Source organism: Rhodococcus tibetensis (assembly GCF_024438035.1).
Classification (GTDB): Bacteria; Actinomycetota; Actinomycetes; order Mycobacteriales; family Mycobacteriaceae; genus Rhodococcus_F; species Rhodococcus_F tibetensis.
In genome coordinates, this window is the sequence record NZ_JANFQF010000026.1 from 1 (window position 1) to 87,961 (window position 87,961).

Sequence of the window (87,961 nt, forward strand, 5' to 3'; positions counted from 1 at the left end):
CATCGAACGAGTTGTTCGCGTTCGCTATCGGTCAACATCAACTCAGCCTTCGGGCGTCCGGTTCGAGGCATGCCTCAGAATATCAAGCTAGAGCACGAATTTATGGCGTACGACACTAGTGCCGCGCTGGCCCAGTCAGTGCCCCGGTCATCGATCAACCCCCGCATGAGTGCGCGGTACTAGAATTAGACCAATTAAATAGCTGTGCCACAACGGCTCTGATGCCTGCGACGTCTAGTGGCTGCGTCGCACGTGCGGGCAACTACCGCGCCGAAGGAGCTGTCCTAGGTCTCGGTGGCACGTCCACCAGACGCACAAGGAGTTGCACCACAGCGACGACGAATGCGACAACGACCAGCCAGGAAACCCAACACCACATTGCGAGCGTAGCCACCGCAGATGGGGTAGCCAGCAGCAGACCGAGCCACACCAGCGGCCATACACCGAACACCTGGACCATCAAATCACCGGAATGCGAACACATCGGCAGTCTAAATGCGCCTCCCAGTTGGGGTCCGACAGTGTGAGCCGTCGCGGTATATCGGAAATGCCGTTTGCCGGTCACTGATCGGCACACCGCCGCCGTTGCAATCTGCCGGTTCTGCCGATGTCGCGGGTTACGGTCTGCCGATGAATCTCGTTGACCGGTGCAGCCCAACCGTTGCCGCCCTGATCGGTGGTGTGCTCGCTGCCTTCGCTCTCCGCGAATCGGAGGTACTCGACCACACCATCGCCGCGAAGGACGGCCTGAGCGGCGTGCTGCTGGTGGGGTTGGCCGCGGCCGCTGTAACAGTCGGGCACGTGCACTACGCCGCGGCCGCCTGGTGGTTGGTCCTGGGCGGTCTCATCGCATTGGTCGCCGGGGTGACGCTCGGGTGGCGGTATCCGATGCCGGGTGTAGGGATGGTTCTCCTCGTCCTGGTCACGGCCACCGGGCTGCTTCCGGACGGTGGCATCTTCGACGCCGTGACGATCGCGGCCTACACGCTGGTGTTGCCGGGTGCGCTGGGGTTGTCCGTCGTGTCCGTCCTGTCGACACCCACCGGGGATCCACCGGTGGTGGTCAGTGCCGCGATGTTGCCGTTGACCATGACGTTCTTCGCGGTCTCGGCGCCACTGGCCGTCGCCGACTACGGCTGGTCGAGCGGCTACCCGACTTCCGAGTCGGGACCGGTGGTCGCCGTCGACTCGCCACTGCCCCTCGGCATCGTCGTCGCTACCGTCACCGCCATCGTCGCCACACTCGCCCTTGCCTGGCGCTCGGACCCCGACCGCGTCCGCGTACTCGCCCGACGCGGTGGCCGATAGTTTGGGGGCAGGATTGGGGCTGTCCGGCCCCCGGGGCGCCTATCCGGGGCTGCCGTGCGAATGTGGGTCGTCGATCACGCGCACCGGTTCAACGAACACGCCGTCGCGGCCCTGGTACCTCCGGTCTTCGCCTCGTACGCCCGAATCTTCCACCCCGCAAAAGCTATGGACGGCGAGCCGGTCCGGTTATGGAATGAGGGGCCGGAGCGAGAATCAGGCATGGTGCGTAGCTACCGACATCGACGACCGGTGGCGGATCCCTTTTTCGGACGGGCGCCGCTGCTGCCCCCCACAAGATGGGGGCCGATCTCGCCCGGGTGAGGTTCGACTAACGGCTTGGTGGCTTTGGGGAACCCGGTTCGCGGGTCGTGGCTGTTTGGTCACTGCCCTCCGGTTGTCCCGCCGTAGGTGGCGATCTTGTATTCGGTGGCGGCGAGGGACAGTGTGAGCTCGCGGATCTGACGGCGGATGGTGTCGCGGTGCTCGACCAGCATGTCGAGACGTTCGGCGACGGTGGCGTCGCCGGCGTCTACGAGGGTTACGTAGTGCTGAAGATCGCGGATCGCCATGCCCGACAAGCGCATCCGAGTCAGGAACACCAGCCGACGCACCGAAGCCTGGCCGTAGCTGCGGCGGCCACTGCTGTCGCGATCGACCTCGACCAGGCCTGCTCGTTCGTAGTAACGCAGGGTGTGGGCGGAAATGTCGAGCAGGTCCGCCACCTCGGCGATCCTCATCGGGCCGCCGACGCCTGCGGTGTCGGCGAGGCGGTCGATGACCTCGACCGACATCGGCCCGTCGATCTCGTCGAGGCCCGCAAGTGCCTTGGTCATCAGGTCGTCGGTCGACATGCCTTCAGCCTAGATCGGACGGCTGGACGCGGCAGCATCTGCGAAGTCGGCACTGCGGGCCGTCTCGGCCCACCTGTTCAGCTCTTCCAAGCCTCGCCGGTAGACGCCGGCGATCCGGTCGACAGCCTCGCGCCCCAGGGGCAGGCGCAGCGGGAGCTCGTCGGAGTGGACGAGCGAGACGATGATCTGTGCGGCCCGGGCCGGATCACCCTCCTGGACCCCGTCGGCGCCGGCCATGTCGTTCCGGACGGCGGCCAATAGGTCACGGTAGGTGTCGGATGCCCGCGCGAACTCGAGCACGTCGTCGGCGTTGAACGAGGTACGGAATCGACTGGGTTCGACGAGCAGCACTCGAATCCCGAACGGCGCGACCTCGCCGGCAAGAGATTCCGACCAGCCTTCGAGCGCGAACTTGGACGCGGAGTAGGCGGAGACGCCGGGGAAGGACATCCGCCCGCCTTGGCTGCTCATCTGCACGATCGTTCCTGCACGCTGGGTCCGCATGAATGGCAGCGCCGCCCGCACCAGCGCGGCTGGGCCGAACAGATGCAGATCCATCAACTCCCGCAGTTCGGCGTCGCCCACCTCCTCGGCCGCCCCGACGATCGCGCGGCCCGCATTATTGACCAGGACGTCCAGGCGGCCGAACCGATCCACCGCGAGGCTGACGAGCCCCTCGGCCTGGGCGGTGTCGCGGACGTCGAAGCGCGCCACCGCGCAACGATCGGGGGCCGCGGACACCAGGTCAGCCACGCTGGCCGGCGTCCGGACCGCGGCCACGACGCGGTCACCAGCGGCGAGGGCAGCCTGGGCCAGCGCCCGCCCGAAGCCTTTCGACGCGCCGGTGATGATCCATGTCTGAGAGTTCGTCTGTGTCATGCCTGCGACGCTAGAAGTTCGAGCGCGCTCGAACGCAAGTCGAACACCACACTGCCACCGAACGATCAATCGTGTAGACCGCACGCGGATCCGCTGTCGGGCCGGCATGGACTTCGATAATCAGCAGGGCTCGGCGTTGGCTGTGGACCGGGCCGACCCAATGATCAACAGCCAGACGCTGCCGAAGGCACGGTGCCTTTCCAGGAGGCTTCGAAGATCAAACGTCGATGGGGAACCTTCGATGGCAAGGTCCGCGCCTGGGCCCGCGCCGAAGGCATCCCGTACCGGACCGCGGGCGCTTACGTCCCGAAGTTTGGGAAGCCTTCGCCGCCGCGCATCCCAGCTGCCAGGGGCATCAGGCAGCCCGCGCTATTGCAATTCGGAAACAGGAGTCGTGAGGTCGATGTCGGCGCCGATACCCAGCAGGTTTCCGTGTAGCACTTGCCAGATCGACACCTCGAGGAACTGCGCCACCTCGTCGCTGCCCAGTGTCGACTGGGGATTGCTCAGCCATCGGTTGACGCTCGCGTCCACCAGCCCTACCAACCCGAAGGCGAGCGGCTCCGCCAGATCTGCATTGTCCGCCATCTTCTCCAGCACGGCAGCCAGTAGGCCGGCGAGCTGGAGCGCGATTGCCGTCTTCGTCCCGGTCACCACACGGGAGCCCGTCGTTCGCCGGCTCGGCGACCCGGTGCCGAGGAACTGGTGCAGCCGGGGATATTCGACGATCCACGCGAGGTATGTCTCCACGGCCCGCGCGATTGCTTCGCCCACAGTCCCCTCCGGGGTCAGTGTCGGCGCGAGGTCGGCCATCAGGCGTTCGATGATGCGACCGCGGAGCTGCTCGTCGAGGTCGCCTCGGTCGGTGAAGATGCGGTAGACCACCGATCGCGGAACGTCGGCGCGCTGCGCGATCTGCTGAACCCCCACGTCGGGGCCGTCCTGGTTGATGGCCTCCATCGCGGCGTCGAGAATCCGGCTTCGCCGTTCCGCCTTGTGGTCCTCCCAGCGTGTGGCACGACCGTCCCCTGGGGGAGATGTGGCGGTTTCGACTTTGTCCGGCATCCGCCATACGTTACCCACCACGTAGTTGACTGGACATCACGTCTCACATACTTTGGGTGGACAGCGTGTCACACACAATTCCTCAGGGAGCCGTAATGGGTAACAGGGTGTTCGTGGTCGGAGTCGGGATGACCAAATTCGAGAAGCCGGGGGCACGCGAATGGGACTATCCGGACATGGCGCGAGAGGCCGGCGGTAACGCCCTGTCCGATGCCGGAATCGACTACGCGCTCGTCGAGCAGGCGTATGTGGGATACGTCTACGGCGAGTCGACGTCGGGGCAGCGGGCCGTCTACGAACTCGGCCTCACCGGCATCCCGATCGTCAACGTCAACAACAACTGCTCGACCGGATCGACGGCCCTGTTCCTTGCCACGCAGGCGGTTCGGAGCGGTCAGGTCGACTGTGCATTGGCACTCGGTTTCGAAAAGATGCAGGCCGGTTCGCTCGGCTCGACGTACGACGACCGGGAACAACCGATGATGCGTCATCTCCTCGCGCTCGCGGAACTGCAGGAGTTCGCTATGCCGCCCGCTCCGTACATGTTCGGTGCAGCCGGTAAGGAACACATGGAGCGCTACGGCACCACCGCGGAACAGTTCGCCAGAATCGGTGTCAAGAACCACCGCCACTCGCAGAACAACCCGTACGCCCAGTTCCAGGACGAGTACACGCTCGACCAGATCCTCGCGTCCAAGCATATCTACGGCCCCCTCACAAAACTGCAATGCTCCCCGACGTCAGACGGTTCCGGTGCGGTGATCGTGGCCGGCGAGGAATTCGTCGACAAGCACGACCTCGCCGGTCAGGCCGTCGAGATCGTCGGACAGTCGATGGTGACCGACCTGCCCAGCACCTTCGAGGACAAGAGCGCGCTCAGCCTGGTCGGTGCAGACATGACCCGCACCGCCGCCACCCGCGTCTACGAGCAGGCGGGCATCGGCCCCGAGGACATCGACGTCATCGAACTGCACGACTGCTTCTCCACCAACGAGTTGCTCACCTACGAGGCGCTCGGCCTCTGCGCCGAGGGTGAGGGCGGCAAACTCGTCGACAACGACGACACCACGTACGGCGGACGCTGGGTGGTCAACCCGTCCGGTGGCCTGATTTCCAAGGGCCATCCGCTCGGCGCCACCGGCCTCGCCCAGTGCAGCGAACTCACCTGGCAGCTCCGGGGCACCGCCGACGCACGCCAGGTCGACGGCGCGACCGTGGCACTTCAACACAACATCGGTCTCGGCGGCGCAGTGGTCGTCACCGCGTACCGCGCTCTCTGACCTCCATCTACCCCCACCCACCTCGAACATCAGGAGTAACTCATGGCTTCCGTATCCGTCTCCGCTGCGCTTCCCACCTCACCCGACAAGGCCTGGGACGCACTGTCCGACCTCTCCCGTTGGGAGGAGTGGCTTACCATCCACCAGTCCTGGAAGAGCGCGGTGCCGACGGAGGTCGCACTCGGGGCAAAGTTCACCGAGGTGGTCTCGGTGATGGGGATGGCCAACAAGATCGAGTGGACGGTCACCGAGGTCCAGGTCCCCGAGATGGTGAAGATCTCCGGCACCGGAATGGCCGGCGTCACAGTCGAATTCACACTGAGGGTCGAGGCCGCCGGCACCGGCTCCACGGCCGTCATCGACGCAAGCTTCACCGGGACGATGATCGTCGGCCCCATCGGTAAGGCCGTCGCCAAGAACGCGAAGGCAGACCTGGAGGCTTCTCTCGCCAAGTTCGCCGAGATTGTCGGCTGACCGCATGACCAGTCCCACAGTCGAGTTCGACACCAGCGGCCTAGGCGAATGGACTGAACCGCAGCCGTTCTCGGTGACCGCGGAGCGTCTCGCCGAATACGCGGCCGCCACCAACGACCCCATCGAGCGGCATCGCAACGGTGAAGTGGCACCTCCGGTGTTCGCCGTCGTTCCGGCCTTCACCTCCATGGCTCCGGCGGCACTGTCGGTTGCGCCGGTGGAACTGCTCATGAGACTGGTACACGGGGAACAAGACTTCCACTTCCACCGGCCCATTCGCCCAGGCGACGACCTGGTGGTGCGGGCAAAGCCGATCGGGTTCACCGGCAGGGAGAACGGGTCCACCGTCGTCGTGTACGTCGAAACACGCACCGAAGGAGGCGAACTCGTCAACGAGCAGTGGATGACCGCGTTCTTCCGGAAGGTCGACGCGGGAGCCGGTCTCGGCGAGCCGGCACCTGCCCACCGGTTCGACGAGTCGCTGCGGAAGCAACCCGCCGTCGCCGCCGTGACACAACACATCGACGACGACCAGACGTTCCGGTACTCGCCCGCCTCCGGTGATCCGATGCCGATCCACCTGGACGACGAGATCGCCCGGATGTCCGGACTTCCCGGAATCATCAACCACGGCCTGTGCACCATGGCGTTCACGTCGTGGGCGGCGCTCACCGAACTCGCCGACGGCAGGGTCGAACGCCTCCGGCGCCTCGCCGTGCGATTCGCGAAACCCGTCCTGCCGGGACAGGACATCACCACCGAGTTCCGGCGGGCCGGCGACCCGACGGGCGGGGCGACGTCGTATGTCTACGAGACCTCCGCCGGAGAAGAACTGGTTATCAAAGACGGCCTCGCCGTCATCGCCGACACCGAATCTTAGGAGTACACATGGGAACACTTGACGGACGCGTAGCCATCGTCACCGGCGCCGGGCGCGGAATCGGGCGGGAGCATGCCCTTCTCTTCGCCCGTGAGGGGGCCGCCGTGGTCGTCAACGACCTGGGCGGTGCGAACGATGGGACCGGCGCGGACGCGGGGCCGGCTCAGCAGGTCGTAGACGAGATCGTCGCCGCGGGCGGCAGGGCAGTCGCGAACACCGACAACGTCGCGTCCTGGGACGGCGCCGAAGGACTCGTCAACCAAGCGGTGAGCGAATTCGGCCGGCTCGACGTCCTGGTGAACAACGCCGGCATCCTGCGCGACGCTTTCATCGCGGGCATGACCGAAAGCCAGTGGGACGCTGTCATTGCTGTGCATCTCAAGGGACACGCCGCCACCCTGCACCACGCGGCGGCGTACTGGAAGGCCCAGACCAAGGCGGGCGAGACCGTGAACGCGTCCGTGATCAACACCGCCTCCGCGTCGGGCACGTTCATGCCCAACGCGGGCCAGGGCAACTACGGCGCCGCGAAGGCGGGCATCGCCGCACTCACCCTGGTCGCCGCGGACGAGCTCGAAAGATACGGCGTCCGGGTGAACGCCATCGCCCCGATTGCGCGCACCCGCCTGACTCTGGCCACACCCGGGATGGGCGCACTGTTCGCCGAAGAGGTGCCGGACGGTGAGTTCGACGCGTTCAGTCCGTCCAACATCTCCCCGCTGGTCGCCCGGCTCGCGGATGCGGACTGCAAGATCACCGGCAAGGTTTTCGCGGTGCAGGGCGGCGCCATCTCCGAACTGGCCGGGTGGCACGACGTGAAGACCATCGAGAGCGACGGTCCGTGGACCGTCGCCGATCTCGCCGACCGTCTCGGCTGAAAGGTTCCGGACATGGCAAAGAACACGTACGAACTGGGACTCGGGCTCACCGAGGAGCATCGCGCCCTCGCCGATTCCGTTCGAGCCTTCGCCGAGCGCGCCATCACATCTGAGCACGTGCGCTCCGCCGTCGAGTCCAAAGGCGAGGACAAGTTCCCGCCGTTCTGGGACGCACTCGTCGGTCAGGACCTGCTGGGACTGCACATCCCCGAGGACAAGGGCGGCCACGGCGCCGGACTGCTCACCCTGGCCGTCGCACTGGAGGCGCTCGGCCGCACGGTTGCCCCCGGCCCGTTCGTCCCGACCGCACTGTCCGCCGCCCTCGTCGCGGCCGCGGATTCCAAGGTCGGAATCGAACTGATTCCCGCCCTCCTCGACGGATCCCGCACCGCCGCAGTTGCGTTGGGGGGTTCACTCCACGCGCAGGCACACGACGGCGGATACCGAATCGAGGGAAGCGCGGACGCCGTTCTCGGCGGCGAGCACGCCGACATCGTGCTCCTCCCGATCACCATCGGCGGCGACGTTCGCTGGGCCGTCGTCGAGTTGGCAGACGTCACCGTCGTCGCGCAGGACAGCATCGACGTACTGCGGGGCTCGGCAAGAATCACGGCAGAGGCCGTTCACGTCGGCGCCGATCGGATCCTCGACGGACTGAGTGAACAGCGCGTGCGATCGATCGCCACCGTCGTCCTGGGCGCCGAAGCGATCGGCGTGATGTCGTGGTGCGTGTCCACGGCATCCGAGTACGCAAAGACCCGGGTGCAGTTCGGGCGTCCGATCGGCCAGTTTCAGGGTGTCAAGCACAAGTGCGCCCACATGGGCATCGCCCTGGAGAAGGCGCGCGCCGTGCTGTGGGATGCCGCCTCTGCCCTCGACAACGGCGACGACACCGCCGATTTCGCGGCAGATATTGCCGCCGTCATCGTTCCCGACGCGGCCGTGCAGTGCGCCCAGGACTGCATCCAGGTGCACGGCGGCATCGGATTCACCTGGGAGCACGACGCCCACCTGTACTACCGGCGGGCGTTGTCGATCCGCGCTCTCCTCGGAACCCGGGAAGCACGCGCCCACCGCGTCGCCGACCGATCCCTCGCCGGCACCGCCCGCCACTCCGAACTGAAACTACCGGAGGAAGCGGAGGCGATACGGGCGCAAGTACGCGCAGAACTCGCACCGCTGGCCGACCTCGGTGAGGACGACCAGCTGATCGCCCTCGGCGACGGCGGCTGGGTGCAACCTCATCTGCCGAAACCATACGGGCGCAGCGCGTCTCCGCTGGAGCAGATCGTCATCGCACAGGAAATCAAGGCGGCCGGCATCCCGATGCCGCAGCTGCTGATGGGCGGCTGGGCGGTCCAGGCCGTCGTCGCGCACGGCACCGAGGCACAGAAGCAGGAGCTCGCCGTCCCCACCCTGCGGGGAGATCTGGTGTGGTGCCAGCTGTTCAGCGAACCTGGCGCCGGTTCCGACCTCGCGTCGCTGACGACGAAAGCGGAAAAGGTCGACGGCGGCTGGAAGGTGACCGGCCAGAAGATCTGGACCACGGTGGCGCAGTTCTCCGACTGGGCCATGCTGATCGCTCGCACCGACTCGTCCAAGCCGAAACACGAGGGCATCACCTACTTCGTCCTGGACATGTCGACACCGGGAGTCACCGTCCGACCGTTGCGTGAGATGACCGGGTCGGCCCTGTTCAACGAGGTCTTCCTCGACGACGTGTTCATCCCCGACGAGAACGTGGTCGGAAAGGTGAACGACGGCTGGAACGTGGCCCGTACGACGCTGGCCGGTGAGCGTGTGGCCCTCAGCCAGAAGATGGAGGCCTATGCCACCGACAAGGATCTGCTGCAGTTCGCCAGAGGCCGGGACCTCGGCCCGTTGGCGCGGTACCGCGTCGGCGAACTGGTCGCCGAAACCCAGGCCATCGATCTGATCGGCTCCCGGATCGTGCTGAAGCAGTTGTCGGGAGTGGATGTGAGCACCACGTCGAGCGTCGGCAAGTTGCTCGGCATGGGCCTCGGGCAGGCGATCGCCGAGTTCGTCGTCGCCGAACTGGGACCGGCTGGTGCCGTGAGCATCCCGGGTCAGCCGAGCGACAAGGCGATGGAGCAGTTGATCGCCGGACGGGCCACCACGATCTACGGTGGCACCACCGAGGTGCAGCTCAATGTGATCGGTGAGCGCATGCTCGGACTCCCCCGCGACGCGCAGGGGGCGTCGTGACCGGCGGGCCGCTGAGCGGGCTGACCGTCGTCGAGATCGCGAGCCTCGCGCCCGCCCCATTCGGCTGCATGATCCTCGCCGACCTCGGCGCGGACGTGATCCGCGTCGAACGGGCCGGTGACGGCGGCAGCGGGCTGATGGCACCGTCGGGTGTGCTCGACCGCGGACGACGGTCGATCGCCGTGAACCTGCGTACTCCAGAGGGGCTGGGGGCAGTTCTGACACTCGTCGACGGCGCCGACATCCTCGTCGAGGGTTTCCGTCCCGGCGTCGCGGAACGCCTGGGCATCGGCCCCGACGACTGCCTGTCCCGCAACCCCGGCCTGATCTACGGGCGCATGACCGGCTGGGGCCAGGACGGACCCCTTGCACCGCGGGCCGGACACGACATCAACTACATCGCGCTCGCGGGCGCGCTCCAACCCATCGGGCGCGCCGGCGAGCGGCCGGTGCCGCCGCTGAACCTGTTGGGCGACTTCGGCGGTGGCGGCCTGATGTTGACGATGGGGATCCTGGCCGCGCTGCACGAGCGTTCCCGGTCGGGCCGCGGACAGGTAGTGGACGCGTCGATGGTCGACGGCGCGGCGCTGCTGACGGCGTTCGTCCACGGCATGAACGCCGCCGGTCTGTGGCAGGAGGGCCGCGGGCGGAACGTCCTCGACGGGGCCGCCGCGTTCTACGACACCTACGAGTGCGCCGACGGTCTGCACGTGGCGGTCGGGTGCGTCGAACCGCACTTCTACGGTGAACTCCTCGACGTGCTGGGGTTGAGCGGCGAGGATCTGCCGTTGCAGTACGACCTCGATGCGGCGCCGGAACTGAAGAAGCGCCTCGCCGAGGTGTTCGCGACCCGTCCGCGGGACGAATGGGCAGCACGGTTCGCCGATTCCGACGCGTGCGTGTCGCCCGTCCTCTCGCCGTGGGAAGCGCACGAGCACCCCCACAACAAGGAACGGGAGACGTTCGTCGAGGTGGGTGGCATACGCCAGCCCGCACCGGCACCGCGCTTCAGCCGCACCCCGGCGCCCGTTCCCCGGCCGGCGCCGCGGCCCGGGCAGGACACCGATGCGATCCTCGCGCAGGCCGGCTACGACGCGGCGGGCATCGAGCGCCTGCGCTCGGCGGGTGCCGTCGAGTAGGTGACGGGGACCTATCCGCGATCCGTGTCCGGCGGGAAGCCACCGGTCGCGATAGGTCCCCACTCCTCGATGGTGATCCGGATGAGGCTTTTGTTCTGCTTCCGCATGGCGTCCCGGTACTCGTCCCAGTCGGGATGCTCACCGGAGATTCCGCGGAAGTACTCGACCAGGGGCTCGAGCGCATCGGGCATGTCCAGTACCTCGGCCGTGCCGTCGATCTGCACGTAGGCACCGTTGAACTCGTCGGAGAGCACGCACACGTTGACGGCGGGGTCGTGCCGCACGTTCGCGGCCTTGGCGCGCTGCGGGTAGGTGGAGACGACGATCCGTCCCTCCGCGTCGAGTCCCGACGTGACCGGTGAGATTTGCAGACCCCCGGACCTCTTCCGGGTGATCAGCACGCTCCGGTGCCGGGGACGGACGAATTCGAGCAACTCCTCACGCGACACGTGCTGTGCGGTAGCGACGGCCATGGTGCACCTTCTCTTCTCGACGGGTCGTTGCCCTCACCCTAGGCGGACCCTGTGACGGGAACTGATCAGTCGACGCTCTTGATCGTCTTCATCGTGATCAGCGAGGTGACCCGCGACACCGCCGGGAGTCCCCCGAGTTTCGTCACCATGAACCGCTCGTAGGTGGCAAGGTCGCGTACGGCGACGCGGATGAAATAGTCGGGGATCCCGAACAGGCGCCGACATTCGATCACCTCGTCGAACGCAGCCACACGCGACTCGAACTGCTCGATGGTGGCCTGGTCGTTCACTCCGATCTCGGCCGTGACGATCACCTGGAAGCCGCGATCGAGCGCTTCCTGACTGACCACTGCGCGGTAGCCGGTGATGATCCCGTCTGCCTCGAGCTTCTTCACGCGCCGCAGGCACGGCGACGGAGTCAGGCCGACGAGGTCGGCAAGTTCGGTGTTGGTCAGGCTCGAGTCCCGGCGCAGATGCGACAAAATTGCGTGATCGACGGCGTCCATTGATCAATTATTGCGCACAGTCCCCTTTTCGTACATTTCTCCGCAATCGCCCACCTCGATGATCGCTATACCTTTGCGTAGTGACCGAATCAGCACCCCAGTCGACGGCCACCGTCGTCGGCGCCGAGGCTCCGCCTTCCTCGGAACTACGCCGCGCTCTCCGCGCCTCACTCCCCGTCGGGGTCGGACTGTTTCCCCTCGGTATCGCCCTCGGGGTCCTCGTTGTGCAACAGGGGCTGAGCCCATGGTGGGCACTGGTCTTCACGTCGCTGATCTATGCCGGTTCACTCGAATTCGTCGCAGTGGGACTGGTGACCGCGATGACGCCACTGCCCTACATCGCGCTGACCGCACTGCTCGTGAACTTTCGGCACGTCTTCTACGCGCTCAGCTTTCCGCTCGACACGATCAAGGGCCGGCCGGCGCGCCTCTACAGCATGTTCGCGCTCACCGACGAGGCCTACGCCATGGCGGTCACCAGCGACCGCAAGGCGGTGTCCGGGCGGATGATCGTGTACACCCAGCTGTACCTCCACGCCTACTGGATCGGCGGCGCCGCGCTCGGCGCCGTTGCTGCCCAATGGATCCCGGACAGCATCGTCGGCATGGACTTCGCGTTGACCGCGTTGTTCGTCGTACTGTCCATCGAGGCCGTCCGAGCGCAGCGTGGCCTCGCAGTTCCCCTGATGGGCGTCACCTGCGCTGTGGTCGCGCGCCTGGTCGACGTCGACCACATGCTGCCGCTGGCAATGGGGGCATTCGTGAGTCTGCTCATCCTTCGATACGTCATCACTCGGAAGAAAGTTGCCGGCGATGCCTGAGTCGGGTTACCTTCTCGCGGCCGTGGCCGTCATGGCGATTGTCACCTTCGCCCTCCGCGCCATCCCGTTCGCGGTTCTCCACCCGTTGCGATCCTCGGCGCTGGTCGGTTATCTCGGCGTGTTCATGCCGGCCGGAATCATGTCGATCCTGGTGGTCTACTCGCTGAAGAACGTGTCGATCACCGTCCCGGCGCACGGATTACCCGAACTGCTCGCCGTGGCAGCAACCGCCGCGGTGCACCTGTGGCGCAAGAATGCGGTGCTCTCGATCGTGGTCGGGACCGGGCTGTACGTGATCCTGATGAACTGGGTTTTCGGCTGAGTAGAGGGCATACCCGCCGGCACCTCCTGCCTTCGCCCGATACATCGCCGAGTCCGCGCGGCGAACCAACTCTTCGCGCATGCAGTCCGGATCCGAGAGGGCGATACCGACGCTGCCACTGATCGGCAACTGGAGGCGTGCCACCTGGTTCAGCACAGCCAAACTGTCGGTGATGCCCTTGGCGACGGCGATTGCCTCGTCGGCGTCCGCGATGTGCTCGCACACGACTAAAAATTCGTCGCCTCCGATCCGGGCGACGGTATCGTCCGGACGCACTGCCGAGCGCAGGTGGTCGGCGAGGACGACGAGCACGTCGTCGCCACCGGCATGGCCGAGGCTGTCGTTCTGGATTTTGAAGTCGTCGAGATCGATCAGCAACAGAGCCATGGTGGTGCTCTCGGCCCGCGCCGCATCGAGAGCCGAGTCGATTCGTCGGCGGGCCAGCGTCCGGTTCGGTAACCCCGTCAGGGGGTCGTGCAGACTTTGATGCAGCAGTTGCGCTTCCACCTCGATGCGGCGGATCGCCGCCGACAGCACTGCCGTCACCGATCGGAGAAAGGCCAGATCTCGGTCGGTGTAGTCGCGGGGGCGATGACTGTGCGCGGTGAGCACTCCCCACACCGGGTCGGCACCGATCGGCACACACACCCCGCTCTGCAGCGCACGTCTGGTCATCGCCGCCGTGGAGAAACGGGTCTCGTGGGTTCGGTCGGGGCACACCACCACTGACTCGGCCACGGCGGTATATCCAGGCTGTGAGCCCGTACCGGGCGCGAAGCTCACCGGTCCCGGCGCCGGACCCCGGTACGCAAGGACGGTCAGTTCCTCCCCTTCGCCGGGAACGCGGGCTATAGACGTACAGCGCACACCCATGAGCGCCGTCGCTGCCCGGGTCGCCGCGTCCAGAAGCTCGTCGAGGTCGCCGTCGACGGCGAGCTGACTCAACTCGGCGATCGCCTGCTGCTCGCGGGCCCGGTACGCGGCCGCCTCGAGAGCGCTGTGCAGTCGGCGTTCTTCTATCTGCGCGCCGCGGCGATCGTGTGCGATCGAGGCGATCACTGTCGGACCGGAGGTGTCGGATTGAACGACGAACGTCGAAATCAACATGGGGATCGGCTCCCCGGTCACGAAATGGCGGAGCTCCGTCAGCCCGGTCCACTCCCCCCGTTCCACGAGGGCCGACTCCACCTCGGGTGCCTGCACCAGACCGACATCGGTGAAGAACTCCGCCGTCGTCCTCGCATAGGCGTCGGCGGGGCTACTCAATCCCACGAGGCGGACGGCCGCCGGATTGAGAAATACGATCCGGCCCGACGCGAACTCCGACAGAAAGACCAGCGTCGGGGCTTGCTCGAGGACTGCGAGAAGCATCTGCGAGTCTTGCAGTCGCGATTCCATGCAGCCCCCCTAGCCAGTGGTGCCGTCCACGATATGTCCCACGTGCTGGCCGTGATGACCGAGCCCGCCCCGCATCGAACGGGACCACCCGATCAACGACCCCACCCGCCCCGACGGCGGTATGTTGCGACGGTGGCAGCCGAGTCCCCGCTCCTCCTGCGTCACCGGCTCCGGTGGATCGCGACAGCGCTTCTCCTCGCGCTCGTCTACGCCGCGTCCCTCACTGTCTACGGGTTGAGCAGCCGCGACATCGAGGAGGACGTGCCGGTCACTATCGACGACGACGTCGTCATGGTGCTCGTGACCGCAAAATCGCTGCAGCCGACGACCGACCGGATGCAGGCCGAGGTGACGATCGCTGCCGGTCAGGATTTCCTCCACGCCAATGGCGACACCCTGAACCGGGACATCACCCTCCTGCTCGTCCCTAGCACCAGCCACGAGCAGATCGTCTTCCGCGAAGGCACCGCGCCCACGACATTCGACACCGAGTTCATCGCGAACGGCAACGCAGCCACGTGGCCCTTCGACCGGTTCGACGTGAACCCGATGGTGGTCGAGGCGTACCAAGGCCGCGGCGCCGAACGCGAACTGGTACCCACGGGCGTTCTCCTGGACGGACGGGTCGACGGATGGAAGGCGAAGGCCGAAGCAGTGGCGGTCGACACCGACATCTCACGGAACGGCACCGGCGTCGACGTGAGGTTGGCACGCACGGGCGGAAACCTCATCTACGCCGGAATTCTTCTACTGATGATGACGACGTTGGCCGTCCTCGCTGCCTTCGTCGCGCTGCAGACGTTCCGGCGTAAACGGGCCGTCGATACGGACATGCTCGGATGGATGGCCGCAATGCTGTTCGCCGTCGTACCCCTGCGCGGAATCCTGCCGGGCAGCCCGCCCATCGGGTCGTGGGTCGACATCGGGCTCACGGTCTGGGTGGTGTCCACACTGGTCGCATCACTTGCCCTCTTCGTGTTCTGCTGGTGGCGCGACAGCGAGCCCGCCGAAAAAACGTGACCGCGCTACGAGCAGCAGTTCGGGTCCAGGACGAAGCGCAGCGCCTCGAGAGCGTCGCGCTGTGGGCGGTAGTACACATTCATTCCGCGCCGAGTGGGGACGACCATGCCTGCCTTCTTCAGTTGCCCCAGGTGATGACTGACGGTCGATTCGGACACGCCGACACCCGCGGCGAGATCACAGGTACAGACCTCACCCTCGCTAGCGGACAACAGGATCGACATCAGCTTGATGCGCACCGGATCGGCTAGGGCCTTGAGCCGAACGGCCACCTCGAGCGCCGCGTGGTCCGACGTAGGCCCCGACGCGACGGGGGCGCAGCAGATCGGTGACGTCGCATCGATCAGGGGCAAGGCTTTGGGCATGAACCCATTGTGCCCACCTTCTTGACATACGTCAAAAAGGTGGCGCATAGTGGATGAGGTAATTCGATATACATCGAAAAGGTGGAGGATCTCATGTCACGCGTACAGCTCGCCCTCAACGTCGACGACCTCGATCAGGCCGTCTCGTTCTACTCGAAGCTTTTCGGCACGGCGCCCGCGAAACTGAAAGAGGGATATGCCAATTTCGCGATCGCCGAGCCTCCGCTCAAGCTCGTGCTCTTCGAAAATCCCGGCGCCGGCGGCACCATCAACCACCTTGGCGTCGAAGTGGAATCCAGTGACACCGTGCACTCGGAAATCGCCCGACTGACCGAGGAAGGGTTGTTCACCGAGGAAGAACTCGGCACCACCTGTTGCTTCGCCAGCCAGGACAAAGTGTGGGTCACCGGTCCCGCCGGCGAGAAGTGGGAGGTGTACACGGTGCTCGCCGACAGCGACACGTTCCGCGGTGCTCCCCCCGAGCAGGACGCCCCAACCGTGTGCTGTGGGTCGTAAGACTTCCGAGCCGTGAGTGCAACCGGTCAGCCCCGGATCACTCCAGGGCGAACAGCGCCGCGGCGTTGTCGTGACAGACCGAGCGAAGCCAGGACTCACCGAGATCGAACCGGGTGAGACCCTCGAGTGCGTCCAGGTACGGGTACGGGATGTTGGGATAGTCGCTTCCGAACAGGATGCGTTCTTGCAGGTCGGACAACCGGTGTACTGCGTCGCGCGGAAACGGTGTGACCTCTTCGGTGTACTCGGTGAACGCCATCGTGGTGTCGAGGTACACGCCGGCATAGCGTCCCGCGAGGTCCAGGAACTCCCGATACTCGGGCAGGCCCATGTGGGCGATGATCAGGCGCAGTCGTGGATATCGCGCCAGCAAGTCGCCGATCGGCTCGGGGCCGGTGTACTTGCCCGGCGCGGGACCGGATCCGCAATGGATGACCACCGGCGCTCCCGCATCCTGCAATGCTCCCCATACCGGGTCGAGCAGCGGGTCGCCCGGCGAGTAGTCGCCGACCTGGATGTGGGATTTGAACACTCGGGTGCCCGATTCGATCGCCTCGGGAACGTAGGCGGCCGCGGATTCCTCCGGGTAGAACGTCGCCGTCCGGATGCAGTCGGGTGTGCGGTCGGCGAAGTCGGCCGCCCACTGATTCAGCCACGCAGCCATCTCCGGCTTGTGCGGATAGATCATGGACGTGAACCGCCGGACCCCGAACGCACGGAGTTGTTCGACGCGAACATCTTCCTCGTGCCGGTAGGTGATCGGCCACGCGCGTCCGGTGAGGGGACCCACCGCGTCGAAGTACCGCCAGACCTTCTCCATCACGTTGGCGGGCATGAAGTGGGTATGAACATCGACGATGCCGGGCAGCCCCAGCGCACGCCAGAACTCCTGCACCCGCAGATCCTCGGTCACGACTTCTCCTCGACAGCCGGCGTCCTCGACACCAGCAGCATCTTCGACAGCAGTATCTTCGAAAGCAGGAACCGAGAGGTTCAGAACAGGGTGAACGCGTCTTCGGCGTCCGCGGGGGACGCGACCACGGGCGTAGCGGGAACCGGAGTGGGTGCAGCCACCGGCTCACCGGACGCGACAGCCCGTGCCGCCTCACCGGCGAGCACGTCGGCCATCTCGTTGTAATGATTGCCGACGTGACCGCGTACCCAGCGGAAACGCACCGGTCCGGAACGTTCGTTGATGGCCTGGTCGATAGCCTGGACCAGGGCGAGATTTTTCACCGGAGCGCCGGCCGCCGTCTTCCAGCCCTTGCGCTTCCAACCGGGCAGCCATTCCGATGCACACTTGATGGCGTACTGGGAATCCGACTCGATCAGGAGCGGATCCGGTCCGGGATGCGCAGTGATGGCCTCGAGCAGCGCCCGCAGCTCGGCGATCTGGTTGGTTCCCGAGGATTCACCCCCGGATCGGCTGGGACCTTCGTGATTGACCCATGCCCAGCCGATCGCCCCACCGGGGTTACGCAGACAGGATCCGTCGGTACTCACGATGATCATGGCTGGGACTTTACGTGCGCTCCCCGACAACCGCGGGTAGCGGTGGCCGACATGTCGTGGGGAGACGGATACGCTGCACTCGATGACGGCTTCGCTGGAAGTGGTCGAGACCACCCTGACCGCGCGGCGTCCATTGGACGTCGCGATGACGTTGCATCCCCTGCAGCGCGGCAAGGGCGACCCCTGTCACCGGCGTGCGGTCGACGGATCGATCTGGCGGACGTCGGTGCAGGCGTCCGGTCCGGTCACCTATCGCCTCACGCAGACCGACCGCCACACCGTGCGCTGTCAGGCCTGGGGCGAGGGCGCCCACGAGTTGGCCGCCGGACTGCACCGCCTCGTCGGCGAGCACGACGAGTGTGAAGACTTCGCGCCGCAGCACCCGACTCTCGCCGAGGCCCACCGCCGCTTCCCCCACCTGTGTCTGGGGCGCACCGACCGGGTGCTCGAAGCCTTGGTCCCGGCGATCCTCGAGCAGCGGGTCCACGGCATCGCCGCGTTCGCGTCGTGGCGGCGTCTGGTGTGGAAGTTCGGTACGCCGGCTCCCGGCCCGGCCCCCGACGGCATGCTGGTGCCGCCCACGGCGCAGGTGTGGCGGCGAGTGCCATCGTGGGAGTTCCACCGCGCAAACGTGGACCCCAGCCGTGCTCGCACTATCGTGCGCTGTGCGCAGGTCGCGGACCGGCTGGAGAAGATCGTCGACCTGTCCCCGGAGGAAGCGACCCGCCGCCTGATGTCCATACCCGGTGTGGGCATCTGGACCGCGGCCGAAGTGTCGCAACGGGCACTCGGCGATTCGGACGCTTTATCCGTCGGCGACTACCACCTGGCATCGATGGTCGGGTGGTCGTTGCTCGGCAAGCCCCTCGACGACGCCGAGATGGTGGCGTACCTGGAACCGGTTCGCCCGCATCGCTACCGTGCCGTGCGGTTGCTGATGGTCAGCGGCAACGCGATCAAACCGAAGTTCGGACCGCGCACACCCGTCGTGGACCACAGCTGGCATTGAGAACTTATGAACAGCTGTTCAAGTGTTCACACGAGAAACTAGACTCCAAAGACGGGACAGCAACCGGCCGAGGAGAGTGACGTGGAGTCCGTAGCCATGCACATGAGTGACGGGCTGATCAACGCCCCCACGTCCGTTCTGTTCCTGGCTGTCGCGGTGGTGGGGCTGTCTGTCGCCACCTGGCGGGCCCGATCGGAACTCGACGATCGCACCGCCCCCATGGCCGGTCTCGTGGCCGCCTTCATCTTCGCGGTGCAGATGGTGAATTTTCCTGTTCTTCCCGGTGTCAGCGGTCATCTCCTCGGCGGCGCACTGGCGGCCATTCTGGTCGGGCCCTACACGGGGGCGTTGTGCATCTCGATCGTGCTGATCGTGCAGGCGTTGCTCTTCGCGGACGGCGGTCTGACCGCGCTGGGAGCGAACATCACCAACATGGCGATCATCGGGGTGACGGTCGGCTACGCCGTCGCGCTGGTTCTGCGCCGGCTCGCACGACCCGAGAATCTCCGTCTCCGCGTGCTCGGTGGGCTCGCGTTCATGGCCGCCGTCTGCGGGACCGTCGCGGCGTCCATGGGTTTCGTCCTCGAATTTGCGATCGGCGGTCAGCCCACGGCGGGCGACTCTACTTCGCTCGGCTCGGTGGCGGCCTTCGTTCTCGGTGCCCACACCCTGATCGGAATCGGTGAAGGCCTCATCACCGCCGTCACGGTCACGGCAGTGGCCCGGGCCCGGCCCGACCTCGTATACCTGCTCCGAACCGCGCCGCGCGCAGTGGCGGTGGGCGCATGAGTATGTCGTCGTGGTCGTCCCGCCGGTTCCTTCTCGGGTTCGCCCTCGCGGTACTGCTCATTGCCGGTGTGGTGTCTTCTCTTGCCAGCGCGAGTCCCGACGGCCTCGACGCCGCCACGCTGCGCGGATGCGACACCGTCGAGACGGAGACCGGAGAAGCGCTGGTGGGCGACTGCATAGCGAAGAACGCCGCGGACCATCAGTTGTCGGCCACCCCTCTCGCCGACTATGCGGTGGGTGGACGGTCCGGCCTCACCGGAGTCGCCGGGATCATCGGCGCGGTCGCGACCTTCGCTGTCGCGGCCGTAGTGTTCCGGCTCCTCGCCCGTGCGCGGCGTCACCGAGCCGGACCGTGATCATGGGTTCCGGTCACGCCCAGCCGCTCTATCGCCACGGCACGTCCGTGGTCCACCGACTTCCGGCCGAGGTGAAGATCGTGTGCGCGGTGGTGTCGGTCTTCGCAGTGGTGGCGACGCCCCGCGAGGCTTTCTGGGCCTTCGCCGTCTACCTCGCAGTCCTGGCGGCGGTATGGCGAATCGCCGGAATTCCTCTGGCCTGGCTTGCACCCCGAATGCTGATCGAACTGCCTTTCGTCACACTGGCTGTGCTGTTGCCGTTCGCCGAGGGCGGCGACCGGGTTCCGGTCCTCGGACTGTCGCTGTCGGTGGCCGGACTGCACGCCGCCTGGGGAATTCTGGTGAAAGGCACCCTCGGCGTGCTGGTGTCACTCACTCTTGCTGCCACCACACCGGCCCGTGATCTGCCGGTGGGACTTGCTCATCTGCACGTGCCCGCGCTGTTCACCACGATCGTGGTCCTCATGCTGCGGTATCTCGATCTACTCACCTCAGAGGTCGCACGGATGCGCACCGCACGCCTGTCCCGGGGTGACGATCCGCGGACACTGCGTCAGATCGGCGCCACCGCGCAGGGCGTAGGCGGGTTGTTCGTGCGTTCGTACGAACGTGGCGAACGAGTTCATCTGGCCATGCTGTCGCGCGGGTTCACGGGCGCGGTTCCCACAGTCGGTGCTCCTACGGCGTCCGCCGCGACGTGGTCGGCCGGTCTCGTCCCCGCCGTCTGCGCGGTGGGCATCGCTCTCGCGGCCTGGACCTTCCGATGACGGCCGCCGTGCATCTCGAGAGTGTGTCGTACTCCTACCCGGATGGCAGGAGGGCACTCGACCGGGTCGACCTCGCCGTGAGCCCCGGCGAGCGGGTAGCGGTGCTCGGCCCGAACGGTGCCGGCAAGACCACACTGATGCTGCACCTCAACGGGATTCTGACCGCCTCGGACGGCCGGATCACCATCGGCGGAGTGACATTGTCGCGCAACACCGACCGGAACACGTTGCGCGACGTGCGGCGCCGGGTCGGCATCGTCTTCCAGGATCCGGACGATCAGCTCTTCATGCCCACCGTCGCGCAAGACGTCGCCTTCGGCCCGGCGAATTTCGGTGTCACGGGCGTGGCGCTCGAAAACCGGGTGCGCACCGCATTGGCCGCCGTCGACATGATGTCGCATGCCGAGCGCAACCCCGTGCACCTTTCGGTGGGGCAACGGCGCCGGGTCGCTCTGGCCACCGTCCTCGCGTGCGCTCCGGACGTGCTCGTGCTGGACGAGCCGTCGAGCAACCTCGATCCGGTTGCCCGGCGTGAACTGGCCGAAGTCCTGCTCGGGGTGGGCACCACCCAACTGCTGGTGACCCATGATCTTCCCTACGCTGCGCAGCTGTGCACCCGTGCGGTGATCCTCGACGAAGGCCGGGTGGTGGCAGACGGCCCGATCCTCGCTCTGCTCGCCGACACGGACCTGCTCGCCCGCCACCGCCTCGAGCTGCCGTGGGGTTTCCAGCTTCCCGGACCTTCGACCGGCTCCGGCGCGAATGTGCACCGCGAGCAACCGAAACCGGGACATCACCTGCCGCTGTAGGTCACCATGAGGGGACCACCCACAACGGAGGTCAGCGATGTCCACACCTGCAGCCGACGCAGTGGCGCAACGCGTCTTCGACGCCTCCCTCGGCGCGATCGACCTCCTCTCCATCCATCTGGGCGACCGACTCGGCTGGTATCGCAGTCTCGCGGATCAAGGCGCGGCGACCGCGGACGAACTGGCCGAACGCACCTCGACCCATCCGCGTTACGCACGGGAGTGGCTCGAACAACAGTCGGTGACGGGGCTGCTCACGGCGGACGACGGCGAACCACGAAGATTCGCGTTGGTACCCGGCGCTGCCGAAGTGTTCACGGATGAGAAAAGTCTGGCCTACCTGGCGCCACTGGCGCGGATCTTTGTCGCTGCCACCACACAGATGCCCGCGCTGATCGACGCGTATCGCACGGGAGGCGGTGTGGGATGGGCACAGTACGGTGTCGATGCGAGGGAATCACAGGCAGACATGAATCGTCCGTGGTACGAGCAGGTTCTGCCCGGAGCGCTCGCGTCGGTACCCGAAGTCGACACGCTTCTACGCACTCCCGGCGCCGCCATCGCCGATGTCGGATGCGGTGGTGCATGGTCCACCATCGCCCTCGCCCGCGCATACCCCGAAGCCCGCCTCGACGGCTACGACATCGACAGTGCGACCGTCGAACTCGCGACCGACAACGTCCGCGCGCAGGGTGACCTTGCCGACCGGATCACGATCATCGAGTCCGACGCCGCGGGCATACCGGAGGGTGCCTACACCGCAGCATTCGCCTTCGAGTGCATCCACGACATGCCCGCGCCCGTCGACGTATTGACGGCGGTACGCAAAGCGCTGGCGCCCGGTGGCGTCATGATCGTCATGGACGAGGCGGTGGACGACGAGTTCTCGGCGCCGGGAAGCGACACCGAGCGGTTGATGTACGGGTTCAGCCTGACCGTGTGCCTGCCGGACGGAATGAGTCACAGTCCCAGCGCGGCCACCGGAACGGTCATGCGCCCGAGCACATTGCGGAATTACGCGGAGGCTGCTGGTTTCGGCTCGATGGACATCCTTCCCATCGAGGACTTCGGATTCTGGCGCTTCTACCGCCTGACGGTGTGATGCCTCCGCTGCATCGACGAAGCCGGACGGCAGGGTTGGCGAGCAGTCTGTAACGAATTTTGGATAAACGCCGAAAAGTGGGATACCCGAAGGGGAAGATGTTCAGCAGTAGGCAGGTTGAAGACGCTTTCGCCGATCGGGGCAACGAAGAGCGCCAGATCGAACCAGTTCGTCGTTTGTTATCCGGCTACTACGCATGGGAAACACCATGACACTGCAGGAAAGCACAGGGTCGCTGATCGCCCCTCTGCGCGTGTCCTGCCCCCTTCGCCTCTCCAGGCCGAGAGATGAATTCGGGAGGGCTATGGAGTAGGCGACTCACCGGGGAGCATCACCGCGCACCCACATATGCATGTAGCCGTTCGGCACTTCCAGCGAATATGGTCCACGCACAACAATGTTCGGTGCTCAGGTGGAGTCCGTGTTCGTCCTACGACATGGTGGGAGATCTCATGAAACTTCTCAGAACTCTGGCATTGTCCATTTTCGTCGTCGCTGCGATGGCCGTCGGCGCCGGCACCGCGTACGCCGATCCCGGCACGCAGGGAATCGACTGGAGCCAGCCCTTGTTGACCCCGACCGCCGAAGGCAGTAGCCAGGTGGCTGAGCAGTTCTTCCCGGAAAATGACGCCAAACAGTCAGCCTTCGACAACATGACCAGCGAGATCAACACCGGCTGGAACAATGCCGGCCTGCAGGGCATGGCCATCGGTTCCAACGTCGGTATGGCTATCGGGTGCGTCTCGATTTTCCCGAACTTCATCGCCGGATGCATCATCGGCGCCGTCGTCGGCACCATTGCAGGAGCCGTCATCGGTGTGGGTGTAGGAAATCCGAACGCGCAGCCTGCGGTGGAGCGTTTCTTCGCCACACCCTGAGCGAAGAGCGAACAGCAGCCCGGCCCTACTCGGGCCGGGCTGCGGTGCTTTACCTCACTTTATTTAGCACACGACTGGTTAGTGCACTAACTATTGGTAACCTGAGCTGGTGACCACGAACGTTGCCGACGACCCCCTCGCGCTCGACAGGCAGGTCTGCTTCGCGCTGGCGGTCGCCAATCGCGCTGTCCTGGGCGTCTACCGGTTCTCGAACCTCTGGGGCTCACACACCCGCAGTACCTGGTGATGCTTGCCCTGTGGGGTACCTCCCCCATGTCGGTCAAGGAGATCGGCACGGCGCTGCAGCTCGATTCGCCCACGTTGTCGCCGCTGCTCAAGCGGCTCGAATCATCGGGGCTTCTCACCCGCACCCGCAGCGCCAACGACGAACGACAGCTCGTCGTCGAACTGACCGAAGCGGGCAAGGCGCTACGCGCACAGGCCGAGAAGGTCCCGCCCGCCGTAGTCGAAGCGCTGGGTGTCGAACTGTCCGAACTGATGGAACTGCACAGCGTGCTGACGCGCATCAACGCTGCCGCCGTGAAGGCGGGCGCGCTCGGAGGAGTGGAGAAATGACCAACCGAAGACACGGCACCCGGACCCGGCCGACGCCCCTTCAGTGGCTCGGCTATTCGTTCGGGCGCAGGTTGCCCGACTCGATGCAGGACTGGGTTCGGGACGATCTGATCGGCGACTGGGCGGTGCCGCGACACCTCGTCCGCAGCATGGTGCCGTTCATTCCGGTGTTCGCGGCATTCTTCCTCTTCCCCGGCCCGGTGTGGTTGCGCGGTTCCATGGTGCTGCTCGGGGTGTTCCTCGCACTCTTCTACAGCGTCGCCTACATGGCGCAGAACCGATCACGCCGCCTCGAAAAGCACGGACTTCCGCCCGACTTGGAAAACCCGAAAGCCAGACGCCGGCACGACGCCGAACGCGCCGCGTACTACCGGGCGCATCCCCGTGCGTGAGAGCTGAGATCCTTCGGGGTGTCCCGATCGACGCCCGCTGCCGGAGACGTGCCGATCAGCTCGAGGCTGTCACATGGCGCGCCCTGATAGTGCCCGATCGACAACCGGCGAGGGATCGTCTACCGGCGACGGGCTCACTGCAGCGGTCGGTTTTGAGTCGAGACCGCCGCGCCGATACGGCCAGGTTCGGTGACAGGTATGCAAGGCATTGTGGCGATGCCGCCAGTCCGCGGCATCAACTTTTACGAGCCCGTCTGTACAAAATACGAATTCGCTTTGCCGGTCACAGGGTGTCGTCAGAGTGTGGCGAAATCCAGCAGGTGTTCGATGCCGCGAAGATCGTCCGCGTTGCGGGTGACGAGTCGGGCGTTGTTCGCGTGCGCGGTGGCGGCGATCATCAGATCGAGGGCTCGGGGCTGAGGTTTGCGGCCGTACGCTCGCACCGCTGCGGCAAGCTGCCCGTAGCTTCGAGCAACACCGGCGTCGACGGGTAGGGGTTCGAATTTGCGTTCCACGGCGATCAGTCGCTGCAACCTCTGAGCACGCTGCAGCGCGGTGGTCGCGACCAGGAGTCCGAAGTGCAATTCGGCCAGGCTCACGGCACTGATCGCGACCTCCCCGTCAATGGGCGGGACATCGTTCGCGATGAGGATGCTCGTATCGAGCACTGTCCTCACCGGGATGCCCAGGGGTCCGCAATCGGATCGTCGATCAGGTTGCGGTCGGCTTCCCACGTCGGATCGGTGTCCGTCTGGAAGATGTCGGCGACCTCGTCGAAGGCGCACCACGTCTTCCGCCCGGCAGGGCCGAGGATTGCGCTCGGCCGGCCGGCGACCGTGATCAGCATCGTCTCCCCGGCTTCGGCACGTTTGACGTAGTCACTGGCATGCTGGCGCAGTTCCTTCAACCCGAGACGCTCCATACTCTGATGGTAGCACTAATGCTACTTTGCTCGCCGGGATAATTAGCGGCGTCAGTCGAGAGCCAGGGACTCGGAGGCTCTACCACGTCAGCCGACGACGCCCGCTGCCCGCATCGCTGCTATGTCCGCAGCAGAACACCCCAGCTCGCCCAGAATGCGATCGGTGTGTTCGCCGAGAGCAGGAATGTCACCCATCCGCATCTCCACGTCGGCGAACGTCATCGGGGGCAGCACGGCGCTGATCTGGCCCACCTCGCTGCCGACCTGGCGCCAGCGGTCGCGTTCCTTCAACTGCGGATGATCGATCAATCCGCCCATATCGTTCATCTCTGCCGCCGGAATTCCCGCATCCGCAAGGGCCTGATCGAGGGCCGCGAGAGTGAATTTCTTCGTCTCCTCGGCGACGAGGGCATCCACCTCAGCGCGATGCTGGACGCGCAGCATATTGGTCGCATATCGGGGATGCTCGGCGAGTTCGGGTCGGCTGAAGACCTCGGTGACCAACTGCCGCCACCCCCGATCGTTCTGGACGCCGATCAGAATGTTGCCGTCGCGGGTGGGGTACGCGTCGTAGGGCACGATCGCGGCGTGTCCCAGGCCGGCACGAGGGATCTGCCGGTCGGCGTACATTTTCATGTACATCGGATGACCCAACCATTCCGTGGTCGCGTCGAACATCGACACGTCGATCTGTGCGCCCACTCCGGTTCGTTCGCGGCGGAACAACGCACTCAATATCGACGTCAGCGCGTACATTCCCGCCGCGATGTCGGACACTGGCACTCCGGTTTTGGTGGCCGTCTCGGGAGTCCCGGTCACGGAGATCATCCCGGTTTCGGCCTGCACCAGCATGTCGTACGCCTTGCGTTCACGCCTCGGCCCCGCCGTCCCGTAACCTGACATGTTCGCCACGATCAACTCGGCGTGCTCCGCGCGCAACGCCTCCGTCCCGAAACCCAGCCTGCTCGCTGCATCGGGCGCCAGATTCTGCACGAACACGTCGGCCCCCGCGATCAATCTCAGGACGGCGTCGCGCCCCTCCTCGGATTTGAGGTCGACGCAGAACGATTCCTTCCCTCGGTTCAACCAAACGAAGTGTGAGGCCTCGCCGAATACGGCGTCGTCGTAGTTACGAGCGAAGTCACCCTCGCCGACGCGCTCCACCTTGATCACGCGGGCGCCCATGTCCGCCAGATGCCGGGTGGCGATCGGGGCGGCCACAGCTTGCTCGAGTGCAACGACGGTGATCCCGTCGAGTGGCAGAGTTCCGGGGTCGTCTTCCATGCAGGACATCACCGTTCCGATTCCGATGCCGGGTGATCGTGATAGTGCGTGGCCCCGATGGCATGCAGCAACTGGTGCACGGTGTCATCGGAGAGCCGATAGCGCATCGAGCGGCCGTCGCGTCTGGCCGACACCCACCCCTGGTGGCGCAGCAGTCGTAATGCGTGTGAGACGGCGGTACCGCTCATCTCCAGCGCTGCCGCGAGGTCGCCGACACAGATGCCCGGCGCGTGGTGTAGGCACAGCAGCAACCGGAGGCGGTTGCCGTCCGACAAGAGTTCGAAGCGGTTGGCCCACCCCTCGATGTCCGGGCTGTGCAGCGCCGCCGCAGCACGCTGAACGTCCGCGGGGTTCAGCGCAGGAGTGGTAGCCACCCAGCCAGTCTACAAACGGCCTGACCACGCGGAGTTCCGCATACATAGGCGATCGCTAAGTGTCCGTACGGTTCTGTGTCTTTGTCTCCGGCGCGATGCGGTGGTCGACTGACGGGACACGGGCACCGGGCAGTCGGCGGTGTGGATCGATCTTCGAGGAGGGCATTTGTGAGCGGGCTGCATCTTCCCCAGCGCGTCCGGCACCATGCCGCCGAACGCCCCGACTCGCCCGCGGTGACGTGGGGGAACACGACCCTGACGAACGCGGAATTCGACCAGCGGACCACTCGCATCGCAACAGCGTTGTCGGCGTTGGCCTCCGGTCGCGGTGCGCGCGTCGGGGCGTTGCTGCGAATGCGTCTCGAGGGCGCCGAATGCTTCGTTGCCGCGGCCAAGGCCGAGCTCGTGTTCGTGCCGCTGAACTGGCGCCTCCCCGCCGCCGAGGCGGCAACGATCGCGGTCGACGCGGCCCTCGAGGTGCTGATCGTCGAGGCCGAGTTCGCCGAGACGGCCGAAGCGGTACGCGAAGCGCTTCCCGGTCTGGTCGTCGTGCTCGTCGACCGCGCGTCGGAGGAAATCCTGCCCGAGGCGTGGACGTGGGATCGGCTCGCCGCTTCGGGCAGCGACACCGATCCGAGGCTGGGCGATGATCCGGACGCGGAATTGCTGCAGTTGTATACGTCGGGCACCACCGGCGCACCCAAGGGTGTGGTCGCGACGCACCGCAATATCCACAACGAGCCCAAGGCCCTCGCAATCTACCGGTGGCGCGCCGACTCGGTGGCCCTCGACGCCCTGCCGTTGTTCCACATCGCCGGCGCCGGGTGGCTCAGTACCTGTCTGTCCGCGGGAGTGCACGTCGTTCTCCTCGGCGCGTTCGACGCTCGCCACGTGGCCGATCTCGTCGAACGACACCGCATCACGCATGCGTTCCTTGTTCCTTCGGCGATCCAGATGCTGCTGGACCTGCGCGGCCTCGGCGATCGCGACCTGTCCAGTCTTCAACTGATCGCGTACGGCTCCGCGCCGGTCACTCCCGCCCTGTTGCGCCGCGCCATCGACCGGCTCGGCTGCGCATTCGTGCAGCGGTACGGGATGACAGAGACGACGGGATCGGTCAGTGCGCTCACCGCCGAGGACCACGATCCGGCCGGTGACCGTACGTACCTGTTGCGATCCGCGGGCAAACCCATGCCCGGCGTCGAGGTGGCGATCCGCGACGTCGCGACCGGTGCGGACCTGCCGGCCGGGGTGTCCGGGGAGATTGTCTGCCGCTCCCGCAACAACGTCGCCGGCTATTGGCGGCGTCCCGACGAGACAGCGCAACTCTTCACTCCCGACGGCTTCTTGCGGACCGGCGACACCGGGCATCTCGATGACGACGGGTATCTGTATGTCACCGACCGGGTGAAGGACATGATCATCACCGGCGGTGAGAACGTCTATCCGATCGAGGTCGAATCGGTGCTGGCCGAACATCCCGCTGTGGCAGAGGTCGCCGTGATCGGTGTCCCGGACCGGACGTGGGGTGAGGCCGTCACCGCGGTGATCCGCGTGGCCGAGGGCGCCCTCCCGACCGCCGCCGAACTCGTCGCCTTCAGCGCGGGGCGGCTCGCGTCCTACAAGAAACCGAGACACATCCATTTCGTGACCGCGCTACCACGCAACGCCGGCGGCAAGGTTCTCAAACGGAGGCTGCGCGACGAACTGGGAGGGTCGGAGGTGGTGTCGTCGTGATCGTCACCGAAGACGTCGGAAACGTCCAGCGCGAGGCCTGGGCCCGCGGGGTGCTGCCACCGGTCGAGACCGTGCGTCCCGGACTCTGGTCGATCCCGGTGCCGATGCCCCGGAACCCGTTGCGCTACGTGCTGATCTACGCCCTTGCCCTGCCCGACGGTCTCGCGCTGATCGACGTCGGTTGGGACTCCGAGGAGTCGTGGCTGGCCCTTTGCCGCGGCATCGCGGAGACGGGGCACCGCGTCACCGATGTCCGGTACGCCGCCGTCACCCATTTGCATCCCGACCACTTCGGTCTCGCACCGCGGTTGCGGGACATCAGCGGCGCCACCCTCGCGATGCACGCTGCAGATGCCGCACTGCTCGGCCACCGCACCGCGGGCGACGACACCGCCGACGAACGGACGTGGGAAATCCAGCTCGATCGGCTCGGTGCCCCTGCCGGGGTTCGCGCCGCGGCCCGTGTCGATCTGGTTCGATTCGGGCCGGGCGAGACCGTCGACGTGGTGCTCGACGACGGCAGCCCGCTGAATCTGCCCGGCTGGGACCTGCGGGCGGTGTGGACGCCGGGGCACACCCCCGGCCATCTGACCTTCGTGGACGAAACCCACGGTGTGTTGTTCAGCGGCGACCACATGCTTCCCCGCATCAGCCCGAACATCTCCACTGTTCCCGGCGAGCTGGACAACCCGCTGCACCGCTACCTGCTCTCACTGCACGCCACCACGACCATGCCGGACGGCCTGGTGCTCCCGGCCCACGAGTACCGCTTCCGCGGCATCGCCGATCGGGCGCAGCAGCTGATGAGTCACCACGAGGAGCGGTTCGCTGAGATCGTGGCCGCCCTCCACGCCCGCCCGGAGTCGACTGCGTGGGAGATCTCGGCTCACATCGCGTGGTCGCGCCCGTTCGACTCCATGTCCGAACGTCTCTTGCGCCTCGCTGTCCGTGAGACGCATGCCCACCTGCTGGTACTCGCCGACCGCGGGCACATCCGCTCGCTCGGTGGCAACCCGGAACGCTGGACACTCCCGATCCCCACCGCCCCGAAACCAGAGAAGGACACCTCATGAGCGTGGTTCTCACCGATTTCGCCGACGGCGTCGCCGTCATCACCCTGAACCGGCCGGAGGCGAGGAACGCCGTCGACCTCGAGGTCGCAAAGGCCCTCGCCGCGGCCGTCGACGAGTTCGAAGCGCGGCCCGACCTCACCATCGCAATCCTCACCGGCGCGGGTGGAACGTTCTGCGCGGGTATGGATTTGAAGGCCTTCACCCGCGGGGAGCGCCCGTCACTGCCGGGGCGGGGTTTCGGTGGGCTCACCGAGGCGCCGCCGACGAAGCCACTCGTCGCCGCGGTGGAGGGATGGGCACTGGCCGGCGGATGTGAGCTGGCATTGTCGGCCGACCTCATCGTCGCGGCGCGGGACGCCAAGTTCGGGCTTCCCGAGGTGAAGCGCGGATTAGCCGCAGCCGCAGGCGGTTTGCTGCGGCTACCCAAGGTACTGCCCTACCCGATCGCCATGGAGATGGCGATCACCGGCGACCCGCTCACGGCAGAAGCGGCCCACGCGCACGGCCTCGTCAACCACCTCACCGAACCCGGCGACGCACTCGCCACCGCACGCGCGCTGGCCGCCCGCGTCGCCGCCAACGGTCCCCTCGCGGTCCGGGCCACCAAACAGGTAGTCGCGATGTCTGCCCGATACACCGACCCCGACGCGTTCGCCGCGCAGCGGCAGTACCTCGACTCGGTGTTCGCATCCGAGGACGCGCAGGAAGGTGCGCGCGCGTTCGCCGAGAAGCGCTCACCCGTGTGGTCCGGCCGATGAGCGAGGACGTGGTATCCGTGACCCGCGACGGCGCAGTGGCCACCGTGACACTCGATCGGCCCGACCGCATGAACGCGCTGACCCTGGACGCCTTCGCCGAGTTCGGGAACGCTCTGCGTGGGCTCGAAGCGGATCGCCACATACGGGCCGTAGTCGTCACCGGTGCCGGCGGCAACTTCTGCACAGGCGCCGACGTCGAACGACGGACTGCGCAACATCCTCTCGACCGGATGCGGACGATCAACTCCGTCGCCGCGACACTTGCCGAATTCCCGAAGCCGGTGATCGCCCAGGTGGAGGGGTACGCGGTGGGCGCCGGGTGGAACCTCGCCCTGCTGTGCGACCTCGTGGTGGCCTCCACCACCGCGAAATTCAGTCAGATCTTCGCCAAACGGGGACTGTCGGTCGACTTCGGCGGGTCGTGGGTGCTTCCCCGGCTCGTGGGACTACACCAGGCCAAACGCCTGGTGATGCTTGCCGAGATGGTCGACGCCGCCGAGGCCCACGCTCTCGGTCTCGTATCGGTGTTGGCGGAGCCGTCCGAACTGGAGACCGTCACGCAGGACCTCGCGCGCCGACTCGCCGCCGGACCCCCGGTCGCGGTGACGCAATCCGCCCGGCTCCTCGAACAGGGGTCGTCCTCGTCGCTGCGGGAGGCGCTGGAGAACGAGGCGCGAGCGCAAGCCGTCAACTTCGCGACCGATGCACCGGACGCCTTCCGGGCGTTCGCGCTGAAACGCCCTCCCGCGTTCACCGGCGACTGGGTGGTGCCGGGCGCGACCACGGCTTCCGTACGATGACCGGGTGGACCTGCATCTCGTCACCTATTTCGTCGCGGTAGTCGATCACGGCGGGATCACCAGGGCGGCGCAGTCTCTGTACATCTCTCAGCCGTCGCTGTCGCAGGCCATTCGCACTCTCGAACGTCGGCTCGGGGTGACCCTGTTCGATCGCACGGGGCGTCGGCTGGAGCTGACCGAGGCGGGCCGGACACTGGACGTGGCGGCGCGGCGAATCCTCACCGATGTCGAACGTGCCAAGGCCAAGGTGGCGGCGGTCCGTGAACTCGAATCCGGCCGGGTCGACGTGGTCACGTACTCGGCGTTCTCGATCGACCCGATCGTCGGACTGGTCCGCCGGTTCCGCCGGCAGTACCCCCGGATCACGGTCCGCATCATCGACAGCGACGGTCCCACCGGTGTCCTCGGGGCATTGCGGCGCGGTGAGGCGGAGCTCGGGGTGATCGACCTGTCCGTGGATCACAGTGCGCTGCTGTCGGTCCCGATCGGTGAGCAGGAGTTGGTGCTTGCCGTGCCGGACGAGCTCGCGGCCGCCCTTCCCGACCCGGTACCCCGGTCGGCCCTGCGCGACGTCCCGCTGATCCAGGATTTGGGTGACAAGAGTGATGCGGCGCTGATCTCCGAACTCCTCGGAGAAAACACGGACACCGTCGTCGTCGACTGCGCGCATCCGAGCGCCACCTGGAACCTGGTTCAGCGAGGGGCGGGTGCGACCGTCCTGCCCCGCGTGGTCGCCGAGCAAGAACTGCGCGGTGTGACGATCCGGTCGCTGTCACCCCGGTTGACCCGGCCCGTCGGCCTGGTGCAGCGCTCCGGACCGTGTTCGCCTGCGGCCGCAGCGTTCGTCTCCAGTGCACACGACACGTCGGCGAGAGGCTGAGCACATGGAGTTACGTCAGGTCGAGTATTTCCTCGCCGTGGTCGAGCACGAGGGCATAGGCGGTGCCGCCGCATCCCTGGGCGTCGCCCAGCCGACCATCTCCCAGGCGCTGCGGGGGCTCGAACGGGAACTGGGTGTGCAACTGTTTCATCGCATCGGCCGGGGCATGGTTCTCAGCGCGGCCGGACGAAGCATGGTGGGCCCGGGCCGCCAGATCCTGCGCGACGTTACCGCCGTCGAGGATTTGCTGGCCACCTCCGACGGCGAACTCGCAGGCCGGCTCGACGTGATGGCGTTTCCCGCCCTGGCGCTCGGCCCGCTCGTCGACCTGGTCACCGAATTCCGCCGGGCCTACCCGAAAGTGACGGTGCGCTTCGGTGAGCTGAAGGTCGAAGCACAGGCCGCCTCCCTGATCGAGGACGGGCACTGCGAATTCGTCGTCGCGCATCTACCCCTCGACGGGAACGGCCTCGACGTGGTGGAACTCGGCGAGCAGGAGTACTGGCTCGTCTATCCGGCAGGCACCGACGTACCGCACGGACCGGTGCCCCTGTCCGCGCTGCCCAAGGTGCCCATGGTGTTCGTGCCTCGGGGCCCCTCCCTCGCCGACGAGATCGAGGAAGCGATCCGCCACGCCGGGGCTCGGCCGCCCCTGGCGGTGTTGTCCGATCATCGCGAAGCGCGACTTCCGTTGGTACTGGCCGGTATCGGCGGCACCCTCGTGGAGAGGTCGATCGCGGAATCGGCCCGGGACCGCGCGATCGTCCGCGAGGTGGAGCCGAAGTTTGCCCGAAGATTCGGGATCGCTTTCGATCCGGACACGCTTTCCCCGGTAGGACACGCGTTCGTCGAACTGGTTCGCGCGCGTGCCGCCACCGCAGCGGGCGAGTAGCCCCCTACGCCACTCGTTCGAACACTGCCGCCAGGCCCTGCCCTCCACCGATGCACATCGTCTCGAGCCCGTACCGCGCTTCGCGGCGATCGAGTTCCCGTGCCAAGCTCGCGAGCATGCGCACACCCGTCGCACCGACAGGGTGACCGAGGGAGATCCCGGAACCGTGGACATTGGTGCGATCCAGATCTGCTGCGCCGAAACCCCATTCGCGCATCACGGCCAGCGCTTGCGCCGCGAATGCCTCGTTGAGTTCGATCAGGTCGATGTCCGAGAGGGCGAGCCCCGCCTTGCGCAGCGCGACCTCGGTGGCCGGCACCGGCCCGATGCCCATGATCTTCGGTGCGACACCTGCTGCGCCCCAAGACACCACCCGCACGAGCGGTCGCAGACCGAGACGTTCCGCGGTCGGAGCAGTGGTGACGAGGCACATTGCTGCAGCATCGTTCTGTCCGCTGGCGTTGCCCGCGGTGACGGTGGACTCCGGATCGGACTTCACCAGGATCGGCGTCAGGGCTGCCAGCGATTCCAGCGAGATGTCGGGACGAGGATGCTCATCGGTGTCGATCACCTGCTCACCGCCGCGGCTGCGGACGGTCACGGGGACGATCTCCTCGGCGAGGATGCCGTTCTTCTGCGCCGTGACGGCCCTGGTGTGTGACGACACCGCGAGCTCGTCCTGCTCGCTGCGTGAGATCCCGTATTCGCGACGGAGGTTTTCCGCCGTCTCGATCATTCCCCCGGGCACCGGGTAGAAACGGCCGCCCGCGGTGGACCGGGCACGCACGAGACTGTCGTGCATCTGCACACCCGATCGTGCTCCACCCCACCGCATGTCGGTGGAGTAGAAGGACGCGTTGCTCATCGATTCGGTGCCCCCGGCCACCACGAGGTCGTTGTCACCGGCCGCCACTTGCATAGCCGCCTGGATGACGGCCTGAAGACCGGATCCACACCGACGGTCGATGTGCATGCCGGGCACGGTGATCGGCAGACCCGCATCCAGGGCCACCACCCGGCCGATCGCGGGAGCCTCACTGTTGGCGTTGCAGTGGCCGAGGACGACGTCCTCGATGTCGGACGGATCGACGCCCGTGCGCTCGAGTAGCCCCTTCAGGGCAGCAACGCCCAGATCGACGGCGGTGAGGGATTGGAACATGCCGCCGTATCGTCCGATGGGAGTGCGGACGGGTTCGCAGATGACAACTTCGCGCATCATGGCCTTTCGGGGAAATGTCAGGAGGGGTCGGTGCGCGGTCACATGAAGCGTCCACCGGTGACTTCGAGGACCGTGCCGGTCATGTACGACGAGAGGTCGGAGGCGAGGAACAGTGCGACGTTCGCGACCTCGCCGGCCTCGCCAGCACGTCCCATCGGGATCTCGCTCATCTTCTGGTCCCACGCCTTCTGCGGCATGGCCTCGGTCATGGCCGACCGGATCAGTCCCGGCGCGATCGCATTGACACGGACACCGTGGTGGGCAAGTTCCTTGGCCGCAGCCTTGCTGAGACCGACGATGCCCGCCTTGGCCGCCGAGTAGTTCGTCTGCCCCACCATGCCGACCTTGCCGGACAGCGAGGAGATGTTGACGATGGCGCCGCGCTTGGCCTCCCGCATGATGGCGGCCGCCTTCCGCGTCCCGTTCCAGGTGCCCTTCAGATGCACGTCGATGACCAGGTCGAAGTCGTTCTCGGTCATGGTGCGCATGGTCGCGTCGCGGGTGATGCCGGCGTTGTTGACCATTACGTCGAGCGAGCCGAAGCGGTCGACCGCTGCGCCCAGCAGTTCGTCCACCTGCTCGGAGTGCACCACGTTGCACCGGACGGCGTGGGCAACGTCCGCGCCGCCGAGCTTGTCGGCCGCTGCCGTGGCGGCGTCGAGGTCGAGGTCACCGATCACCACCCGGGCGCCGGCCTCGACGAAGGTCCGGGCAATTTCGAAGCCGATACCCTGAGCGCCTCCGGTGACGACGGCGGTGCGGTTGGCGAGCAGTTCCATGGATGTCCTTTTCTGGTTGTTGGCGCGAGCCTCTATTTCGCTGCGGTGTCGAGGAATTCACGCAGGGTGGTCTTGAGAATCTTTCCCGCAGCCGACGTCGGCAACTGCTCGACGACCACCACGTCACGCACCTTCTTGTACGGCAGTACCCGCGCGGCCACGAACGCGGACACCGCATCCGGATCGACCGTCGCGCCCGGCATCGGCACGACGAACGCCACCGGCTCCTGACCGACGCTGCCGGCCTCTCTGCCGACGACGGCAGCCGAGGATATGTCCGGGTGCGAGACCAGGATTTCTTCGAGCTCGCGGGGATACACGTTGTAGCCCTTGTAGATCAGCATGTCCTTGGTGCGGTCGCAGATGAACAGGTATCCGTCCTCGTCGACGTAGGCGATGTCGCCGGTATCGAGCCAGCCGTCGACGTACTGCTGCGCGGTGATCTCGGGCTGATTCAAGTAACCGTCGGTGACCTGCGGCCCGCGGACCCACAGCTTTCCGCGCGCGTTGGCGTCGAGTACGTCTCCGGAATCGTCGGCGGCACGGATCTGCACTTCGGTGTCGAACACCGGCAGTCCCACGCTCCCGAGCTTGTATGCATCGGCACCGGTCAGCGGTGCGGATGCGACGAGACAGGTGCCCTCCGTCAACCCGTAACCCTCGACCACGCTCGCCGAGGGGAACGCGCGGCCGAGTGCCTCGAGCGTGACGTGGTCGATCGGCGCCGCACCGGAGGAGACGACCCGCACCGAATCGGTGTCCCGAATCGCGGCGTCGGGATGAGTGGCGACGGCATGCCACATTGCCGGGCTTCCCGTGATGTAGGTGGCCCTGTGCTTCTCGATCAGTTCGAGCATCCGTCCCGGTTCGAACCGTCCGGCGAACACCTGGGTCGCCCCGCACAACAGCAGGAACGACATGTTGATCAAGGCGTGGGCATGGAACAGCGGTGACACGACGACGGTCGCCCCGGCCCCGGGCACCACACCGCGCCCCTCCAGTCCCACGAGGGGCCGCAACTCGATCCCGCCGTCAGCAGTGGCGTGTACCTCGTGTCCCGCACGCCAGGCGATCATCTGGATCACGTTCGCGAGGACGTTGCGGTGCAGTACCCGAACACCTTTCGACAGCCCGGTGGTACCGCCCGTGTAGGCGAGGTGGGCCACGTCGTCGCCCGTGACCTTCGTCGTGAACGATGCGGTGGCGTACCCGCGGACGAACTCGTCGAACCCGAACTGACCGCGACCTCGCCCGGCGGGCAGTCCCGCCACCACGATCGTGCGGACGGTGGTGCCGTCCGAAGCCTCGGTGAGGGTGTCCAGTTGTCCGGGCTGGGTGACGGCCGCGACCGCACCCGTGTCCACGATCTGTGTGCGGAGTCCGGGCACGGGTTGCAACGGGTTGACCAGTGTGACGGTCGCGCCGGCCCGCAGCGCGCCGTAATACGCCACCACGAACTCGATGCAGTTGCCGAGGTGCAAGAGCACCACGTCACGCTCGGTCACGCCCGCGTCCCGCAGCGCGGACGAGAAAGCGCCCGACCTCTCGTCGAGTTCACGATAGGTGCACACCGTGTCGCCGTCGACCACGGCGGCCCGGTCTCCGTACAGGGCAGCCATGCTGGACGGGAACGCCGCCATCGTCAGTTCCGGATAGTGCAGTGTCGGCACGTTCACTTCGGTCCTCATTCGTCAGCGGGGTGCCATGCGGATGGCACCGTCCAGGCGGATGGTCTCGCCGTTGAGGTAGCCGTTCTCGAGGATGGAGCAGGCGAGTTGGCCGAACTCACTGGGCTTGCCCAGCCGCGAGGGATTGGGTACGGACTTCTCCAGTGACGCACGGACGTCGTCGCGCAGCCGTGCGAGGAGCGGGGTGTCCATGATTCCCGGGGCGATTGTGCATACCCGGATGTTTCTGCTGGCGAGATCCCGTGCGGCCGTGACGGTCATTCCCACGATTCCCGCCTTCGAGGCCGTGTAGTTGATCTGACCGATCTGGCCTTCGAACGCTGCCACGGACGCGGTCAGCACGATCGCACCGCGTTCGCCGTCGATCTCGTCGTGGCGGGCGATCCGTTCCGCTCCCAACCGCAGAGCATTGAAGGAGCCGACGAGGTTGAGCCGGATCACGAACTCGAAGTCCTCGAGCGAACCGGCCTTTCCGTCGTTGTCCAGAATGCGCATCCGGCGCCCGGCTCCGGCGCAGTGCACGATACCGCGCAGGCCACCGCGGTCGTCGGCGACGTCGAGGGCCGCCGAGAACTGTTCGGGGTCGGTGATGTCGGCGGCGGCGAATTGAGCTGCGCTGCCGAGCTCTTTCGCCGTCGCCTCACCATCGGAGTTCGGAAGGTCGATGAGCGTCACCTGCGCTCCGGCGTCCACCAGACGGCGTGCGGTGGCGAGGCCGAGTCCCGACGCGCCGCCGGTCACCGCGGTGGAGATGCCTTTGAGTTCCATTGCCTACGTGTTCCCTTCGGGAAATTGTTGTTCAGAGAAGTTCGAGAATGGTGGCATTGGCGAGTCCGCCTGCCTCACACATGGTCTGCAGTCCGTAGCGGATGCCGTTGTCGCGCATGTGATGGACGAGCCGGGTCATCAGAATCGCCCCCGATCCGCCGAGCGGGTGACCGACTGCGATGGCGCCGCCGAGCGGGTTCAACCGGTCCATCGCGGCACCGGTCTCCGCCTGCCAGGCCAGCGGAACCGGGGCGAACGCCTCGTTGACCTCGAAAGCGCCGATGTCGTCGATCGTCAGTCCCGCCCGCGAGAGGGCCTTCTCCGTCGCGGCGATGGGACCGGTGAGCATGATGACGGGGTCGTCACCGACCACGGCGCTGGTGTGGATGCGGGCCATCGGTCGCAGTCCCAGCTGCGCAGCCTTCTCGCTCGTCGTGATCAACAGTGCCCCGGCGCCGTCGGAGATCTGGGAGGAATTGCCCGCATGGATCACGCCGTCGTCCTGGAACACGGCCTTCAGCTTGGCGAGGGACTCGAGTGAACCATTCCGCCGGATCCCCTCGTCACCCTCGAGAACGCCCGGTATCGGTGCGAGTTGTCCGTCGAACGCGCCGCGGTCGACGGCACGCGCCGCGAGCTCGTGGGAGCGGAGGGCGTACTCGTCGAGCACCCGACGGGTCAGTCCCCATTTCGACGCCACCATTTCCGCGCCGGTGCCCTGGCTGAAACCGTCGACGCCGTACCGGTCGAGAACGGCGGCCGGAAAGTGCTCGCCGTTCTTGCTGGCGCTGCCCATCGGAACGCGGCTCATCGATTCGACACCGCCCGCGACGACGACGTCCTCGTGGCCGGCGATCACGGTCGCGGCGGCGAAACTCACCGCCTGCTGGCTCGATCCACACGCCCGGGTGAGCGTGGTGCCGGGGACCTTCTCGGGCCAGCCGGCGGCGAGAACCGCGGTGCGGGCGACATTGCCTGCCTGCTCCCCCGTCTGGCTGACGCAGCCCCAGACGACGTCACCGACGACGTCCGGGTCGAGGCCGGTGCGCGCAACGAGCGACTCGAGCACGTGTGCCGACAAGTTGGCCGGATGAACTCCGGAGAGGGCACCACCGCGCCTGCCGATGGGCGTGCGGACTGCGTCGACAATTACTGCGTCGTTCATCGTGTGCTCCTCACACTGTCGCCTCGAACCAACTTCTGGTCGCGTTCCGGGTTCGCCAGCACCAACGCGAGGACGGCACACACCGCGGCGACCAGACCGAGTGCTTGGAACGCGGTCGCATAGCCCGCGGCGGGTGTACTGGCGGCGTCGACGATCAGGCCGGTCGCATACGGGGCGACGAGGCCGCCGACCGCCATGATCGCGAGGAACACCCCGAGCGTGCCGGCCGTCTGACGCGGCGGGCAGATCTCCGAGATCGCGGAGTTGAGCAGCGGGAACACCGAGGCGGCGAAACCGTACCCGACCGACACCACGAGCACGGCCAGGGCGGGAGTATCGATGGACGGTAGGGCAAGAAGGATCGCGCCGCAGATGAGGACCCCGACAGCGGGAACGATGACCCGCACCATACGGGACGTCGAGCCGCGTACGAGGAGGCGGTCACCGATCACGGACGAAAGGAGCATCAAGATCAGTCCCGCGATACTCGGGAAGGCGAACATGGACCCGGCCTGCAAGCGGCTGTAGCCGAGACCTACCTCGAAGTACGAGGGCAACCACGTGAGAACCACCGCGACCAGCGCGTACACGCTCATGACGAGCAGGGCCCCGCTGATGAACGTGCGGGTCCGGAAGATACGACTCCACGGGACTGCAGGCTCACCCGCGTCAGTGTCAGTGTCAGTGGTGGTCGCAGCCTTGCCGCTGCGGATGTACGGGCCCTCGGACCACACGGTAAGCCAGATGACACACCACACGACTCCGATCACCGACAGCGCGATCAGGGCGAAGCGCCAGCCGAAGGTGACGGTGACGAAGGCGAGCGCCGGAGCCACTGCGATTTTCGCGATGGACGCGGCGCCGGCCAGCAGCGCGCTGGGCAGTCCGCGTTTGGCGGGCGCGTGCCACGAATAGGCCCCGGTATGCAGCAGCGCCGAGCTCGGTCCCTCGGCGAGCCCGAGAAGCAGGCGGCTGCCGAGTAGCACCACGAAGCTCGCGGCGACGACGAGCGGCAGCATGGCTACCGACCAGGCCAGCGCGAGCAGGACGAGGGCCCATCGCAACGACATCCAGCGGTTGAGGACCCCGGCAAAGAACCCGCCGATCGTGAACGTCAGGAAGAACAAGCTTCCGACCAGGCCGATCTGGGAGGAGCTCAGCCCGAGCTCCTGGGCGAGCGGTTGGGCGATGATGCCGAGTACGGCCTTGTCGGCATAGTTGACGACGTAGAGCAGCACGAGCAGCGCCGTCAAGCCCCACGCACGGTGGCGGGACTCGGCGCCGATCTCGACGGGTTCATCGAGGGAGGCGGTGGAGTGGGTCACGTGGTGATCCCTTCGGAGAATGGGTGGTGCAGGTCACAGCGTCAAGCCCATTCAACGGTTGCGGACCCACACGAGCAAGACGCACTCGGCGAACGCACCGGCTGCCACTACCTATGAGTCGGGGTCCCCGCAGGTCAACACACTTTTGTGAGATGTATTGGAGTGCGCTATCCATCCGATAGCCGAAGTCCTCTAGCCGGTTCTACGGAACGTCGGGCAAGCTGAAACCTGACCTCGCGGCTACCGAGGCGCTCTTCCGCGCCGCCGGTTCCGCACTCCGATACTTGGTACAACGGTTTCCGAAGGACCCCCATGAGCCGCCTCGCCCAGACTCTCGGCCTCACCGAGTTCCAGACCGAGATCATCGACACCGTGCGTACCTTCGTCGATCGCGACATCATCCCGGTCGCACAGGAACTCGAGCATTCCGACACCTACCCGCAGGCGATCGTCGACAAGATGCGCGACATGGGCCTGTTCGGGTTGATGATCCCGGAGGAGTACGGCGGTCTCGGCGAATCCCTGCTCACCTACGCGCTGTGCGTCGAGGAACTCGCGCGCGGATGGATGAGCGTCTCGGGTGTGATCAACACTCACTTCATCGTCGCCTACATGCTGCGTCAACACGGCACCGATGCCCAGAAGGAGTACTACCTGCCGCGGATGGCCACGGGTGAGGTTCGTGGGGCGTTCTCGATGTCCGAGCCGGAACTCGGCTCCGACGTCGCCGCCATCCGCACGAAGGCCAAGCTGAGCGCCGACGGGAACTACGTCATCAACGGTCAGAAGATGTGGCTGACCAACGGCGGCAGCTCCACCCTCGTCGCCGCGCTGGTACGCACCGAGGAAGGTGCCGCCAAGAAGCACGAGAATCTCACCGCCTTCCTGATCGAGAAGCCCGCCGGATTCGGCGAGGTCGTCCCCGGCATCACCATCCCCGGGAAGATCGACAAAATGGGGTACAAGGGCATAGACACCACCGAGCTCTTGTTCGACAATTATTCCGCCGCGGCCGGTGACATCCTCGGTGGCACACCGGGTCGAGGGTTCTTCCAGATGATGGACGGGATCGAGGTCGGGCGGGTCAACGTGTCCGCCCGCGCATGCGGTGTGGCGATCCGGGCCTTCGAGCTGGCTGCCCGGTATGCGCAGCAGCGCAGCACGTTCGGTAAGCCGATCGCCGAACACCAGGCGATCGCGTTCAGCCTCGCCGAGATGGCGACGAAAGTCGAAGCGGCGCATCTGATGATGGTCAACGCTGCACGGCTGAAGGATTCCGGCGAACGCAACGACGTGGCCGCCGGGATGGCCAAGTACCTCACCAGCGAGTACTGCTCGGAGGTCACCCAGGCCAGTTTCCGTATCCACGGCGGCTACGGCTACTCGAAGGAGTACGAGATCGAGCGGCTCATGCGTGAGGCACCGTTCCTCCTCATCGGCGAAGGCACCAGCGAGATTCAGAAGACAATCATCAGCAAGGGCGTACTGCGCAGTTACGCACTGTAAATCGAAGGAGATGCCCGTGCAGCGTACGGTGTTCAACGAAGATCACGAAGCGTTCCGGAAGACGATCCGCGACTTCATCGCCAAGGAAGTGGCACCGGTGCACCATGATTGGGAGGTGCAGGGACATCCGCCACGCGACTTCTACCGTCGGCTAGGTGAACTCGGTGTCCTGGGTATTCAGGTGCCGGAGGAGTTCGGCGGCGGCGGTGAGAAGAGTTTCAAGTTCTCCGCGGTGGTCGGCGAGGAGACCGCGGCCGCGGGGGTCACGTTCGGCAGTTTCTCCGTACACACCAACCTGATCCTGCCGTACCTGCTCGAGTACGCGAACGATGAGCAGAAGCAGCGCTGGCTCCCGGGATTCGCCTCCGGCGACATCATGTTCGCCATCGCCATGACCGAACCCGGTACCGGTTCCGACCTCGCGAACATCGCGACATCGGCCAAGCTGTCCGAGGACGGCGGCCACTACGTTCTGAACGGCGCCAAGACGTTCATCACGGGCGGCGCGCTCGCCGACCGCATCCTCGTGGTCTGCCGCACCGCTCCCAGCACGGAGGAGAACCGCCGGGCGGGACTGACGATTCTCGTCGTCGACACCACGGCCGAGGGTTTCTCGGTGGGCCGGAAGATCGAGAAGATCGGCCTCAAGGCGTCCGACACCGCCGAGTTGTCGTTCACTGACGTCAAGGTTCCGGTCGAGGATCGGCTCGGTGACGAGGGCGCCGGTTTCAGCTACCTCACCCACAATCTGGCACAAGAGCGGCTGACCATCGCACTCGGCGGATCGGCGACGGCCGCGGCGGCGCTGAAGCACGCCATCGCGTACGTCAAAGAACGCAACGTCTTCGGAAAACCGGTGGCGGCATTCCAGAACACGAAATTCGTACTCGCCGAGTGCGCCACCGAGGTCGAAGCGATCCAGCTGATGGCCGACCGCGCACTCGAACTCCACGACGCAGGCGAACTGTCGGTGCCCGACGCGGCGAAGGTCAAACTCTTCTGCACGGAGGCTGCGGGCCGAGTAATCGACAAATGCCTACAACTGCACGGTGGTTACGGATACGTCCTCGAGTACCCCATCGCGCGTCTCTACGCCGACACCCGGGTGTCCCGCATCTACGGCGGCACCAGCGAGGTCATGAAGACGATCATCGCGAAGGACCTCGGGCTGTAGTCGGGCGCCTTCGGTGCCGATCAACGACTGCCGATCGAGGAACTGGCTTCCCGTCGCCTGTTCGGGCACCAGTTCCGCGGCATGATCGATCAGTACTTCCACGAGTGCGCCCGCAGCACTGTCGGTCACCGCAGGGCCGGCGAGAAGGAGGTTGACCACACCGATCGTCGCGACCGGTGTCTGATGTCCGTACGTACCCGGTGGAATGAGTACGGATTCGTAGCGTGGGCCGAACCGCTGTCGCAGCTACGGCAGTTCTGCGGACAGATCGAGGAGTCGTAACGGGATACCCAGGTTCGCAAACGACGGTGTGGGCACTCCGCCCGCCCACAGGACGGCATCGACGCTGCCGTCGCGAAGAGCGTGGCCTGCGTTCGTCATCGACAGGTGCAGACGTGTGACGTCGCCGGGATCGCCCAGGCCCAGCACCTCGAGAATCCGCTCCGCGGTGAGTTCGGCGCCGGAGCCTCGTGCACCCAGACTTATTCGCGCTCCGGCAAGTTGGGAAGTGTCCCCGATCCCGGAATCGGCGCGCACCGCGAGTTGCATGTAGTTCTCGTACACCTTGCCGATGGCGGTGAAGTCGGCGGCGCCGCGAGGTTGTCGATCGCACCGCCGCGCAGTCCCCGAACCACCGAACGCTCGTCGTCGCGGGCGGTGAGGATGACGACCGGGACGTCGCTGACGGCCCGCAGTTGCCGGAGCACCTGCAGGCCGTCCGCGTCGGGGAGACCGAGGTCGAGGATCACCGCGTCCATACCCCGGTGGCCGAGAAGGAGATCGGAGCCGCGTCGCATGCGCACCGCCTCGTGGCCGTGGGTGGCCAGCGCCTCCACGAGTGCGTCGCCGACTCCGTCGTCGTCCTCGACCACCGCGATCTGCACTGTCCGTTCCCTTCGATCAGCTCCGCGAGTCGACCAGTTCGACGTCGTCGTCCGGGGTGCCGGCCCGGCCGGTCGTCCGGTCGAGCGGCGAGCCTTCCGACGTCTCCCGCATGAAGAAGTAGACGACGAGCGAGATCGCGATGCATCCGGTCACATAGTAGAAGAAGAGCGATTCGTGGCCGGCCTGTTTCAGGGCGAGGGCGACGGTCTCGACCGTGCCTCCGAAGATCGCCAGCGTGAGGGCGTACGGCAGTCCGACTCCGAGCGCGCGGACCTTCGTCGGGAACAACTCGGTCTTCACGATGGCGTTCACCGACGTGTACCCGGTAACCACGGTGAGGCCCAGCATCATCAGCCCGAATGCAACCAGCGGATTGGACGTGTTCCCCAGCACCGTCATGAGCGGGACCGTCAGCACCGTTCCACCGACCCCGAAGAAGATGAGCAGCTTGCGGCGGCCGATGCGGTCGGACAGGGCTCCACCGAGCGGCTGCAGCACGATGAAGACCAGCAGGGCAGCGAAGTTGATCCACGCCACCGTGTCCTTGGAGATGCCGGACGTGTTGATCATGAACTTCTGCATGTAGGTGGTGTACGTGTAGAACGCCACGCAGCCACCGAGCGTGAGGGCGCACACCAGCAGGCACTCCCGGGGGTACTGCAGCAGCATCCGCAGTGAACCCCTCCTTCGCCTGACCCTCCGGCGCATCTTCGTGACGTTTGGCCTCGACCTCCTCGGTGAACGCCTCCGACTCGTCCATCGTCCGCCGCAACCACATCACCGCGACGGCACCGGCCGCACCGATGACGAACGGGATCCGCCAGCCCCACGACTGCATGGCTTCCGCAGGCAACACCAGTTGCAGGACGATTTGCACCCCGAGCGCAATCAGCTGTCCGGCGACGAGCGTGACGTACTGGAAGCTCGAGTAGAACCCGCGCCGACCCGGTGAGGCGACCTCGGCGAGGTAAGTGGCGCTGGTGGCGTATTCGCCACCGACCGACAGTCCTGCAGCATGCGGGCGAGCACGAGGAGCACCGGAGCCACGAGTCCGACGCTCGCGTAGGACGGCGTGAGCGCGATGACGAGCGAGCCCGCCGCCATCACGGTCACCGACAAGGTGAGCGCCGATCGGCGTCCGTGCCGATCGGCGTACCGACCCATGATCCAGCCACCGATCGGCCGCATGAGGAACCCGACCGCGAAAACGGCTGCTGTGGAAAGCAACTGCGCGGTGGTATCGCCCTCGGGGAAAAACTCTTTCGCGAAGTACACACTGAACGCCGCGTAGGCGTACCAGTCGTACCACTCGATCAGATTGCCGACCGAACCTTTCAAGACGTTGCCGATGACTCGGCGCTCACCAGTATGCGTGGTGCTCACGTGGGACTCCTTCCGATGTCCTGAATCTCTCCGTTCCCACCACAGTGGGTCAGGTCACAGGCAATCGAAAGGGTGCACGGAGGTTCCTAACATTCCCTTAGGGAAGACCCCTGTGCTGGGGTGTCTTCACCGAGTAGCGGGGGCGCGCTGCGGTACCTCGCCGGGGTGACGCTGAGCCGGATCGGGTTCGCCACCTGCCGGACGGGTGCGTCCCGGCGCGGGTCGTCGATCTCGACCACCGGATTCAGACCGAGTCGCTCGGCCAGCGCGACGGCGTCGGCGATGTCGTTGAGCGGCCCGCACGGAACACCCTCCGCTGTCAGTTTCTCGAACCAGACGTCGGCGGAGTTCGATGACAATGCCGCCGTGAGGTCTTTTACGAGTTGCTCCCGGTGCGCCACGCGTTGCGTATTAGTCGCATACTGCTCGTCGTCGGCGAGTTCGGGCACACCGAGAACCGCGACGAGAGAAGCGAACTGACGGTTGTTGCCCACCGCCAACACCAGCGGGCGGTCGCCGGTCTCGAAGACCTCGTAGGGCGCGATGCTGGGATGCCGGTTGCCCATGGCCCGCGGAACGACACCGGCGCCCACATACCCCGACGTCTGGTTCGCGAGCGCGGACAGCAGTGAGGACAGCAGGTTCACCTCGACGCGCTGTCCCTCCCCGGTGCGATCGCGGTGGCGCAGCGCCGCCAGGATCCCGACCGCGGCGTGCAGTCCGGTGATGACGTCGACGACGGCCACCCCGACCTTGGTCGGGACGCCGGGTTCGGGACCGGTAATGCTCATCAACCCGCCGACGGCCTGGACGAGCAGGTCGTACCCGGGCAGGTTGTTGTGCCCACCGAATCCCGTCACCGAGCAGTAGACGACGTCGGGATTGATCTCCTGCACGGCGTCGTAGCCGAGCCCGAGCCGGTCCATGGTGCCGGGCAGGAAGTTCTCCACCACCACATCCGCCCGGGCCGCCAGCTTCCGCGCCTGTTGCAGGTCCGCGGGGTTTCGCAGGTCCCACGCGAAGGACCGCTTGTTGCGGTTCACCGATTGGAAGTAGGTCGACTCTTCGCCCACCCACGGCGGCCCCCACTGCCGGGTGTCGTCCCCGACCCCGGCGCGCTCGATCTTGACGACCTCGGCACCGAGATCGGCGAGCAGCATCGTGGCGTACGGCCCGGCGAGCACCCGGCCGAAATCGGCGATCAGCAGGCCGTCCAGCGATGCACTTCTCACCGGAACGCTGCCTCGCCCGTCAGAGCCTTGCCGATGGTGAGCTGGTGCACCTCGGAAGTGCCCTCGTAGGTGAGCACGGACTCGAGGTTGTTGGCGTGCCGGATGACGGGGTACTCCAACGTGATTCCGTTGGCGCCGAGGATGGTTCGGCACTCTCGGGCGATAGCGATGGCCTCGCGGACGTTGTTCAGCTTGCCGGTGCTCACCTGCTCCGGCCGGACCTCGCCGCGGTCCTTGAGGCGTCCGAGATGGTAGGCGAGCAGGTGGCCCTTGCCGACCTCGAGCGCCATGTCCGCGATCTTCACCTGCGTGATCTGATAGGCGGCGAGCGCCTTGTCGAAAACCTGGCGGTCCTGCGCGTAGGAGATGGCGGTCTCGAGGCAGTCGCGGGCGGCGCCCATCGCGCCGAAGACGATGCCGAACCGGGCCTCGTTGAGGCAGCCGAGCGGGCCCGACAGTCCCTTCGCCTCCGGCAGCATCGCGGATTCGGGCAGCCGGACGTCCTCGAGCACCAGCTCCGAGGTGACGGATGCCCGTAGCGACATCTTGTGCTTGATCTCCGGTGCCGAGAAGCCGGGGGTGTCGGTGGGCACCACGAATCCGCGGATGCCGTCCTCGGTGCGTGCCCACACCACCGCAACGTCCGCGACGGACCCGTTGGTGATCCACATCTTCGTACCGTTGAGGATCCAGTCGTCACCGTCCCGCTTGGCAGTGGTGCGCATACCGGCAGGGTTGGAACCGAAATCGGGCTCGGTCAGACCGAAACACCCGATCGCCTTCCCGGCGGCCATGCGGGGCAGCCATTCCTGCTTCTGGTCCTCGCTGCCGTAGTGGTGGATCGCGAACATGGCCAGCGAGCCCTGCACCGACACCAGGCTGCGGATTCCGGAGTCGACGGCCTCGAGTTCGAGGCAGGCGAGGCCGTAGGCGGTGGCGCTCATACCGGCGCAGCCGTACCCCTCGAGGTGCATACCCAGCACGCCGAGCTCACCGAGTCCTTCTGCCAGCTCACGCACCGGCAGTGCCGCCGCCTCGAACCACTCCCCGATGTGGGGACGGATGCGCTCGTCGGCGAAGCGGCGCACGGTGTCGCGGATCGCGATCTCCTCGGTGTCGAGCAGCGCGTCGAGGGCGAACAGCTGGGACAGGGACTGCGGGTCGGACATGGTTCCTCCACGGGGCCGGTGGGGCTGATGTGCAAACGTTCGCGAGAACGATTGCACGAACGATTTCGTCACGTAGACTAAGGCGCGTTCCGGCGGCCGTCAACCACGACACCACCGGCCCCCGTCCCCGAGCGCGAGGATTGCCCGTGAACCTGCCGGACCGCCCGACACGCACTTCCGGGCGTCCGCCTACCCTGCGCGAGATCGCAGAACGCGCCGGTGTCCATGTGTCGACGGCGTCCCGCGTGCTCCGGCAGCCCGAACCTGCGGACGGCTGGTCGGAGGCCGCACTGCGGGTGCGGGAGGTGGCCGTCGAACTCGGTTACCAGCCCAACTTGTGGGCCGCGAGCCTGCGGACCCGCAAGACCACCACCCTCGGTGTCGTCATGCCGCGACTCACCGACGGCGTGGTCGCGACCATGTTTCAGGGCATCGAGGAAACAGCCACGGCCGCGGGGTATTCGGTTCTGTTGTCGAGTCCTCCGGACGACCTCGATGCCCAGCGCAAAGCCATCGAATTCCTCGTCAGCAGGCAGGTGGACGGGCTTCTCCTCAGCAGCCTGCACAGCCCGGGGCGGGAGTTCGTCGAATCGCTGTCGGTGGGTTCGCTGCCGATGCTGCAGGTCAACCGGCACGCTGACGTCGGGTTGCCGTTCGTCTCCGGTGACGACCACCGGGGCGGATACCTCGCCGGCAGGCACCTCCTCGATCGCGGGTTCACCGAGATCGCCGTCATCGCCGGGCCGGAACACGCCAGCACTTCCCGAGGCCGGGTCGCCGGGTTCCGCGACGCGCTGGCCGAAGACGGCATCGAACTCGGCCCGGATCGCATCGTCCGCTCCGACTTCGACGTGTCGGGTGGTGTCGCGGCCGCCACCGTTCTCCTCGAGTCGGATTCGCGTCCCGACGCGATCTTCACCGTCAGCGACACCATCGCGATCGGCGTACTCGGCGTCGCCCGGGACCTCGGACTGCGGATCCCCGAAGACCTCGCGCTCGTCGGGTACAACGACATTCCGGTGGTCGCCCAGCTGCCGGTACCGCTGACGACCGTCCGGTCGCCGGCCCGTCTCATCGGCGCGACGGGCGTGCGCCACCTGCTGTCACTGATCGCCGGCCACCAGGTGGAGTCGGTGCAACTTCCGGTCGAGCTCATCGAACGGGCGTCGACCAGAAAATAGTCAGAGCGTTGCCCGCAGTTCGCGTTTGAGCAGCTTCCCGCTCTGGTTGCGGGGCAACTCTTCCACGAACACCACCTGCTTGGGCACCTTGAACGGCGCGATGCGCTCCTTGACGTGGGCGATCAACCCGTCCGGTGTCACTCCGGCTGCATCCTCCCGCAGCACCACCACCGCGGTGATCGCCTCGATCCACTTCTCGTCCGGAGTTCCGATCACCGCGACCTCCGCCACGTCCGGGTGGGTGTAGACGGCGTCTTCTACTTCCCGCGAGGCCACGAGAATGCCACCGGTATTGATGACGTCCTTGATGCGGTCGACCACGGTGATGAAACCGTCCGCGTCGCGCGTGACCAGGTCACCCGAGTGGAACCAGCCGTCACGGAATGCTTCTGCGGTGGCGTCGGGGTTGTCCCAGTACCCCAAGCACAGCTGGGGTGAACGGTAGAGCACCTCACCCGGCGTGCCGTCCGGAACGTCGTTGCCGTCCGGATCCACCACCCGAGTCTCGACGAAGAACACCGCCTTGCCGCACGACGACGGCCGATCCTCGTGCTCCTCCGGTTGCAGCACCGTGGCCAGCGGGCCGATCTCCGACTGCCCGAAACAGTTGTAGAAGCCGAGGTCGGGGTAGCGTTCGCGCAGCCGGTTCAGCACCGTCACCGGCATGATCGACGCGCCGTACTGCGCCTTCTTCAACGACGACAGATCGCGGGTCTCCAGATCCGGATGTCCGGCGAGCGGCACCCACACCGTCGGAGCCAGGAACAGCGAGCCGATGCGATCCGCCTCGATGCGCCTCAGGATCTCCGGTATGTCCGCGGTCTGCATTAGATTCACCGAGGCACCCACGGACAGGTACGGCATCATGAATACGTGCATGCCCGCCGAGTGGTACAGCGGCATGCAGATCAGCGGATTGTCGCGCGCGTTCAGCGCGAGGGCGATCACGGAAGACACGTACTCGTAGACGAGTCCGCCATGAGTCATCATGGCGCCCTTCGGCTTCGAAGTCGTACCCGACGTGTACAGCAACTGGGCCAGGTCAGTGGAAGCGACCGGCTCCGCGAGGACGGGCACGTCGCCGGAACGGCTGTGGGCGAGTAGGGAGCCCTCGGCGTCGCGCAGGGGTACGACGTGGCGCAGGTCGAGTGCGTCGCGGACGGAGTCGAGTGTGCCCGTCAGCGCCGGATCCACGAGTGCTGCACTGCTGCCGGACTGCGACACCAGGTAGGTGAGCTCATCACCCTTCAGGGCGTAGTTGACGGGGACGTGCACCAGACCTGCACGCGCGCAGGCGAGGAAGCCGATGACATATGCGTCCGAATTGGTGCCGTACGCGGCGACGCGTTCACCCGTCCGAAGCCCCAGGGACTGCAGGTAAGCGGCGGCCCGGCTCACCGCGTCGTCGAGGTCGCGGTACGTCCACGTGCGATCCTCGAAGAGGAGCGCCGTGCGGCCGGGAAAATTGGCAGCCGAGCGCCGCAGCACTCCGTCGACGGTATGGGTATGCGGATCCAGCTTCATGCCCGAAGGTTATAGGACGTCCAACTATGCCGCCAGAGGTTCGGCGCTCCCGGCGGATGCGGGTGGAGCGACACCGCGACACCACACATCCGTCGTCTCGGCGCTACCGCCCTGCAGACACCAGCATCGGTTCGTGCATGTCGTAGTACGACACGTCCCCCATCAACCGATTCTCTTCTTCGAACAACGACCGCAGGTCGTCGGGAATCTCCATCGTCTCGTGCGAACGGGCCTCGGACTCGGAGGAGAAGTACACGGCCTCGACGTAGCCGCCGTCGCCGTAGGTGCACAACATTCCACCGAGAATCTCCGGGCGCAGCTGATGAAGCTGGGGTTCGGTCTGCTCCAGGAGTTCCCGCATGCGAGCGACATCGGTGGTGTGCCCCTCCATGACCTGGACGAAGGTCGCGTCGTCCGAGCCACCACCCATCCATTCCATGACGTCCGGGCAGTCCATGAACGACACCTCACCCTCGAAGCACCGTTCGGTTTCTGCCCACCACGCGCCCTGTTCGGGGCGCTCACTGTTCCGCCGGGCGGCGTCGGCGGATTCGAATCGCGCGAGCGCGATGAACGTTCCGTCGTCGCACAGCCCCTGGGTGCATCCGAGGAAGCCCGTCGCCCCCGGTTGTACTTCCTCCGTCCAACGGTCCATGCACCGGCGCAGGCCGACCTCGTCCGACACCTTTCCCTGAATTACCTGAATGAACATCAATGTCTCCTCCCGCGGGACCTCCGTCCCGCAGTGAGAGCGATCTGTCGGTGACCGACCCGTCGCGGTCCACCGTCAGCGGGCACCGACGGCCCGCGGCCGCAGCCACTGCACCCTCAATCCTTCGCCCGTTCGCTGCGCAGCACAACATGCCCACGCAGACGCGCCGGGCCTACTTTCCCTGCCACTGCGGTTTCCGCTTCTCGACGAACGCCTGCATACCTTCCTGCGCATCGCACGTGACGGCGTTGGCCGCCATCGTCTCCGCCATCGCCGCGTAGGCCTCGCCCTGAGGAAGCTCGATCTGCCGGTAGAACGCCTGCTTGCCGATCTTCACGGTGAGCGGGCTGGCCTTCGCAATCTTGCGGGCGAGGGCATTGGTCTCGTCCGCGAGCTTCTCAGCCGCGACAACCACGTTGACCAGCCCCCAGTCCGCGGCGGTTTCCGCGTCGATCGTGTCGCCGGTGAGGAGCATCTGCAGTGCCCGCTTCCGCCCGATCGCGCGGCTCAGGGCCACCATCGGGGTGGAGCAGAACAGTCCGATCTTCACCCCCGGTGTCCCGAACACGGCGTTCGCCGACGCGACGACGAGGTCGCAGGACGCCGCGAGCTGACAGCCCGCCGCGACGGCCGCACCCTGGACGGACGCGATAACCGGCTGCGGAATGTCCTGAACGGCCTGCATCATCTCGACGCAGGTGTCGAAGATGGCCTGCTCGTCCTCGAGAGTGCGGCCGATCATCTCCTTCAGGTCGTGGCCCGCGGAGAAGACCGGTCCTGCAGCCCTGATGACGACGACGCGGGTGGTGTCTTCGTCGCCCAGCTTCCGGAGCGCTGCGGTGACATCCCGCATGGCTTCGGACGACAACGGGTTGCGCTGTTCGGGGCGGTTCAGGGTGAGGAACGCGACGCCGGTGTCCGGCAGGGCAGTGGTCTCCACGAAATTCTGGTCCATGACCTACTGCCTACCACCTGTGAGTACTGCCGGCAGAATGCGACCGCGGACGTCGCCGAAGCCGATGCGGCTGCCGTGGGGGCCGGGCGCGGTGGCGGAGATGACGATCTCGTCGCCGTCCTCGAGGAAGGTGCGCGTCTCGGCGCCGACCTCGACCGGTTCCTTGCCACCCCAGGTGAGTTCGATGAACGCACCGCGTTGATTCTTCTCGGGCCCCGAAATGGTGCCCGACGCGAACAGGTCACCGGTACTGGCGGCGGCGCCATTGATGGTGGTGTGCGCGAGCATCTGCGCCGGCGACCAGTACATCTGCGCGTAGGGCGGCCTCGACACGACGTGGCCGTTCCACTCGACGGACAGATCGATGTCGAGGCCCCACTTCTCCTCGCCGCGCAGGTACGGCAGCGGCTGAGGATCCTGGGTCGGTGTGTCGATACGAGCGGCCTCGAGCGCCGGCAGCGGCACTACCCACGGTGAGATGGACGTCGCGAAGCTCTTGCCGAGGAACGGGCCGAGCGGCACGTACTCCCACGCCTGGATGTCGCGGGCGGACCAGTCGTTCACGACGACCGCGCCGAACACATACTCCGCGAACTGATCCGGGGTGATGGTCTCCCCCAGCTTCGTCGGGACGCCGACGAGGAAACCCATCTCGGCCTCGATGTCGAGGCGGCGAGACGGCCCGAAGTCGGGGGCGTCCTGATCCGGGGTCTTGCGCTGTCCGCACGGCCGGATGACGTCCGTGCCCGACACGATGACGGTGCTCGACCGCCCGTGGTACCCGACGGGGAGATACTTCCAGTTGGGCATCAGCGGTTCGGAGTCCGGCCGGAACAGCCGTCCGAGGTTGGTGGCATGGTTCTCGGACGCGTAGAAGTCGACGTAGTCGGCCACGTCCACCGGCAGATGCAAGGTGACCTCGTCGACCGCGAACACGGCAGCCGCGTCGACGTCGCCCTGCACCAGTTCGGTGATCTGGCGTCGGACCTCGACCCACCGCTCCCTCCCCTGCGCCATGAAGGCGTTGAGGCTGGGGCGGGCGAACACGTCGTCGCCGAGCGTCGCGGCGAGGTCGACCACCGAATCGCCCACCCGGACACCGATTCGCGGGCCGGTGACGGCCGTGGAGAACACGCCGTAAGGCAGGTTGTCGATCCCGAACGACGAATCGACGGGAATGTCGAGGGTGGTCATGCGGAGGTTCCCTGTTCTGTGGAGAGGACGGATGACGGAACGAGCGCGAGCCCGACGAGGTCTTCGAGCGGCTCGAGGACGCTGCACGTTCCGAAGGAACGGAACGAGGAGCGCACGGCCTCGACCACGTCGTCGGAGAGATCACCGAGTTCCTGTGCGAGAAGTGCGCCGTCGCGTTCGGCGAGCGTGGCGGCGAGCTGGGTGACCGTGCCACCTCCGAGCGCACGCCGCGTGGCGAGCAGCAGGTTGAGGAAGCCGTGCTGTTCGAATCCGTTGTGAGAGTCGGTGTTGCGCACCGCATGGTGCAGCCCGGCCGTCGCCTTGAACCGGACCCCGGTCGCGACCACGGTGTGGATCGCGGCCGCGAGCTCACCTTCGTCCGGGTAGGCCTCGGCGACGACGCCTCCCGTGCGGAACTTGGCGGAGACGGACGTACCGGCGAGTGCGGCCAGAAAGTCGGAGCGCCGCTCGTCGCGCGGAATCTCGACGAACACGTCGAGTCCGGCCGTCAACGTCTCCAGGGCGTACAACACGGCCATGAAGTCGTCGGCGGACTGTTCCGCCGGAATCGCGATCTCGAGGGCCACCGGCGTGACGCCCTCCACCGCGGCAATGCGCGTGAGCGCGGGCTCGAGAGTGGCGAGGCCACCCGGCAGAGTAAGACTCACGTCGAGCTCGGTCGGTGTCAGCTCTTCCACCCGGGAAGCCGGAAAGACGAACGATCCGACCAGGTCTGCGTACGGCGACGACCGGTGCCGTGCGTGCGCGGGGACGGCGTCGGGCAAGGCCGCATTGCCCGGCGGGAACAGCGCGGCGTCGTCGCACAGACCGGTGAACAGTGCGGGAATGCCGGTCACTGCGCCGGCCCCCGGCCCGCCCAGGTCCAGGCGTAGTTGCGGTCCTCGCACGCCAGCGCGCCTTCGCCGAGTTCGAGGGGCCGGAAGGTGTCGACCATGACCGCCAGTTCGTCGAAGAACTCGGCCCCGATGCTGCGCTCGTAGGCCCCGGGCTGCGGCCCGTGCGCATGACCGCCGGGATGGACGGAGATGGAACCCTGCCCGATACCGGAACCCTTGCGGGCCTCGTAGTCGCCGCCGCAGTAGAACATGATTTCGTCGGAGTCCACATTGGAGTGGTAGTACGGCACCGGAATCGACAACGGGTGGTAGTCGACCTTACGGGGCACGAAGTTGCAGATGACGAAGTTGTTGCCCTCGAACGCCTGATGCGCCGGCGGAGGCTGGTGAACGCGCCCGGTGATGGGCTCGTAGTCGGAGATGTTGAACGTGTACGGGTAGAGGCAACCGTCCCACCCGATCACGTCGAAGGGATGGTTCGCGTACAGCATCCGGGTGCCGACGATGCCGTGCGAGGTGCGGTGCTTGACGAGCACCTCGACGTCCGTGCCCTCGGCCTGCAGCGTTTCCCCCGGACCGTGGAGGTCGCGTTCACAGTACGGTGCGTGCTCGAGCAGCTGCCCGAACCGGGACAGGTACCGCTTCGGCGGGACGAGGTGACTGTTGGCCTCGATAGCATAGGCACGCAACGGTTCCGGACCGGTCGGGATCCATCGATGGGTGGTCGACATGGGGATGAGGACGTAGTCGCCCTGCTTTGCCTCGAGCGCACCGAAGACGGTTTCGACGGTGGCCGAGCCGGATTCGACGTACACCATCTCGTCACCCAAGGCGTTGCGGTAGAGCGGCGATTCCTTGCCGGCCACTACGTAGGAGATGCGCACGTCACCGTTGCCGAGGATCAGGCGGCGCCCGGTCACCACATCGGTGTCGGCCCACACCGACTCCGGGAAGAGGTCGTGCAACTTCAGGTGTCTCGGCGAGAGCGGATGGTTGGGCGTGGTGGCCTGGTCCGGCAGTTCCCACACCGTCGCGTCGACGATCGCCGAGGGAATGTGCCGGTGATACAGCAGCGAGGAGTCGGAGGAGAATCCTTCTTCGCCCATCAACTCCTCGAAGTAGAGCTGACCGTTCTCGTCACGGTGTTGCGTGTGCCGCTTCGGCGGGATGTTGCCCGCCTGCCGATAGAACGCCATGACGGCCTCCTCGATGTGTCGCCGCTTTAGTAAACACATTAACTACTTCGAAGCCGTGCTGGCAAGCACGGACCGATAACGACGACAGGAGCGTCAGTTGCGTCCGCGAACGTCGAACTGACTGCGATTGGTGATCAACTTGTCGAGCAACATGACGAGGATTCGCTGTTCCGGCTCGGTGAGCACGCTCGCCCACGCGTGTTCGCGCTCGTTCTGCTCCCGATAGATCTCCCCGATCTCCCGGCGACCGCGCTCGGTGAGCGAAAGCTGCACCGATCGGCCGTCCCGCTCGTCGGGCGTGCGTTCCATCAGACCCGCGCCGACCAGGGATTTGGTGAGATTGGAGACCGCGGCCCGGCTCATACCGGTGAGCTCGGCAGCACTCTTCGCATCGATTGGACCGGCCAGCCAGGTGACGAACATCAGCCGGAAAGACGACCACGACAGTCCTCGCGGGCGATGGATTGACGACTCCAGATCGTAGGTGACCACATTCGACGCCCGGTTCAGCGTGAGCAGAACCTGCGTAGCCAGTTCGTGTGTCGATCCGTATTCGGTGCTCAGACGCCGATTGGCCAGTTCGATGAACGACCAGAAGTCGAGGCGCTCAGGTACCTCGACAGGCACCGGCGCATCGTCGTCGGTCATCGCGCAGCGTCATCGGTCATGAAGAGAACCCTATCGCGAGCGGGTGGCGGGCCCAGTGCCCGCCATGTCGTTTTAGTATATCTGTGAACTAGTTTTGTGCAGTGGCCTTGACACGGACCGGCGAAGCCGCACCTCAGCGCTCGTAGCCCTTACGCATGTCGTCGACGATCCGCGGCCGGTCCAGCGTCGAGGGCTCGAGCACGCGCGGGGGACGGTCGCGGGAAAAGACAGCGGACGCCGCGAGAGTGGGTTCGTCGAGGAACCGCAGGTCGGGCACGTCCGACGGGAGGTGCAGTGACGGGGCCTCGGGGTCCGGCGAGGCGAGGACGAATCCCCAGTCTCCGAAGCTGGGCACCAGCACGTGGTACGGCGTGACGCTCAGGCCCGCCGACGCGACCGTGGACGTGGTGCGCCAGAACGCGTCGGGTGTCGAATAGGGGCTTCCCGCTTGCACGACCATCAGGCCGCCGGGCTCGAGTGCGCCGGCAACGAGCCCGTAGAACTCGGTGGAGTACAGGCGTCCGAGCGCCGGTGTGTCGGGATCGGGAAGGTCGACGATGACGGCGTCGAACCCGTTGCCGGGTGGATCCCGCAACCACCGGAAAGCGTCGTCGATCACCACGTGCACGCGGGGATCCTGCAGAGCGCCCTTGTTGAGGTCCGCAAGGCGGGTAGAGGCGAGTTCAACCACGGCGGGGTCGAGTTCCACCTGCACGATCTCCCGCACCCCGTTCAGCCGCAGTACCTCACGGGCGGCGAGGCCGTCACCCCCGCCGAGGATCAGCACCCTCTCCGGGTTGCGGGCCATCGCCGGGTACACGAGGGATTCGGTGTAGCGGTGCTCGTCGGCACTCGAGAACTGGAGGTCACCGTCGAGGAACAGACGCACGTCATTGCCGCGTTCGGTGACCACGATCTCCTGGTACTGCGACCGCTCGGCCGCCACCACCGGGTCGGTGTACAGCCGTTGCCGTGAGGTGGTCTCGATGCCGTCCGCGCGCACCAGCAACACGGCGATACATGCAGCCGCCAGGAGTAGCGCCACCACCGCGAGCAGTCGGGTGCGCACGCTCAGTTGCCACCGCAGCAGGATCAGCGCCACGACCGCGGCCGCCACGAGATTGATGATTCCCGTGATGGCGGCACCGCGGATCATCCCCGCGACCGGAAGTAGAACGAACGGCCAGAGCAACCCACCGACGAGTGCGCCCGCATAGTCGGCAGCATTCAGGTTGGCCAGCACTTTGCCAGTCGTTTCGGCGTCGTTGTCATTTCGCCCCGACTGCAGCAGGGTCATCAGCAGCGGTACTTCGGCGCCGACCAGGACACCGATGAGTGCTGTGGCGAGGACGAGAACGACTGCGCTCGAGCCGAAGAACGTAAATGTCACGTACAGCGTCACTGCGCTGAAGCCCCCGGCGAGGCCCAGTACGATCTCCACGGCGACGAACGACACGGCGGCGTGGGAGAGCAGTGGTTTGGCGGCGAGAGCGCCCACGCCGAGCGCCGCCACGAACCCGGCGACGATCAGCGAGGTCTGGGTGATGCCGCCACCGGTGAGGCTGATCGAGAGCGTGAGCAGAGCCAGTTCGTAGATCAACCCGCAGGCGGCGCAGGCGGCGACCGCCGCGAGGAGGAGCACTCGGGAACGTCCGTCGAGCGCCCGCTTCGTCCCGGACTCTGCCGCTACCGCCGTCATCGGATCAGGGGATCAGGTGAGGGCGGCCGCGTTGACGAGTCCGATGGCGAAGAGCGTCGTTCCGACAGCCCACGCGGCACCGCACATCTGCGGGTTGCCGACCAGTTCGACCAGCCGCCCCGGCAGAAGGAGGTTCATGAGGCGCAGCGCGATCAACTGGAGGAGCACGCCGAAGAGACCGTAGACCGCGGAATCGGCGAGACCCTGGGCGAACCCGTCGTCGCTGGTGAGGATGGCCGAGACGACGATGACGGCGAGGGCGAGGTGGTTGGCCGCGAGAAGGATGGCCGCATTCGGATTCTTGTCGATGTACACCTGGTGGCGGAGGTTGCCGGGCGTGGCCAGGTCGAGGACCAGGAAGCCGACACCGAGGACGGCGATGCCGATCACGAAGTACGCCAGGGTTCCGAGCATGCCGCCCACGAGGAGACCGACGTCGACGGTGCCGATTTCGGTGGTTGCGGCCGTATAGGTGGTGTTCACGCACTACTCCCGAGTTGTGGGTCGATGGTCATTTGGCATCGCCGGATCCGCCGCTGCCGCCGGCACCGCCGGCCGGTGAGCCAGGGTTGAATCCCGGTCCCAGGTAGGCGAATCCACCGCTTCGATATCGGCCGTCGATGTCTTCCACGCGGATGAGGCTGCCGCCGCCGGGGGCCCCACTGACGGTGACGATGTCGTCGTCGTAGCGCAGGTACTCGTTGCCACCGTCCGCTTTGCGGGCGGCTGGAGCTTCTTCGCTGACAATTTTCGACACCGTGGTCCCGATGGGATCTTTGGACGTGTACGTCTTGACGTCGCCGGTGGTGTTCTGGTGCGCGTACGTGTCTCCGATGAAGTCGCGGATATTGCCACCGCAGGCGGTGAGCACCAGCATCACGAGTAGTAGCGGGGCGAGCAGCGCCCGCCTGACATTGGGTGTCACGGCTGCCACCTACTTCGCGTCTGCACGATCACCCCGTCCTCCTCGCCCGGATACAGGTGCCAGGTCTGCCAGGCCCACCCGCCCGCGTGTTCGGATTGCGCGGTGAGGGCGGTCAAGGCTGTGCGGGCGCCGGGGAACGACCCGCAGATCCACCCGTCCACCTCGGTGGCCTGACCGCGCAGCCACTCGGCAGTGTGTTCCAGACATGCACGGTCGACCGTCCTGGTATCGGAATTGAATTGGTAGCCGCTCGCCCTCTCGGACACCGGCAGCGGCTGACCACCCGCCCGCACCGCATCACACGACACCTGCTCGGTGATGCGGTGCCCGGCAAGGGACGCCGTGACGGCGTGCGACGCGCCGAGCACGCCCAGGATGACGGAATCGTTGCCATCGACGACGGTGAGTTGAGCTAGGGGAATCGGGGTTTCGGCGTTCACGACGAGCCCGAGCGCGCGGGCCGTCACATCCCGCGACTCGACGTCCAGGATGTGCAGGCTCATTGCGGTGGACCCGAATGGATGACGGTGAGCTCACTGCGGGTGACGGCGCGGCCAGTGGATACTTCCCACGACTGCGTCCGCGCCCAGCGCTCGAAAGACAGCAGTCCGGTCTTGTCTGCGGTCTCGTAGTCCGCGTAGTCGACGAGGCCGCTCGGCGCCGTTCCGGTGGTGCCTTCCGCGGTGAACGAGGCAGTGCCCCGCTCGATCTGCCGGTGCACCCTGTCGTCGAGGATCACGTCGCCGTTCGGCTCGAGGCCGGTGCCTTCGCGCCGCATCCACAGCGTCATCTCCAAGTTGCCCTCGTCGTTCTCGACGGTCAGCCAGCGCTGCCCGGTCGAGCCGTCGAGCAGGTGTTCGTGCCAGATGTACCCCTCTTCGTCGAGGGTGATGGTGCCGCGCACCACGTGGTCGATGCCCGCGTACGTGATGATGTCGCCGACACCGATCTTGTACGGGTCGTACACCTCGGGGTAGTCGGCGAGCGGGTCGACGCGGGCTGCGGGCGCAGACTTCTTGCTTGTCCGGCTCCGCAGGATCAGCACGATGCCGACGATCACGACAACGATCAGCACCAGCAACAGCAGCTTGGTCAACGGTCTCTCCTGGCTCGGCGGTTCCGGCACGTGAGGTCCGTGACCGGCCCCCACCGGTCTGTCACCTTACTGTGCGACGCCTTGTCCGGTCTTCCCCGAGCGCAAGAGGTACCGATTGCACAAGCGACATAGCCAAGGCTAGCCTAACCAAATGTTCGAGGGGTTCCATCAAGGTTCGACCGACAGTGAGGGAATACATGGCCATCCCGCCGATTTCGCCGTACCCGATTCCGGAAGTTCACGAAGTGCCCGAATCGAAAGTCTCCTGGCGTCTCGACCCCCGACGATCCGCACTGCTCATCCACGACATGCAGAACTATTTCGTCGACGCCTACGACGTGCGGTCGGAGCCGATGTCGACCGCTCTCGCCAATATGATCCGGATCCGCGAAGTCTGCTCGCTCGCAGGAATCCCGGTCGTCTACACGATGCAGCCCGGGGACCAGCACCCCTCACGTCGTGGCATTCTCGCCGATTTCTGGGGGCCCGGCCTTTCGTCCGGGCGCGACACCGAGGTGATCGAACCGCTGGCACCACGCGCCGGCGACATCCAGGTGACGAAGTGGCGGTACTCGGCATTTCAGCGCACGGACCTCCGGCAATTGCTGGGCCACCACGGGCGTGACCAGCTGATCGTCACCGGGGTCTACACGCACATGGGATGCATGCTCAGCGCGGCCGAGGCCTTCATGTCGGACGTAGCGCCCTTCCTCGTCTCCGACGCGACCGCCGATTTCAGTCGCGAAGAACATGTGATGGCACTGACGTATGCGTCCAAACGATGCGGTTCGGTGCTCACCACCGACGCCCTGGTATCCGCGCTCACCCCCCTCGAAGTCGGCTGATCACCGCAGAGGTCACCACCGAAGAACCACACGCCGACAAGTACCAGGAGCACCGCCAGATGTCCCTTTCGATTTCGTCGCCGACCGCCGGGGAAACTGCGGAGGGCACGACTGCACTGTGCCTGACCGCTGCTCAACGTGAGTTGTGGGCGGGGCATCAGCTCGACGAGACCGGATCGGCTCACACCACAGCCGAGTACGTCGACATCGGCGCAGCCGTGGACGCCCGGGCCCTGACATCGGCCGTACGGACGATGATCGACGAGGCCGAGGTGCTGTCGGTTCGTTTCGACGCCGAACCGGATGCCGAACCCGTCGACGTGCTCCAGGTGCACGATCGACGCTGCGGTCCCGAGGTCGAAACCTTGGAGCTGAGCAGGGCCGCCGCCCTCGAGTGGATGCGGGCGGATGTCCGCCGACCGATCGACCTCCTCGCGGCCGCTCCACTCGTGCGCACCGCCGTCATCCGCGTGGAAACCGGTGTCCTGTGGTATCTCCGCGCTCCGCACGTTCTCCTCGACGCTTACGGCTATTCACTTCTCACGCGCCGGGTGGCGGCCCTCTACACTGCTCTCCAGCAGGGCACCGATCCACGGCCCGCCCGATTTCCCACACTGCGGGATCACGTCGAGCAGGCCCGGCAACTCGACTCCGCACTACCCCAACCGCAGCCGCGAGCGAGCACTTCCGTCACCTTCACCGACGCCACCCGCCGCCCGACTGCGGAGCCGCACCGCGTCGCGCTCGGCCTCGGGTCGGACGTGTCCACCGGCTTGCGGGCTTCCGCGTCGGCGAACGGCGCCACCTGGGCGGAGGCGGTCTATGCTGCCGCCGCCACCTACCTCGGTGCCCACACCGGCGCCGACGAGGTCACCCTCCGGGTTCCGGTACTCGCACGCACAGGTGTGGAACTCACATCACCGGTGACGGCGACGAACATTGTGCCGCTCCGCCTCTCGCTCGGCGGGCACCCCACGTTCGCCGACGTGATCGGCCGGGCGGCTGCCCAGCTGGCGGCGACACGCCCGCTCCAGCGGGTCCGGAACACTTATCAAGGTTCAGGCGGCGGTCCGGTGGTCAACGTCAAACCCTTCGACGCCGCAGTACGTTTCGGCCCGTCCACCGGTGTGGTCCACCAGGTGGCCACCGGCCCGGTGGACGACGTGGTGATCTCCGTGACGGGCGCGGGAGATGAGCTCACTCTCGAATGGGCCGGCAATCCCCTGGTGTACAGCGCAGACGAGATTCATGCCCACCTATACCGGTTCGCGCAGTACCTTCAGCGCATCTCGTCCACACCCGGACCGGCGTCGACCGTAGATATCTGCGCCGCCGACGAGTTCGCGCTGTGGCAGTCGGCGGCCGGACTTCGCCGGGTTCCGCCGCCGGTGCCGAACACGGTTGCCGAAACGATCGTCTCCACCTTCCTCGTCCAGGCTGACCGTCATGCCGGTCGTCGGGCGGTGAACGAGCTGACCTACCGGGAACTCGCGCACCGCAGTGGGACTCTCGCGCGCCGACTTCAGGACGCAGGCGCCGGTCGCGGCACCGTGGTGGCAGTCAGCCTGCCGAGAGAGACCGACCTGATCGTCGCCATCCTCGCGGTCCTGCGATGCGGGGCGACCTACCTCCCGATCGATCCCTCGTCACCGGCAGAGCGCGTCGACTTCATCCTCCGTGACGCCGAGCCCACTCTCGCCATCGGCTCGGCCGATCTCCTGGGCCACCTGCCCCGGGTCGACTACCACGTCAGCGAGACCGAACCGTCGCTCCCCCTCGGCAGTACGGTTCGAGCCGAAGACATCGCCTACATCATCTACACGTCCGGCTCCACCGGTGTACCCAAGGGTGTTCCCATCCTGCACCGCAACGTGATGCGTCTGTTCGCGGCCACCCGCGACTGGTTCACCTTCACCGCGGACGACTGCTGGCCACTGCTGCACTCGTACGCCTTCGACTTCTCCGTCTGGGAGATGTGGGGGGCTCTGCTTTACGGCGGGCGACTCGTCACCGTTCCGGAGGAAGTTGTCACCTCACCCGCGGACCTCGCGACACTCCTGGTCGACGAAGGTGTCACCGTGCTGAACCAGACGCCTTCGGCCTTCGGCCATCTGGTGGATGCGCTGGACGCCGAAGGCGCGAGGGAGCGGCTTCGGTTGCGGTACGTCGTCTTCGGCGGGGAGGCACTCGATCCCGCCGTGCTGCGCTCCTGGTTCGCCTCCGGCTCGTCCGGTGAAACCGAACTCGTCAACATGTACGGAATCACCGAGACCACCGTGCACGTGACGGCCGCCCGGGTCACCGCTTCCGATGCCGTCGACATCGGAGTTCCACTCGGCGACCTGCGCACCTACGTCCTCGGACCGGGACTGCGCCCCGTACCGCCAGGCGTCACCGGGGAAATCTATGTGTCGGGGCCCGGGTTGTCGCCGGGGTATCTCGGCCGCCGCGGCCTGACTGCCGGCAGGTTCGTTGCCGACCCGTTCGTACCGAACGGCGCACGGATGTACCGCACGGGCGACCTCGCGCGCTACGACGCCACCGGCTCCCTCGACTACCGCGGCCGGGTAGACGATCAGATCCAATTACGAGGATACCGAATCGAACTCGGCGAGATCACGGCAGCGATGACGGCGGTTTCCGGGGTGCGGGCCGCGGTCGCCACCGTCTACGCACCGAAGGCCGGGGACGACAGGATCGTCGGGTACCTCGTACCCGAACCCGGGTCTGCTCCGGACGTGACCGAGGATGCGGTGCGGGGGCACCTGATACGCACGCTGCCGGGCTACATGACACCGTCGACGTTGATGCTTCTCGATCGGTTGCCGCTGACGTCCAACGGCAAGGTCGACAAACTGGCACTGCCCGTCCCGCGCTGGCGTGGAGAATCCGCCGACGGTCCGCGGACGGACGCCGAACGCCGCATCCTTGCCCTGTTCACCTCCGTGCTCGGGGCCGAGCAGATAGGCATCCACGACGACTTCTTCACGCTGGGCGGCAACTCCCTGCTCGCGGCGGCCCTGGTGTCGTCGATCGGTGCGGAACTCGGTGTCGCGCTGCGTGTCGCCACGATCTTCGACAACCCCACCGTGGCCGGAGTCGCTGCGCGCGTAGAGGAGACCGGCGGAACGGCCACCGTCGCCGGCCCCACTCCGCGGAGCATTCCCGAGGGCACGCCCGTGCCGTTGTCACCCGCCCAGGAACGGCTCTGGTTCCTCGACAGTGCCGCGGGTGGCGGAACGTATCTTCTCGGCCTGGCGGTGAACTTCGACGTCGCACCGGATCCCGACGCTCTGGCTCTTGCGCTCACGGATGTCGTCACGAGGCACCAGTCGCTGCGTACGGTCTTTCCGCTCGTCGACTCCGTTCCGCATCAGGTGGTATTGCCCGCCGGGCAGTCGAAGGTCCGCCTCGAACGCGTCGACAACATTGGGAACATCGAGGCCCACATCTCTGCAATGACCACGGTGGGCCTCGGATTGGCCGAGCAACCACCGCTGCGCGGCGTTCTGTACGAACCGCAGCACACGTTGGTTCTGTTGATCCATCACATCATCGGGGACGAGTGGTCACAGTCGAAACTGCTCGGCGACCTGGCCTTCGCATACAACGCCCGCCGCGCCGGCCGGCCTCCGGTGTTCGAGCCGCTCTCCCTGCAGTATCCCGATGTTGCCGTGTGGCAGCGCGAACGTGCCGCCGACGGTCAACTCGACTACTGGGAAAAGCACCTGGCGGGACTGCCGTTGGAACTCGGCTGGCGCACGGACCGTCCGCGCCCAGCGCTGCCGACCCATCGCGGTGCCAGTGTGCACCGCACGTTGTCGCCGACGCTGCACGCCGCGATCGACTCCCTCGCAACAGAGCGGCGCGCCAGCTTCTTCATGATCGTCCACGCCGCCGTCGCCGTTCTGCTGGAACGACTCGGCGCGGGCGAGGACATCGCGCTGGGCGTCCCTGTCGCCGGCCGCAACCACCCGGAACTCGACGGCATGGTGGGCTGCTTCGTCAACACCGTCGTCCTTCGCACCGATGTGTCGGGGGCTCCCACGTTCGATCAGCTGGTCGACCGCGTGCGGACGGTCGACCTCGAGGCGGTCGACCACTCCGACGTCCCCTTCAACCGCATCGTCGAACTGGTCAACCCACCGCGGTCCAGCGCCCGCCATCCGCTCTTCCAGGTGATGCTGTCGCACTGGAAGGAGGACGGTTCACCGCAGCGGTTCGACGGCACGGAGTCGTCGGTGCGAATGCTCGACGCGACGTCCGCCAAATTCGACTTGGCGCTTCGCTTCCAGGAACACGCGGGTCAGGGCGGGGTCGACGTCACCATCGAATACTCCACCGAACTCTTCGATGACGCCACCGTCGATTCTCTGGCCGACCGCCTCGCCGTGGTGATCGAGCGACTCGTGGACCGTCATGACGAGTCCATCGCCCGGCTCGACATCCTCACCGCTATCGAGCGTGCGCAGGTGCTCGGCGCATGGTCACATCGGGGCCATACCATCACGGCCCGTACGTTCGACGAGTACTTCTCCGCGCAGGTAGCCCGCACGCCGGACGCCGAGGCTCTCACCGTGGGCCGCACTGTCCGACCGGCGACGTCCCTCACGTACGGCGAGCTCGATTCTCGCGCGAATGCACTTGCGCACCTCCTGATTGCGCGGGGCGCCGGACCGGGAGACGTGGTGGCTCTCGCGCTCGACCGTTCAGCCGAGTTGATCGTCGCCGTCCTCGCCGTGCTCAAGAGCGGCGCCGCCTACCTACCGATCGACCCCACCTATCCGGCGGACCGGATTGCGCACATGCTCGCCGACGGCTCACCGGTCGCCGTCGTCACCTCGTCCGCCGGGGTACCTGATCGCACCCCGCTGGGCACCGGCATTCCGATGATCGATCTCGACGACATCCAGGTGCAGACGCTTCTGGACGCACACCCGGCCGTAGCCGTCACGGACGACGATCGCACCCGGCCACTGAGACTCGACGACGCGGCGTACCTGATCTACACGTCCGGCTCGACGGGTGTGCCGAAGGGCGTGGTGGTCCCACATCGCGGCATCGCGGACCTGCTGTCGTTGCAGTCGGACGTGATCGGCATGGATGCCGATACCCGGGCACTGCACTTCTCTTCCATCAGTTTCGATCTCGCGTTCTGGCAAATCATGTGGGGCCTGCTGTCGGGCGGAACCCTGGTGGTCGCCACGGACGCCGACCGGGTCCCGGGTGAACCGCTCGCGCGCGTCATCCGCGACCACCGGGTGAACTTCGTGGGGGTTCCCCCGTCGTTCGCGGCCGCGTTCCCTCCCGAGCATCCGATCCCGGGTGGTGTCGACCTGATGCTCGGTGCCGAGAAACTCCCGGCCCAGCTGATCGAGCGATATGCGCCCGGTCGCCGGTTGTTCAACGCCTACGGCCCCACCGAGTGCACGGTCAATGCCACACTCGCCCTGGTGCAGCCAGGACACGAGGGCCCGGTACCGATCGGCGTCATCGATCCGGGCAAGCACGCGTATGTACTCGATTCGGGCTTGCGGCCGGTACCACCCGGTGTATCCGGTGAGCTGTACCTGGCCGGCGACAGCGTCACCCGCGGCTACCGTCACCAGAGCACGAAGACCGCCGAACGATTCGTCGCCGACCCGTTTGGAGACCCCGGCACCCGCATGTACCGGACGTCGGACGTCGTCTGGTGGGGTCGGGACGGGCAGATCTACTTCACTGGCCGCGCCGACACACAGGTGAAGGTGCGCGGGTTCCGCATCGAGCTCAACGAGATCGAGGCCGTGTTGTCCGGTGACCCGGACGTCGAGCACGTCGTGGTCGTGGTGCGCGAGGACCGGCCCGGCGATCAACGCCTGGTCGCATACGCCACGTCGGTTCCCGGCGGCCGCATCGACCCCGACCAATTGCATCGCCGTGCCGCCAGTCGTCTGCCGGACTACATGATTCCCGCGGCGTTCATTGCGGTCGACGAGTTCCCGACGCTCCCCAACGGCAAGCTCGACCAATCGTCTCTGCCCGTCCCCCATCTGTCGTTGCAGGTGTCCGAACGCGGTCCGCGCACGGCACGCGAAGAAGTGCTGTGCCAGTTGTTCGCCGAGGCGCTCGGCATCGAGCGGGTGGGGATCGACGACAGCTTCTTCGACCTGGGCGGCCACTCACTGATGGCAGCGGGGCTGATGAGCGAGATCTCGAAGCGGCTGTCCGTGACCGCGACGGTGGCTTCACTGTTCGCCGCACCGACCGTCGCGCAACTCGCCGATCGGCTCGACGACGACTCCGACGCCGACGCGCTCGCCGTCCTCCTGCCGTTTCGCACCGAGGGCTCCCGGCCGCCCGTGTTCTGCTTCCACCCGGCAGGCGGAATCAGCTGGGGTTATTCGGGACTGCTGCGGCACATCGACCCCGCCTACCCGCTGTACGGGGTGCAGGCGTCGAACCTGTCGACCTCGTCGCGGCCACCCGAGACCCTTCAGGACATGGCTTCCGAGTACCTCGAGCACATGCGCACCGTGCAACCGACCGGGCCGTACCACCTCCTCGGCTGGTCGCTCGGCGGAGTGGTGGCACATGCCATCGCGGGCACGCTCCAGGAGCAGGGTGACGATCTGGGCATGCTGGTGATGCTCGATTCCTTCCCGTCCGATGCGTGGGCGTCGATGCCGACGGAGCAGGACGCGTTGGCCGCGCTGCTGTACATGGTCGGCTACGATCCCGAACCGCTTCTCGCAGAGGGACTGACCCGGCAGCAGGTGATCGATATTCTCCGCGGTGAGGGCAGCGCCCTGGCCGGAATCAACGAGCACACCCCAGCCGCGATGATCGACAACTTCGCCAACGCCGTGCGCCTCGAGTCCGAGCCTTCGCAGATCGTCGTCAATTCCGACCTGCTCTTCTTCACTGCGGCACGCAATCCCGCCACGGCGGCCACGCACCGACTGTGGGAGCCCTACGTCAACGGCACGATCGTCAATCACGACCTCGACTGTGAGCACAAGGACATGACCCAGCCCCGATGGATCGGGGAGGTCGGCACTGTGGTGAACGCCGCACTGGCCGCGTTCGGCTCACACACCCCGCAAACCCATCAAGTAAGAGAACAGGGAGATCGATGACAACGTCCGGAAGATATTGGCGCAGAACCGGGATCGTGATGCTCGCGGCAACCGCCCTGCTGGCCGGCGCCTGCAGCGAGTCGAAGTCCGGTTCGACCGACTCGGCGGCATCCGCCACCGGACAGGCCGATGCGTCGGCCTTCCCCGTGTCGATTCAGTCGGCACTGGGCACCGCCGAGATCACCGAAGCCCCCGAGCGTGTCATCACGCTCGGGTGGGGCAGCGAGGATGCCGCGCTCTCACTCGGCGTCGTTCCCGTCGCCGTCCAGAACATGAAGTCCGATACCGGAACCGACGACGGCCTCCTGCCGTGGTCGCGGGCCCGCCTCGAGGAACTCGACCCGAACGCCGAGCCCACCTTGCTGACGGCGTCGAGCAAGGAGATGCCGTACGAGCAGATCGCGTCGCTCGATCCCGACGTCATTCTCGCCGTGCACTCGGGCCTGAACCAGGAGCAGTTCGACAAGCTGTCGGCGATCGCGCCCACCGTTGCCTACCCGGAGCGCCGCTGGGCGACAAGCTGGGAAGACCAGATCACCACCGTCGGTAAGGCGCTCGGCCGGTCCGCACAGGCCGAGGAACTGGTCACGAACACGCAGGACGCACTGGCCGAGCAGAAGTCGCAGCACCCCGAATTCGCCGGAAAGACCGTGGCGTTCGGTAGCGGCACCGAACCGGGCTCGTACAACTTCTACTTCGACACCGACCCGCGGCTGAAGATGCTTGCCGGCCTCGGATTCACCGTCGACCCGCTCGCACAGCAGCTGCGGGAGAAGAGCGACCAGACCAAGTTCGCGGCTCCGGTCAGCCTCGAACTGCTGCCCACCTACAACCCGGACGTTCTGCTCGCGTGGTACCTGTCGCCGGAGCTGCAGAACGAGGTGCAGTCGAACCCGTTGTTCGCCGGTCTGAAGTCGGTGCGCACCAACTCCTACCTCGGCCTGACCGACCCGCCGCTGGTGTTCGCGTCGAGCTCACCGAACGTCCTGAGCATGCCGTGGCTGCTCGACAAGCTGGTTCCGCAGCTCTCGCTGGCCGCGAACAACGCCTCGACCAGCTAGTTCCCGACTGGTGTCACTGTGCCGCCGCCGAGAGGTCTACCTCTTCGGCGGCGGCACTGCTGTAGGTGCGCAACCCCTTCAGGACGAGTGCGAGGACGGCGAGGACGGCGATGCCGCCGGCACCGTAGAGCAGGAATGCTTCCCGGGGCCCGACCGCGGCGCCGACGGCACCCGCGACGAGTGCTCCCGCCGCCGAGCCGGTGGAGATCTGCGCGCCCCACACACCGGCGACGCGGCCCCGGTATTCCTCCGGTGTCTCGGTCTGGATCACCGCGTAGCGCAGGATGTCCCCGACGACCCGTCCGAATCCGTGTGCCGCAAGACCGAGGAACGTGACGGCGAACATCGGCACGGCGCCCACACCGACCAGACCTCCCGCCGCGATCATCGCCGCGAGGAACACCACGAGCCCGCCTCGACGGGCCGTCCCGGTCCAGCCGCTGGTGAGCGATCCGGTGAGAGCGCCCACGGCGGGTGCGCTGTAGAGGAATCCGGTTGCGGCGGGGCCGGTATGGAGCACCTCACTCGCATAGGCGGGCAGCAGGACGTTCCATCCCGTGAGCATCATCGCGCAGAAGCCTACGAGCAGAGTGCCGCCCACCACGGAATCCTTCGCGGCGTAGGTGAATCCGCTGACGATCGAACGCAGTGGTCCCTCGGTGTTCTCGACGGGCGGCGGCAGCGAAGGCAACCGGGCGATGCAGTAGGCGGTGATCGCCGAGGAGACGGCGGCCAGCACATAGTTGGTGCCCACCGAGGTCGCCGCGATGATCATGCCGCCGATCGCCGGCGACGCAACGGTGCCGAGGTCGGCCATGACCGTCATCAGTGCCCCGGCGGCCGCCATCTTGTCTTTCGGGAGGAGCGACGGAATCACGGCCATCAAGGCAGTCGACGAGATGCCGCCTGCAAATCCCTCGATCACGCCACACAGGTAGATCACCCACAGCTGCGGTGTCGGCAAGAACGCGTTGAGCGCCAGGATCGCGAAGGCGATACCCGCGCCGGCGCGCGCGAGAGCGATGACGGGTCGCCGGTCGTACCTGTCCGCGATCACTCCACCGAACAGAGTTCCGATGAATACCGACGATCCCACGACGATGCTGGCCGCGCCGACGGAGAGTGTGGAACCCGTCATGTCGTACACCTGCAGCGGCACCGCCACCAGTAGGAGGCCAAGTCCGAAGATCGAGATGGTGCGGGCAACGAAGATGTACCGGAATTCGCGACTCGTCCGTAGCGGCGTCAAGTCGATTGCGTATCTCGAGAATCCGGCCATCGTCATCCATTCACACTCGGTTGCAGAAGCTCTCCGTACCCGCTCGCGGGAACCCAGAACAACTATGCTTAGGCTTCACTAACTCAGCAACCTACCCCATGTCGCCGAAGCGGCTCAACGAGTCGAGATCCGAGCGACGAACCGGAGGAAACCAGTGAGCTCTGCCCCGAAGACCGCACTCAGCCGTGGCCGTATTCGCGAGGATGTCGCCGACATCCTCGGCGTCCCGGTTGCCGAACTCGATGATTCGGCGAACCTTCTCGACGAGGGAATGGACTCTGTGCGCGTCATGGCGCTGGTGGAACGGTGGCGGACGGCCGGCGTGGCCGTCGATCTCGTCGACCTCGTCGGGGAGCCGACCCTCGACGCCTGGTTCGACGTCACGGCCGCCCGATGAGCACGCCTCGGCTCCCGCTCGTCCTGCAGGTCGCAGACATTCACCCGGTCACCCCGCGGATGACGTGCGTCCGCTTCGCCGGAACCGAGGTGCTCGACTACGCCGCTGGATCGTGCGTACCCAACATCAAGTTGTGTTTCCCGCATCCGGTACACGGCCTGCTGCTTCCCGACTCCGACGCCGACGGCCGTTACCGGTGGCCGGACCCCGAGGGACGGCAACTCGTACGCACGTACACAGTGCGGCGGCTCAGCCGGGAAAACGCGGAACTGGACGTGCATTTCGTCGACCACGGCGACGAGGGCGTCGCAGCGCGGTGGCTCCGGGGCGCCGCGCCCGGGGATCGGCTGGGCGTGCTCGGCGGCGGCGGAAAATCGATCCGTCCCGCGCGGTGGTACCTGCTCGCGGGCGACGAGTCGGCACTTCCCGCCATGTCCGCCATCCTCGAGGATCTCCCGGTGGACGCGTCGGGACGCGTGCTGATCGAGGTCGCCGACGAGCTCGAGCGGCACGATCTGCGCCATCCGGCCGGTGTCGAGGTGGAGTGGCTGTACCGGCACGGTGGCGGCAGTCGGCTCGCCGAGAACGTCCGGGCCGCTCCCCTCCCGGCGGACCGATCCGCGATGTTCGCGTGGGTGAGTGCCGAATCGGCGACCGTCCGCGAACTCCGCCGATACCTGCGCACAGAGGCCGGGCTCGATCGTTCGCAGGTGCTGCTCATCGGATACTGGCACCGCGGCATGTCCGAATCGGCATACAAGGCGGCCGCCGACAACGACCGCGACCCAACCGAGTCCTCGGGTCGGACCGGCATTGCGCGGACCACCGCCTAGGCTTGACCCGGCTGGTCGGGCCTGCGGGGCGGCCCGATGTCGACACGGGAGGACGCGAGGGGCGATGGCACACGAGACGAGCGGGGCCGGCAAGAAAAACGTGCTCCGGACACCACGCTTCTGGATCGCCCCGCTGCTGCTGGTGTCGATCGTCATGTCGCTGCTGGCCGCGCTGTACATGGGCGGCATGCTCGACCCCACCAAGAATCTCGACCATTTCCCGATCGCGCTCGTCAACCAGGACGAGGGTGATGCACTCCCCGGCTCGACTCCGCCCCAGCAGCAGAACCTCGGTGACCAGATCGAGGCGGGACTGATCGACGGTGTCGACCCCGAGAAGGTGGAACTTCGGCGAATCGGGATCGCCGAGGCGCAGTCGGAACTCGACAACGGTGACCTCTACGGTGCCATCGTCATTCCGAGCGATTTCACGAAACGCACGTTCATCCTGGCGCAGGCGAGTGTGATTCCCGGTGACGTGGAGCGGCCGGTCATCACCGTATACACCAATCCGCGGGCGGGAACGATCAGTGCCAATCTGGTGTCGAACATCGGTCAGATGGCGATGGACAAAGCCAATCAGACGATGGGCGAGCAACTCACGGCCCAGGTGACCCAGCAGCTCGCGGCCACCGCACCCGACGCCCAGCTGTCGGGCGCCAGCCGACTTGTCCTCACCGACCCCATCGACGTGCGGATCGTCGCCCACAACCCCCTGCCCGAGGGCACCGGCTACGGTCTGGCAGCATTCTATTACGCCCTGCTCCTCGTCCTCGCGGGCTTCACCGGCGCCACCATCGCGAGCACTCTCGTCGACGGCATGCTGGGATTCACCCCCACCGAGATCGGGCCCCTGTACCTGCACAACGAGGCCGTGCCGATTTCACGTTTCAACACCCTGCTGGTCAAGTGGGCCGTCATGACGCTGCTCGCGGGGATCGTCTCCGGGCTGTACCTCTGGATCAGCTCGGCACTGGGATTACCGATCACCGACCCGCTGGCCCTGTGGGAGTACGGGGCTTTCGCCATCGCTGCTGTGGGCATCACGGCGATGTCGGTGATGGCCGCGTTCGGCAATCTCGGGCTGCTCATCAACCTCATGATCTTCGTCGTCCTCGCGTTGCCTTCCTCGGGGGGCACCATCCCTCTCGAGGCTGCACCGCGCTTGTATACCTGGCTCGGCGAGTTCGAGCCGATGCACCAGATCTACATCGGTGTGCGCGCCATCTTGTACTTCGGCGCGAAGGGCGACGCAGGGCTCATCCACGCAGTGTGGATGACCGCCGGCGGTCTGCTCATCGGCCTGATCTTCGGGGCTGCCGTCACCCGCTTCTACGACCGGAAAGGTCTGCATCGCCGGCACAAGGCGCCGAGCGCACCAGAACCCGTGCTCGCGGGCGGGGAGTGAATCAGGCGGACGAACTCGACCAATACGTTCCGAACTGCTCATACCAGGGATGCGGGGCCGGGACGGCCGCCAGGATCCGGTTGACGAACTGATCGGCATCGCCGAGTTCGGAAGCTTCGACTCCCCGCGCCTTGTAGTCGGCGAATGTGCAGTGGAGTCCGGCGATCACCTTGTCGGTCACCGTCCGCTCGAACTCCTCGATGGTTGCCATCGAATGCGCCTCCTTCCAGCGAGAAGCGTCTCGCTTCAGTGTACTGCCCTACCTGCGGGTTTCCTCGCTACCGACGGCGGCGTCCCAGCCTGTCGGAGGTGGGGAGCAGACTGGGCCCGTGAGAGTGGTGATGGTTCCGGGCGCCGATGGTGGTGCGACGACGATCCGCACCGATTCGGCCGGAGTTCCGCTCGAATCGCCACGCCGTCACTCCGACGCCAGCGCTGCGGTCCGCGACATCGAAGCCGCCGATCATCCCCGCTGGATCTGGACGAGCACCGCGGCCGTCTACACCCCATTGCTGAAGGCCGGAGTTCGAGTCGGGCGTTGTCACGACCTCGCCCTCACCCACGCGATCCTGAGCATGCGCGACGGCGTCCCGGCGGCGCCCACCGAGGAACCGCTCACCGACGATCGCCTCGGCCTGTTCGATGCCGCGCCGGTCGCGGATCCGGAACACGTGGTGGCCGGCTTCGCCGAACAACGGAGGACGATCGGCACCGATTCCCGGCTGGATCTGCTGGTCGCGGCCGAGTCGGCAGGGGCGCTCGCCGCCGCGGAGATGAGCTTCGACGGATTGCCCTTCTCCGCCGCCGCCCATAAGGCTTTCCTCGAAGCCGCACTGGGGCCGCGGCCGGTGGGGTACGACCTTCCGCAGCGCATCCAGAACGTCTCCGCCGAGATCGGTGCGGCCTTCGGCCGCAGCATCAACCCGGCGTCCCACGTGGAGGTCATCGACGCCTTCCGCCGCGAGGGCATCGAACTCGTGTCGACGCGGAAGCATCTGCTGCGCGAGATCGAGCACCCCGCCGTGCCCTTCCTCCTGCATCACCGCGATCTGTCGAAGTTGTTCAGCACCAACGGCTGGCAGTGGCTCGACAGCTGGGTACGCGACAACCGCTTCCGGCCGGTCTATGTGCCTGGTGGTGTCGTGTCGGGCCGCTGGGCGAGTCGTGGTGGTGGGGCTCTGCAGATCCCGAAGCCGCTGCGTTCGAGCGTGATCGCCGACCCGGGCCACACCTTCGTCATCGCCGATGCGGGTCAGCTCGAGCCGCGCATTCTGGCGGCCATGTCGGGTGACCCGCGCATGGTGGCAGCGGCCGGTGCGGACGACCTCTATGCACCGGTGGCCGCAGAGACGTTCGACGGTGACCGGGCCAAGGCCAAGGTGGCGATCCTCGGCGTTCTCTACGGCGCCACGGCAGGTGAGGCCCGTTCGCTGCTCACGCTGTTGCGCACGCGTTTCCCCGTCGCGGTCGAGTACGTGGAGAAGGCCGCCCGCGCGGGCGAACGCGGTGAGGTGGTGCATTCATGGCTCGGCCGGGCCTGCCCACCGCCGGCACCCGACTTCTGGTCACACGGTGACGCCCGTTCGCGTGGCCGGTTCACCCGAAACTTCGTGGTGCAGGCCACCGCCTCCGAATGGGCGCTCTGTGTCCTCGGCGATCTGCGACGCCGGCTCGCCGGCGATTCCGACAGCGAACTGGTCTTCTTCCAGCACGACGAGGTGATGGTGCACACCCGGAACCCGGAGTCGGCTACCCGGCACGTTCTCGCCGCCGTCGACGTCGCCACTCGGCTTCTCTTCGGTGACACACCGGTGCGGTTCCCGATGGATGTGGCGGTGCGGGACTGCTACGGCGAGAGCTCCATCGAGCCCTGAGCACGCCGATTTCCGGTGTCGCCGATGGGCTCCGCGTGGTGTACTGGGACCCATTGCTGGTGGGGGCGGCGAAGGAGAACCCATGACCAAGTTGGATTCGACGGACCGGGGCACAAGCGGCGGGGCGTCGCGCAAATTCCGCTGGCCTGCGTTCACCATCGTGGCCATCGCGATCATCGCATTCTTTGCCGGGGGATTCGGTGGGTCGTTCCAAGGAAAGCTGACCGAGGTCCAGAAGAACGACAACGCCGCCTACCTGTCCAGTACCGCTGAGTCGACCGTCGTCACCAACGAGTCATCCAAGTTCCTCACGGTGGAGACCATCCCCGGTTTCGTGCTGTTCCACCGCGACACCGCGCTCACCGACCAGGACAAGGCTGCCATCGCGCAGGCCCGCGAGAACATTGCCACTGTCGAGGGCGTCGACGCGGAGGGAATGTCGCAACCCCAGTTCTCCGAGGACGGCACCACCGCGTCGATCTTCGTTCCCCTCGTCGCCAAGGAGAACGGCACTGCGGTGGCAGGTGACGTGCTCGCCACCACCGAACAGGATGTGCTTACCGCGGCCGAGAACGCAGCCGGTGGTCTCGAGGTGCTCCCCGCCGGACCCGGTGGTCTGCTCGTGGCCTTCATCGATGCGTTCGCCGGACTCGACGGCGCCCTGCTCGGCGCCGCTCTGCTTGTCGTCGTTCTGATCCTGCTGGTGGTGTATCGGTCACCGGTGCTGTGGTTCTTCCCGCTGTTCTCGGCGTTGCTCGCCCTGGGACTGGCATCGATGGTCATCTACTTCCTCGCGAAGGCAGAAGCTCTCACGCTCACCGGGCAGAGCCAGGGCATCCTGTTCGTCCTGGTGATCGGCGCGGGCACCGACTATGCCCTGCTCTTGATCTCTCGGTATCGGGAGGAGCTCCATTTCTATCCCAGCCGATTCGACGCGATGGCGAAGGCCTGGCGGGAGTCTGCTCCCGCCATCACGGCGTCCGCAGTCACTGTCATTCTGGGTTTGCTGTGCCTGACATTTTCGGAGCTCAATTCCAACAAGAGCCTCGGTCCCGTGGCAGCCATCGGCATCGCCTGCACGTATCTGGTGATGATGAGCTTCCTTCCGGTGGCTTTGGCTGCGGCGGGCCGGTGGGTGTTCTGGCCACGCAAACCTCTGGTGGACGAAGCAGCGGATCTCACCACCCACGGTCTGTGGGGCAAGATCGCCGCCCAGGTCGGCAGCAAGGACCGCCCGTTCTGGATCGGTACGACGGTGCTGTTGGCCGCACTGTTCCTGGTGGGCATCGGCAGTCTGAAAACGGATGGGCTGTCGTCCGCCGAAAACTTCACCAACCGCCCCGACGCCGTCGTCGGGCAGGAACTCTACGACTCCAAGTTCGATCCCGGAGCCGGCGCTCCCGCCGTGATCGTCACCAACGCCGCGCAGACGCAGGCAGTCATCGACGCAGTCAGCGCGGTCGACGGGGTGTCGAAAGAGCCCGGCGCAGTATGCCCACAGGTCGATGTCGAGAAGTTGTCAGCACTTGTCAAATCGAACCCCGAGGCGGTGGCGTCAGCCGCAGCGGGACAGACCGGCTGCCCGCCCGACTTCCTCATCGCGGCACCGATCGACGGTCGCATGGTGGTCAACGCGACGCTCGCCGACTCGTACGATTCCCCGGAAGCCCTGGCGACCGTGGAGCGGTTGCGTGAGACGGTGCACGCCGTGCCCGGCGCCGACGGCTTGGTCGGCGGAAGCACGGCAACCACGCTCGACGTGCAGACGGCGTCCGTGCACGACCGGAACCTGATCATCCCCATCGTGTTGGTCGTCATCTTCCTGGTGCTCGCCGTGCTCCTGCGCGCGTTGCTCGCACCGGTCATCCTCATCGCCACGGTGGTGTTGTCGTTCGCAGCCACTCTGGGAGTGTGCGGGTTCTTCTTCACACACGTCTTCCACTTCGCCAACGCCGATCCGGCGTTCCCGCTGTTCGCGTTCGTCTTCCTCGTGGCACTGGGTATCGACTACAACATCTTCCTGATGACCCGTGTGCGCGAGGAAACCCAGGAAAACGGGACCCGGTCGGGCGTTTTGCGCGGACTGGCGGTCACCGGTGGCGTGATCACGTCCGCCGGTGTCGTCCTCGCTGCGACGTTCGCCGTGTTGGGTGTACTTCCTCTGGTGTTCCTCGCCGAGGTCGGTTTCGCGGTGGCCTTCGGCGTGCTCCTCGACACAATCATCGTGCGCAGCATCCTCGTTCCCGCCCTCTCGCACGACATCGGCAAGAAGATCTGGTGGCCGTCCGAGTTGGCGAAAGCGAAGGACTAGAAGTAAAAGGCCACAACGTTCGTGGCGCCGGTGGCGAGTTCTCAGATGTGTGGCTGCGCTCAGCCGGGGAATGACGGCGTCGAATCAGAGAAATCGCGCGATGATCGCTGCCGTGTTCTGATCCGGTGCGTCTTCCTGGATGAAGTGCTTCGCCTGCGGTAGCTCGACGACGTCAAGATCGGTGAACGCGGCACGAATCCGCGGGAGACACGTTTTCGGCCGGAACACCATGTCTCGCATTCCCCACACCGCCAAGGTCGGCTTGTCTCCGAGGAGTGCGGGCACGTCGTGTTCGAGCCGTTCCAGTAGGGGGCGCGCGGAGAGGATCTGTTCGGGCATGACGGCTAGTGCACGTCGGGCTTCTGCAGTGGGCTGGACCATTCGGTAGTGATCGGCCTCGGCAGCTGTCAGCGCGGGGCCTGCCTTGCCGAGCAGGAACTGCTCCACGAGTAGGTTCCGTTCGAGGATGCGACGCTGCATCGGGCGGCGGGAGACAATCGCCGACAGCGGTATCCGGATCATCGCCCGCGATGGCGTTCGCGCTCTGACCCACCGCGCCGTCGACCGCGAGGCGCGGATACCGCAGGGATCGACCTCGTACCACGCAAAGACGCGGGCAGCGCTGATGGAACTCATCGTCGACGCGCTCACCGCCCGCTCGAAGGCTGACGCCGACGAGCTCGCTGCCGCGCTGGACACGACATTCGAGGGCGAACGCCACCTTGACTCCGACCAGCTTGCCGCGCTGATCGCGGGACTCATCGAGACTCTCGCGGCCCGACGCGATGACATGAGAGCCCGCTACGCCCTGATGCTCGAACTCGATGATGCGTCACACCTTCGGCGGCAGCTGACGAACCAGTCCGAGGTGCACACCGTCACCCGACAAGTAGCGGCTTCGGCCCTGACCAGGGCAGGTCTCCCCAACTCGAATGCGCGTGTCGAAGAACTGCTCGCCCTCACAGACTCGCTGGTGTTCTACCGAACTGCCGTCAACGAAACTGTCTCGCTGCGAAGCGTTCTTGCCGCATTCCTACGCGGCACTACTCCCCCTTAGCGGACACGAGACCACTGCGCAAGCGTAACCTCCTGTCCCGCAACAACTAGAAGGCTTCTGCGGTCCACAGGTGGAAAAGGGCATACGCACGCCACGGCCGCCACGCCTCGGCGACAGCGGTGGCGTCACTGCCCTTGCCGACTCCGAGTGCACGTTTGAGAACGAGGTCGTCGGCCGGAAAGGCATCCGGGTCGCCGAGCACTCGCACCGTCAGATAGTCAGCCGTCCACGGTCCGATCCCAGGCAGTGCGAGTAAGCCGGCCCGGAACTCCACCGGTTCGGTGTCGGAGTCGAGCGGCAACCCGCCCGCGGCGGCCTCGGCCAGCGCATGCACGGTACGCGCCCGGGCTCCGGTGAGACCGATCGCCGAACGCAACTCCTCCGGCGACCGGTCCGCCAGCACCTCGGGTGTGGGAAACGCACAGAAGTCGCCGTGCACAGGCCGCCCGTACGCGGCGACCAGCCGGGCACCGAACGTCCGGGCCGCGGCGAGCGACACCTGCTGCCCCAGCACCGTGAGGATCGCGGTCTCGAAGCCGTCCACGCAGCCCAGCCGCCGCAGCCCCGGTCGCAGCGCCACCAGCGACGCAAGTTCAGGGTGCCGGCCGAGTGCGGCGTCGATTGCCAGCGGGTCTGCGTCCAGGTCGAGCCAGCGGCGCACGATATCGGTCAGCTCCCCGACATCTGCGGAATGCGCCGGGACCATGTTGGCCTCGACATGCCGGCGCTCGGGGCGAACGACGACGGTGACCAAGGCGGGTCCGTGGGCAGCATTCACCACTCGCGTGTGGGCTCCGGTGTCGGGGTCGTGCCGCTCGAGACCGGCGACGGTGTGTGCCCGCAATGCACTCCACAGCGGAGCGTGCGTGAAGGGGTCGCGATAGGGCAGGAGAACCCTCACGCTGCGGCCTCCAACGTCAGCAGAAGGGATTTCGCTTCGGCCCCGCCCACGTACTGGCCGAGGCTGCCGTCGCTGCGCACCACTCGGTGACAGGGCACCACCACGGGTAGAGGATTGGTCGCGCAGGCCGTTCCGACGGCCCGAACGGCACGGGGACTGCCCGCCGCAGCCGCCACGGTGGCGTAGCTCCAGGTCTGGCCGTAGCGGATCTCGGGTAGGTGGGTGAGCACCTCCCGTCGGAAACCTCTCGCAAGGCGGAAGTCGAGAGGGACGTCGAATGACGTGCGTTCCCCCAGGAAGTATTCCTCGAGTTCGCGGGCAACCGCGTCCAGCCGGGCGGGCGCACGGAGCATCCGGGGACTGATCTGCTCGGCGAGCTTCTGCAAAACCGCATCGTGCCCCTCACCGGCGAAGGCGACCCGCACCAGGCCACGGTCGGTCGCGGCAAGGAGCAGCGAACCGACGGGACTGTCCACGGTTCGGTACGCGACATCGAGCAGTCCGGCGTCGTCGGCGGCGGCGGCGAGCCGGGCGCGGAGTCGGCAGTCGACGTCGGATTCCGACACGGACAAGGCGTCGATGATGTCCGGGATGGTGTTCATCTGATTTCTCCACTTACCGAGATCGAGCGCGACTTGCGCAGTGCGGCAATACCATCGGATGCCGCTCGCCTGGCAGCATCAGGCGAATTGCCGAGAATCACCGCGATGTCGGCGTAGGGCAGTCCCGCCAGGTAGCGGTAGGCGACGGCGGCGCGCTGCTTCATCGGCAAGGCGCCCACCGCCTCCCACAATTCGGGGTCGCCACTTCCGGGCAGCCCGCGGTCGGTGGTCTGCTCGGGAACGTGATCGGTCGGAACGGCCCGGCGGCCGCGGGCCCGGATGTGATCGAGCGCCTTGCGGTGCGCGATGGTCACGAGCCAGGCCTCGACATTGCTTCCCGGCGGCAGATCGGGGTACGCACGCAGGGCCGCGAGGAACGTGTCCGACCACGCGTCCTCGGCGTCTACCGGGCCGACCACCGCCCGGCAGACCCGCAATACCGTGGGGCCGTGCTCGGCTACGATCTGCTCGAACGGAATCAGGCCCATCGGTTCAGCCGGATCCCCGCCCGCTGCGCTTCACGGTTCAGCAGGAAACGCTTGCGGTCGAGGCCGCCCGCGTACCCGGTGAGGCTGCCGTCGGTGCCGACGACCCGGTGACACGGAACGATGATGCTGATCGGATTCTTGCCGTTCGCCGCGGCCGCCGCGCGGATTGCCGTCGGGCTGCCGAGCGATTCCGCCAATTCCCGATACGTCCGCGTCTGCCCGTACGGGATAGTCCGGAGCGCGTCCCATACCCGTCGCTGGAACGGCGTACCGCGGGCGGCGAGGGGCAGCGTGAACTCGGTACGTCCGCCGTCGAAATACTCGGTGAGTTGGGTCGCGGCGGCGTCGAAACCGCCCTCGTCCCGTTCACCGAATGTGGCGACATCGGGCTGATGCCGGTGTTCGACCATGTAGACGCCGCTGAGGACCCCGTCCACGCTGACCAGCGTCAGGGGACCGATCGGGGAATCGATGACGGTGTGTGCTGCTCGCTCGGCATTCACGGGAACAATCCTTCCAGGTGTGTTGACCTCTGACAGGTAGACGCCTGGGAACGCCGAAACGTGAGACTTCGTAACGCCCGAGTCCCACGAGGTCCGTTGCGGGACGTCCGCGCGAAGGCATCAGGCAGGATGTGGGAATGGCTCTCGTATTCCCCGGCCCCGACGACCTCGTGCGCACCGCCACGGGTCTGGCCCGCTGGTCGATGGACACTGCCGGTCTCGCTGCCTCACTTCCCGACCGGATCGGCGCCCTCCTCGACCGAGTCGAGGTGCTCATCACTCGGATCGAGGCGATCAGCGAACGGGCAGAGATGGCCGTCGCCAAGGCGAACGAGGTAGCCGACCGAGCCGCTACCGTCGTCACCTCGACCACGGAGGTGTCCAATTCGGCTCAGACGCTGATCGGCCTGTACGAGCCGCTCGCGACCAAGGCGGCGCCGATGGCGGCACGGTTCGTCGACGACCTGTCAGAGGAAGAGATTCATGCGGCGATCGGGCTGGTGAATCATCTGCCCGAACTGACCCTGCGTATGGAGGGTGTGCTGCCCATCCTAGCCAGCCTCGACACGGTGTCCCCGGAGATTCACCTTCTTCTCGAGGAGGTGCAGGGCGTGCGTCAGGCGATCCAGGGCGTCCCCGGATTCAAGTTCTTCCGTAAGCGCGGCGAAGCGAAAGGGGACGACGAGGACTGACGACCGCTCAGGCTCGGTACCCATCCGTTCCCGCGCGCCCGACGACGATCTTGGGCACCATCGCGCGGGACGACAGTCGCAGCAGGGCGTCCACCAGTTCGACGATGTCATCCACCTCGATCATCGACTCCGGCGGAATCTTGTCGTGGATCCACGCAGACATGTCGGTGTCGACGAACGCGGGAGCCAGTGCGGTGGCGGAGACTCCGTTGCCCGACTCCTCCACGTTGAGTGTCTCGACCAGTGACATCAGGGCGGCTTTGGTAGCCCCGTAGACGGCCAGTCCCGCCTCTGCGTACACGCCGGTGATCGAGGCCAGGGCGATAACCTTGGCGCCCTTCGCCGGGTTCTCCCTCGCGGCCGTCCGGAGCATCGGCAGCGCCTGTTGCAGCAGGCTGAACGGGGCCCGCAGATTCACATCGACACTCTTGCCGAAGCGGCGCATCGGAAACTCGCCGATCGGCCCCGCCGTCCCCACACCTGCATTGAGCACCAACGCATTCAAGGCGCCGAACGTGTCGGCATGCGCGGTCACCACCCGGCCGGCAGAGGCCTCGTCGGCGAGGTCGCCGGCTACGACGACGACCTCCTTCGCGCCGGCCGCGCGCAGCTCATCGGCCACGACTTCGAGACGCTCGGCGTCGCGCGCGCTGAGGGTAAGCCCATATCCCGCTTCGGCGAGGCGGGTGGCGATACCGAGCCCGATTCCGCGCGACGCACCGGTGATCAGTGCAGACCTGTTCATGCCGACTTCCCCTTCAGTGCGTGCAGTCCGGCGGCGACAAGCACGGGCACCGACTCACCAGCCTTGTCGAACCCCTCGGCGGCCGTGGCACCCGCGCGGTACCGGTGGTGGATTCCCTGGGCAATGACGGCCAGTTTGAAATTGGCCAACGCCAGGTAGAAGTTCCAGTTCTTCAGTTCGCGACCGGACGCCACGGTGTACCGCTGGGCCAGATCGTCGGCGGACGGCATCCGCGGACTCGTCCACGCCGCTGCTTCGCCGAGCACGAGGTCGAATGCCGGCTCCCGATAGACGCACATCAGAGCCACGTCGGTGAGGGGGTCGCCGAGAGTCGACAATTCCCAGTCCACTACCGCCGCGACTTTGGTCACGTCTCCGGCCGAGAGGATGGTGTTGTCGATCCGGTAGTCGCCGTGCACGATCGACGACTCCGATTGGGCGGGAACGGATTCTGCGAGAGCGGCGTGCAGGCGATCGACGTCCGCAGAGTCTTCGGTCTTGACCCTGGCCCACTGGCCGGCCCACAGCTTCACCTGCCGGGCCACGTATCCGTCCGGACGCCCGAATTCTCCCAGGCCGACGGCCGAATAGTCCACGTTGTGCAAGTCACCGATCACCCGGACCAATTCGTCCACGCACGAGTCGATCTCCCTGTCGGACAGAGCATCAAGCTCTGTCTGGGTGCGGATCACCTGTCCCGTGACGTGTTCGACAACAGTGAAAGGTGCACCCATCACGCTGTCGTCTTCACACAGCGCCACCGTGGCGGCAACGGGAACACTCGTGGCCTGCAGCGCCGAGGTGACCCGGAATTCGCGGGCCACGTCGTGCGCGGACGGGGTGAGCCCCGCAGTGGGCGGCCTTCGCAGCACCCACCGCGAGGAGTCGTCGAAAATTGCGTAGGTGAGGTTGGACTTTCCGCCCGAGATCAGTTCGGCCCGTAGTTCGCCGTCGAGGGGAACGCCGGACTCGGACAGGAACTTCTCCAGAGCAACGAGATCGAGCCCGCGATGCTCGGTCATGCGCCCGCCTCCCGCGCGGCCTTCTTCGCGGCGCCGATGACGCGCTTGGCGATCGCCCAGCGATGCACCTCGGACGGTCCGTCGTAGACCCGGAACGGACGCACCTCGCGGGACAGCCGGGCGAGCGGCAGGTCGCCGGACACGCCGAGACCGCCGCACATCTGGATCGAGCGGTCGACGATCCGGAAGATCGCCTCCGCGGCATACGTCTTGGCGATGGACGTGGCGTTACTCGCGTGCCCACCCTGGTCGAGCTCCCAGCAAGCTTGTGTCAACAACGCCCTGGTAGCGGCGATGTCGATCTCGTTGTCCGCGACCATCTTCTGAACCATGCCCAGATCGCCCAGCTTGCCACCGAAGCCTTCTCGCCGAGCGACGTGGGCCACCGCGACATCGTGACCGCGGCGCGCGGCACCGAGCCAACGCATGACGTGCGTCATCCGCGCCGGGCCGAGCCGCACCTGCGCGTACGCGAATCCCTGGTCCACCTCACCGAGCACACCGCTGTCGGGTACGAACAGGTCCTCGAAGAACACCTCGCAATGGCCCCCGATCATCGCCCGGTCGAGCGTGTCGATGTGACGCCCCACTTTCAGCCCGGTTGCGTCGGCAGGGGTGAGGAACATCGTGGCACCACCGCGGTCGCCGGGCTGCCCCGACGTCCGTGCGAAGATGATGAAGAATCCGGCACCGTCGGCGCCGGTGATGAAGTACTTGTGCCCGTTGATCTTCCAGCCGCCGGTCACTTTCTCCGCCCGGGTGGTCAACGCCGACGGATCGGACCCGGCGCCCGGGGAGGGTTCGGTCATGGCGAAAGCCGACCGCACGTCGCCGTGGGCGAGGGGAGCGAGGAATTGCTCCTTCTGCTCCGCACTGGCGATGTGCGCGAGCATGTGGACGTTGCCCTCGTCGGGCGCACCGATGTTGAGGGCGATCGGGCCGAACAGCGAGTAGCCGGCTTCTTCGAAGACCGGGGTGCGGTCTGTCATGTTCAACCCGTGTCCGCCGTATTCGACGGGAGCATGAGGGGCGAACACACCGGCCTCTTTGGCGGCCTTCTGCAGCTCGACCCGCAGGGCGTCGCCACCTGCCGCGGTGATGTCGCCGCCGTGTTCGTCCTCGACAGGCAGTACCACCTCACGTGTGAACGCCCTGGTCTTCTCGACCAGCGCCGTCACCTCCGGTGCATAGGTCAGATCGATCGCCACCACTACCTCCAGTCAGTACGAATGCCCGGGACCGACCGATCACTCGCTCGGTTGGAGCTGGGGTCGACGATCCCACAGGAATGCAGCCCGGTCAAGACGTCAGTCGACGGCACCCACCGTGCTACGTGCGATCACCACATACCGCTCGACGATCTCGTCGGGCGACAGCGGGCCGTCCTCCCGGTACCAGGTGGCAACCGAGACACACATCGTCACCACAGCGCGGCTCGCATCCTCGGGGAAGGGCGTCCGGAACAGGCCCGCGGTTACGCCGTCGCGCACGATGTCGTCGACCAGTTGCTGCTGCTCGTCCCGCAGCGCAATGTAGGCCCGCCTACTCTCCAGCTCCATGCTTCGCGTCTCCCGCGACGCGACGAACGACTGCTCACGCCGATACATATGAAATCGCAGGAGTGACTCGATCACCGCGTCGAACCGCTCCCCCGGAGTCGGCCCCGCCTCGGCGACGGCCGCACGACTGCGATCGAGCAGCTCGCGCATGACCGCATTGGTCAACCCCACGAGCAGCGCCTGCTTGGAGGGGTAATGGTGATAGAGACCGGGCACCGAAAGTCCAGCCCGGGAGGCGATCTCACGAATCGAAGCGCCGTCGTACCCTTTTTCGACGAACGCCGCCAAGGCGGCCGCCAGAACCTTGGACAATCCCTGGTCCGTGTACTCGCGCCACGAACTGGCTGCCGTGCCGTTAACCGTCATGGGACATACGGTAGAGCTTTCCTTCTCAGTAGTCGTCGTCCGAGTACACGATCAGCCCACGCAGCCTCTTCCCGTCCAGCATGTCTTGGTATCCCTCGTTGACCTGGTCGACGCGATAGGTCCGGGTCACCAACTCGTCGAGCTCAGGTTCCGTTGCGATAGAGGTCGAGGAGCGCCGGGATCTGCGACCTCGGGCCGACGCCGCCGAAGATGGCGCCCTGCAACCGTTTCTGCAGCGGAGTGAGCTCGAAGAGGCTGAGGGTGACCTGCGTTTCCCCGATCTGTGTGGCCGAGCCCCATCCGGTCGAGACACCGCAGCCGAGGAGCGCTGCTTTGTCCAGCGGGATGTCGTTCTCGATCTTGATGACCGACGCCTCGCTCACCGTCACGTAGGGCGAAAAGGTACCGAGCAGGCACATTTGCAGAACCGGCTCACCGCCCAGCGTGACCCGGAAGGTCTTGTCGGGGCAATGGCCTGCCCGGTGAGGAGACCAGCCCCTTCGTCGCAAATGTTCTGCATACCCTTCGCACACGAACGGCAGCGGTGTGGCTCCGGTTCGCAGATGCTCGTCGGAGTGGCACAGCCCTGATGCCGACCGCTGCTTTCGTCTTCACGGCGACTCCTCGAGGGAAAATTATGGCCTGGATCACACCTGCTTCGGAGTGGCCCGAACAGTTCCTGCCGTGCAGCAAAATCAGTCCGCCCACGACCGTCCCGAAACGAAGTGGGGACCCGGCGACGGCGTGCTTCGGTACCGGGAGTTCACTAGAGTCGAGCGAGGTCACCCAGATCGACAGTCATTTCCGACAGAGAGCCAGGGACCACCTGATGATCCACGTCCGTCACTCCGCGATAGCCGCCGTCCCCATCGACGTGGCGTTCACATACATAGACGACTACAGGACGGTCCCCGACTGGATGTTCGGCGTCTCGGAGTTTCGGCCCATCGGTGGATTCGACCAGGGTTTGGGGTCGACGTTCGATGCGTCGATTCATATCGGACCGACCACTGTGCGATCTCGCCTCGAGGTGACTGCCTGGGAAAAAGACCGGGTGATCACGCTGGCATCGCTCGACGGCGCGGCAAACTCCTCCACGTGGACCTTCTCATCGCTCGGGCCGGACAAAACCGAACTGGGCGTCGATTTCGCGTACAAGCTCCCCGGGGGTTTGGCCGGCAAGGCGCTCGGGCTCATCGTCGAACCGTTCGTGGAGACGGCCGTGAAGAACACCGAGGCGACCTTGCGGCACAACCTCGAGGAGCTGTACGAGAAACGTGACGTCGGCGGCAGCTAACGGCCCGGCGAGAAGGCCAGCCGGCCGACGGTCGTTCCCTCGCCGAGCCGGGCGAGTCCGTCCGCTACGTCGCTGAGTCCGAGGCGTTCGCTGATCATCGGCTTGATGTCACCGGCGTCGGCCAACCGTGTGAGCTCTGCGTGGCACTCTCTGATCGCCGCGGGGTCGTAAGCGTTGTACAGGCCCCAGTGCAGCCCGATGATCGAGTAGTTCTTGATCAGCGCATGGTTGAGCCCAGGCGACGGAATGGTGCCGCTGGCGAAACCGATCACGATGATCCTTCCCTCGAACGCGATGCACTTGGTGGACTTCGAGTAGGACTCACCACCCACCGGATCGAACACGACGTCCGCGCCGCGCCCACCGGTGTAGTCCTTCACCTTGCCGACGAAGTCCTCACTGTGCCGGTCGACGACGAGATCGGCGCCGAGTGCTCGGGTGTACTCGGCCTTCTCAGGGCCGCCCACGACACCGATCACCTTCGCGCCGGCCGCCTTGCCCAACTGCACAGCCGCGCTGCCCACTCCACCGGCCGCAGCCTGCACGAGAAGAGTCTCGCCCGCCTGCAGCTGTGTCCTCCGGTGCAGTGCGAACCACCCCGTCTGATACCCGATCGAGAGCGCCGACGCCTCGGCGTCGTCGAGGGCCTCCGGAGCGGGGAAGGCTGTCGCCACGGCCATGACGGCCAGCTCGGCGAACCCGCCGTTCGGCAGACTCGGCATGCCGATCACCCGGTCGCCGACCGCGAATTCGGTGACACCCTCGCCGAGACCCACCACCTCCCCACACAATTCCACCCCCGGAGTGAAGGGCAACGGTGGCTTGATCTGATACTCGCCCCGACACAACAGCACGTCCGGGAAGTTGGCGGGAGCCGCAAGAACCTTGACCAGCAACTCTCCCGGCTTCGGCTCCAGGTCGGCGACGTCCTCGAAAGTCAGGGCATCCCTTGGTTGCCCCACTTCGTGCACACGCCATGCCTTCATTCGATCAGTCCTTCGGTCCGCCGGCGACGTACACGACCTGCCCCGAAACGAATCCGGCGCCTTCGCTCGCAAAGAACGACGCGGTGTGGGCGATGTCCTCGGGCTGTCCGACACGATTGACCGGAATCTGTGACGCTGCAGCTGCTTTGAAGTCTTCGAAGCCCATACCGACGCGCTCGGCGGTGGCGGCGGTCATCTCGGTCTCGATGAAACCGGGGGCGATGGCATTCGCGGTGACGCCGAACTTGCCGAGCTCGAATGCCAGCGTCTTGGTGAATCCCTGCATACCCGCCTTGGCCGCCGAGTAGTTGACCTGCCCGCGGTTGCCGAGCGCAGAGGTGCTCGAGAGGTTCACGATGCGGCCGAACTTGGCGTCCACCATGTACTTCTGCACAGCGCGCGACATCAGGAAGGCGCCCCGCAGGTGCACGTTCATCACCGCATCCCAGTCGTCGACGGTCATCTTGAACAGCAGGTTGTCGCGGGTGATCCCGGCGTTGTTGATCAGGATCGTCGGGGCACCCAGTTCGGACGCCACCCGCTCGACTGCCGCAGCGACCGAGGCCTCGTCGGCGACGTTCGCGGCCACGGCCAGCGCCTCGCCGCCTGCGGACTTGATCGCGTCGACGGTCTCGGCACAGGCGGACTCGTCGAGGTCGAGGACGGCGACCGCGTAACCGTCGCTCGCCAGCCGCTTTGCGACGGCAGCGCCGATTCCCCGGGCCGATCCGGTGACGATGGCGGTTCTACGTTCCTGGCTCACTTGTTTCCTCCATGGTGGTTGTTGTCGGTAGTCGAACGATATTTGCGCAGTTCTTGTCTGGCGATGGAAAGCTTGTGCACCTCGTCGGGACCGTCGGCGAGGCGCAGCGTCCGCACATGGGCATACATCATTGCCAACGGGAAATCGTCGGTGACACCCGCGCCGCCGTGCACCTGAATCGCCCGATCGATGATCTTCAACGCAATGTTGGGCGCAGCCACCTTGATCGCCGCGATCTCCGTGCGCGCCTCCTTGTTGCCGAC

At 66.3% G+C, this 87,961-nt stretch carries 86 protein-coding genes and 5 pseudogenes; 40 read left to right on the forward strand and 51 right to left on the reverse strand.

Translation table 11 applies throughout. The features are described 5' to 3' along the window. Positions 1 to 630 precede the first annotated feature (630 nt). Positions 631 to 1,308, forward strand: a complete 678-nt coding sequence (locus NOF53_RS23800) for a hypothetical protein (RefSeq protein WP_255973441.1) — start codon at positions 631 to 633, stop codon at positions 1,306 to 1,308. A 380-nt stretch (positions 1,309 to 1,688) separates the two neighbouring features. On the opposite strand, the gene NOF53_RS23805 is transcribed toward NOF53_RS23800, so the two are convergent. From NOF53_RS23805 to NOF53_RS23815, 3 genes are all read right to left on the reverse strand, one after another. After that, a complete protein-coding gene (locus NOF53_RS23805) occupies positions 1,689 to 2,159 on the reverse strand; it encodes a MerR family transcriptional regulator (protein ID WP_255973443.1) in 471 nt (156 codons plus the stop codon). Positions 2,160 to 2,168: 9 nt separating this feature from the next. Beyond that, positions 2,169 to 3,038, reverse strand: coding sequence for an SDR family NAD(P)-dependent oxidoreductase (locus tag NOF53_RS23810; RefSeq protein WP_255973445.1), 870 nt, complete (start codon positions 3,036 to 3,038; stop codon positions 2,169 to 2,171). A gap of 369 nt (positions 3,039 to 3,407) precedes the next feature. Then, positions 3,408 to 4,103 (reverse strand): TetR/AcrR family transcriptional regulator, encoded by a 696-nt coding sequence (locus NOF53_RS23815; protein ID WP_255973447.1) that lies wholly within the window; start codon positions 4,101 to 4,103, stop codon positions 3,408 to 3,410. 95 nt (positions 4,104 to 4,198) lie between these two features. On the opposite strand from NOF53_RS23815, the gene NOF53_RS23820 reads away from it, so the two are divergent. The 6 genes from NOF53_RS23820 to NOF53_RS23845 are packed head-to-tail and all read left to right on the forward strand — an operon-like array spanning position 4,199 to position 10,980. Further along, positions 4,199 to 5,383, forward strand: a complete 1,185-nt coding sequence (locus NOF53_RS23820) for a lipid-transfer protein (protein WP_255973449.1) — start codon at positions 4,199 to 4,201, stop codon at positions 5,381 to 5,383. A 42-nt stretch (positions 5,384 to 5,425) separates the two neighbouring features. Then, the gene (locus tag NOF53_RS23825; protein ID WP_255973451.1) at positions 5,426 to 5,857 is read left to right on the forward strand and encodes a type II toxin-antitoxin system Rv0910 family toxin; all 432 of its coding nucleotides are present in this window, start codon (positions 5,426 to 5,428) and stop codon (positions 5,855 to 5,857) included. Between the two features lie 4 nt (positions 5,858 to 5,861). Continuing rightward, entirely contained in the window at positions 5,862 to 6,737 is an 876-nt protein-coding gene (locus NOF53_RS23830; protein WP_255973453.1) for a MaoC/PaaZ C-terminal domain-containing protein, read from the forward strand. Positions 6,738 to 6,745: 8 nt separating this feature from the next. Further along, positions 6,746 to 7,615, forward strand: coding sequence for an SDR family oxidoreductase (locus NOF53_RS23835; protein WP_255973455.1), 870 nt, complete (start codon positions 6,746 to 6,748; stop codon positions 7,613 to 7,615). Positions 7,616 to 7,627: 12 nt separating this feature from the next. Further along, positions 7,628 to 9,841 (forward strand): acyl-CoA dehydrogenase family protein, encoded by a 2,214-nt coding sequence (locus NOF53_RS23840; protein WP_255973457.1) that lies wholly within the window; start codon positions 7,628 to 7,630, stop codon positions 9,839 to 9,841. Then, positions 9,838 to 10,980 carry a CaiB/BaiF CoA transferase family protein gene (locus tag NOF53_RS23845; RefSeq protein WP_255973459.1) on the forward strand — a complete coding sequence of 381 codons (1,143 nt, stop codon included), beginning with the start codon at positions 9,838 to 9,840 and terminating at the stop codon, positions 10,978 to 10,980. The genes NOF53_RS23840 and NOF53_RS23845 overlap by 4 nt, the downstream gene beginning before the upstream one ends. 11 nt (positions 10,981 to 10,991) lie before the next feature. Here NOF53_RS23845 and NOF53_RS23850 read toward each other — a convergent pair whose 3' ends face one another. Both NOF53_RS23850 and NOF53_RS23855 read right to left on the reverse strand, forming a co-directional pair. Further along, positions 10,992 to 11,453 (reverse strand): PPOX class F420-dependent oxidoreductase, encoded by a 462-nt coding sequence (locus NOF53_RS23850; protein WP_255973460.1) that lies wholly within the window; start codon positions 11,451 to 11,453, stop codon positions 10,992 to 10,994. A 65-nt stretch (positions 11,454 to 11,518) separates the two neighbouring features. Next, positions 11,519 to 11,959: an Lrp/AsnC family transcriptional regulator gene (locus tag NOF53_RS23855; RefSeq protein WP_255973462.1), complete on the reverse strand. Its 441-nt coding sequence runs from the start codon at positions 11,957 to 11,959 to the stop codon at positions 11,519 to 11,521. Positions 11,960 to 12,039: 80 nt separating this feature from the next. Between NOF53_RS23855 and NOF53_RS23860 the strand changes: the two genes are divergently transcribed. Next, positions 12,040 to 12,780 carry an AzlC family ABC transporter permease gene (locus tag NOF53_RS23860; protein WP_255973464.1) on the forward strand — a complete coding sequence of 247 codons (741 nt, stop codon included), beginning with the start codon at positions 12,040 to 12,042 and terminating at the stop codon, positions 12,778 to 12,780. Next, a complete protein-coding gene (locus NOF53_RS23865) occupies positions 12,773 to 13,102 on the forward strand; it encodes a branched-chain amino acid transporter permease (RefSeq protein ID WP_255973466.1) in 330 nt (109 codons plus the stop codon). The genes NOF53_RS23860 and NOF53_RS23865 overlap by 8 nt, the downstream gene beginning before the upstream one ends. Here the strand turns inward: NOF53_RS23865 and NOF53_RS23870 are convergent. Next, positions 13,103 to 14,500: pseudogene (locus NOF53_RS23870) on the reverse strand (sensor domain-containing protein); the annotation flags it as partial. Positions 14,501 to 14,632: 132 nt separating this feature from the next. On the opposite strand from NOF53_RS23870, the gene NOF53_RS23875 reads away from it, so the two are divergent. Beyond that, entirely contained in the window at positions 14,633 to 15,520 is an 888-nt protein-coding gene (locus NOF53_RS23875) for a DUF4436 family protein (RefSeq protein WP_255973468.1), read from the forward strand. A gap of 5 nt (positions 15,521 to 15,525) precedes the next feature. Here the strand turns inward: NOF53_RS23875 and NOF53_RS23880 are convergent, their stop codons facing one another. Further along, positions 15,526 to 15,885, reverse strand: coding sequence for an Rv2640c family ArsR-like transcriptional regulator (locus tag NOF53_RS23880; protein WP_255973470.1), 360 nt, complete (start codon positions 15,883 to 15,885; stop codon positions 15,526 to 15,528). Between the two features lie 93 nt (positions 15,886 to 15,978). On the opposite strand from NOF53_RS23880, the gene NOF53_RS23885 reads away from it, so the two are divergent. After that, entirely contained in the window at positions 15,979 to 16,401 is a 423-nt protein-coding gene (locus NOF53_RS23885; protein WP_255973472.1) for an ArsI/CadI family heavy metal resistance metalloenzyme, read from the forward strand. 37 nt (positions 16,402 to 16,438) lie between these two features. On the opposite strand, the gene NOF53_RS23890 is transcribed toward NOF53_RS23885, so the two are convergent. Together NOF53_RS23890 and NOF53_RS23895 are read right to left on the reverse strand one after the other, a co-directional pair. Beyond that, positions 16,439 to 17,314 carry an amidohydrolase family protein gene (locus tag NOF53_RS23890; RefSeq protein WP_255973474.1) on the reverse strand — a complete coding sequence of 292 codons (876 nt, stop codon included), beginning with the start codon at positions 17,312 to 17,314 and terminating at the stop codon, positions 16,439 to 16,441. Positions 17,315 to 17,394: 80 nt separating this feature from the next. Then, positions 17,395 to 17,913 carry a ribonuclease H family protein gene (locus NOF53_RS23895; RefSeq protein ID WP_255973476.1) on the reverse strand — a complete coding sequence of 173 codons (519 nt, stop codon included), beginning with the start codon at positions 17,911 to 17,913 and terminating at the stop codon, positions 17,395 to 17,397. A gap of 82 nt (positions 17,914 to 17,995) precedes the next feature. Here NOF53_RS23895 and NOF53_RS23900 point away from each other — a divergent pair, with 82 nt between their 5' ends. The 9 genes and pseudogenes from NOF53_RS23900 to NOF53_RS23940 all read left to right on the forward strand — a co-directional run bounded on the left by NOF53_RS23900 (position 17,996) and on the right by NOF53_RS23940 (position 24,591). After that, positions 17,996 to 18,922, forward strand: a complete 927-nt coding sequence (locus NOF53_RS23900; RefSeq protein ID WP_255973478.1) for a DNA-3-methyladenine glycosylase family protein — start codon at positions 17,996 to 17,998, stop codon at positions 18,920 to 18,922. 96 nt (positions 18,923 to 19,018) lie between these two features. Beyond that, the gene (locus NOF53_RS23905) at positions 19,019 to 19,711 is read left to right on the forward strand and encodes an energy-coupling factor ABC transporter permease (protein WP_255973614.1); all 693 of its coding nucleotides are present in this window, start codon (positions 19,019 to 19,021) and stop codon (positions 19,709 to 19,711) included. Next, positions 19,708 to 20,067 carry a PDGLE domain-containing protein gene (locus NOF53_RS23910; protein WP_255973480.1) on the forward strand — a complete coding sequence of 120 codons (360 nt, stop codon included), beginning with the start codon at positions 19,708 to 19,710 and terminating at the stop codon, positions 20,065 to 20,067. Before NOF53_RS23905 ends, NOF53_RS23910 begins: the two co-directional genes overlap by 4 nt. A gap of 2 nt (positions 20,068 to 20,069) precedes the next feature. Continuing rightward, entirely contained in the window at positions 20,070 to 20,834 is a 765-nt protein-coding gene (gene cbiQ, locus NOF53_RS23915) for a cobalt ECF transporter T component CbiQ (RefSeq protein ID WP_255973482.1), read from the forward strand. Next, positions 20,831 to 21,643 (forward strand): energy-coupling factor ABC transporter ATP-binding protein, encoded by an 813-nt coding sequence (locus NOF53_RS23920; RefSeq protein ID WP_255973484.1) that lies wholly within the window; start codon positions 20,831 to 20,833, stop codon positions 21,641 to 21,643. The genes cbiQ and NOF53_RS23920 overlap by 4 nt, the downstream gene beginning before the upstream one ends. Positions 21,644 to 21,680: 37 nt before the next feature. Further along, positions 21,681 to 22,745, forward strand: a complete 1,065-nt coding sequence (locus NOF53_RS23925) for a methyltransferase domain-containing protein (protein WP_255973486.1) — start codon at positions 21,681 to 21,683, stop codon at positions 22,743 to 22,745. Positions 22,746 to 23,197: 452 nt separating this feature from the next. Beyond that, positions 23,198 to 23,623: a hypothetical protein gene (locus NOF53_RS23930; protein WP_255973488.1), complete on the forward strand. Its 426-nt coding sequence runs from the start codon at positions 23,198 to 23,200 to the stop codon at positions 23,621 to 23,623. Between the two features lie 106 nt (positions 23,624 to 23,729). Further along, positions 23,730 to 24,199: pseudogene (locus NOF53_RS23935) on the forward strand (MarR family winged helix-turn-helix transcriptional regulator). After that, a complete protein-coding gene (locus NOF53_RS23940) occupies positions 24,196 to 24,591 on the forward strand; it encodes a DUF5313 family protein (RefSeq protein WP_255973490.1) in 396 nt (131 codons plus the stop codon). The pseudogene NOF53_RS23935 and the gene NOF53_RS23940 overlap by 4 nt, the downstream one beginning before the upstream one ends. Before the next feature lie 296 nt (positions 24,592 to 24,887). On the opposite strand, the gene NOF53_RS23945 is transcribed toward NOF53_RS23940, so the two are convergent. The 4 genes from NOF53_RS23945 to NOF53_RS23960 all read right to left on the reverse strand — a co-directional run bounded on the left by NOF53_RS23945 (position 24,888) and on the right by NOF53_RS23960 (position 27,171). Continuing rightward, positions 24,888 to 25,259: a type II toxin-antitoxin system VapC family toxin gene (locus NOF53_RS23945; protein ID WP_308213862.1), complete on the reverse strand. Its 372-nt coding sequence runs from the start codon at positions 25,257 to 25,259 to the stop codon at positions 24,888 to 24,890. Positions 25,260 to 25,264: 5 nt separating this feature from the next. Next, a complete protein-coding gene (locus tag NOF53_RS23950; RefSeq protein ID WP_255973494.1) occupies positions 25,265 to 25,513 on the reverse strand; it encodes a type II toxin-antitoxin system Phd/YefM family antitoxin in 249 nt (82 codons plus the stop codon). A gap of 87 nt (positions 25,514 to 25,600) precedes the next feature. Continuing rightward, positions 25,601 to 26,797 carry a CaiB/BaiF CoA transferase family protein gene (locus NOF53_RS23955; protein WP_255973496.1) on the reverse strand — a complete coding sequence of 399 codons (1,197 nt, stop codon included), beginning with the start codon at positions 26,795 to 26,797 and terminating at the stop codon, positions 25,601 to 25,603. 8 nt (positions 26,798 to 26,805) lie between these two features. After that, complete coding sequence (locus tag NOF53_RS23960) at positions 26,806 to 27,171, reverse strand: ArsR/SmtB family transcription factor (protein ID WP_255973499.1); 366 nt, start codon at positions 27,169 to 27,171, stop codon at positions 26,806 to 26,808. A 168-nt stretch (positions 27,172 to 27,339) separates the two neighbouring features. Between NOF53_RS23960 and NOF53_RS23965 the strand changes: the two genes are divergently transcribed. Genes NOF53_RS23965 through NOF53_RS23990 form a run of 6 tightly spaced genes read left to right on the forward strand, consistent with a single transcriptional unit; the run spans position 27,340 to position 33,311 of the window. Beyond that, a complete protein-coding gene (locus tag NOF53_RS23965) occupies positions 27,340 to 28,908 on the forward strand; it encodes a long-chain-fatty-acid--CoA ligase (protein ID WP_255973502.1) in 1,569 nt (522 codons plus the stop codon). Then, positions 28,905 to 29,981: an MBL fold metallo-hydrolase gene (locus tag NOF53_RS23970; RefSeq protein ID WP_255973504.1), complete on the forward strand. Its 1,077-nt coding sequence runs from the start codon at positions 28,905 to 28,907 to the stop codon at positions 29,979 to 29,981. The genes NOF53_RS23965 and NOF53_RS23970 overlap by 4 nt, the downstream gene beginning before the upstream one ends. Beyond that, positions 29,978 to 30,739 (forward strand): crotonase/enoyl-CoA hydratase family protein, encoded by a 762-nt coding sequence (locus NOF53_RS23975; protein WP_255973506.1) that lies wholly within the window; start codon positions 29,978 to 29,980, stop codon positions 30,737 to 30,739. The genes NOF53_RS23970 and NOF53_RS23975 overlap by 4 nt, the downstream gene beginning before the upstream one ends. Next, the gene (locus NOF53_RS23980; RefSeq protein ID WP_255973508.1) at positions 30,736 to 31,539 is read left to right on the forward strand and encodes an enoyl-CoA hydratase/isomerase family protein; all 804 of its coding nucleotides are present in this window, start codon (positions 30,736 to 30,738) and stop codon (positions 31,537 to 31,539) included. Before NOF53_RS23975 ends, NOF53_RS23980 begins: the two co-directional genes overlap by 4 nt. Before the next feature lie 4 nt (positions 31,540 to 31,543). Next, positions 31,544 to 32,419 carry a LysR family transcriptional regulator gene (locus NOF53_RS23985; protein WP_255973510.1) on the forward strand — a complete coding sequence of 292 codons (876 nt, stop codon included), beginning with the start codon at positions 31,544 to 31,546 and terminating at the stop codon, positions 32,417 to 32,419. Positions 32,420 to 32,423: 4 nt separating this feature from the next. Further along, a complete protein-coding gene (locus NOF53_RS23990; protein WP_255973512.1) occupies positions 32,424 to 33,311 on the forward strand; it encodes a LysR family transcriptional regulator in 888 nt (295 codons plus the stop codon). A gap of 4 nt (positions 33,312 to 33,315) precedes the next feature. On the opposite strand, the gene NOF53_RS23995 is transcribed toward NOF53_RS23990, so the two are convergent. From NOF53_RS23995 to NOF53_RS24020, 6 genes are read right to left on the reverse strand one after another with little or no spacing between them, the layout of a single operon-like run. Beyond that, positions 33,316 to 34,527, reverse strand: a complete 1,212-nt coding sequence (locus NOF53_RS23995) for an acetyl-CoA C-acetyltransferase (protein WP_255973616.1) — start codon at positions 34,525 to 34,527, stop codon at positions 33,316 to 33,318. 41 nt (positions 34,528 to 34,568) lie between these two features. Beyond that, positions 34,569 to 35,309, reverse strand: a complete 741-nt coding sequence (fabG, locus tag NOF53_RS24000; RefSeq protein WP_255973514.1) for a 3-oxoacyl-ACP reductase FabG — start codon at positions 35,307 to 35,309, stop codon at positions 34,569 to 34,571. A 32-nt stretch (positions 35,310 to 35,341) separates the two neighbouring features. Then, complete coding sequence (locus tag NOF53_RS24005) at positions 35,342 to 36,997, reverse strand: class I adenylate-forming enzyme family protein (RefSeq protein ID WP_255973516.1); 1,656 nt, start codon at positions 36,995 to 36,997, stop codon at positions 35,342 to 35,344. A 3-nt stretch (positions 36,998 to 37,000) separates the two neighbouring features. Beyond that, complete coding sequence (locus NOF53_RS24010; protein WP_255973518.1) at positions 37,001 to 37,765, reverse strand: SDR family NAD(P)-dependent oxidoreductase; 765 nt, start codon at positions 37,763 to 37,765, stop codon at positions 37,001 to 37,003. Between the two features lie 31 nt (positions 37,766 to 37,796). Beyond that, positions 37,797 to 38,930, reverse strand: coding sequence for a thiolase family protein (locus tag NOF53_RS24015; RefSeq protein ID WP_255973521.1), 1,134 nt, complete (start codon positions 38,928 to 38,930; stop codon positions 37,797 to 37,799). Continuing rightward, on the reverse strand, positions 38,927 to 40,255 hold the full coding sequence (locus tag NOF53_RS24020; protein WP_255973523.1) for an MFS transporter: 1,329 nt from the start codon (positions 40,253 to 40,255) through the stop codon (positions 38,927 to 38,929). Before NOF53_RS24020 ends, NOF53_RS24015 begins: the two co-directional genes overlap by 4 nt. Before the next feature lie 312 nt (positions 40,256 to 40,567). Here NOF53_RS24020 and NOF53_RS24025 point away from each other — a divergent pair, with 312 nt between their 5' ends. After that, a complete protein-coding gene (locus tag NOF53_RS24025; RefSeq protein ID WP_255973526.1) occupies positions 40,568 to 41,761 on the forward strand; it encodes an acyl-CoA dehydrogenase family protein in 1,194 nt (397 codons plus the stop codon). 16 nt (positions 41,762 to 41,777) lie between these two features. Continuing rightward, a complete protein-coding gene (locus tag NOF53_RS24030; RefSeq protein ID WP_255973528.1) occupies positions 41,778 to 42,935 on the forward strand; it encodes an acyl-CoA dehydrogenase family protein in 1,158 nt (385 codons plus the stop codon). 246 nt (positions 42,936 to 43,181) lie between these two features. Here the strand turns inward: NOF53_RS24030 and NOF53_RS24035 are convergent, their stop codons facing one another. The 5 genes and pseudogenes from NOF53_RS24035 to NOF53_RS24055 form a co-directional block, all read right to left on the reverse strand. Further along, on the reverse strand, positions 43,182 to 43,499 hold the full coding sequence (locus tag NOF53_RS24035; RefSeq protein WP_255973530.1) for a TAXI family TRAP transporter solute-binding subunit: 318 nt from the start codon (positions 43,497 to 43,499) through the stop codon (positions 43,182 to 43,184). 23 nt (positions 43,500 to 43,522) lie between these two features. Further along, positions 43,523 to 43,819 (reverse strand): annotated as a pseudogene (locus NOF53_RS24040) (response regulator); the annotation flags it as partial. 16 nt (positions 43,820 to 43,835) lie between these two features. After that, a pseudogene (locus NOF53_RS24045) lies at positions 43,836 to 45,203 on the reverse strand (MFS transporter). 86 nt (positions 45,204 to 45,289) lie between these two features. After that, complete coding sequence (locus NOF53_RS24050) at positions 45,290 to 46,435, reverse strand: CaiB/BaiF CoA transferase family protein (protein ID WP_255973533.1); 1,146 nt, start codon at positions 46,433 to 46,435, stop codon at positions 45,290 to 45,292. Next, on the reverse strand, positions 46,432 to 47,604 hold the full coding sequence (locus NOF53_RS24055; protein ID WP_255973535.1) for an acyl-CoA dehydrogenase family protein: 1,173 nt from the start codon (positions 47,602 to 47,604) through the stop codon (positions 46,432 to 46,434). The genes NOF53_RS24050 and NOF53_RS24055 overlap by 4 nt, the downstream gene beginning before the upstream one ends. Before the next feature lie 146 nt (positions 47,605 to 47,750). Between NOF53_RS24055 and NOF53_RS24060 the strand changes: the two genes are divergently transcribed. After that, positions 47,751 to 48,785: a LacI family DNA-binding transcriptional regulator gene (locus NOF53_RS24060; protein ID WP_255973537.1), complete on the forward strand. Its 1,035-nt coding sequence runs from the start codon at positions 47,751 to 47,753 to the stop codon at positions 48,783 to 48,785. Here the strand turns inward: NOF53_RS24060 and NOF53_RS24065 are convergent, their stop codons facing one another. The 12 genes from NOF53_RS24065 to NOF53_RS24120 form a co-directional block, all read right to left on the reverse strand. Beyond that, positions 48,786 to 50,309, reverse strand: coding sequence for an acyl-CoA synthetase (locus NOF53_RS24065; RefSeq protein ID WP_255973539.1), 1,524 nt, complete (start codon positions 50,307 to 50,309; stop codon positions 48,786 to 48,788). Between the two features lie 103 nt (positions 50,310 to 50,412). Further along, positions 50,413 to 51,021: a hypothetical protein gene (locus NOF53_RS24070; RefSeq protein WP_255973541.1), complete on the reverse strand. Its 609-nt coding sequence runs from the start codon at positions 51,019 to 51,021 to the stop codon at positions 50,413 to 50,415. A gap of 172 nt (positions 51,022 to 51,193) precedes the next feature. Next, positions 51,194 to 51,976 (reverse strand): enoyl-CoA hydratase, encoded by a 783-nt coding sequence (locus NOF53_RS24075; RefSeq protein ID WP_255973543.1) that lies wholly within the window; start codon positions 51,974 to 51,976, stop codon positions 51,194 to 51,196. A 3-nt stretch (positions 51,977 to 51,979) separates the two neighbouring features. Continuing rightward, positions 51,980 to 53,170, reverse strand: coding sequence for a fumarylacetoacetase (gene fahA, locus NOF53_RS24080; RefSeq protein ID WP_255973546.1), 1,191 nt, complete (start codon positions 53,168 to 53,170; stop codon positions 51,980 to 51,982). After that, entirely contained in the window at positions 53,167 to 54,057 is an 891-nt protein-coding gene (locus tag NOF53_RS24085) for a hypothetical protein (RefSeq protein ID WP_305087270.1), read from the reverse strand. Before NOF53_RS24085 ends, fahA begins: the two co-directional genes overlap by 4 nt. Beyond that, positions 54,024 to 55,223 carry a homogentisate 1,2-dioxygenase gene (locus tag NOF53_RS24090; protein ID WP_255973549.1) on the reverse strand — a complete coding sequence of 400 codons (1,200 nt, stop codon included), beginning with the start codon at positions 55,221 to 55,223 and terminating at the stop codon, positions 54,024 to 54,026. The genes NOF53_RS24085 and NOF53_RS24090 overlap by 34 nt, the downstream gene beginning before the upstream one ends. Before the next feature lie 93 nt (positions 55,224 to 55,316). After that, entirely contained in the window at positions 55,317 to 55,871 is a 555-nt protein-coding gene (locus tag NOF53_RS24095; protein ID WP_255973552.1) for a MarR family winged helix-turn-helix transcriptional regulator, read from the reverse strand. A 133-nt stretch (positions 55,872 to 56,004) separates the two neighbouring features. Continuing rightward, positions 56,005 to 57,570 carry a polyamine aminopropyltransferase gene (locus tag NOF53_RS24100; protein ID WP_255973554.1) on the reverse strand — a complete coding sequence of 522 codons (1,566 nt, stop codon included), beginning with the start codon at positions 57,568 to 57,570 and terminating at the stop codon, positions 56,005 to 56,007. A 12-nt stretch (positions 57,571 to 57,582) separates the two neighbouring features. Next, positions 57,583 to 58,053 (reverse strand): DUF350 domain-containing protein, encoded by a 471-nt coding sequence (locus NOF53_RS24105; RefSeq protein ID WP_255973557.1) that lies wholly within the window; start codon positions 58,051 to 58,053, stop codon positions 57,583 to 57,585. A gap of 28 nt (positions 58,054 to 58,081) precedes the next feature. Continuing rightward, positions 58,082 to 58,447: a DUF4247 domain-containing protein gene (locus NOF53_RS24110; protein WP_305087271.1), complete on the reverse strand. Its 366-nt coding sequence runs from the start codon at positions 58,445 to 58,447 to the stop codon at positions 58,082 to 58,084. A gap of 44 nt (positions 58,448 to 58,491) precedes the next feature. Then, a complete protein-coding gene (locus NOF53_RS24115) occupies positions 58,492 to 58,998 on the reverse strand; it encodes a DUF2617 family protein (RefSeq protein ID WP_255973562.1) in 507 nt (168 codons plus the stop codon). After that, the gene (locus NOF53_RS24120) at positions 58,995 to 59,591 is read right to left on the reverse strand and encodes a DUF4178 domain-containing protein (RefSeq protein ID WP_255973564.1); all 597 of its coding nucleotides are present in this window, start codon (positions 59,589 to 59,591) and stop codon (positions 58,995 to 58,997) included. The genes NOF53_RS24115 and NOF53_RS24120 overlap by 4 nt, the downstream gene beginning before the upstream one ends. A 197-nt stretch (positions 59,592 to 59,788) precedes the next feature. Here NOF53_RS24120 and NOF53_RS24125 point away from each other — a divergent pair, with 197 nt between their 5' ends. Genes NOF53_RS24125 through NOF53_RS24135 form a run of 3 tightly spaced genes read left to right on the forward strand, consistent with a single transcriptional unit; the run spans position 59,789 to position 68,615 of the window. After that, the gene (locus NOF53_RS24125) at positions 59,789 to 60,436 is read left to right on the forward strand and encodes an isochorismatase family protein (RefSeq protein WP_255973620.1); all 648 of its coding nucleotides are present in this window, start codon (positions 59,789 to 59,791) and stop codon (positions 60,434 to 60,436) included. 59 nt (positions 60,437 to 60,495) lie between these two features. Further along, positions 60,496 to 67,554, forward strand: a complete 7,059-nt coding sequence (locus NOF53_RS24130) for a non-ribosomal peptide synthetase (protein WP_255973566.1) — start codon at positions 60,496 to 60,498, stop codon at positions 67,552 to 67,554. Then, positions 67,551 to 68,615: an iron-siderophore ABC transporter substrate-binding protein gene (locus NOF53_RS24135; RefSeq protein ID WP_255973568.1), complete on the forward strand. Its 1,065-nt coding sequence runs from the start codon at positions 67,551 to 67,553 to the stop codon at positions 68,613 to 68,615. Before NOF53_RS24130 ends, NOF53_RS24135 begins: the two co-directional genes overlap by 4 nt. 13 nt (positions 68,616 to 68,628) lie before the next feature. Here NOF53_RS24135 and entS read toward each other — a convergent pair whose 3' ends face one another. Beyond that, the gene (gene entS / locus NOF53_RS24140; protein ID WP_255973621.1) at positions 68,629 to 69,894 is read right to left on the reverse strand and encodes an enterobactin transporter EntS; all 1,266 of its coding nucleotides are present in this window, start codon (positions 69,892 to 69,894) and stop codon (positions 68,629 to 68,631) included. Positions 69,895 to 70,048: 154 nt separating this feature from the next. Here entS and NOF53_RS24145 point away from each other — a divergent pair, with 154 nt between their 5' ends. The 3 genes from NOF53_RS24145 to NOF53_RS24155 all read left to right on the forward strand — a co-directional run bounded on the left by NOF53_RS24145 (position 70,049) and on the right by NOF53_RS24155 (position 72,532). Next, positions 70,049 to 70,291 (forward strand): phosphopantetheine-binding protein, encoded by a 243-nt coding sequence (locus NOF53_RS24145; protein ID WP_255973570.1) that lies wholly within the window; start codon positions 70,049 to 70,051, stop codon positions 70,289 to 70,291. Next, positions 70,288 to 71,124 carry a siderophore-interacting protein gene (locus NOF53_RS24150; RefSeq protein WP_255973572.1) on the forward strand — a complete coding sequence of 279 codons (837 nt, stop codon included), beginning with the start codon at positions 70,288 to 70,290 and terminating at the stop codon, positions 71,122 to 71,124. The genes NOF53_RS24145 and NOF53_RS24150 overlap by 4 nt, the downstream gene beginning before the upstream one ends. Positions 71,125 to 71,188: 64 nt before the next feature. Then, positions 71,189 to 72,532 carry a YhgE/Pip domain-containing protein gene (locus NOF53_RS24155; RefSeq protein ID WP_255973574.1) on the forward strand — a complete coding sequence of 448 codons (1,344 nt, stop codon included), beginning with the start codon at positions 71,189 to 71,191 and terminating at the stop codon, positions 72,530 to 72,532. Between the two features lies 1 nt (position 72,533). Here the strand turns inward: NOF53_RS24155 and NOF53_RS24160 are convergent, their stop codons facing one another. Next, a complete protein-coding gene (locus tag NOF53_RS24160) occupies positions 72,534 to 72,743 on the reverse strand; it encodes a hypothetical protein (RefSeq protein ID WP_255973576.1) in 210 nt (69 codons plus the stop codon). A gap of 118 nt (positions 72,744 to 72,861) precedes the next feature. On the opposite strand from NOF53_RS24160, the gene NOF53_RS24165 reads away from it, so the two are divergent. Next, entirely contained in the window at positions 72,862 to 74,406 is a 1,545-nt protein-coding gene (locus NOF53_RS24165) for a bifunctional 3'-5' exonuclease/DNA polymerase (protein ID WP_255973578.1), read from the forward strand. An 82-nt stretch (positions 74,407 to 74,488) separates the two neighbouring features. Continuing rightward, entirely contained in the window at positions 74,489 to 76,717 is a 2,229-nt protein-coding gene (locus NOF53_RS24170; protein WP_255973580.1) for an MMPL family transporter, read from the forward strand. Between the two features lie 84 nt (positions 76,718 to 76,801). Here NOF53_RS24170 and NOF53_RS24175 read toward each other — a convergent pair whose 3' ends face one another. Further along, entirely contained in the window at positions 76,802 to 77,197 is a 396-nt protein-coding gene (locus NOF53_RS24175) for a hypothetical protein (RefSeq protein WP_255973581.1), read from the reverse strand. Here NOF53_RS24175 and NOF53_RS24180 point away from each other — a divergent pair. After that, positions 77,184 to 77,774 (forward strand): TetR/AcrR family transcriptional regulator, encoded by a 591-nt coding sequence (locus tag NOF53_RS24180; protein ID WP_255973583.1) that lies wholly within the window; start codon positions 77,184 to 77,186, stop codon positions 77,772 to 77,774. The two genes, NOF53_RS24175 and NOF53_RS24180, sit on opposite strands and share 14 nt — an antisense overlap. Before the next feature lie 46 nt (positions 77,775 to 77,820). Here the strand turns inward: NOF53_RS24180 and NOF53_RS24185 are convergent, their stop codons facing one another. The 4 genes from NOF53_RS24185 to NOF53_RS24200 are packed head-to-tail and all read right to left on the reverse strand — an operon-like array spanning position 77,821 to position 80,268. Continuing rightward, the gene (locus NOF53_RS24185) at positions 77,821 to 78,675 is read right to left on the reverse strand and encodes a DNA-3-methyladenine glycosylase family protein (RefSeq protein WP_255973585.1); all 855 of its coding nucleotides are present in this window, start codon (positions 78,673 to 78,675) and stop codon (positions 77,821 to 77,823) included. Then, positions 78,672 to 79,277, reverse strand: a complete 606-nt coding sequence (locus NOF53_RS24190) for a methylated-DNA--[protein]-cysteine S-methyltransferase (RefSeq protein WP_255973587.1) — start codon at positions 79,275 to 79,277, stop codon at positions 78,672 to 78,674. The genes NOF53_RS24185 and NOF53_RS24190 overlap by 4 nt, the downstream gene beginning before the upstream one ends. Further along, a complete protein-coding gene (locus NOF53_RS24195) occupies positions 79,274 to 79,765 on the reverse strand; it encodes an RNA polymerase sigma factor (protein WP_255973592.1) in 492 nt (163 codons plus the stop codon). Before NOF53_RS24195 ends, NOF53_RS24190 begins: the two co-directional genes overlap by 4 nt. Continuing rightward, complete coding sequence (locus NOF53_RS24200) at positions 79,756 to 80,268, reverse strand: methylated-DNA--[protein]-cysteine S-methyltransferase (RefSeq protein ID WP_255973594.1); 513 nt, start codon at positions 80,266 to 80,268, stop codon at positions 79,756 to 79,758. Before NOF53_RS24200 ends, NOF53_RS24195 begins: the two co-directional genes overlap by 10 nt. A 137-nt stretch (positions 80,269 to 80,405) precedes the next feature. Between NOF53_RS24200 and NOF53_RS24205 the strand changes: the two genes are divergently transcribed. Then, entirely contained in the window at positions 80,406 to 80,960 is a 555-nt protein-coding gene (locus NOF53_RS24205) for a ribulose 1,5-bisphosphate carboxylase large subunit (RefSeq protein ID WP_255973596.1), read from the forward strand. Positions 80,961 to 80,967: 7 nt separating this feature from the next. Here NOF53_RS24205 and NOF53_RS24210 read toward each other — a convergent pair whose 3' ends face one another. From NOF53_RS24210 to NOF53_RS24230, 5 genes and pseudogenes are all read right to left on the reverse strand, one after another. Next, complete coding sequence (locus NOF53_RS24210) at positions 80,968 to 81,705, reverse strand: SDR family NAD(P)-dependent oxidoreductase (RefSeq protein WP_255973598.1); 738 nt, start codon at positions 81,703 to 81,705, stop codon at positions 80,968 to 80,970. Further along, positions 81,702 to 82,727: a phosphotransferase family protein gene (locus tag NOF53_RS24215; protein ID WP_255973600.1), complete on the reverse strand. Its 1,026-nt coding sequence runs from the start codon at positions 82,725 to 82,727 to the stop codon at positions 81,702 to 81,704. Before NOF53_RS24215 ends, NOF53_RS24210 begins: the two co-directional genes overlap by 4 nt. Then, a complete protein-coding gene (locus tag NOF53_RS24220; RefSeq protein ID WP_255973602.1) occupies positions 82,724 to 83,935 on the reverse strand; it encodes an acyl-CoA dehydrogenase family protein in 1,212 nt (403 codons plus the stop codon). Before NOF53_RS24220 ends, NOF53_RS24215 begins: the two co-directional genes overlap by 4 nt. Positions 83,936 to 84,034: 99 nt before the next feature. Next, complete coding sequence (locus NOF53_RS24225; RefSeq protein ID WP_255973604.1) at positions 84,035 to 84,652, reverse strand: TetR/AcrR family transcriptional regulator; 618 nt, start codon at positions 84,650 to 84,652, stop codon at positions 84,035 to 84,037. A gap of 25 nt (positions 84,653 to 84,677) precedes the next feature. Then, positions 84,678 to 85,248 (reverse strand): annotated as a pseudogene (locus tag NOF53_RS24230) (hypothetical protein); the annotation flags it as partial. A gap of 233 nt (positions 85,249 to 85,481) precedes the next feature. Between NOF53_RS24230 and NOF53_RS24235 the strand changes: the two are divergent. Next, the gene (locus NOF53_RS24235; RefSeq protein WP_255973606.1) at positions 85,482 to 85,949 is read left to right on the forward strand and encodes an SRPBCC family protein; all 468 of its coding nucleotides are present in this window, start codon (positions 85,482 to 85,484) and stop codon (positions 85,947 to 85,949) included. Here the strand turns inward: NOF53_RS24235 and NOF53_RS24240 are convergent. The 3 genes from NOF53_RS24240 to NOF53_RS24250 all read right to left on the reverse strand — a co-directional run. Beyond that, positions 85,946 to 86,935, reverse strand: a complete 990-nt coding sequence (locus tag NOF53_RS24240) for an NADPH:quinone oxidoreductase family protein (protein WP_255973608.1) — start codon at positions 86,933 to 86,935, stop codon at positions 85,946 to 85,948. The two genes, NOF53_RS24235 and NOF53_RS24240, sit on opposite strands and share 4 nt — an antisense overlap. Positions 86,936 to 86,939: 4 nt before the next feature. Continuing rightward, positions 86,940 to 87,698, reverse strand: coding sequence for a 3-oxoacyl-ACP reductase FabG (fabG, locus tag NOF53_RS24245; RefSeq protein ID WP_255973610.1), 759 nt, complete (start codon positions 87,696 to 87,698; stop codon positions 86,940 to 86,942). Then, the coding region (locus NOF53_RS24250; RefSeq protein WP_255973612.1) for an acyl-CoA dehydrogenase family protein at positions 87,695 to 87,961 on the reverse strand (267 nt) is incomplete at its 5' end. The genes fabG (NOF53_RS24245) and NOF53_RS24250, both read right to left, overlap by 4 nt.

Excerpts from the sequence above, each read along its gene's own strand:
- NOF53_RS23800 (WP_255973441.1), top strand. The coding sequence starts at position 631 with ATGAATCTCGTTGACCGGTGCAGCCCAACCGTTGCCGCCCTGATCGGT.
- NOF53_RS23805 (WP_255973443.1), bottom strand. The coding sequence starts at position 2,159 with ATGTCGACCGACGACCTGATGACCAAGGCACTTGCGGGCCTCGACGAG.
- NOF53_RS23810 (WP_255973445.1), bottom strand. The coding sequence starts at position 3,038 with ATGACACAGACGAACTCTCAGACATGGATCATCACCGGCGCGTCGAAA.
- NOF53_RS23815 (WP_255973447.1), bottom strand. The coding sequence starts at position 4,103 with ATGCCGGACAAAGTCGAAACCGCCACATCTCCCCCAGGGGACGGTCGT.
- NOF53_RS23820 (WP_255973449.1), top strand. The coding sequence starts at position 4,199 with ATGGGTAACAGGGTGTTCGTGGTCGGAGTCGGGATGACCAAATTCGAG.
- NOF53_RS23825 (WP_255973451.1), top strand. The coding sequence starts at position 5,426 with ATGGCTTCCGTATCCGTCTCCGCTGCGCTTCCCACCTCACCCGACAAG.
- NOF53_RS23830 (WP_255973453.1), top strand. The coding sequence starts at position 5,862 with ATGACCAGTCCCACAGTCGAGTTCGACACCAGCGGCCTAGGCGAATGG.
- NOF53_RS23835 (WP_255973455.1), top strand. The coding sequence starts at position 6,746 with ATGGGAACACTTGACGGACGCGTAGCCATCGTCACCGGCGCCGGGCGC.
- NOF53_RS23840 (WP_255973457.1), top strand. The coding sequence starts at position 7,628 with ATGGCAAAGAACACGTACGAACTGGGACTCGGGCTCACCGAGGAGCAT.
- NOF53_RS23850 (WP_255973460.1), bottom strand. The coding sequence starts at position 11,453 with ATGGCCGTCGCTACCGCACAGCACGTGTCGCGTGAGGAGTTGCTCGAA.
- NOF53_RS23855 (WP_255973462.1), bottom strand. The coding sequence starts at position 11,959 with ATGGACGCCGTCGATCACGCAATTTTGTCGCATCTGCGCCGGGACTCG.
- NOF53_RS23865 (WP_255973466.1), top strand. The coding sequence starts at position 12,773 with ATGCCTGAGTCGGGTTACCTTCTCGCGGCCGTGGCCGTCATGGCGATT.
- NOF53_RS23880 (WP_255973470.1), bottom strand. The coding sequence starts at position 15,885 with ATGCCCAAAGCCTTGCCCCTGATCGATGCGACGTCACCGATCTGCTGC.
- NOF53_RS23885 (WP_255973472.1), top strand. The coding sequence starts at position 15,979 with ATGTCACGCGTACAGCTCGCCCTCAACGTCGACGACCTCGATCAGGCC.
- NOF53_RS23895 (WP_255973476.1), bottom strand. The coding sequence starts at position 17,913 with ATGATCATCGTGAGTACCGACGGATCCTGTCTGCGTAACCCCGGTGGG.
- NOF53_RS23900 (WP_255973478.1), top strand. The coding sequence starts at position 17,996 with ATGACGGCTTCGCTGGAAGTGGTCGAGACCACCCTGACCGCGCGGCGT.
- NOF53_RS23905 (WP_255973614.1), top strand. The coding sequence starts at position 19,019 with ATGCACATGAGTGACGGGCTGATCAACGCCCCCACGTCCGTTCTGTTC.
- NOF53_RS23910 (WP_255973480.1), top strand. The coding sequence starts at position 19,708 with ATGAGTATGTCGTCGTGGTCGTCCCGCCGGTTCCTTCTCGGGTTCGCC.
- cbiQ (WP_255973482.1), top strand. The coding sequence starts at position 20,070 with ATGGGTTCCGGTCACGCCCAGCCGCTCTATCGCCACGGCACGTCCGTG.
- NOF53_RS23920 (WP_255973484.1), top strand. The coding sequence starts at position 20,831 with ATGACGGCCGCCGTGCATCTCGAGAGTGTGTCGTACTCCTACCCGGAT.
- NOF53_RS23925 (WP_255973486.1), top strand. The coding sequence starts at position 21,681 with ATGTCCACACCTGCAGCCGACGCAGTGGCGCAACGCGTCTTCGACGCC.
- NOF53_RS23930 (WP_255973488.1), top strand. The coding sequence starts at position 23,198 with ATGAAACTTCTCAGAACTCTGGCATTGTCCATTTTCGTCGTCGCTGCG.
- NOF53_RS23940 (WP_255973490.1), top strand. The coding sequence starts at position 24,196 with ATGACCAACCGAAGACACGGCACCCGGACCCGGCCGACGCCCCTTCAG.
- NOF53_RS23950 (WP_255973494.1), bottom strand. The coding sequence starts at position 25,513 with ATGGAGCGTCTCGGGTTGAAGGAACTGCGCCAGCATGCCAGTGACTAC.
- NOF53_RS23955 (WP_255973496.1), bottom strand. The coding sequence starts at position 26,797 with ATGGAAGACGACCCCGGAACTCTGCCACTCGACGGGATCACCGTCGTT.
- NOF53_RS23975 (WP_255973506.1), top strand. The coding sequence starts at position 29,978 with ATGAGCGTGGTTCTCACCGATTTCGCCGACGGCGTCGCCGTCATCACC.
- NOF53_RS23980 (WP_255973508.1), top strand. The coding sequence starts at position 30,736 with ATGAGCGAGGACGTGGTATCCGTGACCCGCGACGGCGCAGTGGCCACC.
- NOF53_RS23990 (WP_255973512.1), top strand. The coding sequence starts at position 32,424 with ATGGAGTTACGTCAGGTCGAGTATTTCCTCGCCGTGGTCGAGCACGAG.
- NOF53_RS23995 (WP_255973616.1), bottom strand. The coding sequence starts at position 34,527 with ATGCGCGAAGTTGTCATCTGCGAACCCGTCCGCACTCCCATCGGACGA.
- fabG (WP_255973514.1), bottom strand. The coding sequence starts at position 35,309 with ATGGAACTGCTCGCCAACCGCACCGCCGTCGTCACCGGAGGCGCTCAG.
- NOF53_RS24005 (WP_255973516.1), bottom strand. The coding sequence starts at position 36,997 with ATGAGGACCGAAGTGAACGTGCCGACACTGCACTATCCGGAACTGACG.
- NOF53_RS24010 (WP_255973518.1), bottom strand. The coding sequence starts at position 37,765 with ATGGAACTCAAAGGCATCTCCACCGCGGTGACCGGCGGCGCGTCGGGA.
- NOF53_RS24015 (WP_255973521.1), bottom strand. The coding sequence starts at position 38,930 with ATGAACGACGCAGTAATTGTCGACGCAGTCCGCACGCCCATCGGCAGG.
- NOF53_RS24025 (WP_255973526.1), top strand. The coding sequence starts at position 40,568 with ATGAGCCGCCTCGCCCAGACTCTCGGCCTCACCGAGTTCCAGACCGAG.
- NOF53_RS24055 (WP_255973535.1), bottom strand. The coding sequence starts at position 47,604 with ATGTCCGACCCGCAGTCCCTGTCCCAGCTGTTCGCCCTCGACGCGCTG.
- NOF53_RS24065 (WP_255973539.1), bottom strand. The coding sequence starts at position 50,309 with ATGAAGCTGGATCCGCATACCCATACCGTCGACGGAGTGCTGCGGCGC.
- NOF53_RS24070 (WP_255973541.1), bottom strand. The coding sequence starts at position 51,021 with ATGTTCATTCAGGTAATTCAGGGAAAGGTGTCGGACGAGGTCGGCCTG.
- NOF53_RS24075 (WP_255973543.1), bottom strand. The coding sequence starts at position 51,976 with ATGGACCAGAATTTCGTGGAGACCACTGCCCTGCCGGACACCGGCGTC.
- fahA (WP_255973546.1), bottom strand. The coding sequence starts at position 53,170 with ATGACCACCCTCGACATTCCCGTCGATTCGTCGTTCGGGATCGACAAC.
- NOF53_RS24090 (WP_255973549.1), bottom strand. The coding sequence starts at position 55,223 with ATGGCGTTCTATCGGCAGGCGGGCAACATCCCGCCGAAGCGGCACACG.
- NOF53_RS24095 (WP_255973552.1), bottom strand. The coding sequence starts at position 55,871 with ATGACCGACGACGATGCGCCGGTGCCTGTCGAGGTACCTGAGCGCCTC.
- NOF53_RS24100 (WP_255973554.1), bottom strand. The coding sequence starts at position 57,570 with ATGACGGCGGTAGCGGCAGAGTCCGGGACGAAGCGGGCGCTCGACGGA.
- NOF53_RS24110 (WP_305087271.1), bottom strand. The coding sequence starts at position 58,447 with ATGCTGGTGCTCACCGCCTGCGGTGGCAATATCCGCGACTTCATCGGA.
- NOF53_RS24115 (WP_255973562.1), bottom strand. The coding sequence starts at position 58,998 with ATGAGCCTGCACATCCTGGACGTCGAGTCGCGGGATGTGACGGCCCGC.
- NOF53_RS24125 (WP_255973620.1), top strand. The coding sequence starts at position 59,789 with ATGGCCATCCCGCCGATTTCGCCGTACCCGATTCCGGAAGTTCACGAA.
- NOF53_RS24130 (WP_255973566.1), top strand. The coding sequence starts at position 60,496 with ATGTCCCTTTCGATTTCGTCGCCGACCGCCGGGGAAACTGCGGAGGGC.
- NOF53_RS24135 (WP_255973568.1), top strand. The coding sequence starts at position 67,551 with ATGACAACGTCCGGAAGATATTGGCGCAGAACCGGGATCGTGATGCTC.
- entS (WP_255973621.1), bottom strand. The coding sequence starts at position 69,894 with ATGGCCGGATTCTCGAGATACGCAATCGACTTGACGCCGCTACGGACG.
- NOF53_RS24150 (WP_255973572.1), top strand. The coding sequence starts at position 70,288 with ATGAGCACGCCTCGGCTCCCGCTCGTCCTGCAGGTCGCAGACATTCAC.
- NOF53_RS24155 (WP_255973574.1), top strand. The coding sequence starts at position 71,189 with ATGGCACACGAGACGAGCGGGGCCGGCAAGAAAAACGTGCTCCGGACA.
- NOF53_RS24160 (WP_255973576.1), bottom strand. The coding sequence starts at position 72,743 with ATGGCAACCATCGAGGAGTTCGAGCGGACGGTGACCGACAAGGTGATC.
- NOF53_RS24170 (WP_255973580.1), top strand. The coding sequence starts at position 74,489 with ATGACCAAGTTGGATTCGACGGACCGGGGCACAAGCGGCGGGGCGTCG.
- NOF53_RS24180 (WP_255973583.1), top strand. The coding sequence starts at position 77,184 with ATGCGACGCTGCATCGGGCGGCGGGAGACAATCGCCGACAGCGGTATC.
- NOF53_RS24175 (WP_255973581.1), bottom strand. The coding sequence starts at position 77,197 with ATGCAGCGTCGCATCCTCGAACGGAACCTACTCGTGGAGCAGTTCCTG.
- NOF53_RS24190 (WP_255973587.1), bottom strand. The coding sequence starts at position 79,277 with ATGAACACCATCCCGGACATCATCGACGCCTTGTCCGTGTCGGAATCC.
- NOF53_RS24195 (WP_255973592.1), bottom strand. The coding sequence starts at position 79,765 with ATGGGCCTGATTCCGTTCGAGCAGATCGTAGCCGAGCACGGCCCCACG.
- NOF53_RS24205 (WP_255973596.1), top strand. The coding sequence starts at position 80,406 with ATGGCTCTCGTATTCCCCGGCCCCGACGACCTCGTGCGCACCGCCACG.
- NOF53_RS24210 (WP_255973598.1), bottom strand. The coding sequence starts at position 81,705 with ATGAACAGGTCTGCACTGATCACCGGTGCGTCGCGCGGAATCGGGCTC.
- NOF53_RS24215 (WP_255973600.1), bottom strand. The coding sequence starts at position 82,727 with ATGACCGAGCATCGCGGGCTCGATCTCGTTGCTCTGGAGAAGTTCCTG.
- NOF53_RS24225 (WP_255973604.1), bottom strand. The coding sequence starts at position 84,652 with ATGACGGTTAACGGCACGGCAGCCAGTTCGTGGCGCGAGTACACGGAC.
- NOF53_RS24235 (WP_255973606.1), top strand. The coding sequence starts at position 85,482 with ATGATCCACGTCCGTCACTCCGCGATAGCCGCCGTCCCCATCGACGTG.
- NOF53_RS24240 (WP_255973608.1), bottom strand. The coding sequence starts at position 86,935 with ATGAAGGCATGGCGTGTGCACGAAGTGGGGCAACCAAGGGATGCCCTG.